Annotated in this window: 98 protein-coding genes and 9 pseudogenes (1 of these 107 cut by a window edge); 53 read left to right on the plus strand and 54 right to left on the minus strand. The window is 70.4% G+C overall.

Annotated elements, in window-relative coordinates:
• Nucleotides 1–469: 469 nt before the first annotated feature.
• Nucleotides 470–1,687 (plus strand): CoA transferase, encoded by a 1,218-nt coding sequence (locus OG542_RS01045; protein ID WP_328417699.1) that lies wholly within the window; start codon nt 470–472, stop codon nt 1,685–1,687.
• On the opposite strand, the pseudogene OG542_RS01050 reads toward OG542_RS01045, so the two are convergent.
• From OG542_RS01050 to OG542_RS01070, 5 genes and pseudogenes are all read right to left on the minus strand, one after another.
• Nucleotides 1,684–2,774: pseudogene (locus OG542_RS01050) on the minus strand (IS630 family transposase). The gene OG542_RS01045 and the pseudogene OG542_RS01050 overlap by 4 nt on opposite strands.
• A gap of 369 nt (nt 2,775–3,143) precedes the next feature.
• Nucleotides 3,144–3,485 carry an NAD(P)H-dependent oxidoreductase gene (locus OG542_RS01055; protein WP_328407336.1) on the minus strand — a complete coding sequence of 114 codons (342 nt, stop codon included), beginning with the start codon at nt 3,483–3,485 and terminating at the stop codon, nt 3,144–3,146.
• Nucleotides 3,486–3,583: 98 nt separating this feature from the next.
• Nucleotides 3,584–4,564 (minus strand): aldo/keto reductase, encoded by a 981-nt coding sequence (locus tag OG542_RS01060; protein ID WP_328407338.1) that lies wholly within the window; start codon nt 4,562–4,564, stop codon nt 3,584–3,586.
• Between the two features lie 109 nt (nt 4,565–4,673).
• Nucleotides 4,674–5,156 carry a nitroreductase family deazaflavin-dependent oxidoreductase gene (locus tag OG542_RS01065; protein WP_328407340.1) on the minus strand — a complete coding sequence of 161 codons (483 nt, stop codon included), beginning with the start codon at nt 5,154–5,156 and terminating at the stop codon, nt 4,674–4,676.
• Nucleotides 5,157–5,231: 75 nt separating this feature from the next.
• The gene (locus OG542_RS01070) at nt 5,232–6,077 is read right to left on the minus strand and encodes an SDR family oxidoreductase (RefSeq protein WP_328407342.1); all 846 of its coding nucleotides are present in this window, start codon (nt 6,075–6,077) and stop codon (nt 5,232–5,234) included.
• 246 nt (nt 6,078–6,323) lie between these two features.
• Here OG542_RS01070 and OG542_RS01075 point away from each other — a divergent pair, with 246 nt between their 5' ends.
• Entirely contained in the window at nt 6,324–7,283 is a 960-nt protein-coding gene (locus tag OG542_RS01075; protein ID WP_328407344.1) for a helix-turn-helix domain-containing protein, read from the plus strand.
• A 156-nt stretch (nt 7,284–7,439) separates the two neighbouring features.
• Here the strand turns inward: OG542_RS01075 and OG542_RS01080 are convergent, their stop codons facing one another.
• The 5 genes and pseudogenes from OG542_RS01080 to OG542_RS01100 form a co-directional block, all read right to left on the minus strand.
• A complete protein-coding gene (locus OG542_RS01080; RefSeq protein ID WP_328407346.1) occupies nt 7,440–8,189 on the minus strand; it encodes a hypothetical protein in 750 nt (249 codons plus the stop codon).
• Entirely contained in the window at nt 8,176–9,741 is a 1,566-nt protein-coding gene (locus tag OG542_RS01085; RefSeq protein ID WP_328407348.1) for a vWA domain-containing protein, read from the minus strand. Before OG542_RS01085 ends, OG542_RS01080 begins: the two co-directional genes overlap by 14 nt.
• Complete coding sequence (locus OG542_RS01090) at nt 9,738–10,907, minus strand: hypothetical protein (protein ID WP_328407350.1); 1,170 nt, start codon at nt 10,905–10,907, stop codon at nt 9,738–9,740. The genes OG542_RS01085 and OG542_RS01090 overlap by 4 nt, the downstream gene beginning before the upstream one ends.
• 448 nt (nt 10,908–11,355) lie before the next feature.
• Nucleotides 11,356–11,469 (minus strand): annotated as a pseudogene (locus OG542_RS01095) (SMI1/KNR4 family protein); the annotation flags it as partial.
• 117 nt (nt 11,470–11,586) lie between these two features.
• Complete coding sequence (locus OG542_RS01100; protein WP_328407352.1) at nt 11,587–12,663, minus strand: protein kinase family protein; 1,077 nt, start codon at nt 12,661–12,663, stop codon at nt 11,587–11,589.
• A 33-nt stretch (nt 12,664–12,696) separates the two neighbouring features.
• Between OG542_RS01100 and OG542_RS01105 the strand changes: the two are divergent.
• A pseudogene (locus OG542_RS01105) lies at nt 12,697–13,302 on the plus strand (GNAT family N-acetyltransferase); the annotation flags it as partial.
• 2 nt (nt 13,303–13,304) lie between these two features.
• On the opposite strand, the pseudogene OG542_RS01110 reads toward OG542_RS01105, so the two are convergent.
• The 5 genes and pseudogenes from OG542_RS01110 to OG542_RS01130 form a co-directional block, all read right to left on the minus strand.
• Nucleotides 13,305–13,460: pseudogene (locus tag OG542_RS01110) on the minus strand (ATP-binding protein); the annotation flags it as partial.
• A gap of 125 nt (nt 13,461–13,585) precedes the next feature.
• Nucleotides 13,586–14,179 (minus strand): isochorismatase family protein, encoded by a 594-nt coding sequence (locus OG542_RS01115; RefSeq protein ID WP_328417701.1) that lies wholly within the window; start codon nt 14,177–14,179, stop codon nt 13,586–13,588.
• 503 nt (nt 14,180–14,682) lie between these two features.
• Nucleotides 14,683–14,883 carry an SCO3870 family protein gene (locus OG542_RS01120; protein ID WP_328407354.1) on the minus strand — a complete coding sequence of 67 codons (201 nt, stop codon included), beginning with the start codon at nt 14,881–14,883 and terminating at the stop codon, nt 14,683–14,685.
• Between the two features lie 181 nt (nt 14,884–15,064).
• Nucleotides 15,065–15,934 carry an SDR family oxidoreductase gene (locus OG542_RS01125; RefSeq protein WP_328407357.1) on the minus strand — a complete coding sequence of 290 codons (870 nt, stop codon included), beginning with the start codon at nt 15,932–15,934 and terminating at the stop codon, nt 15,065–15,067.
• 37 nt (nt 15,935–15,971) lie between these two features.
• Entirely contained in the window at nt 15,972–16,550 is a 579-nt protein-coding gene (locus OG542_RS01130; protein ID WP_328407359.1) for a TetR/AcrR family transcriptional regulator, read from the minus strand.
• A 636-nt stretch (nt 16,551–17,186) separates the two neighbouring features.
• Between OG542_RS01130 and OG542_RS01135 the strand changes: the two genes are divergently transcribed.
• Together OG542_RS01135 and OG542_RS01145 are read left to right on the plus strand one after the other, a co-directional pair.
• On the plus strand, nt 17,187–17,396 hold the full coding sequence (locus OG542_RS01135) for an HAD-IA family hydrolase (RefSeq protein ID WP_328407361.1): 210 nt from the start codon (nt 17,187–17,189) through the stop codon (nt 17,394–17,396).
• 984 nt (nt 17,397–18,380) lie between these two features.
• Complete coding sequence (locus OG542_RS01145; RefSeq protein ID WP_328407365.1) at nt 18,381–19,001, plus strand: DinB family protein; 621 nt, start codon at nt 18,381–18,383, stop codon at nt 18,999–19,001.
• 128 nt (nt 19,002–19,129) lie between these two features.
• Here the strand turns inward: OG542_RS01145 and OG542_RS01150 are convergent, their stop codons facing one another.
• The 5 genes from OG542_RS01150 to OG542_RS01170 all read right to left on the minus strand — a co-directional run bounded on the left by OG542_RS01150 (nt 19,130) and on the right by OG542_RS01170 (nt 27,754).
• Entirely contained in the window at nt 19,130–19,897 is a 768-nt protein-coding gene (locus tag OG542_RS01150) for a VOC family protein (RefSeq protein WP_328407367.1), read from the minus strand.
• Nucleotides 19,898–19,990: 93 nt separating this feature from the next.
• On the minus strand, nt 19,991–20,548 hold the full coding sequence (gene tpg, locus OG542_RS01155; protein WP_328407369.1) for a telomere-protecting terminal protein Tpg: 558 nt from the start codon (nt 20,546–20,548) through the stop codon (nt 19,991–19,993).
• Between the two features lie 3 nt (nt 20,549–20,551).
• Nucleotides 20,552–22,675, minus strand: coding sequence for a telomere-associated protein Tap (gene tap, locus OG542_RS01160; protein ID WP_328407371.1), 2,124 nt, complete (start codon nt 22,673–22,675; stop codon nt 20,552–20,554).
• 313 nt (nt 22,676–22,988) lie between these two features.
• Nucleotides 22,989–23,582 carry a response regulator gene (locus OG542_RS01165; protein WP_328407373.1) on the minus strand — a complete coding sequence of 198 codons (594 nt, stop codon included), beginning with the start codon at nt 23,580–23,582 and terminating at the stop codon, nt 22,989–22,991.
• Entirely contained in the window at nt 23,579–27,754 is a 4,176-nt protein-coding gene (locus OG542_RS01170; protein WP_328407375.1) for a HAMP domain-containing protein, read from the minus strand. The genes OG542_RS01165 and OG542_RS01170 overlap by 4 nt, the downstream gene beginning before the upstream one ends.
• A 316-nt stretch (nt 27,755–28,070) precedes the next feature.
• Here OG542_RS01170 and OG542_RS01175 point away from each other — a divergent pair, with 316 nt between their 5' ends.
• Complete coding sequence (locus OG542_RS01175) at nt 28,071–29,972, plus strand: PP2C family protein-serine/threonine phosphatase (RefSeq protein WP_328407377.1); 1,902 nt, start codon at nt 28,071–28,073, stop codon at nt 29,970–29,972.
• A gap of 80 nt (nt 29,973–30,052) precedes the next feature.
• Here OG542_RS01175 and OG542_RS01180 read toward each other — a convergent pair whose 3' ends face one another.
• Nucleotides 30,053–30,394 carry a transglycosylase family protein gene (locus tag OG542_RS01180; RefSeq protein WP_328407379.1) on the minus strand — a complete coding sequence of 114 codons (342 nt, stop codon included), beginning with the start codon at nt 30,392–30,394 and terminating at the stop codon, nt 30,053–30,055.
• A 339-nt stretch (nt 30,395–30,733) separates the two neighbouring features.
• Between OG542_RS01180 and OG542_RS01185 the strand changes: the two genes are divergently transcribed.
• The gene (locus OG542_RS01185; RefSeq protein WP_328407381.1) at nt 30,734–31,342 is read left to right on the plus strand and encodes a pyridoxamine 5'-phosphate oxidase family protein; all 609 of its coding nucleotides are present in this window, start codon (nt 30,734–30,736) and stop codon (nt 31,340–31,342) included.
• A gap of 28 nt (nt 31,343–31,370) precedes the next feature.
• Here the strand turns inward: OG542_RS01185 and OG542_RS01190 are convergent, their stop codons facing one another.
• Entirely contained in the window at nt 31,371–32,351 is a 981-nt protein-coding gene (locus OG542_RS01190) for a threonine ammonia-lyase (RefSeq protein WP_328407383.1), read from the minus strand.
• Between the two features lie 118 nt (nt 32,352–32,469).
• On the opposite strand from OG542_RS01190, the gene OG542_RS01195 reads away from it, so the two are divergent.
• Nucleotides 32,470–33,006: a cupin domain-containing protein gene (locus OG542_RS01195; protein ID WP_328407385.1), complete on the plus strand. Its 537-nt coding sequence runs from the start codon at nt 32,470–32,472 to the stop codon at nt 33,004–33,006.
• Between the two features lie 239 nt (nt 33,007–33,245).
• Here the strand turns inward: OG542_RS01195 and OG542_RS01200 are convergent, their stop codons facing one another.
• Nucleotides 33,246–33,851: a DUF998 domain-containing protein gene (locus OG542_RS01200; protein WP_328407387.1), complete on the minus strand. Its 606-nt coding sequence runs from the start codon at nt 33,849–33,851 to the stop codon at nt 33,246–33,248.
• 101 nt (nt 33,852–33,952) lie between these two features.
• Here OG542_RS01200 and OG542_RS01205 point away from each other — a divergent pair, with 101 nt between their 5' ends.
• The 4 genes from OG542_RS01205 (at nt 33,953) to OG542_RS01220 (ending at nt 37,349) form a co-directional block, all read left to right on the plus strand.
• Nucleotides 33,953–34,756 carry a DUF817 domain-containing protein gene (locus OG542_RS01205; RefSeq protein ID WP_328407389.1) on the plus strand — a complete coding sequence of 268 codons (804 nt, stop codon included), beginning with the start codon at nt 33,953–33,955 and terminating at the stop codon, nt 34,754–34,756.
• Nucleotides 34,757–34,879: 123 nt separating this feature from the next.
• Nucleotides 34,880–35,710, plus strand: coding sequence for a PP2C family protein-serine/threonine phosphatase (locus tag OG542_RS01210; protein WP_328407391.1), 831 nt, complete (start codon nt 34,880–34,882; stop codon nt 35,708–35,710).
• Nucleotides 35,711–35,770: 60 nt separating this feature from the next.
• Nucleotides 35,771–36,772, plus strand: a complete 1,002-nt coding sequence (locus tag OG542_RS01215; protein WP_408057706.1) for an MASE1 domain-containing protein — start codon at nt 35,771–35,773, stop codon at nt 36,770–36,772.
• Nucleotides 36,773–36,851: 79 nt separating this feature from the next.
• On the plus strand, nt 36,852–37,349 hold the full coding sequence (locus OG542_RS01220; protein WP_328407395.1) for a molybdenum cofactor biosysynthesis protein: 498 nt from the start codon (nt 36,852–36,854) through the stop codon (nt 37,347–37,349).
• Between the two features lie 23 nt (nt 37,350–37,372).
• On the opposite strand, the gene OG542_RS01225 is transcribed toward OG542_RS01220, so the two are convergent.
• From OG542_RS01225 to OG542_RS01235, 3 genes are all read right to left on the minus strand, one after another.
• Nucleotides 37,373–38,035: a YceI family protein gene (locus tag OG542_RS01225; RefSeq protein ID WP_311129669.1), complete on the minus strand. Its 663-nt coding sequence runs from the start codon at nt 38,033–38,035 to the stop codon at nt 37,373–37,375.
• A 187-nt stretch (nt 38,036–38,222) separates the two neighbouring features.
• Nucleotides 38,223–39,032: a transferase gene (locus OG542_RS01230; protein ID WP_328407398.1), complete on the minus strand. Its 810-nt coding sequence runs from the start codon at nt 39,030–39,032 to the stop codon at nt 38,223–38,225.
• Complete coding sequence (locus OG542_RS01235) at nt 39,029–40,291, minus strand: glycosyltransferase family 4 protein (RefSeq protein WP_328407400.1); 1,263 nt, start codon at nt 40,289–40,291, stop codon at nt 39,029–39,031. Before OG542_RS01235 ends, OG542_RS01230 begins: the two co-directional genes overlap by 4 nt.
• Nucleotides 40,292–40,519: 228 nt before the next feature.
• Here OG542_RS01235 and OG542_RS01240 point away from each other — a divergent pair, with 228 nt between their 5' ends.
• Nucleotides 40,520–42,238, plus strand: coding sequence for a VanW family protein (locus OG542_RS01240; RefSeq protein WP_328407402.1), 1,719 nt, complete (start codon nt 40,520–40,522; stop codon nt 42,236–42,238).
• Nucleotides 42,239–42,353: 115 nt separating this feature from the next.
• Nucleotides 42,354–43,751, plus strand: coding sequence for a Tat pathway signal sequence domain protein (locus OG542_RS01245; RefSeq protein WP_328407404.1), 1,398 nt, complete (start codon nt 42,354–42,356; stop codon nt 43,749–43,751).
• A 63-nt stretch (nt 43,752–43,814) separates the two neighbouring features.
• On the opposite strand, the gene OG542_RS01250 is transcribed toward OG542_RS01245, so the two are convergent.
• From OG542_RS01250 to OG542_RS01275, 6 genes are all read right to left on the minus strand, one after another.
• Nucleotides 43,815–44,612: a carbonic anhydrase gene (locus tag OG542_RS01250; RefSeq protein WP_328407408.1), complete on the minus strand. Its 798-nt coding sequence runs from the start codon at nt 44,610–44,612 to the stop codon at nt 43,815–43,817.
• 187 nt (nt 44,613–44,799) lie between these two features.
• On the minus strand, nt 44,800–47,019 hold the full coding sequence (gene katG / locus OG542_RS01255; RefSeq protein ID WP_328407410.1) for a catalase/peroxidase HPI: 2,220 nt from the start codon (nt 47,017–47,019) through the stop codon (nt 44,800–44,802).
• A gap of 50 nt (nt 47,020–47,069) precedes the next feature.
• On the minus strand, nt 47,070–47,507 hold the full coding sequence (locus tag OG542_RS01260; protein ID WP_184586573.1) for a Fur family transcriptional regulator: 438 nt from the start codon (nt 47,505–47,507) through the stop codon (nt 47,070–47,072).
• Between the two features lie 152 nt (nt 47,508–47,659).
• Nucleotides 47,660–48,589: an HpcH/HpaI aldolase/citrate lyase family protein gene (locus OG542_RS01265; protein ID WP_328407412.1), complete on the minus strand. Its 930-nt coding sequence runs from the start codon at nt 48,587–48,589 to the stop codon at nt 47,660–47,662.
• A complete protein-coding gene (locus OG542_RS01270) occupies nt 48,579–49,799 on the minus strand; it encodes a CaiB/BaiF CoA transferase family protein (RefSeq protein ID WP_328407414.1) in 1,221 nt (406 codons plus the stop codon). The genes OG542_RS01265 and OG542_RS01270 overlap by 11 nt, the downstream gene beginning before the upstream one ends.
• 119 nt (nt 49,800–49,918) lie before the next feature.
• Nucleotides 49,919–50,842 carry a LysR family transcriptional regulator gene (locus OG542_RS01275; protein WP_328407416.1) on the minus strand — a complete coding sequence of 308 codons (924 nt, stop codon included), beginning with the start codon at nt 50,840–50,842 and terminating at the stop codon, nt 49,919–49,921.
• 165 nt (nt 50,843–51,007) lie between these two features.
• Here OG542_RS01275 and OG542_RS01280 point away from each other — a divergent pair, with 165 nt between their 5' ends.
• Together OG542_RS01280 and OG542_RS01285 are read left to right on the plus strand one after the other, a co-directional pair.
• On the plus strand, nt 51,008–52,345 hold the full coding sequence (locus tag OG542_RS01280; RefSeq protein WP_328407418.1) for a CitMHS family transporter: 1,338 nt from the start codon (nt 51,008–51,010) through the stop codon (nt 52,343–52,345).
• A gap of 12 nt (nt 52,346–52,357) precedes the next feature.
• Nucleotides 52,358–52,576 carry a hypothetical protein gene (locus OG542_RS01285; RefSeq protein ID WP_328407420.1) on the plus strand — a complete coding sequence of 73 codons (219 nt, stop codon included), beginning with the start codon at nt 52,358–52,360 and terminating at the stop codon, nt 52,574–52,576.
• A gap of 13 nt (nt 52,577–52,589) precedes the next feature.
• Here the strand turns inward: OG542_RS01285 and OG542_RS01290 are convergent, their stop codons facing one another.
• Entirely contained in the window at nt 52,590–53,474 is an 885-nt protein-coding gene (locus OG542_RS01290) for a hypothetical protein (protein WP_328407422.1), read from the minus strand.
• 146 nt (nt 53,475–53,620) lie between these two features.
• Here OG542_RS01290 and OG542_RS01295 point away from each other — a divergent pair, with 146 nt between their 5' ends.
• Nucleotides 53,621–55,066, plus strand: a complete 1,446-nt coding sequence (locus tag OG542_RS01295; RefSeq protein ID WP_328407424.1) for a glyceraldehyde-3-phosphate dehydrogenase — start codon at nt 53,621–53,623, stop codon at nt 55,064–55,066.
• A 54-nt stretch (nt 55,067–55,120) separates the two neighbouring features.
• On the opposite strand, the gene OG542_RS01300 is transcribed toward OG542_RS01295, so the two are convergent.
• A complete protein-coding gene (locus tag OG542_RS01300) occupies nt 55,121–58,282 on the minus strand; it encodes an RICIN domain-containing protein (protein WP_328407425.1) in 3,162 nt (1,053 codons plus the stop codon).
• 216 nt (nt 58,283–58,498) lie between these two features.
• Between OG542_RS01300 and OG542_RS01305 the strand changes: the two genes are divergently transcribed.
• The 4 genes from OG542_RS01305 to OG542_RS01320 are packed head-to-tail and all read left to right on the plus strand — an operon-like array spanning nt 58,499 to nt 64,052.
• Nucleotides 58,499–60,040 (plus strand): ABC transporter substrate-binding protein, encoded by a 1,542-nt coding sequence (locus OG542_RS01305; protein WP_328407427.1) that lies wholly within the window; start codon nt 58,499–58,501, stop codon nt 60,038–60,040.
• 13 nt (nt 60,041–60,053) lie between these two features.
• On the plus strand, nt 60,054–60,980 hold the full coding sequence (locus OG542_RS01310) for an ABC transporter permease (protein ID WP_261679237.1): 927 nt from the start codon (nt 60,054–60,056) through the stop codon (nt 60,978–60,980).
• A gap of 14 nt (nt 60,981–60,994) precedes the next feature.
• Nucleotides 60,995–63,046, plus strand: coding sequence for a dipeptide/oligopeptide/nickel ABC transporter permease/ATP-binding protein (locus OG542_RS01315; protein ID WP_328407430.1), 2,052 nt, complete (start codon nt 60,995–60,997; stop codon nt 63,044–63,046).
• Nucleotides 63,039–64,052: an ABC transporter ATP-binding protein gene (locus OG542_RS01320; RefSeq protein WP_311129652.1), complete on the plus strand. Its 1,014-nt coding sequence runs from the start codon at nt 63,039–63,041 to the stop codon at nt 64,050–64,052. Before OG542_RS01315 ends, OG542_RS01320 begins: the two co-directional genes overlap by 8 nt.
• Here the strand turns inward: OG542_RS01320 and OG542_RS01325 are convergent.
• Nucleotides 64,042–65,571 carry a hypothetical protein gene (locus OG542_RS01325; protein WP_328407432.1) on the minus strand — a complete coding sequence of 510 codons (1,530 nt, stop codon included), beginning with the start codon at nt 65,569–65,571 and terminating at the stop codon, nt 64,042–64,044. The two genes, OG542_RS01320 and OG542_RS01325, sit on opposite strands and share 11 nt — an antisense overlap.
• Before the next feature lie 255 nt (nt 65,572–65,826).
• Between OG542_RS01325 and OG542_RS01330 the strand changes: the two genes are divergently transcribed.
• The 5 genes from OG542_RS01330 (at nt 65,827) to OG542_RS01350 (ending at nt 69,748) form a co-directional block, all read left to right on the plus strand.
• Nucleotides 65,827–66,018: a hypothetical protein gene (locus OG542_RS01330; RefSeq protein WP_311129650.1), complete on the plus strand. Its 192-nt coding sequence runs from the start codon at nt 65,827–65,829 to the stop codon at nt 66,016–66,018.
• Nucleotides 66,019–66,125: 107 nt separating this feature from the next.
• Nucleotides 66,126–66,689, plus strand: coding sequence for a MauE/DoxX family redox-associated membrane protein (locus OG542_RS01335; RefSeq protein WP_328407435.1), 564 nt, complete (start codon nt 66,126–66,128; stop codon nt 66,687–66,689).
• 94 nt (nt 66,690–66,783) lie between these two features.
• Complete coding sequence (locus OG542_RS01340; RefSeq protein ID WP_328407437.1) at nt 66,784–67,338, plus strand: TlpA family protein disulfide reductase; 555 nt, start codon at nt 66,784–66,786, stop codon at nt 67,336–67,338.
• The gene (locus OG542_RS01345) at nt 67,335–69,251 is read left to right on the plus strand and encodes an ABC transporter ATP-binding protein (RefSeq protein WP_328407439.1); all 1,917 of its coding nucleotides are present in this window, start codon (nt 67,335–67,337) and stop codon (nt 69,249–69,251) included. The genes OG542_RS01340 and OG542_RS01345 overlap by 4 nt, the downstream gene beginning before the upstream one ends.
• Nucleotides 69,251–69,748 carry a S26 family signal peptidase gene (locus OG542_RS01350; RefSeq protein WP_328417703.1) on the plus strand — a complete coding sequence of 166 codons (498 nt, stop codon included), beginning with the start codon at nt 69,251–69,253 and terminating at the stop codon, nt 69,746–69,748. Before OG542_RS01345 ends, OG542_RS01350 begins: the two co-directional genes overlap by 1 nt.
• Before the next feature lie 33 nt (nt 69,749–69,781).
• On the opposite strand, the gene OG542_RS01355 is transcribed toward OG542_RS01350, so the two are convergent.
• Together OG542_RS01355 and OG542_RS01360 are read right to left on the minus strand one after the other, a co-directional pair.
• Complete coding sequence (locus OG542_RS01355; RefSeq protein ID WP_184586600.1) at nt 69,782–69,955, minus strand: CsbD family protein; 174 nt, start codon at nt 69,953–69,955, stop codon at nt 69,782–69,784.
• 209 nt (nt 69,956–70,164) lie between these two features.
• Nucleotides 70,165–70,956 carry a class I SAM-dependent methyltransferase gene (locus tag OG542_RS01360; RefSeq protein ID WP_328407441.1) on the minus strand — a complete coding sequence of 264 codons (792 nt, stop codon included), beginning with the start codon at nt 70,954–70,956 and terminating at the stop codon, nt 70,165–70,167.
• A 208-nt stretch (nt 70,957–71,164) separates the two neighbouring features.
• On the opposite strand from OG542_RS01360, the pseudogene OG542_RS01365 reads away from it, so the two are divergent.
• A pseudogene (locus OG542_RS01365) lies at nt 71,165–71,278 on the plus strand (DUF1275 family protein); the annotation flags it as partial.
• Nucleotides 71,279–71,455: 177 nt separating this feature from the next.
• The gene (locus tag OG542_RS01370) at nt 71,456–71,902 is read left to right on the plus strand and encodes a GNAT family N-acetyltransferase (protein ID WP_328417705.1); all 447 of its coding nucleotides are present in this window, start codon (nt 71,456–71,458) and stop codon (nt 71,900–71,902) included.
• A 194-nt stretch (nt 71,903–72,096) separates the two neighbouring features.
• On the opposite strand, the gene OG542_RS01375 is transcribed toward OG542_RS01370, so the two are convergent.
• Nucleotides 72,097–73,779, minus strand: a complete 1,683-nt coding sequence (locus OG542_RS01375) for a hypothetical protein (RefSeq protein WP_328417707.1) — start codon at nt 73,777–73,779, stop codon at nt 72,097–72,099.
• A gap of 162 nt (nt 73,780–73,941) precedes the next feature.
• Between OG542_RS01375 and OG542_RS01380 the strand changes: the two are divergent.
• Together OG542_RS01380 and OG542_RS01385 are read left to right on the plus strand one after the other, a co-directional pair.
• Nucleotides 73,942–74,184, plus strand: a pseudogene (locus OG542_RS01380) (family 1 glycosylhydrolase); the annotation flags it as partial.
• A gap of 178 nt (nt 74,185–74,362) precedes the next feature.
• Nucleotides 74,363–75,190, plus strand: coding sequence for an SAM-dependent methyltransferase (locus OG542_RS01385; protein ID WP_328407444.1), 828 nt, complete (start codon nt 74,363–74,365; stop codon nt 75,188–75,190).
• Nucleotides 75,191–75,271: 81 nt separating this feature from the next.
• On the opposite strand, the gene OG542_RS01390 is transcribed toward OG542_RS01385, so the two are convergent.
• Together OG542_RS01390 and OG542_RS01395 are read right to left on the minus strand one after the other, a co-directional pair.
• Complete coding sequence (locus OG542_RS01390) at nt 75,272–76,186, minus strand: helix-turn-helix domain-containing protein (RefSeq protein WP_328407446.1); 915 nt, start codon at nt 76,184–76,186, stop codon at nt 75,272–75,274.
• A 150-nt stretch (nt 76,187–76,336) separates the two neighbouring features.
• Nucleotides 76,337–76,567 (minus strand): DUF397 domain-containing protein, encoded by a 231-nt coding sequence (locus tag OG542_RS01395; protein WP_184586619.1) that lies wholly within the window; start codon nt 76,565–76,567, stop codon nt 76,337–76,339.
• Nucleotides 76,568–76,941: 374 nt separating this feature from the next.
• On the opposite strand from OG542_RS01395, the gene OG542_RS01400 reads away from it, so the two are divergent.
• From OG542_RS01400 to OG542_RS01425, 6 genes are all read left to right on the plus strand, one after another.
• Entirely contained in the window at nt 76,942–77,385 is a 444-nt protein-coding gene (locus tag OG542_RS01400; RefSeq protein WP_328407448.1) for an ATP-binding protein, read from the plus strand.
• A 28-nt stretch (nt 77,386–77,413) separates the two neighbouring features.
• On the plus strand, nt 77,414–77,956 hold the full coding sequence (locus tag OG542_RS01405) for a hypothetical protein (protein ID WP_328407450.1): 543 nt from the start codon (nt 77,414–77,416) through the stop codon (nt 77,954–77,956).
• 126 nt (nt 77,957–78,082) lie between these two features.
• Nucleotides 78,083–80,818, plus strand: coding sequence for a SpoIIE family protein phosphatase (locus OG542_RS01410; RefSeq protein WP_328407452.1), 2,736 nt, complete (start codon nt 78,083–78,085; stop codon nt 80,816–80,818).
• Nucleotides 80,819–80,946: 128 nt separating this feature from the next.
• Nucleotides 80,947–82,311, plus strand: a complete 1,365-nt coding sequence (locus OG542_RS01415) for an FAD-dependent oxidoreductase (protein WP_311129638.1) — start codon at nt 80,947–80,949, stop codon at nt 82,309–82,311.
• 148 nt (nt 82,312–82,459) lie between these two features.
• Nucleotides 82,460–82,954: a lamin tail domain-containing protein gene (locus OG542_RS01420; RefSeq protein ID WP_328407455.1), complete on the plus strand. Its 495-nt coding sequence runs from the start codon at nt 82,460–82,462 to the stop codon at nt 82,952–82,954.
• A gap of 103 nt (nt 82,955–83,057) precedes the next feature.
• Nucleotides 83,058–84,038 carry an alpha/beta fold hydrolase gene (locus OG542_RS01425; RefSeq protein WP_328407457.1) on the plus strand — a complete coding sequence of 327 codons (981 nt, stop codon included), beginning with the start codon at nt 83,058–83,060 and terminating at the stop codon, nt 84,036–84,038.
• A 1-nt stretch (nt 84,039) separates the two neighbouring features.
• On the opposite strand, the gene OG542_RS01430 is transcribed toward OG542_RS01425, so the two are convergent.
• The 8 genes and pseudogenes from OG542_RS01430 to OG542_RS01465 all read right to left on the minus strand — a co-directional run bounded on the left by OG542_RS01430 (nt 84,040) and on the right by OG542_RS01465 (nt 90,170).
• Nucleotides 84,040–85,581, minus strand: coding sequence for an FAD-dependent monooxygenase (locus OG542_RS01430; protein ID WP_328407459.1), 1,542 nt, complete (start codon nt 85,579–85,581; stop codon nt 84,040–84,042).
• Between the two features lie 103 nt (nt 85,582–85,684).
• Entirely contained in the window at nt 85,685–86,059 is a 375-nt protein-coding gene (locus tag OG542_RS01435) for a roadblock/LC7 domain-containing protein (protein WP_193483134.1), read from the minus strand.
• Between the two features lie 77 nt (nt 86,060–86,136).
• Nucleotides 86,137–86,658, minus strand: a complete 522-nt coding sequence (locus tag OG542_RS01440) for a roadblock/LC7 domain-containing protein (RefSeq protein ID WP_328407461.1) — start codon at nt 86,656–86,658, stop codon at nt 86,137–86,139.
• Between the two features lie 38 nt (nt 86,659–86,696).
• On the minus strand, nt 86,697–87,494 hold the full coding sequence (locus tag OG542_RS01445) for a hypothetical protein (RefSeq protein WP_328407463.1): 798 nt from the start codon (nt 87,492–87,494) through the stop codon (nt 86,697–86,699).
• The gene (locus OG542_RS01450) at nt 87,491–87,895 is read right to left on the minus strand and encodes a hypothetical protein (RefSeq protein ID WP_193483131.1); all 405 of its coding nucleotides are present in this window, start codon (nt 87,893–87,895) and stop codon (nt 87,491–87,493) included. Before OG542_RS01450 ends, OG542_RS01445 begins: the two co-directional genes overlap by 4 nt.
• 433 nt (nt 87,896–88,328) lie before the next feature.
• Nucleotides 88,329–88,778 carry a DNA-binding protein gene (locus OG542_RS01455; RefSeq protein ID WP_328407465.1) on the minus strand — a complete coding sequence of 150 codons (450 nt, stop codon included), beginning with the start codon at nt 88,776–88,778 and terminating at the stop codon, nt 88,329–88,331.
• 117 nt (nt 88,779–88,895) lie between these two features.
• Nucleotides 88,896–89,150, minus strand: a pseudogene (locus OG542_RS01460) (IS630 family transposase); the annotation flags it as partial.
• Between the two features lie 24 nt (nt 89,151–89,174).
• Nucleotides 89,175–90,170 (minus strand): LysR family transcriptional regulator, encoded by a 996-nt coding sequence (locus OG542_RS01465; protein ID WP_328407467.1) that lies wholly within the window; start codon nt 90,168–90,170, stop codon nt 89,175–89,177.
• A 478-nt stretch (nt 90,171–90,648) separates the two neighbouring features.
• Between OG542_RS01465 and OG542_RS01470 the strand changes: the two are divergent.
• The 5 genes and pseudogenes from OG542_RS01470 to OG542_RS01490 all read left to right on the plus strand — a co-directional run.
• Nucleotides 90,649–91,428, plus strand: a pseudogene (locus tag OG542_RS01470) (Na+/H+ antiporter NhaA); the annotation flags it as partial.
• Nucleotides 91,425–91,601 (plus strand): hypothetical protein, encoded by a 177-nt coding sequence (locus OG542_RS01475; RefSeq protein WP_328407469.1) that lies wholly within the window; start codon nt 91,425–91,427, stop codon nt 91,599–91,601. The pseudogene OG542_RS01470 and the gene OG542_RS01475, both read left to right, overlap by 4 nt.
• Before the next feature lie 748 nt (nt 91,602–92,349).
• Complete coding sequence (locus tag OG542_RS01480; protein WP_328407471.1) at nt 92,350–92,484, plus strand: hypothetical protein; 135 nt, start codon at nt 92,350–92,352, stop codon at nt 92,482–92,484.
• A gap of 374 nt (nt 92,485–92,858) precedes the next feature.
• On the plus strand, nt 92,859–93,164 hold the full coding sequence (locus tag OG542_RS01485; protein WP_328347521.1) for a hypothetical protein: 306 nt from the start codon (nt 92,859–92,861) through the stop codon (nt 93,162–93,164).
• Nucleotides 93,165–93,832: 668 nt separating this feature from the next.
• Entirely contained in the window at nt 93,833–94,615 is a 783-nt protein-coding gene (locus OG542_RS01490; protein ID WP_328407473.1) for an alpha/beta fold hydrolase, read from the plus strand.
• A 134-nt stretch (nt 94,616–94,749) separates the two neighbouring features.
• Here OG542_RS01490 and OG542_RS01495 read toward each other — a convergent pair whose 3' ends face one another.
• Nucleotides 94,750–95,058, minus strand: coding sequence for a hypothetical protein (locus OG542_RS01495; RefSeq protein ID WP_328407475.1), 309 nt, complete (start codon nt 95,056–95,058; stop codon nt 94,750–94,752).
• Here OG542_RS01495 and OG542_RS01500 point away from each other — a divergent pair.
• Nucleotides 95,042–95,836 carry a GNAT family N-acetyltransferase gene (locus OG542_RS01500; RefSeq protein ID WP_328407476.1) on the plus strand — a complete coding sequence of 265 codons (795 nt, stop codon included), beginning with the start codon at nt 95,042–95,044 and terminating at the stop codon, nt 95,834–95,836. The genes OG542_RS01495 and OG542_RS01500 overlap by 17 nt on opposite strands.
• A gap of 110 nt (nt 95,837–95,946) precedes the next feature.
• Here OG542_RS01500 and OG542_RS01505 read toward each other — a convergent pair whose 3' ends face one another.
• Together OG542_RS01505 and OG542_RS40625 are read right to left on the minus strand one after the other, a co-directional pair.
• Nucleotides 95,947–96,252 carry a hypothetical protein gene (locus tag OG542_RS01505; protein ID WP_328407478.1) on the minus strand — a complete coding sequence of 102 codons (306 nt, stop codon included), beginning with the start codon at nt 96,250–96,252 and terminating at the stop codon, nt 95,947–95,949.
• A 558-nt stretch (nt 96,253–96,810) separates the two neighbouring features.
• Nucleotides 96,811–96,948, minus strand: coding sequence for a hypothetical protein (locus OG542_RS40625; RefSeq protein ID WP_408057707.1), 138 nt, complete (start codon nt 96,946–96,948; stop codon nt 96,811–96,813).
• Between OG542_RS40625 and OG542_RS40630 the strand changes: the two are divergent.
• Nucleotides 96,913–97,035 (plus strand): annotated as a pseudogene (locus OG542_RS40630) (hypothetical protein); the annotation flags it as partial. The gene OG542_RS40625 and the pseudogene OG542_RS40630 overlap by 36 nt on opposite strands.
• A 144-nt stretch (nt 97,036–97,179) precedes the next feature.
• Here the strand turns inward: OG542_RS40630 and OG542_RS01515 are convergent.
• Nucleotides 97,180–104,556, minus strand: coding sequence for an SDR family NAD(P)-dependent oxidoreductase (locus tag OG542_RS01515; protein WP_328407480.1), 7,377 nt, complete (start codon nt 104,554–104,556; stop codon nt 97,180–97,182).
• A 157-nt stretch (nt 104,557–104,713) separates the two neighbouring features.
• Between OG542_RS01515 and OG542_RS01520 the strand changes: the two genes are divergently transcribed.
• From OG542_RS01520 to OG542_RS01555, 8 genes are all read left to right on the plus strand, one after another.
• Nucleotides 104,714–105,742: a 3-oxoacyl-ACP synthase III family protein gene (locus OG542_RS01520; RefSeq protein ID WP_328407482.1), complete on the plus strand. Its 1,029-nt coding sequence runs from the start codon at nt 104,714–104,716 to the stop codon at nt 105,740–105,742.
• A complete protein-coding gene (locus tag OG542_RS01525) occupies nt 105,739–106,680 on the plus strand; it encodes an alpha/beta fold hydrolase (protein ID WP_328407484.1) in 942 nt (313 codons plus the stop codon). Before OG542_RS01520 ends, OG542_RS01525 begins: the two co-directional genes overlap by 4 nt.
• Entirely contained in the window at nt 106,677–108,254 is a 1,578-nt protein-coding gene (locus tag OG542_RS01530) for an AMP-binding protein (protein WP_328407486.1), read from the plus strand. Before OG542_RS01525 ends, OG542_RS01530 begins: the two co-directional genes overlap by 4 nt.
• Nucleotides 108,251–109,291, plus strand: a complete 1,041-nt coding sequence (locus OG542_RS01535) for an NAD-dependent epimerase/dehydratase family protein (RefSeq protein ID WP_328407488.1) — start codon at nt 108,251–108,253, stop codon at nt 109,289–109,291. The genes OG542_RS01530 and OG542_RS01535 overlap by 4 nt, the downstream gene beginning before the upstream one ends.
• Nucleotides 109,255–109,515: an acyl carrier protein gene (locus OG542_RS01540; RefSeq protein WP_328407490.1), complete on the plus strand. Its 261-nt coding sequence runs from the start codon at nt 109,255–109,257 to the stop codon at nt 109,513–109,515. The genes OG542_RS01535 and OG542_RS01540 overlap by 37 nt, the downstream gene beginning before the upstream one ends.
• A complete protein-coding gene (locus OG542_RS01545) occupies nt 109,512–110,741 on the plus strand; it encodes a beta-ketoacyl-[acyl-carrier-protein] synthase family protein (protein WP_328407492.1) in 1,230 nt (409 codons plus the stop codon). Before OG542_RS01540 ends, OG542_RS01545 begins: the two co-directional genes overlap by 4 nt.
• Before the next feature lie 126 nt (nt 110,742–110,867).
• Nucleotides 110,868–111,014: a hypothetical protein gene (locus OG542_RS01550; RefSeq protein WP_328407494.1), complete on the plus strand. Its 147-nt coding sequence runs from the start codon at nt 110,868–110,870 to the stop codon at nt 111,012–111,014.
• A 90-nt stretch (nt 111,015–111,104) separates the two neighbouring features.
• Entirely contained in the window at nt 111,105–111,344 is a 240-nt protein-coding gene (locus OG542_RS01555; protein WP_328407497.1) for a peptidase inhibitor family I36 protein, read from the plus strand.
• Here the strand turns inward: OG542_RS01555 and OG542_RS01560 are convergent.
• Nucleotides 111,341–111,895 carry a TetR/AcrR family transcriptional regulator gene (locus OG542_RS01560; RefSeq protein ID WP_328407499.1) on the minus strand — a complete coding sequence of 185 codons (555 nt, stop codon included), beginning with the start codon at nt 111,893–111,895 and terminating at the stop codon, nt 111,341–111,343. The genes OG542_RS01555 and OG542_RS01560 overlap by 4 nt on opposite strands.
• 63 nt (nt 111,896–111,958) lie before the next feature.
• Here OG542_RS01560 and OG542_RS01565 point away from each other — a divergent pair, with 63 nt between their 5' ends.
• On the plus strand, nt 111,959–113,044 hold the full coding sequence (locus OG542_RS01565; protein ID WP_328407501.1) for an FAD-dependent oxidoreductase: 1,086 nt from the start codon (nt 111,959–111,961) through the stop codon (nt 113,042–113,044).
• A 226-nt stretch (nt 113,045–113,270) separates the two neighbouring features.
• Here OG542_RS01565 and OG542_RS01570 read toward each other — a convergent pair whose 3' ends face one another.
• On the minus strand, nt 113,271–113,630 hold the full coding sequence (locus OG542_RS01570) for a DUF6204 family protein (protein ID WP_328407503.1): 360 nt from the start codon (nt 113,628–113,630) through the stop codon (nt 113,271–113,273).
• A gap of 130 nt (nt 113,631–113,760) precedes the next feature.
• Between OG542_RS01570 and OG542_RS01575 the strand changes: the two genes are divergently transcribed.
• On the plus strand, nt 113,761–114,255 hold the 5' portion of the coding sequence (locus OG542_RS01575; protein WP_328407505.1) for a GNAT family N-acetyltransferase. 48 nt of this gene lie beyond the right edge of the window; the window shows 495 of its 543 coding nt (coding positions 1–495); it begins with the start codon at nt 113,761–113,763; its stop codon lies beyond the right edge, outside the window.

Below are 114,255 nucleotides of genomic sequence, written 5' to 3' on the forward strand. Positions count from 1 at the left end.
GGACCTGCGTGATCAGCGTCATCGTCTCCAGGCTCACCGGCGGTTGGACCGCGACCAGATGGTGGTGCTGTCCGCCCGCGGCTTCGGCGGCCAGGGCGAGCAGCTCCCCCACCGTGAACGCTCCTCTTCCAGGCCCGCCCAGGTGGCGACCCCGTACCCGGAAGCAAGAAGAGCTGGCTAGTGCGGCAGGTCAAACGAACGTGCTTGTCGAGGACGTCCCCTCGATGCCGCCCGGCGGCTGGTTCGGTCCCGGAGGCCAGAAGGCGATGGGTTGCCAACCCGCCACACCGCTCCCCAGGTTGTGTCGCACAATGAGCCGATGACGGACACCGAGGATGCGGCCACCATGCACGCCTGGACGGCCCTGGAGGGCCAGGGCCAACTGGTTCAGGGCGTGACCTTTGAGGGGGCGGGTGCTGTCCTGCCATCGCGTCTGCCGGTAAGGGAACTGGCGCGGGCCAGCGTGGGAGTGTCCTCGCTGGCGGCAGCGGAACTGCTGGCGCTGCGCAACCGCGTGCCGGTGCCCGCGGTGCGGGTCAACGAGGCTGCCGTGGCCACCGCGTTCGTCAGTGAACGCCACCTGCGGATCGACGGCCGGACTCCGACGTCCTTCGCCCCGCTGTCCGGGTTCTGGCAGACAGCCGACGGATGGGTACGCACGCACGCCAACTACCCGCACCACCGTGCCCGGCTGCTCAGCGCCCTGGGTATCGCGGACACGGGCCAGGACCAGGCACTGGCGGGCGTGCTTTCGAGGGAGCTGGCGTCGCGTCCTGCCCGGGAGGTCCAGGAGACCGTCTACGCGGCAGGCGGCCTGGCCGTGGCTGTGGCTTCCGCACCCGCTGCGCCTGTACCCGCTCTGATCGAGACGTGCCGCGCAGTCCGGGGCACCCCCCGACGGCTAGCGCCCGCATCCATGCCGGCCCAGGGGGTGCGGGTCCTGGACCTGACCCGCGTCATCGCCGGACCCGTCGGCACCCGCACGCTGGCGCTGCTGGGCGCCGACGTGCTGCGCGTGGACGCCCCCCAGCTCCCCGAGGACGCCGATGCCCACGCCGACACCGGCGTAGGCAAACGTTCCACGCTGCTGGACCTCACCAGCCCCGGCGACCGGCATGACTTCGAGTGCCTGCTCAGCCAGGCGGACGTCGTGGTGACCGGCTACCGCCCCGGTGCCCTGGACCGGCACGGGCTGGCCCCCGATGCGCTGCTGTTCCGGCATCCCGACCTGATCGTCGCCCAACTGTCCGCTTGGGGCTGGTCCGGCCCCTGGGCCGAGCGCCGCGGCTTCGACAGCCTGGTCCAAGCCGGTACCGGTATCGCCGCGATCGAGGCCGCGGCCGACGGCCGCCCCGGTGTACTGCCCGCGCAGGCGCTGGACCACGGAACCGGGTATCTGCTCGCCGCCGCCGTCCTACGTGCACTGAGCGACCGCCAGGTCACCGGCGGCGGGCGGCACCTTCGCCTCTCTCTGGCAGGCACGGCGTCATGGCTGCTGCACGACATTCGTCCCACCCCCGTACAGGGCGAAGCCGACCTCTACGACCCCGGTTCCTGGCTCACCGAGACCACATCGCCCTACGGTCTGCTCCGTCATGCCCTGCCCCCGGTCCACTATGACGGCGCACCCGCGAGCTGGCACCGTGCACCGACCCAGTGGGGCACCGATCTACCGAAATGGACCTAGTGACCTGAGTCGGAGATTCGTCGGCAGTAGGCGGCTACTTTGTCGAGGATCTCGTCGGCGGTCTTGGTCCAGATGAACGGCCTGGGGTGTTCGTTCCAGTCGGCGAGCCAGCTACGGATGTCGCGTTCCAGGGCTTGGACGGAGCGGTGAACGCCTCGCTTGAGCTTCTTCTGCGTGAGCTCGGCGAACCACCGCTCCACCAGGTTCAGCCAGGACGAACTCGTCGGCGTGAAGTGGAGATGGAAGCGCGGGTGCGCCAGCAGCCACTGCTTGATCGCGGGGGTCTTGTGGGTGACGTAGTTGTCCAGGATCAGATGGACATCGAGGTCAGCGGGAACTTCCTTGTCGAGCTTGGCCAGGAACTTCTTGAACTCGACGGCCCGGTGGCGCCGGTGAAGGGAGCCGATCACCTTGCCGGTGGCGACTTCCAGAGCGGCGAACAGGGTGGTGGTGCCGGCGCGGACGTAGTCGTGGCTGCGGCGTTCGGGAACGCCGGGAACCATCGGCAGCACTGGCTGGGACCGGTCGAGAGCCTGGATCTGGGACTTCTCGTCCACGCAGAGGACCAGAGCCTTCTCCGGCGGGTCGAGATACAGGCCCACGACATCGCGGACCTTGTCGATGAACAGCGGGTCCGTGGACAGCTTGAACGTCTGCGACCGGTGCGGCGCCAGCGCGAACGCCCGCCAGATCCGCGAGATCGCCGACTGCGACATACCCGTGGCCGCCGCCATCGACCTGGTCGACCAGTGGGTCGCGTTCTTCGGCTTCTCCTCCAGCGTCTTGACGATGACCCGCTCGACGTCCGCGTCGGTGATCCTCCGGGGGACGCCGGGCCGCAGCTCGTCGGACAGGCCGTCCAGGCCCCGTTCGAGGAAACGCGCCGCCAGGTGCGGACCGTGTCCGGCGTGACCCGCAGCCGACGTGACACCTCCATGATCGAGTGCCCGTCCGCGCACTCCAGCACGATCCGCGACCGCTGGGCCAGAGCCTGAGCCGTCGTACGGCGACGCACCCAGCCCTCCAGCACAGCCCGCTGGGCATCGGTCGCCGACAACGGCGGAATCTTCGGACCCGGACGACTCATACCGAACCAACGACGAATCTCCGACTCAGGTCACTAGGGCATGAGACCGTCTCCGCCGACCGAGCCACCCGGTTGTGTCCGTGCCGGAAAGCCGCTCAGGCTCGGCCGTTGATGGCCGGGCGAGTACTCGGCCGTGGATGGTGGACGACGACAGTGGAAACTGATCGAACCGCTGCTGCCGCCCCGGCCTGAGCGATCGCCCGGCTCGCGTGCATGTGTGGACGGCTCCCGCATCCGCGCGAAAAGGGGGTGCCGCGACGGTCCGTCGCCGGTCGCAGCCGCCTGCCGTGAAGTCAGCCGGGCATTACGGCGGGACCGAGCACCTCTGCGTCGGGATCGACGAGGGCGGCTGTTGTCGTGAGTGCGCGGTCAGGCGGCGAAGGAGGCGAGCAGTTCGTTGTACTGCTTGGCGGCGGTGGCCAGGTCCTCGTCGGAGAGGCCGAAAGCCGTGCCGTACAGCTTGACCATCGGCTGGATGTCGAACTGGCACAGCCGCAGGGTCGCGTGCCAGTTGCCGAGGAGGGTCTCGAGGGTGGCCTCGTTGGCACCTTCGGGGGTGTAGTGCTCGGCGGGGACGCCGGCTGTGACGGCGACGACGGCCTTCTTGCCGGCCAGCTGCGAGGCAGAGCCATCCATGGTGAAGGCCCAGCCAAGGGTGAAGACCTTGTCCTGCCACTGCTTGAACAGAGGGGTGGTGTTGTACCAGAACACTGGTCGGGTATGACGGTCAGGAACTTCGCCGGGGCGTCACTCCGTCTTTCGCGAAGTCCGGGAGCTCGCGCTGAGCCGGGCGCAGCAGGCGCCGGCGGTCAGCGGTCGATGCTGGCCATGTTGGCCTCGTCGTGGCGCTCGCCCGCGGCTGGTGTGAGGTTGTTCAGGCGGTCGAGCTGCGCGGCGCTGAGCTCGACGCCGTCGGCGGCGGTGTTCTCTTCGACGCGGGTGACGCGGCGGGTTCCGGGGATGGGGGCGATGTCGTCGCCGCGGGTCAGCAGCCATGCCAGCGCGGTCTGCGCCGGGGTGGCTCCGATCTCGGCGCCGATGGCCCGCACTTCGTCGACGATGCGCAGGTTGCGCTGGAAGTTCTCGCCGGTGAAGCGCGGGTTGGTCTTGCGCCAGTCGTCGTCGGTGAAGTCGTCGACGGTGCGGATCTGCCCGGTCAGCAGGCCGTGGCCGAGCGGCGAGTAGGGCACGAACCCGATGCCCAACTCGCGTAGCAGCGGGAGGATTTCGGCCTCCACGTCGCGGGTCCACAGGGAGTATTCGGTCTGCAGCGCGGCCACCGGATGCACGGCGTGGGCCCGGCGGATCGTCTCGGGCCCGGCTTCGGAGAGTCCGATGTGGCGCACCTTGCCCTCGGCGACCAACTCGGCCAGCGCGCCGACCGTTTCCTCGATGGGTGTGTTCGGGTCGACGCGGTGCTGGTAGTAGAGGTCGATGTGGTCGGTGCCGAGGCGCATGAGTGAGCCTTCGACAGCGGTCTTCACGTTGGCGGGGCTGCTGTCGATGACGCCGGGGCCGTCGCCGGCGTGGGAGACGAGACCGAACTTCGTCGCCACAACGACGTCGTCGCGACGGCCCTTGATGGCCTTGCCGACGAGTTCCTCGCTGTGGAAGGGGCCGTAGATCTCGGCGGTGTCGATGTGGGTGACCCCGAGGTCCAGTGCCCGATGGATGGTGCGAATGGACTCGGCGTCATCGAGCCCCCCGCCCGTGGTGTAGACGCCGGCCATGGTCATGGCTCCGAGGCCGATGCGGGAGACATCGAGCCCGCCCAGTGATACGTGCTTCATCAGATACTCCTTGTGTAGTGGCCGTCCTGCCCGGTCGGTGGGCATGGCCTGTGAGCGCGACCGCGTCGCCAGCCGATGTGGCCGCTACGCGACCTCGAAGTGCGCCACGTCAGTGCTCCTGGGCAGCCGGCTCCAGCACGAGGACCGGGATCTCGCGGTCTGTCTTCTTCTGGTACTCCGCGTAGTCCGGGAACGCCTCGACGGATCGAGCCCACCACAGGGCCTTCTCGTCCCCGGTCACCTCGCGTGCCAGCATGTCCTGGCGCGCCGGGCCGTCCTGCAGCTCGACCCGCGGGTCGGCCACCACGTTGTGGTACCAGACCGGGTGGTTGGGGGCTCCTGCCATGGAGGCGACCACGGCGTAGGTACCGTCGTGCTCCACCCGCATCACCGGGGTCTTGCGGATCTTGCCGCTCTTCGCACCCAGGGTGGTCAGGATGACGACGGGCAGGTCCCGTAGCCTCTCGTCTTCTTCCCGTGCGACCAGGACACTCAGCGTCGTTCCTCGCGTACCACCGGAACTCTCGTACAGCTCCACCTGGTCACGTACAAACTGCGCCGTGCTCGGCTCGTACTCACCTTTGAGCGGCATGCTACCTCTCTCCATGCTGTCGGAATCGCACCTGGCGGCCCTCTTTCATCTCGGCCGGGGTGCGGGATGTGCTGCTCAGGCCTGGGCGTCGTCGTAGTCGAGGGCGCCGCCCAGCTCGCGGGAGGCCTCGGCCTGGGCGAGGAGTTCCTTCGCCTTGGCCCGGGCGGCCTCGATGGCGTCCGCCCCGGCGACGAAGCGCAGCAGGGGCTTGTCCTGGTCGGCGATGGTGAGCAGGGCGCGGGCGAGCTTGGCGGGGTGGCCGGGCTGCTTGCCGTTCATGCTCTTCATGCCCTCGATCCTCAGGGCGGTGCGCGGGGCGTAGTCGTCGACGGACAGCTCGGGCCAAACGGTGGAGCCGTCCACGAGGAGTTCGGTGCGGAAGTAGCCGGGCTCCACGACCGTGGTGTGGATGTTGTACGGCTCGACGTCGTAGCGCAGGGACTCCATCCAGCCCTCTTCCGCGAACTTGGAGGCGGCGTAGGCGGAGGTGAATTCCATGCCGACCAGGCCGGCGGTCGAGGTGATGGTGATGACGTGGCCAGTGCGCTGCCGACGCATGAGGGGCAGGACGGCGCGGGTGACGTTCATCGGACCGAAGAGGTTCGTCTCGAACTGCCGGCGCATCTGCGCGGGCGAGATCTCCTCGAAGTAGCCGGTGAAGAGGTTCCCGGCGTTGTTGATCAGGACATCGATGCGGCCGAAGCGGTCGACGGCGGCCCGCGCGGCGGCCTCGGCGTCCTCCAGGCTGGTGACGTCGAGCTTGGTGACCAGCAAATTGTCCTGCGGCCCGCCCAGGTTCTTCTCGACCTCTTCGGGGCGGCGGCCGGTGGCGACGACCCGGTGACCGGCGACCAGGGCCTCGCGGGCGATGTCCGTGCCCAGACCGCGTCCGGCACCGGTGACGAGAATGACCTTGCTCATGGGGGGTTCCTTTCAGGTGCCGTGGTCCGGCACCTGGTGTGTGCGGGGCTGATGCGTGCAGCGCCGACAGCGCCGCAGAGGGAGCTCGAGACCGGCGGCGCAGTGCCGCCCTGTCCGGACCCCTCACACCGCCGTGGGCGGTGCACCACCAACAAAACCCGCTGTCACACGCGTGTGGGAGTCCCTGATGAGGGGGTCACTCACAGGGACCCCCTACCCGGCGGAAGCGCTCGTAGAGTGGAGCGCATGGCAGGCAGGAACGACCCACAAGGCAGTAATCGCGACATCCGTGATGATTTCCGCGCGGAGATCCGTGAATTCCTCGGCACGCGGCGGGCCAGGGTCACCCCTGAGCAGGCCGGACTGCCCGTGTACGGCGGAGAGCGCCGACGGGTCACCGGGCTGCGCCGCGAGGAGGTCGCCCTGCTCGCGGGCATCTCCAGCGAGTACTACACGCGGCTTGAGCGCGGCAACGCCACCGGCGTCTCCGAGAGCGTCATCGAAGGCATCGCGCAAGCACTTCAGCTCGACGAGGCCGAACGAATCCACCTGGTCGACCTTCTGCGCGGCGCGGGCACGACCCGTGCGCCACGCCGTCGACCCGCCCAGCAGCGCGTCCGGCCAACGGTGCGGCGCGTCCTCGACTCGATGGCGGGCACACCCGCGTTCGTCCTCAGCGGCCGCGGGGACATTCTGGCCGCCAACCGCCTCGGGCGCGCCCTGTTCTCCCCCGTCTACGCCGACCCGGTACGGCCGCCGAACAACGCCCGGTTCGTCTTTCTCAGCCCGCACGCGACCGAGTTCTTCCGCCACTGGGACGAAGTCGCCAATGACACCGTCGCCATGCTGCGTGCCGAGGCCGGCCGCGATCTCTACGACCGGCGGCTTTCGGACCTGATCGGGGAGTTGTCCACCCGCAGTGAGGAATTCCGGCGCCGCTGGGCGGCCCACAACGTCCGGATGCACACCACCGGCGTGAAACTCCTTCATCACCCGGTCGTCGGCGACCTCGACCTGCCCTTCGAGACCTTCCCACTCGGAGACGGCCCCAGCCAGTTCCTCCTCACCTACACCGCCGAGCCCGAGTCCCCCTCGCATGACGCCCTGAACCTGCTGGCCAGTTGGGCCGCGACCAACGACGGCATCGAGCGGTCCGCCCCGGACGACGACTCCGAGTCAGCCGACCCGGCCGAGACACCCGACTGAACGACCGCCGAAGGTGGGCAGGCCCAGGTGGGTGACTGAGGGCTTGAGAGCGAAACGGCTCTGCAGAAGGGTCGGTGACCGACGTGCTCGCCCTCGCGCCCGACCCGCACACCCTGTGCGTGCTCCCCGAGCTCAACTACCGGTGCGCGTCGGCGGCTACCAGAAGATCGCGATCGCCTCCAGTGTCACCTCGCGGGTGTCCTCGCGCCAGCCGGTCATCTTGCCGAGGCAGCGGGCCGTGAAAGTGCCGGCCGGGATCGAGCGGCGCGCGTTCCCGGAGGCTACGACGCGCATGTACACCGGGGGCTGCTCCTCGCCGTACTCGGCCCGCAGCTCAAAGCCCTCCGCCACGTCCGGCACGCGGGTGAAGGCGCCTTTGACCGAGACGAATTCGCCGATGCGGCTCAGAGTCACCGCACGGCCGTCGGCCAGGTTGTCGGCGAGGTTCCGGTTCGGGACGACGGTCAGTGTGGTCAGGTCGGCGTGGACGATGGCGTCGGCCCGGTCGAAGGCCTCCATGACCACGCCGATCACGTTGATCGGTTTGTCCTTGCGCACGAACTTGCGGAACGTCTCCTGGCTGACGTCCCGCTTCAGCCGGAAGCGGAACAGCCACGTCAGCACCCGGCTCCAGAAGCCGACACTCGTGTCGACCTTCGTCCGCAGCTCGACGGCCTCCTCCAGCGCGGACCGGTAGTTGCCGAGCTCGTACAGGTCCATCACCGCCTGCTCGTCGAGGTACAGGCAGATGCTGTACGCCGACTGCCAGCGCCGCATGTGCCTGCGCCGCTCTCGGGCATGGCGCACCAGGATCACCGCGAGCACCACCGCGCCGGCGGCCGTCACCAGCCAGACCGTCATCCACGGCCACCAAAGGCTCCACCACAGTGCGTCAGTGACAGCCACGGATCTCCTTGAAAGCCTCGGAAAGGGACGAGCCGGCGGCGTCCACTGTCCGTCCGCCCGTCCGCGCCGCCGCGCGCCGCAGTTCGCCTGCGTCGGCCTCGCCGAAGTGGACCGGGTACGTGTGGACGGCGGTGCGCACGGCGACGGGGAGCGCCTTGTGACGGCGTACGAACTCCGCATAGGACAGGCCCGTGTTGTTCTCGCCGTCCGTCATCAGGACGAGTGAGACGGAGCGGTCGGGGTCGGCGGTTAGTTCGCGGGCGGCGGTGCGGTAGCCGCGGTCGAGGGCGGACCATACGGCGGTGGCATCGCCGTAGCCGCCCCTGGCGACGGTGTCGGCTAGGGCCGTCAGGTCCTTCGGGCCGGTGACGGTGACGGTCTTCTCCTCCAACACTCGGCCACCGAACCGGACGACGGTCAGCCGCTCGCCCCGGTGGAAGCGGGTGAACTTGCCGAAGGCGGAGGGGTCTGCGCCGCTGAGTCCGGCGAAGGCCTCGCGCAGGGCGGCCATCCGGGCGCCGCGCATCGAGCCGGAGAAGTCGAGCAGGAAGACCACCTGGCTCGTGGTGCGGCGGTCGGGGTCTCCGTAGTCCGCCAACAGGGCTTTGACGACGGCGGGTTGGTCGGGGTAGAAGAGCGCGTTGCCGACCGGCTCGCGCAGCCGCGCTTCCCGGGTGACCGTCGTGTTCACGGGGCGGCGCAGAGTGTGCTGCATGATCTGCCGCTGCACCGAGTCGCGCCGCAGCCACTGCGTGACCTTGTCGTACGCGGTGCGGTGGTCCTGGTTGAGCAGGAGCAGCGGGAAGTCCGCCAGGACCATGCCGTCTTCGGGGCGGATGATTTCCAGGCGGTCGTCGAGGCGGTCAGTGGCGTTGAGGGCGAGCAGGTCGGACTCGTATGTGATGAGGGCGTTGGTCTCGTGCTGGTGGTCGGCGTAGGAGTCGACGAGGGCGGGACCGGTGTCGGCGGTGAGGGTCTGGCCGGAGCGGAAGCCGCGCAGCCGGTCGCAGGAGACGTCCTCGGGGCGTAGCGCGGCTCCGGTGCCGGACGCGGCGGTGGCGACGCCGACGAGGGCGGCGAGCCCGCTGCCGGCGTGCCGGGGGTCGGCCATGCCGAAGCGGACCGTGCCGGTGGCGGCGGCGTCGGCGATGTCCGCCCAGGTGAGCCGGCCGCCGGGCACTTGGGCGCGAAGCTTCCGTGCCACGTCCGGCTTCAGGCCGATGATGACGGGGGACGTCATGGTGGGGGTGCGCTGAACCCCCCGGGTCGCGTTCTTGTCGGTGAGACGCAGATAGCGGTCGGAGGACAGCCACACGAGGTCGTACCTGTCGCGGTCCGGGGTCTTCGTCTCGGCGTCGGCCCGGTGGTCCAGGCGCAGGTCGACGCCGGTCTCGGCCTTCAGATCGGCCAGCAGCGGGGTCAGTACGGCTAGTTCGGGGCTGGCGAGCACGCGCAGCCGGACCGTTTCGTCGCCGTCGTCGCCCGAGCAGGCGGTGAGCAAGGTGGTAACGAGCGCCAGGCAGAGCGCCAGCAGGCCCGCACCGCGCCTCACCGGCTGCCCGTCCGGTCCGGGCAGTCGCCGACGATCTCGATCATCTTCTCCAGCAGTGGCAGGCTGGGCAGGACTGCCCGGGTGTCGTCGGAGGAGGTGGTGGGCACCGGGATCTTCCGCTCGGTGAGGAATCGGGTGAGCTCGTCGCTGGTCGTCGCGCCGCTGGTGGCGTTGCGGGCCCGAAAGCCCAACTCCATCGCGCGGTGCTGGAGTTCGCGGTCCTCGCTGACCAGTTCACCGAGCCGGGCGCCGTCGCCGGTCAGCGCTACGAGCTGGGGTTCGGTGACGAAGCGTGTGGACGGGTAGAGCAGAACGCGCTCGTCGTCGGTCGCGTCCTTGTCGGCTTTGTAGCCGATCTGGTGGGCGAGGAACTGGTGCTCGTAGATCACCGAGACAGGGGCGATGCTCTGCCCGTCGGGGGACAGATACGTTTCGGCCCGTTCGGAGGATGGCAGGCCCTGTTCGACGAGGAGCGGCTTGATCTTCCGGGCGAGTTGCTCGGCCTCGGCCTCGCTGTCCGGCGCGTCGTTCCCGTGCTCGACGAAGGCCACGAGCCCGAGATAGGTGCCGGCGGAGTTGGCCTCGCAGATATCCGAGGTCTGGGCAAGGATCTTGTTGCCATTGCGGACGTGGTCGTTGCGGTCGATCTCGTCCCAGCGGTAGCCGTCCGTGGGATCGCGCTGGACGCCCTTCCTCTTGCCGCGCGCGAGATCGAGGAACTGCCGCATGTCGAGGGTGTAGTACAGCGGCCGGCCGCCCGAGCCCGGCAGGCGCTTCGCGACGCCTTCCGCCGTGAGCACCTCGGCGTAGTCCCGGTAGGTGGCCAGCACGATGGGGCTGACGAACGGACGGTACAGCAGCACCGGACGGTTCGCCCGGGCGCGCTCCCGGCTGATCAGGTCGGAGGCCGGCTGGCCGGAGGGGAAGACGACGTCGTATCCCTCGTAGTCCTGCTTGGCGATCTCACGCGAGCCCATGTTGGTGATGTGCACGCGGAAGCCGTGCTTCATCAGCAGCCGCTCGACCACGGGGTCCTGGAAGAAGTCCCTCTTCGAGGCCATCTTGGCCTCTATGGTGACCACCTGCCGCAGCGGCAACAGCAGGTCCCCGGAAGCCACGAGCAGGACCAGCCCGATGACCGGGACGGGCAGCGCCGACGCCAGCATTCTGCGCAGGCGTCGGCGCGGGGGTCTGGTGACACTTAACCGCGGCTCTTCGGTCGCGGGTCTGTTCGCGGGCACCTGCGTCTCCCCCCGTGACAACTGCGTTCTCCCCCGTGGGCCCGGGCCAGGATCGTCGGTGATGCCGGTGTACCCCGAACGACCCTTCCCGGAACGTCGGTTGAACGTAGGCCCTAGAGGCCCAGGTGCTGCCGCGGAACGCACTCACCCAGCGCCATCCCGACGGACGTCGAGAACCCCGTCCGGGTCGCCACGCCGGGCCCATCGTTCTACTCCTTCCTACCCAGCCCCATCCGCCGGAACGCTGAACGCACGGCAGCACTGCACTTATCGGCGTACACACCGGGTGCACCGTAGGCACGGTCGGGCATGCGCAGCCTTCGCATCGGAGCTTGCGGTCCCCAGCCCGGCTCAGAGACAGTGAATGAGGGGTCGCTTCGAGCGGGCCGTAGCCATCGGCCGGGAGCCACAGGAAGTCGTTGAGGTCGCGTGCGACGACGGCAGTATCCCCCTCCGAGCCGAGGAAGACGACGGGCTGATCGGCCAAGGCTCGATCCTGTCGGATAGGCGGCGTCCCACCGGTCAACGAGCTGGTGAGACGTCGATTGACTCCGACGCCATCCGGGTGAGCATGTTCAGAACCTGATTCAGTGGGTCCCGATTCTCAGGCGATGGACGCGCCGTCCAGGTGCGCAATCCGGCGGATTGCTTCCAGCGGGTATGGGGTCGTACGGCTCTCCTGCTGGAGCTCGCGATGGAAGTCCCCCGTCACTGCGGCGATCGGTGCGTGGCGGGAGAAGATCGAGGCGATGTGCGCCGGCAGGTCTGTGGGGATCTCGCCGTTGGCACACGCGCGGACGAAGGCGCTACGGCCTTCAGCGTCGTACCCGTACAAGGCGGTGGCCAGCCAGCGCACCAGATACGTGACGGTGTAGCAGGCGTCGTAGCTGCGATGCCGGTCGAAGAAGTCAGATTCGTCCTGGGCGAGCTCGAAGTACGAGGAGATGGCCAGGCCGTAGTCCGCGAAGAAGAGGTGACGACCATCGGTGAGGATGTTCTCGAAGTGGGCGTCGAAGTGCAGCAGTCCACGTGCGTTCATGAAGGAGGTACCGGCGGCCAGCTCCCTCTCCACCATGGCACAGGCCTGCTCGGCCGCCTCGCCGCCGGCCGCGACCTGCACGCCCAGCCAGTCGTGCAGGTTCCGTGGGATGTACTCGAGGAAGAGCACGACTCTGGCCGATGAGTTCCGCAGGGCCTCGATACGTCGGCGCACCTCAGGCCCGCCACCCCAGTAGGCGACAGTGCGTTCCACATCGGCCAGTTCCTCGGGAAGCGGCTGTGGGGGGCTCGGCAGCACCCGCCAGTGGTACATCAGCGGGAAGCCCTCGTACGCGCCGGCGAGCACCCAGTTCGTCGTCATGGTCTGCACGGCCAACTCGCGCCAGGCCCCAAATCCCGGTCCGCCGAGCCCGTAGTGGCAGAAGACGGGCAGCCGGAACATGTTCGCCGTGGACCGGGCGTACTCCGGCTGAAGCTCAAGCTCGGTGAGGGGTATCTGCTTCACGAAGACGGGGGTTTCGGCGATGTCCAGCAGCGCCGATGTTCCTCCGATGCCGGAGCCCAGCGGCGTGGCCCCGTCCAAGAGATCCAGCAGCCCGCGGTCACTGCACAGGCCCAGCGATGTCGACACGGCACTGTGAGCGGTCAGACGCGTGCGGTGAGACGTCACGGGGAGTGGCATGAGGCGTCTCCTCAGCTGGGTGATCGACAACTGTCACTGACAGCGCGGCAGCGTGACTTCTGCACTGCCCGTGGTGAGGCGGTCGAGTGTAAGACTCGCGCCCATGATCTCCCCGCCGACCTCACTGACCGACTCACGGCGGCCGGCTTCGTCGCCGAGGACAGCGAGACCGTGCTCATCGGGCAGTCCGCAGACCTTGCCGCCGACCCCGTCCTGCCCGATGGTGTGACCCTCCGCCGTGTCACCGCCAGATCAGACCTCCGGCGCATCGCTGCTCTGGAGAGCACCGTCTGGGGCGAGGATTGGAGTTGGCTCGCCGACGACCTGGCCGCCCGGATCGAGAACGCTTCAGGGAACACCATCGTCCTCGTCGCCGAGGCACGCACCGAAGTCGTCTGCGCCGCGTGGCTGGTGTTCAAGGACGGCGTCGACTTCGGCGGCCTCTGGGGCGGCTCAACGCTCAAGGAGTGGCGCGGACAGGGCATCTACCGGGCCATGGTCGCCCACCGAGCGCAACTCGCTGCTGCCCGCGACGTCCCTTACGTCTACGTCGACGCCTCAGCCGACAGTGCCCCGATCCTCACCCGCCTTGGCCTGCTCGCGGTCACCACCACGACACCGTATGTCTGGTCGCCCTGAGCTCAGCCGGCCTTCGCCGGCCGGGTGCTGGCGAGGCGGCGGGGGTCAGTGCCGGTCTCGATGATGGTGCCGTTGAAGGTCATGCGGTCGACGACGGCCACACAGAGGCGGGGGTCCGTGAAGGTCTTGGTCCAGGCGCCGAAGGACTCGTTGGATGCACCCACTGGGCCGTCAGCGCCACGTCCTGAGCGCCGACCCGCGGCAGAGTCCCTTCGGCGAGGACCGCCACCCTCATCGCGGCAAGCCGCCGCTCCCCCCCTCGTCCACCAATGGGGCGCCAGGACTATTCCGGTACCGGCACCTCGCCGGACACGGCAACGCCGGCCTGGCGGAAGTCGTCCAACGCGGCAGCCGTTGTGTGCGGGGCGACCCCGACCGAGTAGTCCAGGAGCACGCGGGCACGGAAGCCCGCCTTGACGGCATCCAGCGCGGTCGCGCGGACACAGTGGTCGGTGGCGATGCCCACCACATCGACGTCCTCGACCTCACGGACGCGCAGCCACTCCGCCAGAGAGGTCCCCTCCGCGTCCGCGCCTTCGAAGCCGCTCTTGGAAGCACTGTGCGCGCCCTTGAAGAAAACGGCGTGCACCTTGCCGTCCGTGACGACAGGAGCGAAATGAGGATGGAACTCACCGCCTTCGTCTCCCGCCACGCAGTGGACGGGGAAGCTGTCCCGGAAGTCCGGGGTCTCGGAGAAATGACTCCCCGGATCGATGTGATGATCCCGGGTAGCCACCACGTACTGGTAGTCACGCCCCACACTCCGCTCAACCAGTTCCGCGATCGCCGAGGCGATCCGCGCGCCTCCCGCGACAGGAATGCTGCCTCCTTCGCAGAAGTCGTTCTGCACATCCACCACGATCAAGCCTCGGCCCATCACGAACACCTTCCAGGACTGTGGAGCACAGGAAGAAACTCCGGAAACCTGAACTACAGGCCACCGCCTGCCCCTGTGGGCGGAACGGGCCTGCCGTCACCCGCCCGGACGAACAGATTCACCGGAGGATCGATTCGCTACGCCGTCGATGCCCGGGGACCAGGACGTTCTGCGCGCACCAGACGGAGGAGGCGCCGCAGGGTGCGTCGCTCCCCGCTCCCAGAGCAGCCGCGGGACGCCACACGCGGCCCCCGCCCGTCCACAGATGCACCGCAAACTGACCAGCGCAGGCCAGACCATCAACTTCTGACAGCAGGGCGCACGGGCCTCCTGTGTGGTGCGCGGCCACGGGGGCGCTCGAACGCCGGCCTTGTCGCCTCGGGTCTCCCGGCAACCCTGCGACCGGCCACGTCGCCCCCGTCCTGCTCTGCGGTCTCACGCGCTACAGGGCCAACGAGCTGCGAGAGCGCCAGGGGATCAGCCTGGCGCTTGCCCGCGAGAACTCAGTTCGCGTGCGGCCGACCGTCCCGGACCCATGCCACCACAACCAGGGCTGCGGTGATGTACATCAGGACGCTGAAGGTGGCTACCGATTCGACGTACTGCTCGTAGCCGTCCGCGCGCAGCTGAAGCGCGAGGGAACCAAGCGCAGTCCCCAGCGCCGCGGTGGCGGCGGTCATGGCGACGAACGGGCCCTTCGTCATGGGTGCTTCCTCCAAGTCACGAGACGACTGATCAAGACCGAGCGTACATGCCTCACGATGTCACGACCGGAAGCCGTTGGTGAGGCCCGCCCAGCGCCAACCTTGGCTTCACACCTGTCAGTTGGACTCGCGCCACTCGTCCCGCTGCGCTGACGACTCCGGTGAAGGCTCCGAAAGCCCGTCAGGAGCGGAAGGCCTGTGCGTGGTCCCGGGCCCACTGTGCGAAGGTGCGGGCGGGTCGTCCGGTGACGGCTTCCGCCGTCGGCACGGGACCGAAAGACGGGGGATCGAACGCCTCGGCCTGTGACGGGTCCGGCTCATCACCTCCATAGTCCTCGAACCCGAGGAGGAAGCCGGCGTTCTGCGCCGCGAAGCCGCCCTGCGCGACATAGATCTCGCGGGCCTCCTGCGGGGTCACCGACTCGAAGCGGATCTCCTCCCCCATCGCCTCGGCGATCAGCGCCACCTGGCGCCGGTGCGTGAGGAGTTCGGGCCCGTTGAGGGTGTACGCCTGCCCCGCGTGCCCCATCTCGGTCAGGGCGAGGAGGGCCACTTCGGCGATGTCCCGCTCATGCACCGGGAACCACGCGGCGTCCGGGAACGGGTCGCGCACCACACGCTCCGCACGGATGGGCGGCCCCCACAGGGCCAGCTTGTTCATGGCGAACTCACCGGGGCGCACATGCGTCCACTCCAGCCCCGACGCCTCGACCGCCTGCTCCACCGGCAGGTGGAAGTCGGTGTCGAAGCCGCTGGTGACCGCACCGGAGGAGAGCACCACGATGCGCTGCACGCCTGCCGCCTTCGCCAGGCCGACCACCTCCTCGGCCGTGGCCGCCACCGGGAAGAGGAAGAGCGCGTCGACGCCCTCCAGCGCGCCCGTCAGCGTCTGTGGGCGGGTGAGATCGCCCTCGTGCACCTGGACTCTCTGCGGGAACGCCCCGCTGCGCGACCTGCGGGTAAGGGCCCGCACGTCATGCCCCGTCTCCACGAGTTGCCGCACGATGTTCCGCCCGACATGGCCGGCCGCCCCCGTCACCAGGATCGTCATGGATCATCCTTCGTCTCGTCTCGTCACGTCACGTCCGTCAGGTGGCGCGGGCCCCGATACCGTTCTCCAACGTGCGGATGACCCATGCGGACGCACCATGGCGCGGCAGAGTCCCCCCGCTGACCGCCATGCAGCCCGCGCACACGTGGGCCCAGAGCACATGCTCGATCCACTCGACGCTCACCTCCGTATCCAGGAGCCCCTCGGCCTGGCCGCGCCCGATCAGCAGCCCGATCTCCCCGGCCGCCGGATCGGGACCGCCCCGCGCGGCGACGGCCTGGGTGATCCGCGGGTCGCCGTACAGGAACAACACGTGATCGCCGACATCGAGCATCGCCACCACCAGCCGACGCAGCCCCTGCAGTGGCGGGCCCTGACCGATGCGGGCCTCCTTCAACGACTCGTCGAGCCGATGGAGGGAGTCCTCGACGACCGCCGAGAGAAGCATTTCCCGGTCCGGGAAGTATCGCTGGAGGGTGCTGCGCCCGACGTCCGCCGCCGCCGCGATGTCCGCCAGCGTGGCATCACGCCGACGGGACAACACGGACGCCGCAGCACCGAGGATGGCCCGTCGCGTACGACCGCGGGCTCCCGACTCGCGCATACTGCTGACCATGACCGCACCGTAGCGAGTATCGTCCCGGTACTGGCAAGTGCCGCCTCTTTATGGGGCGTTGGTGCCCTATTTTTGTCCACGTCGCTGTCCTGAGCTGATGCAGTCTCCCGGTGGCGCGTAAGGGAGGCTGTCGGCGCGGTGGGGGCCCTCTCGCCCCATCGGCCTCGGACTCAAATGTCGTGTGTGAGTGGCCGATCCGGGGAGCGGTGCACGCTGACGCCGAGTGTCATAGTGCACCCTCTGAACAGCGTTGGCGGTTGCTCTGGCGGATGGCACGGTCGCCGGTCATGGACATGCTGCCGTTCGACGCGGTGCTGTGCGATTTCGACGGAGTCGTGCACCTGTGGGATCCCGACGGGCTGAGCTCGCTGGACCGGGCCTGGGGCCTTGCCGAGGGTCTGAGCGACGAACAGTGGCGGGGCCAGGTGGCCCAGGTCCTGGCCCCGGCCTGCGGATCACCTGAGCGGGCCCGGGGGCTCGTGGAGGCATGGAGCGGACTCACCGGCCGAGTCGACACGGACGTTGTGGAGCTGCTCGCCGCGCTCCGACGAGGGTGCCGGTGGTCTTGGTCTCGAACGCGACCACGCGGCTGGAGGCATATCTCGCCGCGATCGGCTGGACGAGGCGTTCGACGCAGTGATCAACACGGCCCGGATCGGGGCGGCCAAGCCCGACCGACGCGTCTTCGACATAGCCGCCCAGCAGGTCGGAGCCGAACTTGAGCGCTGTCTGTTCGTCGACGACACCGTCGGCCATGTCACCGCGGCCCGGGCGGCCGGCGCGACCGGCGTGCACTATCAGGACATCGGGCAACTGCGGGCCGCAGTCGCACCACTGCTGAATTGACGGCCATCCGCCCCCTGCAACGCTCGGGTGTGGCTGGCGAGCACCAAGTCATGAGGCGCGTCATAGCAGCGCGGGCCTTGCGGCCGACACGCCACGTCGGCCCACAACGGCGTCGCAAGGCCGTGCGCCGATCCGCATCGGGATTTCCGCCAGCGAGCTGGGCTCATCACCAAGCGTGACTTCCCGAGGTGCGCGGGGACGGCAGGGCTGGTTTCTTGGAGGGGCATCCGTCCGCCTCGGTCGCACGGATGCCCCGCGCCTGCCGGCCAGGGCCGTAAGTCACGCTGGGCGCGTCTCGCATGTTGAACTCGGTCAGCGGAGCGGCTCCCAGCGTGGACGTGCAACAGGAGGCGTCAGCCACCGCGTTCACCACCCTCGTCAGGAAAGACCTCACCGCCTGACCTCCACAGTCCGCCGAAGCGCCGTCAGGCTCCGAGGTCGCAGCCGTGCGAGAGGCGGTCCACGACGTCCGGGAGGCTGGTGACGGGCACGCGCGACGGTGCGCCGGATGGCTAAGACTCGCGGGGCAGCCAGACGACGCATCGCCTCGGGGGCGCCGTGGAACTCCTGCGAGCGTACTGACGCAGTACCGGATAGCCACCACCGAGCAGATGCACCGGGTGATCGCCCCCGAGGCGCCTATCGAGCAGACCAGGGGGAGGCTGGCCAGACTGCGCACCGAGGGCGTGGTCGACCGCATCACCCTGCCGCAGACCGGGCGAACCCGGGTGTGGTTCGCCACCCCCCGTACGGCGTGCAACTCGACTCCGAATGGCCCGAGATGCACGGGCACCGGCCCTCCAGAACCGTGTCCGATGCGACCGCCATTCGGCTGCAGGCCCGCCACGCGCCGACCGTGACCGAGACCGCGCTCGACCTTCCCCCTCCTCCAAGCGGGAGCGCCCAGAAAAATGAGACGCGGCTTGGTGCTTGCTGTGCCAGGCTGGCGGATCGCCCAGGGCCAGTTCGACACAGGAGCATCCGATGACGACACCGTCCCGCCTGTCACCGTTGCTGGAGCAGTTCGACTTCGCACGCGAGCGCCTCACCAACCGCATGACAGGGCCCGTCATGGACAGCGGCGACGGGACGGATGCCAAAGTCGACCGCATGACCGACGAGGAATACCTCTGGGAGCCGGTGCCCGGCTGCTGGTCGGTACGGCGGCGTATGAACGGACCGGGGCCTCGCGCGACTCTCCTTGCCGGTACCGGCGACTGGGGGCGCGACGCTGCCTCCTACCCGCACCCCTGGCCCTCGCCCTTCACCACCATCGCATGGCGCCTGAGCCACCTCAGCGAGATGCTGACCTTGCGCGCCGACCACACCGCCGGCTCCCATGCGCTGACCCGCGACGACGTTCCTGTCAGCGGGGACGCCACAGGGGCAGTCACCGCCTTTGACACCGGTGCCGCGGCCTGGCGGAAGGCGCTGCTGAGCGTAGACGACGCGGCACTCGACACCGTGGGGTACTGCACCTATCCGCACGGCAGCGACCCGGACGAGCCGTTCATCGACATCGTGTGGTGGGTGAACCAGGAACTGCTGCACCACGGAGCCGAGATCGCACTGCTGCGCGATTTCTACCGCGCCCGACACCACTGACCCCTCCACCAGCCAATTCTTCCCATGGCACGGCCGCCAAGGCCGCTCCATCGTACGGTCTGCGGCTCGCCCGACCCTCAGATCGCGCCGCGCCGCCCTTGTGGCCGCTGGTGTCTCGCCGCCCGAATCTACCGAAACGCCGCAGGCTCCGTGTCAGGACGGCCGAGGACGCAGAACTCGTGGCCCTCCGGGTCGGCCAGGCACGTCCACGGGACGTCGCCCTGGCCGAGGTCGAGGTCGGTGGCGCCGAGGGCCCGCAGCCGGGCCACCTCCGCTGCCTTGTCGTCACCGGGGTACGGCAGCAGGTCAATATGAACGCGGTCTGGCACGGTCTTCACGCCAGGTGTGCGGAGGAACTCGAGATAGGGGCCGACGCCCTTGGCGGAGCGCAACACCGCCTGATCGTCGGTCACCTCGTGCAGGGTCCAGTCCGTCGCCTCGCCCCAGAACCGGGCCATGGCCCGCGGATCCACGCAGTCGACCACCACTGCGGCGATCGGCCCGGTGTCCCGGTAGATCTCCCGAGGCTCCAGCACGCAGAACTCGTTGCCCTCCGGGTCGGCGAGGACCGTCCACGGCACATCGCCCTGGCCCACGTCGGCGGGCGTCGCACCGAGAGCCTGGAGGCGCGCGATCAACTCCGCCTGGTGGGCCGCGGAGGTGGTGGCGAGATCGAGGTGCGCGCGGTTCTTTGTCGTTGTCTTGGGTTCCGGGACGGTGACGACGTCGACGCAGACGGCGACCGGGTCCGGCCAAACGAAGCCGCCGACGGGTTCAACGTTGGTCACGCCGGGCCCCTCGCTGGAGACACCCCAGCCGAGCGCCTCCGCCCAGAACCGGCCGACCGCCGAGTCGTCAAGGGCCTTCATGTTCACGTTGACAGGTCGCAGCGCCATGCCGCCGATCCTAGGCGCCGGCTCTGCAAGACGTCCGCAGGTACCGACGCCGAACGGCGATCGACTCGCTTTACCAGCCGCAATGGTCAGCTCTCAGTAATCGAGATCCAGGTAGTCGATGTCGTTGATGGCGACGTCCGACAGTCCCATCGCGCGGGCACCGCCGTCCTGGAAGTACACGTCCTTGAACCCGTCAGCGATGATCTGCCGCATCTGCTGGTCGCTGGCGCCGGCGTCGCGCGCGTCGAACAGTCGGCCGGCGTACTCCGGTGGGAGGTGCACCGTGAGGCGGCGGAAGCGTCCGTCGTCGGTTGTGCCGATCGGCGCGGTGTAGCCGAACCGGGCTCTCGTCTCCACCGTGATCCCGCCCGTGGCGGCGGCCTGCCGTTGCCGGCGCCTGCGTACCTGGGGCTGCCAGCGGGCCCGTACCGCTTCGTCGATCTTCGCGGCGACGTCGACGCGGGCGTGCTTGCGGGCGCCACGCCGGTAGCGGTTCACGGAGTCGGCGGTGACACCGATCTCCTGCGCGACGGCCTTCGCGCTGCCCAACTGCCGGATCAGATAGCCGATCTGACCCTTCAGCGTCTTGGGTGGCTCTCGGGTGAAGGACTCCCGGTCCGCACGTTCGATCGCGTCCTCGATCTCCCTCACCGGTTACTCCCCTTCTTCCAGGACGGCGTCGCCGCCCTTGATGTGGCGGGCGGGGTTGTAGCCCGCTTCCATCAGGTCGACCGCCCAGGACATCTCCTGGACGCCTTCGAACTTCGCCAGGCCCGGCGTGGGCCCGAGGCGGAAGGTGCCGGGGATGGGTTTACCGGACGTGCTGTAAGGGAGGATGTCGATCGGCGAGCGGGACGGGGAGGGGTAGACGACGCAGTCGGACAGCACGGCGAGCGGGTACAAGCCCGTCATCCTGGCCATGTTGAGCAACTTGCGGTGCATGTTGACCCGGGCCTTGGAGATGACCGCGGCACGGATGTCCGGGCGCCAGGTCGGGCGTTCCATGGCCGGCCACGCATCGCCCTCCTGGTAGTCCTTGCCCTGGGGACGCTCGCGGAGCTTGCCCACTCCGCCCTTCACTGTGGCCTTGATGGCGGCGAGCACTGCGGCCAGGGCCGGGTCGGCGTCCTTGTGCCGCTCCATCGCCGCGAGGAACGCGTCGTCGTCCAGGTCCCGGGTGACGCCGAGGTCGGCCATGGTGTCGACGTACGCGGTCCGCAGCCGGTCGTGCCACGGGTCCAGGTAGGCGCCCGTCTCCCGCCGCAGGTACGCCTCCAGCGGCTGGACGTTGTAGCCGAGTTCCTGGGCGTAGGCGACGGTGTGGGTCTGATACCAGGCCGGGCCGGTGGGACGGGTGCCGGACGGCGTGAAGGGGCTGGGCAGCCGCGGGTCGAGCTCGACGTGCGAAAGGTCCACCAGCCAGGAGCCCGGAATCTTCGGGTTGAACACCGGGGCATGGAAGTGGTCCGGGGCGGACAGGCCGACCACCAGGCGGGCGGCGGAGGCGAGGAAGGCGGTGTTCAGGTCGAGCCCGAGTGCCCAGGGCAGGGACACCTCGTCCCCGGTGAGCAGATTGACGTCGCGCACCCACTGGTATGCCTCTTCGTCGAGGAAGCCGCCCTTCCAGCCGCGGTGCACGACCAGGGGGTGTTCGGGGACGCATTCCGGCGGGGCCGGGTCGATCGGTTCCGTTCCGAGCGAGCCGGGGTTGTGGCCCGAACTCCACTGGCCGGTCGTACGATCCTGCACGGCGCGAGTGGGTGGGCGCAGCGCTGTCATCAGCTCCAGGCCGGAGACGGCAGTCGACCCGCGCGGGGTGAGGACCCGCTGTGCGTAGACGCCCAGGACGCGGGCGATGTCGGCCGGCTCCAAGTCCGTCACGCCGGGCCAGGACCGCTCGTCGAGGGCGTCCCACGGCAGGATCGCGAGCTGCACGCACTGCCGCTGATTGCCCTGGGCCGGGCGGTACACGCGGGCCCACGGGCCGAATCCGCGTTTGGTCAGCTTCCACTTCGCCCTGATGACCTGCTTGACGACAGGGTGATCCTCGGCCAGCCGCAGGCCACGGCGGTCCTCCAGCCGCTCGGGCAGTCCGAGCTTCACTGCGGCGGCCTCGGTGAGCACGATCAGCGGGTCGGCGTCACGGCCGTTGCGGTGCAGCCTGGACGCGCCCAGCCCGGACTCGCGCAGCGTCCACTCCACCAACTCCGGGACGGTGGAGGCGGGGCAGTCCAGCACGATCCCGTCGACGCCGTATGCGGAGCCGTCACCGTCCAGGACGGCGAGCGGGCCGTGCGGGAAGCCGGAGTCGGCGGCGGGCTTCGCGGCCTTCTTCGCGGCCGGGCGCCGCGACGACGTGGCCGGGCGTTCGGCCGGACGGGCGGGGCGCTGGGGGGCGGCCTGGACGGCGGGCGTCTCCACCGGCGCGGCGCTCTCCGGTTCTGGGGCGGGCGGCCCGGTGAGCGCCGCGACCGGCTCCTCCGGCTGCGGCGCCGCGACCGGGGCGGGCGTGGTTGCGGGGGTGCCGTGCGCGGGGTACTTCGCCGCCCAGCCGTTGAGCAGACGCTGGTATGCCTCCAGGCGCGGGGACTTCGGCTCGCTCCTGCCGTTCTCGTAGTTCTTCACCGTCTGCGTCGACGTCTTCAACGCGAGAGCGAGACGGGCCTGGGTGATACCGGCGGCTTCACGCAGCCGGGCGCGTTCCACCGGGGGCGGGAGCTGCGGCTCCTCTTCCAGCAGCGCGTCGACGGACGCGAACAGCTCTTCCTCGGTGGCCATGCGGATCTCCCTTCGCACGCCTACCCTAGCAATCCTTACCTCGACTTTTAACCTGGTTCTTTAACCCAATCAGGCCTTGTTTCGGGTGGGTTTGTGACGCCGATCGGCCACGACGCTGGTCCGGGGCGGCAGTCGTCGTGGCAGGTCAGGCGTTCACCGGCCGCTTCTCAGGCGCCACAGCTTCTAGGGCGACTGCCGGGACGTGAGTGGGCCGCTCTGCCTGGAGGCGGTCATGCGGTCCGGAGGCCAGCGGCCATCGCGCGGGATCGCGAAGAGAGGCTCCGGACGGACACTCAGCGGCAGCTGAACGCATCTACTCGGTGCCGGTACGGCCCGGGAGGAGATTCCCGACGGTGCGCTCCACCTCTGCGATGCGGTCGGCGAGTGCTGCCGTGTCGGCTTCGGTTTCCGGTCTGTCGCGCAGCAGCAGCTTGATCTCGGTGAGCTGCTGGGAGATCTCTGTGAGCCGGTCCGTGTCCGTGCCGGTTGGGCGCATCGCCAACTGGCGGTTCTTGCGGTGCAGATCGAGGAAGACGGTGACCTTGGTGCGCAGCACCCAGGGGTCGACCGGCTTGGCGATGAAGTCGGCGGCGCCGATGGCGTATCCCCTGTAGGCGTAGTCGGCGCCGCCCTCGGTTCCGGTCACCAGGATGATGGGGACGTCTTTGGTCTGGTCGAGGCGCTTGATGTTGGCGGCGGTCTCGAAGCCGTCCATGCCGGGCATGCGGACGTCGAGGAGGACGACGGCGAACTCCTGGCGGAGCATGGCTTTCAGGGCTTGTTCTCCTGAGCGTGCGCGGACCAAGTGCTGGTGCAGTGGGCCTAGTACGGCTTCGAAGGCGATGAGGTTTTCCTCCATGTCGTCGACGATGAGGATGCTGCACGGGTTGGCCAGGCTGGTGTTCATCGTGCGTCCTCGGGCGGATCGTCGGCGGTGTCGTGAGCGGGTGGCGGTTCGAGGTCGTCCGCGATGTCCGGTTCCTGTGCGGGTGCCGGGGGGGTGTTGGGCGGGTCGAGCAGGTCGCAGATGGCGGCGAGCAGGCGGTCGATGTTGACCGGCTTGGGCACGTAGTCGTCGGCGCCGCTGTCGATCGCTTTGTCGCGGTCCTGGGGCATCGCTTTGGCGGTGAGTGCGATGATCGGCAGGTGGGCGAGACGGGGGGTCTCCCGGATGGTGTGGATGGTCTCGTATCCGTCCATTTCGGGCATCATGATGTCCATCAGGACCAGGGAGACGTCAGCGGCGCGTTCCAGGACCTCGAGGCCCTCCCGGCCGTTCTCCGCGTACCGCACGGTGATTCCGACCCGGCCCAGTGCGTGGGTGAGGGCGAAGACATTGCGGATGTCGTCGTCGACGATGAGGATGCGGCGGCCTGCCAGGACGCGGCCGGGGCGGCCGCTGAGCCATTCCTTGAGCCGCGTGGTCGCCGGCCAGGCGTCCTCGCGGCCGTTGGCCGGTTCGGTGGACTGTGTGCCCGTCAGGTCCTCCGGGAGGGGGCGCGTAGCCGGGGTGCCGGGCTGGAGGGTTTCCGTGCTGTCGAGCATGTGCTCGGGTGAGGTGTCCTCGGCTGCGGCCGCCAGCGGCCCGGGCTCCGGGGGAAGGGCGGGCGCGGTGCCGGCGGTGCGCAGATCCGCGGGGCCCTGTACCGCCGTGGCGCCGGGGTGGAGGGCGGGGATGTAGAGGGTGAAGCGGGAGCCCACGCCCGGCTCGCTCTCGGCGACGATCTTGCCGCCGAGCATTCCGGCGATCTCCCGGCTGATGGACAGGCCGAGGCCTGTGCCGCCGTACTTGCGGTTGGTGGTGCCCTCGGACTGCTGGAACGCTTCGAAGATCATCGGAAGTTTGTCGGGGGCGATGCCGATCCCGGTGTCCTTCACGGAGAACGCGATGACGACGTCGGCGTTCTTGAGCGTGTCCTCGGTGAAGCGCATGCCGAGCACTCGGCTGACGCGCAGCTCCACATGGCCGCCGTGGGTGAACTTCACCGCGTTGGACAGCAGGTTGCGCAGTACCTGCTGAAGGCGCTGCTCGTCGGAGTACAGCTCCCCCGGTACGTCCTTATCGACCGCGATCTCGAAGCCCAGGCCGCGGTCGATGGTGAGCGGCCGGAAGGTCGCGTGGACGTAGTCGAGCAGCTTGATCAGCGGGAGCGTCTTGGGACGCACGTCCATCCGCCCGGCCTCGATCTTCGACAGGTCGAGGATGTCGCTGATCAGCTGGAGCAGGTCCGAGCCCGAGCGGTGGATGGTGGTCGCGAACTGCACCTCCTGTTCGGCCAGGTGTCCGTCGGGGTTGTCGGCGAGCAGCCGGGCCAGGATCAGCAGGGAGTTCAGCGGCGTGCGCAGTTCGTGCGACATGTTCGCCAGGAACTCCGACTTGTACTGCGAGGCGGTCGCGAGCAGTGCGGCCTTCTCCTCGAGTTCGGCGTTGGAGCGCTGCAGTTCGTCGGACCGCTCGCGCAGTTCGGAGGTGAGCCGCTGGGACTCCGACAGCAGCGACTCCGTACGGGAGTTGGCGATGATCGTGTTGGTCGAGACGCCGATCGTGTTGACGAACTGGTCGATGAAGGCCAGGTGCACATCGTTGAACTTGCTGAGCGAGGCGAGCTCGATCACTCCGAGCACCTGGTCCTCGAAGATGATGGGCAGGATGACGATGCTGGCGGGGCGGGCCGTGCCCAGCCCGGAGTTGATGGTGATGTAGTCGGGCGGGACGTCCGTGATGAGGATGCGTTTCTTCTCCTGCGCGGCCTGGGCGATCAGCCCGCGGCCCGGGGTACCGGTGCCCGGCAGCGGGCTTCCTCCGCTGGCCTGGTCGGTGCCGTACCCGGCGATGAACTGCAGACCCTCACCGGGTGGCGCCCCCGCTTCGGCCAGGAAGAACGCCCCGAACTGTGCGTTCAACAGCGGGGTCAGCTCGCGCAGGATCAGGTCGGCGACCTCCACCAGGTCGCGGTGGCCCTGCATGAGTCCGGCCATGCGGGTCAGGTTCGACTCCAGCCAGTCCTTGGCGCGGGTGGTCTCACGGAGGTTGGAGACCATGAGGTTGATGTTGTCCTTGAGCTCGGCGACCTCGCCCTGCGCCTCGACCGTGATGGCGCGGGACATGTCGCCCTGGGTGACCGCGCTGGCCACCTCCGCGATCGCCCGGACCTGGGTGGTGAGATTCAGCGCCAGCTCGTTGACGTTGGTGGTCAGCCGTTTCCAGGTTCCGTAGACGCCCTCGACACGCGCCTGACCGCCCAGCTGCCCCTCGCTGCCGACCTCCCGGGCGACGCGGGTGACCTCCGAGGAGAACGAGGAGAGCGTGTCGACCATCGTGTTGATGGTGGTCTTCAGCTCCAGGATCTCGCCGCGCGCGTCGACGTCGATCTTCTTCGACAGATCGCCTTGTGCGACGGCCGTGGCCACCTGGGCGATGTTCCGGACCTGCGAGGTCAGGTTGTAGGCCATGAAGTTGACGTTGTCCGTGAGGTCCTTCCACACCCCCGACGCCCCGCGGACCTGGGCCCGGCCCCCCAGGCGGCCCTCGGTGCCGACCTCGCGGGCTACCCGGGTGACCTCGTCGGCGAACGCCCGCAGCTGGTCGACCATCGTGTTCACGGTCTCCTTCAACTGCAGGATCTCCCCGCGGGCATCGACGGTGATCTTCTTCGAAAGGTCGCCGTTGGCGACCGACGTCGTCACCTGGGCGATGTTGCGCACCTGGGAGGTCAGGTTCGACGCCATGAAGTTGACGTTGTCGGTCAGCTCCTCCCACACCCCCGACACCCCGCGGACCTGCGCCTGCCCGCCCAGATTGCCCTCGGTGCCGACCTCGCGGGCGACCCGGGTGACCTCGCCCGCGAACGCCGACAGCTGGTCGACCATCGTGTTGATCGTCGACTTCAGCTCCAGGATCTCGCCCTTGGCCTCCACGGTGATCGTCTTGCCCAGATCGCCCTGGGCGACCGCTGTCGCCACCTGGGCGATGTTGCGCACCTGCGAGGTCAGGTTGTCCGCCATGAAGTTGACGTTCTCGGTGAGGTCCTTCCACACCCCCGACACCCCGCGGACCTGGGCGCGGCCGCCGAGACGGCCCTCGGTGCCCACCTCGCGGGCGACCCGGGTGACCTCGCCCGCGAACGCCGACAGCTGGTCGACCATCGTGTTCACCGTCAGCTTCAGCTGCAGGATCTCGCCCCGGGCATCCACCGTGATCTTCTGACTCAGATCGCCGGTGGCGACCGCCGTGGTCACCTGGGCGATGTTGCGCACCTGCGAGGTCAGGTTGGACGCCATGAAGTTGACGTTGTCCGTGAGGTCTTTCCACACCCCGGACACGCCCGGCACCTGGGCCCGGCCGCCCAGCTGTCCCTCCGTGCCGACCTCGCGGGAGACCCGGGTGACCTCGTCGGCGAACGCCCGCAGCTGGTCGACCATCGTGTTCACGGTCAGCTTCAGCTCCAGCAGCTCGCCGGTCGCCTCCACCGTGACCTGCCGGGTCAGGTCACCGCGCGCGACGGCCGTGGTCACCACCGCGATGTCGCGCACCTGCGCGGTCAGCCGGGACGCCATCGTGTTGACGGCCTCGGTCACGTAGCGCCAGTCGCCGCCCAGCCCCTGCACCGTGGCACGTCCGCCGAGACGACCCTCGGTTCCGACCTCCCGGGAGACCCGGGTCAGCTCACCGGTGAACAGCGACAGCTGCTCCACCATGCGGTTCACCCCGCACCCCAGGCGCCGCAGATCACCGCGCAGCTGGCGCCTGCCGTCGTGCAGATCGGCGCGCTGCGTCAGATCACCGTCGGCGACCGCGTCCAGGACGCGCGTGGCATGCACGATCGGGACGGCCAGCGCTTCCAGCAGCGCGTTGGCCGCATCCACACTCGTCGTCCACCCGCCCGATCCGGGACTCGCCGACAGCCGCTCGTCCAGCCGCCCCTGCCGGACCACCTCCCGGCGCACTCGCTCCAGCTCCGAGGCCAGATGCGCGTTCCGCGTGGTGACCTTGTCGAACACCCCCGCCAGCTCCGCGACAATCCCTTCGGGCACGTTACCCATACGTACGGTGAAATCGCCGTCGCAAAGCGAGTTCATGGCCGCCAGTAGCGGACGCAACTCGGCCACATGCACCCACTCGCCCCCCGGCCCGGGTGCAGGCCGGCCCGCGGCCGCGGAACCGGTTGCGCCGGGCTCCCGCTCCCCGGATTCCGGCTCAGAAGAAACGACTTCGGAGCGAGCGACAGAATCCATGAGAACTCACTTCTCTGGGCACAAAATATGACCACTCACCATTTAGGCTACATTCGTCCTGTACTCGTCCGCAGTGAGCTGGGCAGGGGTTGCCGTGAGGCCACAAGCGGGGTCGCAAACAGGACGGTCCTTCGGTCCGCGTTCCACAGCAGCAGCACGGATGCATGTACCAGCCAACGAACTCGCGGCCGCGGCGGCGCGCAAGTTCGTGCGTGCCGTGCTCACCGAACGGACCGCACCCCACTCCCCCGCGGCGCCGGCGATCAGCGACCGGTCCGTCGACGATGCCGTGCTCCTCGCCAGCGAACTGGTCACCAGCGCTGCCGCACACGCCGGGTCCGGCCTCGAGGTGGCCTGTCATCTCGAGGCCGGACCCGGACCGCACGGGCCCGGCCCCTGGGCCGAGGATGGAGCCGCAAAGACCGGTTCCGAGGCCGGGTGGGACGGGACCGCACAGGCCGGCGCCGGGGCCGGGTGGGTGGGTGTGGTGGTCGAGGTGCTGGAGCACGGCCCCGCCGACCGACCCGGCGGCACAACAAGCCCGCACAGCCCCGTGCACGGCTACCGTCGGCAGCTCATGCACACACTGGCCGAATCCTGGGGCGTGACCTGCCGGCGCACCGGGAAAGCCACATGGGTCCGCCTGGAATGCCCGGTGTCGACCCCGTTCGCCGCTACAGAGCACCGCATCACCGGCCTCCCGGCCGAGGTCACCCGCCGCCCGCCGCCTCCCCCCGAGCCCGCCCTGCCGCGCGGACACCCCGGCCACCGGGCCCAGTGGGCCGAACGGGAAGGACAGTGGTTCCTCGCCGAGGCCGGAGAGCTCCTCGCCGGACAGCTGGACGAGGACATGGTCGCGGCCCTGACCGGACAGCTCCTGGTGCCCAGACTCGCCGACTGGTGCGGCATATGGCTCACCACCGACCACGCCGGCGTACGGCTCTCCCGCGTCTGGCACACCGACGAACGGCACATCCGCACCCTCCGCCGGTCCCTTGAGAAGGACCCCCCGAGCTCCGCACTCCGCACGACCGGCCTCCCCTGGCCCTGGCCCGAATGCGAAACCACCCACAACACAGGCGGCTCCGCACTGGCCTTCCCGCTCGTCGCCGGCGGCCGATACCACGGCACACTCCTCATCGGCCAGGCCGGACAACCCGAACTCACCGACAACGTCGTACGACTCATCGAAGACGTCGCCCGCCGCACGGCCCAGGCGGTGGTCACTGCCCGCCACTACACCCGCCAGGCGACCATCAGCCGTACGCTCCAGCGCCGGCAGCTCCCCACCTCACTGGCCGCCATCCCCGGCATCGACACGGCGATCGTCTACGAGCCCTGGGCGGAAGGCCAGACCGTCGGCGGAGACTTCTACGACCTGTTCCCCATGGGCCAGCACCGGTGGTGCTTCCTCCTCGGCGACGTCTCCGGCCACGACATGGAAGCCATGTCCGTCACCGGTCTCGCCCGTCACCTCGTACGACTTCTCGCACGCGAGGGCCACGGCGTCGAGACCCTTCTCAACCGCCTCAACCACGCGATGGCCGAGGAAGCCACCGAAACCACGACTCCCCGCGGCGAACACGAAGGCGCCCGCCTGCTCAGCCTGCTCTACGGAGAACTCGAACCCGACCCCACCACCGGCAACACCCGATGCACCATCGCCAGCGCCGGGCACCCGCCACCCCTGCGACTGACGACGAACGGCACCGTCACATCCGTCGCCCGCCCCCAAATACTCCTCGGCGTCGAGGAACACACCAATTACCACGCCGACACCCTCACCCTCACACCAGGCGAAACACTGCTCTGTGTCACCGACGGGGTCACCGAACGCCGCAACGGCACACACCAACTCGACGACGACAACGGCCTCGCGCGCATACTCGCCACCTGCACAGGGCTCGGCGCCAAGGCCGTGGCCGAGCGCATCCGCCGAACCACCCACGACTTCAGCACCCAGCCCATCGACGACGACCTCGCGATACTCGTGCTCGAAGCAGTGCCGGTACTCAAAAGCGCGGGAACCATCAAAACCGGTCACCCTCACGGTGAGTACTGACTCGTCGAACACTCGCTCCCGATGTGACGAAGCTACGTCCTGCGTGACTCAGAAGTCGGCGGCGATGCTGTCCACTTCACTCACGCGCAGGACCATGCGGACATTCCCTGCAACGCGGCCAAACGCCTGGCCACCGTGATCTGCTCCTTGCGGGTGGCCAGGTCGGCGCGCGGGGCGAACTTCCGTCCTCCGGCGGCCACCCAGCTGGACTGGGTGAACTGCAGGCCGCCGTAGTGGCCGTTGCCGGTGTTCGCCTTCCAGTTCCCACCGGACTCGCACGCGGCGATGGCGTCCCAGTCGGGCCCGAACTGAGCAGACGGCAGGGCCTCCGCTCTGGTGGCAACGCCCAGTATCACGACGGCCGCGAAGAGCACGATTGCCGGACTCGCCCTGCGGCGGCGACAGTCGCGAGTTCTGATCATTTCAACGTTCTGTGATGTAACCATACGCAGACCGTTGCATCTCGTCGCATAAGTGGCGAACTGAGAACAAGAACTCCTACGCCAAAAGAAGCATTTGGTGAAGGCCCTGAAGGCCCGGTCGAAGCGCTTCGGCGCGGAGTCGGATCGCCGAGGGACTGAGAGTCGTCGTGCTCTACGCTCTCGTGCATGGCCGGTGGCGCTTTTCGGCCTGGCAGGTGACTAAATCAGTCATTTGCGCCGAGGCGAACACCCGGAGAGACCCCGTCAGGAGGACCGTTGCACCACGATGAGCGGGCAGACCGGCCCGGAAGTCAGGGCGAGCACCAGATTCAACGTGAGTTGGGCACCGCCGGTCGCGCCGACCGGTTCTACGACGAGCAGGTGCTGGACCGGCTCAACCCACGCATGCGGGAGTTCGTGGCCCGCCAGGAGATGTTCTTCCTCGCGACTGCGGACAGCCACGGCGAATGCGACAGCACCTTCCGGGCCGGCCCGCCCGGCTTTCTCCAGGTACTCGATGAAGGGGCCTTGGCCTACCCGGAGTACCGCGGGAACGGGGTCATGGCCTCGCTCGGCAACATCCGGGAGAACCCGCACGTCGGCCTGCTGATGATCGACTTCTCTCAGGACCGTATCGGTCTGCATGTCAACGGCCGGGCGCGGCTGGTCACCGACGACGCGATGCGCCAGAGGTATCCAGAGCTACCGGTTGATCCGGTACCCGGCCGCCGTCCCCACGTGTGGGTGGAGGTCGAGGTCGAGGAGGCGTACATCCACTGCTCGAAGCACATACCGAGGCTGGTCAGGGCACCGCTTCGGCAGAACGCCGACAGGGCCGGCAGTTCCGCCGCCGACGGCGAGCAGGCCTGGGGCTCCGACGACGTCAAGCGCAAGGGTGGCGACTACTTCGGAGCGGCGGCCCAGGAGCGGGGGCTGGCTTCCCGCTGAGCGTCAGCCGGCCTGCTCCCTCATTGGGTCAGGACCTGTGGGTGGAAGCCGCGCCGATCCAGCGGTGATAGGCGTCTACGTCGACGTTGCTGCCGCACACGATGGTGACCACGTGCCGTCCGGCGAAGCGGTCACGGTCTTCGAGGATCGCAGCGATGCCGAGCGCGGCCGACGGTTCGACGACGAGGCCGGCGTGGTCGAGGAGCTTGCGCATACCGGCCATGATCGACGTCTCCTGGACCAGGACGGCGTCGTCGGCGACCAGGAGGAGATCGTCCAGCACGGCCGGGATGGGACGCCGGCCGGCGACGCCGTCGGCGATGGTGTCGGTCGAGTCGGTGGTGACGACGCGCCGCCTGCGCCAGGAGTGTGTCATCGCCGGTGCGCCGAGCGGCTGGACGCAGATCACCTCGACTTCGGGTGCCAAGGCCTTCACCACATGGCCCACACCGGTGGCCAGCGCCCCGCCGCCGAGAGCGATCAGAACAGCGTCGAACACCGGCACGGTGTCCACCAGTTCCAGGCCGATGGTCGCCGCGCCCTCGCAGGTCTCGAGGTCCAGGCTGTCCTCGACCAGCCGGATGCCGTCGTGGCGTGCGATGGCCGCCGCCCGCTCGCGAGCCATCTCGTGGTCGCCGTCCACCAGCTCCAGCCTGGCGCCCAACGCGCGGATGCGATCAAGTTTGGCCACCGTCACGATGCGGGATGCCACGACGGTCACGTCGATTCCCCGGCCGCGACCGGACCAGGCGAGGGCTTGGCCGAGGTTGCCCGCGCTGGCGCACACCGCGGCCCGTGAGCCATGGCCGACGAGCAGGCTCGCCACCACCTCGGTGCCGCGGGCCTTGAAACTGCGGACCGGGTTCGCCGTTTCGAGCTTGATGCTCACCGTGCACCCGAGATCGGGTTCCAGGGCCTCGCAACGGTACAGCGGAGTGTCGAGGAACACCGGGTCGATCACCCGGCGAGCCGCCCGGATCCGAGCGGTGTCGAGGCGCGTCTCCTGCACGACGAGGCAGCCTAGCCCGGCATCGGCGAAGGCAGGGCGTGCCGCAGCGAATTGACCCATGATTATGGCCTTGGAATGCACCCCGAAGCCGGTCGATCGGCTCCATAGAGTCGTAGTCATGACGACGAAGACGAACGAGACCACGCAGACCACACAGATCGCGCAGACCGCGGACTTCGGCCCCGTCCTCACCCGCGCCGCCGACGCCGAGACGACCCGTGACCCCAGCAGCGTCATGACCCTTCTCGCGGACTCCGGCCACACCGGCGGGCGGCTCACCAGCTACCGGTCGACGTTCGCCGAAGGCGCGGTCGGAGCGCCCGCCCATGTGCACACCAAGGCGTCCGAGATGTTCTTCGTGATCGACGGAGCGCTTCAGGTGCTGGTGGGCGAGGAGATCACCGTCCTGGAGGCCGGTGACTTCCTCGTCGTGCCGCCGCACACCCCGCACGCCTTCGCCGCGGCGCCCGGCAGGACGGCCGACGTACTGTTCGTCTTCACCCCGGGCGCCGACCGCTTCGACTATCTGCGGCTCCTCGGCCGGGTGGTGCGCGGCGAGGCCGATCCGCAGGAGATCAAGGATTCCTCGGAGCGGTTCGACAACCACTACGTCGACAGCCCGGCGTGGCGCGAGGCACTCGCCACGCGCAGCTGAGACGGAAAGCGGCCGCCGACGCCCTCGGGGAGCACCCTTGTGTTCAGCCTCGACGGACGGGTCCTGGCGGCGAGCGACCGGACCGGGCGGTCGCGCTCCGGGACGGCGAGCTGCGCCATCGCGCGGGAATCCCGCGGAACGTCTTCCCCTTCTCCCTCGGCAGCCCGCTTCTCCCTCGGCAGCCCGCTCAGTCCCCGCACACCTCCCGGTACGCAGCCTCCGGCACTACGTCCGCCAGGTCAGCCTCGGTACTCGTCGCGGGCGGGTCGAGGAAAGGAGAAGCAGGACAGGACGACCGCGAAGGGCCAGACCGACTGGAGCGTCGTCACCGCGCGTTCCACTGCGCCAGGGGCGCCCTGCTGGTGGAGTTCGGCCAGGAACCACGCCGCGCCCAGCGCCATCACGGCGGTCGCCCCCAGTGCGGGAAGAGGCCGCAGGGCCCATGGCACGGCATCGCCTCTTCTGGCGGCCAGGACGGGCCAGGCTGCGAGGACGACGAATCCCCCGACGGCGACCGAACCGTGGGTGAGGGAGCCGCCGCTGCTCGGCGCCGGAAACAGGGCCACCGCCAAGGCCGCCACGCCCCCGGCCGCCAGGGCCGCGCGTCCCGCGGGCGCGGCCGGGCGCAGCCCCCACGCGGTGAGCAGGTGGCAGATGCCCAGGGCGATGAAGGCGGCTGTCATCACCCAGTAGCTCGAGCCGCCGGGAGCCGCGAGGACACTGATCGTCTGGGCGGCAGGGTCGTAGGAGGGGCCTTGCAGGGATGCCGCCACCGCCCAGCCCATGATCAACACGACTGGCGCACCGCCGGACGAAAACAAGACCCATTTCGGAACAGATCGCACCAGGACACCGTAAAGCGGATCTTCGGCTCCTCGCCCCACGAGCGGCGGGTGAGGCGGTTCGCCGCAACCGGTCGGCGTGCGGTGCCGTCCTAAAGGGCACCATGATCCCTTCAAGCTTCGCCGGCCCCTGGGCCGCACCGGTGCGCCAGCTGCTCGACTTCGCGTGGACACAGACGCGGGCCTGCGCGTTCGCCATCGCCCTGCTGTGCGGCGTGGCCGTGTCCACGCTGCTGCCCGAGCTCCCTGTGGCGCGCTACGACCTGCTGGTGGTCTACGGCGTGCTGCTCACACTGGTGTTCTGGATGCGCGGCTGGGAGAACGGGCGGGATGTCGCCGTCATCGCGGTCTGCCATGTCATCGGTCTGGCCTTCGAGCTGGTGAAGGTGTCGCTCGGCTCCTGGAGCTACCCGGAGCCGGCTGTGCTGAAGTTCGCCGGTGTGCCGCTGTACGGCGGGTTTCTCTACGCGGCTGTCGGCAGCTACATCTGCCGTGCCTGGCATCTGTTCGACCTGGAGATCGTGCGCTATCGGCCGCGTGCGACCGCTGCGGTGGCTGCGGCCATCTACGTCAACTTCTTCAGCCATCACTGGCTGCCCGATGTGCGGTGGCTGCTGGCCGGGCTGCTCGCGGCCGTCACGACGGGGACGTCGGTGCGCTTCACGGTGCGGGGCGGGCGTCGGCAGATGCCGCTGGCGGTGTCGTTCGTTCTGATCGGGTTCTTTCTGTGGGTGGCGGAGAACCTTGCCACCCTGGTCGGCGCGTGGCGCTATCCGTATCAGGAGCACGGCTGGGAGCCCGTCGGGATAGGAAAGTTCGGCGCCTGGGCGTTGCTGATCAGCGTGACCTTCGTCCTGGCGGCGGTCGGCCGGCGCGCGGACTCCGGGGTGGTCCGGTCGGTGCGTTGAGCGACCACGGGGAGCACGAGTCGTCGCCTGAGCCCTCAAGTGAGTATCATCCTATGGACACATTTCAGGTGATTTGCCACCGAGGGTTATCACCGACCGTGACCACCCTCGCCGGAGTGATCAATGTCCCGCACCGGCACCACGGACGACGGCGACGAGCTGCTGACCAGGCTCGGGGATCTGACGGCCCAGGCTCGAGCGCAGGCCGAGATGCAGCGCTCCCGGGTCGAGCTGGCCCTCGCGCTGCAGAGCGGCATGCTCCCGCGGGATCTGCCCGTCGCCCGGCGGCTGCATCTGGCCGTGCGGTACGCGCCCGCGTGCCAGGGCCTCAACGTGGGCGGCGACTGGTACGACGCCTTCACGCTGGGCGACGGCCGCATCGGTCTGTCCATCGGTGACGTCCAGGGCCACAACATCGAGGCAGCCGCCTTCATGGGGCAGGTGCGGGCCGGGCTGCGGGCCCTGGCCTCCGTCACCAGCGAGCCGGGCGAGGTCCTGGCCCGGACCAATGATCTGCTGCTGTCCCTTGGCTCGGACCTGTTCGCCACCTGCACCTTCATGCGGCTCGATCCGTGCGCCGGGGTGCTGGAGAGCGCGCGGGCGGGGCATCTGCCCTGTATCTGGGCCACAGCCGACGGGAAGTCCGGCCTCACCTCGGACGAGGGCGGGCCGCCTCTCGGTGTCCAGAGGGGGACGCCGTATCCGGTGACCCGGTACGAGCTCACCACGGGCGGTGTGTTCGTGCTGCTCACGGACGGTGTCGTGGAGGGACCGTCGATGCGGCTCGAGGAGGGACTGGACCAGGTGACGCGGCTCGCCGGCATCGCGGCGGTGGCGGGCATGGACGTGGACGCGCTCGCGGCCGCCGTGATCAAGGGCGCCGAGCGGGTGGGGCACGACGACGACGCCGCCGTACTGGTGGTCGGCCTCGACGGGCCGGACGCTCAGCCATAGGGCCGCAGGGCTCCCGCTCTCACCTCGCCGACACGGCGACCTCGGTGTCTGATGGCTGCTGTGGTGGGTAGCCAGGATCTGCGTACGCCGGTCGTCCTCGTTCTGCAGACGCTGGCCGTCGCCGCCTGCTATTACCTGTCGGGGAAGCTGGGCCTGCTCCGGGAGCTGGTCGTCGAGGGCGCGGTCGTCACACCCATCTGGCCCCCCACCGGCGTCTCGGTCGCCTTCCTGCTGCTCTTCGGGCTGCGCTGCTGGCCGGGGATCGCCCTGGGGGCCTTCTTCGTCATCCTGTCCATCACCTCCCTCACGCCTTCGGCGCTCGGCGTCCTGGCGGGCAACACGGCGGCACCCGTCGTCGGGTACCTCCTGCTGCGCCGGGCCGGTTTCCGCACCGATATCGCGCGGCTGCGGGACGGTCTCGCCCTGGTGTTCCTGGGGGCGTTCACCGCCATGCTGATCAGCTCGACCGTGGGCGCCGGCCTCCTGATCGTCACGGACAAGCTCGACGGGCCGAGTTTCTGGGCCGTGTGGCTGGCCTGGTGGGTGGGTGACGCGATGGGGGTGCTGATCGTCACCCCGGTGCTGCTCCTGCTGGCCCGCATCCGCCTGCCGCTGCGTCTGACGCGCTGGAAGGAGGCCTCGGGCCTGGCGCTGATCGCCTGCTGTGTCGTTCCGCTGGCCGCGCACAGCTGGCTCAGTCTGCTGTACCTCGTCTACCCCCTGCTGATCTGGGCGGCTCTGCGCTTCCAGCTGGCGGGCAGCATGCTCTGCGCCCTCTTCGCCTCGATCCTGGCCACGGTGGCGGCGACCGACCGGGCCGGGCCGTTCGACGGGCTCAGCCGCGTGGAGGTGATGCTCAAATTGCAAGCCTTCAACGGGGCGATGGCCCTGACGGCACTCATCCTCTCGGCCGTGATCACCGAGCAGGTCCACACCCGGCGTTCCGTGGAGCGCGCGTGCCAGGAACTGGTCGAAGTCCTGGAGCACCTCACCGCGGGCGAGTCGGCGGACGGCCGGGCCCCACCGGAGGAGGGCGGGCTCGGGCGGAGGCAGGACGAGTAACGGGCCGAGGCGGCGCCGTACGTCTTCGCCGGTCTGCGGGACCCGTCGGGAGTGGATACCGAGCCGTAGGGTGGGCGTCATGACCGAGGTGGAGGTGCTGGAGCTGCTGGTGTCGCCTGCGCACCGGCTGGCCGGACGACCGTCGGACGGGCCCTCCCCCGGCCCGCCGGACGAGCGCGTGCCCCGGGCGGAGGTGCGCCGCGGTCTGGGACTGGTGGGCGATCGCTACTACGCACGGCCTGCCCACCGGAACGCGTCGGTGACCATGATGGCCTCGGAGAACCTCCCGGAGGAGGCCGATCTTCGGCGCACACGCCGGAACATCCTGCTCAGAGGCATCGACATCGACTCGTACCTCGGTACGACGATCTCCCTCGACTGCGGCGGCGGGCCGGTGGAGTTCGCCGTGCACCGGCCCGCCCGGCCCTGTGCCTGGATGGACGTGACGATCGGCCCCGGCGCCCAGCGTGCCCTGCGCGGGCGGGGCGGCGTGCGGTGCACGCCGCTGAGCGACGGGGTCCTCACACTCGGCCCGGCCACGTTCCGTGTCGTGGCCGGGGCCGACGCGATGTCGTGAGCCGTGCGGCCGCGCCCGGAGGGTCAGCCGGCCGACGGGGGCATGCGGATGGCGGCGATATCGAGCTGCAGGCGCACCTTCTCGCTCACCATCGCTCCGCCCTCGGCCAGCCTGCTGTTGTACGTCAGCCCCCAGTCGGAGCGGTTGATGGTGGTGGTGCCGTCGAATCCGGCCCTTTCGTATCCGAAGGGGTCGGTGACGTGTCCGATGTAGGTCAAATCCAGTACGACGGGTCGTGAGACGCCTTTGATGGTGAGGTCGCCCGACATGCGGAAGAGGTCCGAGCCCGTGTGTTCCACGCCGGTGCTGGTGAAGCGCATACGCGGATAGGTCGCGGTGTCCAGGAAGTCACGGCCCACCAGGTGGGCGTCGCGTTGTTCCACGCCGGTGTCGACGCTGGAGGTGAACAGTGTGATGTCGGCCCGGGATCGGGCGGGGTCGCGCGCGTCGAAGTAGAGCCGGCTTTCGTACTCCAGGAAACAGCCGCGCACGGTGGTCACCATGGCGTGCCGGACGGAGAAGCCGATCCTGCTGTGCGCGGGGTCGACGACCCATTCACCGGTGAGGTTCGTCAGGTGGGGGTCCGGCAGCACGGCAGTGGGGGATGCCGGTGCGCCGGCCGGGCGCTGTGGGGGAACGGGCGGCGCCTGCCGGCGGGACGACACGACGCGGTTGAACAGGTTCATGGTTCATCTAGGTACTTGAGTTTGGTTATTGCCGCAAGTCCCCTTCCCTTTTGCGGCTGTTGAGAACGAGCGCGTGACCTTTTTGCCGCCGCTTTGCACAAAACCCACACACGCTTGGCGCGGCGCTTTGACGAAATAACCACCCGAAACTCCATGGATTTTCATTTCGGGCATGTCGGTATTCGGCTTACGTCATCTCGATCGCGAGGTCGTTGTCGACGGTGTAGTAAGGACGCGTGGCAGTTCCGTCCGTAGTCATGGCCGGGTAGACGTACACGTGCTTGCGGTCCGCCACGTCGTCGAGGAGCCGGCCGATCCTGATCGGCCGCGCGTCGGCGGTGGGCCGGACGAAGGCGTCCCAGAACCGGCCTGCTCCCCCACCGTCGACCGTCAGGTCCTTCTGGCCGGCAGTGAAGGAGAAGCCCCTGCCGTCCTCGTCGATCCGGGGACGGAGGCTCCGTACTGTGTCGCTGCCGCGCAGGCGCAGCCGCACGGTGGCGTCCTCGTGGAGCCGGGCGCCGTGCAGGCGGGCGTCGACGGTGATGGCGCGGTCGGTGACGTCGATGGTCCGGGCCTCGGCGTGGGCGGTACGCAGCCATGCCCGCAGGGCGAGGAAGCCGTCCTTCGTGACGTACGGGATCCTGACGGCGACCGGCGAGGGCCGGTCGCGGAGGTGTCCGTCGACGAGGGCGCGCAGGTCCCGCAGGCCGGGGCGCAGCCGCTGCCGGTCGGCTCCCGGTTCCGGCAGCAGAAAGAGGTCCCAGCGGCCTTCGTCGAGGGCCTGGAGCGGTTCCAGCACGGCGTGCCACTTGCCGTCAGCCGGGTCGGGCTCCAGTTCGAGGTGGTGGCGGGCCGTCTCGGACCGGCCTTTCTTGGGGCGCAGCGCCAGGAGCAGCTGGGGGCGGGCGGCCGAGGCCGGGGGGAGGCGGAAGGTGATCCGGCCGTCCGTGTCGATGGCGCAGTCGGTGCGCAGGGGGGTGTCGTGCTTGCTCATCATCGTCCCTTCCGTATCGCGCGCAGGGCGCCGGCGGCCGCGGTGTGGGCGAGGTCGCGGGCGGCGTGGCCCCGTCCCGTCAGCGGACTCTCCGTCCGGCGGGCCTGCCCGATGCTCCGCCGGCCTGTCCTTCTGGCCGTCAAGGCCTCGTCGAAGATGCGTTCGGCCTGTGCGACGACGGGGCCCGGGGCGAAGCGGTGGGCGTTCTCCAGGGCGGTGCGGCCCATGCGGCGGCGTCGCTCGTCGTCGCCGACGAGTTCCAGCAGGGCCGAGGCGAGGGCGTCACGGTCTCCGACCGGCACCAGCCGGCCGTCGGTCCCGTCCTTGATGATCTCGGCGGGACCGTAGGGGCAGTCGGTGCTGACGACGGGCAGTCCGCAGCGCATCGCCTCGACGATGGTCATGCCGAACGGCTCGAAGTCGGACGTGGCCGCGGCGATCGAGGCCTTGGCCCATTCGGCCTCCATGGGGGTGGCGGCCCCCATCAGGAACACGTTGTTCCACAGGCCGAGGCGTTCGATGAGCTGCCGCAGCGCGGGCTGTTCCTCGCCCTTGCCGTAGATGCGCAGCTGCCAGTCCGGAAACGCGGCGGCGACCTGGGCGAACGCCTCGATGAGGAGGTCGTAGCGCTTCACCCGCACCAGCCGGCCGGCGGCGATCACGATCTTGGCGGTGCCGTCGGCGTGAGGCAGCGCGGGGTCGGGGACGCTGTTCGGGAGGGCCTCCACATGGACGCCGGGCAGCCACATCTTGCGCCGGTAGGCGGCGGCGTCCGCTTCCGTGACGGTGGTGACGACGTCGAGGCGGCGGTAGGCGCGGCGCAGGGCGGTGCGCAGCCGCGGCGAGTGGTTGTCCAGGGTGAGGTGCTCCTGGCCGACGCGCAGGACGTGCTGCGGGGCCTGGCGTGCGATGTGCACGTTGAGGCCCGGGCGGGTGCCGATGACGACGTCGGCGTCGAGCGACTCGAGGTGCTCGCCGATCCGCTGGTCGGTCAGCTCGCTGTACTGGCGGTGGCGGTACTCGGCGGGCGGGTACACCCGCGCCGGTCTGTGGTGCAGCGGATGGTCCGCTTCCTTGCGCAGGTCCACCAGCGGCCGCAGCCGCACCCGGGGGTGCGGGGTGAGATTGGGGTGCTCCCGGTGGCGTAACGCGGAGACGATCTCCACGTCGTGCCGCTCGGCGAGCGCCCCGGCCAGGTTGAAGGTGGTGGTGATCGTGCCTCCGATTCCGTAGGCGTTGTGGATCAGGAAAGAGATCTTCATGGTGGCCTAGACCGCGTCAACGACCGGACCGTTGTTCGTCGTTACCACTCTGTGGCCGTGGCCGGCCGCGGCGGCGCAGGACGGGCGTTCCCGCCGGTTCAGACATGATCTCGGACATAAGTGGTCTGGGCCATACCCGTTTGCCGCCCGGTTGTGAATAGCTTGACGTGTTTGCCCGCAGCAGCGTCGCGTCATCGGGTGCACCCTCGCATCGATCTCAGGAGACCCATGCGCCCCCGAATAACCTCCCTTCCGCGCATCACCTCCCTCCAGCCCTTCGCCCTGGCCGGCGGCGCGCTGGCCGTGGGGGTCGGCGGTCTGTATCTCGCCGGGCTGATGCTCACGGGCGGGGAGATCGACACCGGCACGACCGTGCGCGGGGTGGAGATCGGAGGGCTGAGCCGCGCCGAGGCGGTGCGGAAGCTGGAGCGGCACCTGGGCGCGGACGGCGCGCGGGAGATGCCCGTGAAGGTCGGGGAGCGCACGGGCACGGTCGATCCGCGGCGCGCCGGGCTCTCCTTCGACGTCCGGGAGACCGTCGACCGGGCGGCACGCACCGGTGCCGATCCGCTCAGCGTTTTCGGCGGGTTCTTCCGTTCGGGCGGCGTGATCGAGCCGGTCGTACGCCTGGACGAGGACAAGGCCCGAGCGGCCCTCGGGCGGCTGGCGAAGGGGCTCGACCAGAAGGTCCGTGACGGTGCCGTCTCCTTCGATGGCGGACGGGTCGAGGAGGTCGCGCCGCGCACGGGGTACGCGCTGGACGTGAACGCCGCGGTCGGTCCCCTGCGCGCCTCCTTCCTGCGCGGGGACGCCGACGCGGTCACGTCGCTGCCCGCCCGTGAGACCCGGCCGAAGGTCACCACCGACGAGGTCAGGCGGGCGGTGCGTACGTTCGCGGAGCCGGCCGTGTCGGCGCCCGTCATCCTCACCGCGGCCGGCAAGCGGTTCACGGTCGGCCAGGACGTGCTGGGCGAGCATCTGGCCATGCGGCCGGACGGCGGCGGCAGGCTGAGACCGGAGCTCGACGCCAAGGGGCTGCGCACCGACCCCGCCGTGGCCGGCCCGCTGGACGACGTCACCACCACCGCAGAGAACGCGAAACTGGGGTCCGACGGCGACAGGGTCGTGGTCGAAGAGGACGCCAGGGTCGGCCGGGAGGTCACCGACAAGGCGCTGGGCAAGGCGGTGCTGCCGCTGCTCACGCGATCGGGCGCCGACCGCGGCGGCGAGGTGGCCGTACGCGAGACCCAGCCGGAGGTGACCCGGGAGAACGCCCCGGAGCTGGGGCTGACGGAGAAGATGTCCTCCTTCACCGTCCACTTCGAACCGGCCGAGTACCGCACGAAGAACATCGGCCGGGCGGTGGAACTCATCAACGGCTCCGTCGTCAAGCCGGACGAGACATGGAGCTTCAACCGGACCGTCGGCGAGCGCACCGAGGCGAACGGCTTCGTCGAGGGCATCATCATCCTCGACGACAAGTTCACGAAGGCGTCCGGTGGCGGCGTCTCGGCCGTCGCGACGACCATGTACAACGCGCTGTTCTTCGCCGGGGTCAAGCCGGTCGAGCACGGCGCGCACTCCTTCTACATCGAGCGTTACCCGGAGGGCCGCGAGGCCACGGTCGCCTGGGGCAGCCTGGACCTGAGATTCACCAACGACTCCGGCAAGGCGATCTACATCCAGGCCGAGTCCACGGACACGTCCGTGACCGTCTCCTTCCTCGGCACCCGTGCGTACGACGAGATCAAGTCGGTCAAGGGTCCGCGCACCGAGGTGAAGAAGCCGTCGAAGAAGGTGAGCGACGACAAGGAGTGCGTGCCGCAGACGCCGCTCGAAGGGTTCGACGTCACCGTGGAGCGGGTCTTCTACAGCGACGGCAAGGAAGTGAAGCGGGAGCCGTACCGTACGCACTACACGCCGCGTGACGAGATCGTGTGCGAGTGATCCACCCGTCGTTCGACTTCTCGTGGAACTCTCCTTTTCTGCCAGGGCGTTGACCCGTCCTCAGGGCGTCAGCAGAATGAGCGCGCAGTGCTGAGAGCGCTCTCAAGGGAGATTCATGACTGGCAGACAAGGCCCGGCGTTCAGCCGGCGTTCGCTCATCGGTGCCGGCCTCGGCATCAGTGCCGTGGGGCTTGCCGCGGCCGGTACCGGGCAGGCCATGGCGGCCGGTTCGGCCGGCGCGGGCCTGGGATCGGCCCCGGATCGGGGACGGGCCTTCCTCGCCGCGGCCATGGATGCCTATCCCGACCACGGCGGCATCCGCCTGACCCAGAGCTACACCGACCAGGCCGGCCTGTTCAGCACCGCGTTCACCTACGACAACGCCCTGGCGATCCTGGCGCACCTCGCGGCCCGGACCGCGGGCGCTCTCACCAGGGCAACGGCGTTGGGTGACGCCCTGCTCCACGCCCAGTCGCACGACCCGGCGTACGACGACGGCAGGCTCCGGCAGGCCTACAACGTCGGGCCGTACACCTTCTACGACGGCTCGCGGCAGCCGGACGGCTTCGTACGGGCGGACGGCACCGTCAACGTCGGTACGCAGTTCGGCTTCACCGGCACGGCGGTGGGCGACATGGCCTGGGCGGGGATCGCGCTCAGCGCGCTCGCCCGCCGTACCCGAGCGCGCCGCTTCCTCGCCGGTGCCGTACGGATCGGCGAGTGGATCGAGCGCACCGGCCGGACCGACGAGCCCCTGGGCGGCTACAAGTTCGGGGTGGACGGGGCGAACCAGAAGCTGCCGTTCACTTCGACCGAGCACAACACGGACCTGGCGTGTCTCTTCGGCAGGCTCGCCAGGCTCACCGGGGACCGGGTGTGGCTTAAGCGGCGCGGGCGGGCCGAGGCGTTCGTGCAAAGGATGTGGGAGCCGTCCGGGGGCTTCTTCTACACCGGCACCAATGACGGTGTGACCGTCAACAAGTCCCCGATTCCGGAGGACACACAGACCTGGACCCATCTCGCGCTCGGCTCCGGTGGCCGTGGCTACGCGCGTTCGCTGGACTGGGCCGCGGCCGGACTGGCCGTGCTGGACCATGCCGGGCGCAGGAACAGCACGGTGCCCGCGGGGCAGTCGTACGAGGGGGTCACCTTCAGCTCGGCGAGCCTCGTGGCGAACGAGGACGCGCCGATCGCCGAGGGCCAGCCCAGGCCTGACCGCAACGGCGTGTGGTTCGAGGGGACGGCTCACCTCGCGCTCGCCCTGCGGGACCGGCGGGACCGTGGTGACGAGGCACGCGCCCGGCGCCTGATCGTCTCGATCGAGCGGGCCCAGGATCTGCTGGGCGGCGGGCAGACCGTCGGCGGCAGGGCGCTTCCCGAGCGCTGTGGAGTGGTGTCCGCGAGCAGTCCGTTGGACACCGGGTTCGGCTTCGGCTACTACCCGTACCGGCACACGGGGGCGACCGCCTGGTATCTGCTGGCGGCGGCACGCTCCAATCCCTTGGCGGCATGACGGCCGGGTGGGGCAGCGCGGGACGGAAGGGCCCCGCGCTGCCCCACCGGGCTGCTGCGCGGGTCAGGTGACGGTGCGGACCGCTTGGCTGGTCAGGTCGTAGCGGGCACCCACGACGGCGAGTTGCCGGGTCTTGATCCTGGCGGCGAGGTCGGGCTCGGCGGCCAGCCGGGAGCGCACGCGCCGTATGTTGGCGTCCACCGTCGCGGCGATGCGCGCGTCCCCCTCCTTGGTGTGGTCTATGGCCGGGCGTATCTCGTCGGCCAGGTACTGGATGTGGTCGGGCAGATGCCCGCCCGACTCGTCGGCCTCCACGGCGGCTCGCACCGCGCCGCACGACTGGTGGCCGAGCACGACGACCAGCGGTATCCCCAGCTCCAGGACGCCGTAGGCGATGCTGCCGAGCACGGCCTCGTCCAGGACCTCGCCGGCGCTGCGCACGGTGATCAGGTCGCCCAGCCCCTGGTCGAAGACCAGCTCCGGGGGCACGCGTGAGTCGATGCAGCCGAGCACGACCGCGAAGGGGTGCTGGGCTGTGGTCAGCTCCTGCCGGAGGTCGGGGGTTTCGTGGGGGTGGAGCTCTCGGTAGGCGCGCCAGCGGCGGTTTCCGGACGCGAGTTCCCTCAGGGCCTCGTCCGGTGTGCCGGGCCGCGGGCGGGTGCCGTGGGTGGGGGCGGGGGCGGCGCGGGTGGCGGCGGTGGCCGGCCGGGCGGCGCTCAGGCCCGCGCCGAGAGCCGCGGCTCCGGTCAGCGCGGTGCGCAGGAGGCTGCGACGGAGGGGGACCGTTGTGGCGGTCCGGGCGTCGGCGACGAGGTGCTGTTCATGGCCGGCGCCTCTGTGAGCAGTGGCATCTGAGTTCACGACCAGAACGTATGCCCGAGTTCGGGCCCGGCCGCGATTCTTGCCGATTCATGGTGAGAGTTGGGTAAGTGATGTTCTTACCTTGAACGGCTCTTGACGGTCTCTCAGGGAAAAGCCCTCACAAAAAAGCAGGACGTCCGGGCCGGCCGTTGCGGGCCGGCCCGGACGTCCTGTCAGGCGGGGGTGATCAGACCAGGTCGAACCGGTCCAGGTTCATGACCTTGACCCAGGCGGCGACGAAGTCGTTCACGAACTTCTCCTTCGCGTCGTCGCTCGCGTAGACCTCGGCGAGCGCCCGCAGCTCGGAGTTCGAGCCGAAGACCAGGTCGGCACGGCTGCCGGCCCACTTGACCTCGCCGGTGGCGGCGTCGCGGCCCTCGAACGTGGTCTGGTCCTCCGAGGTCGACTTCCACGTCGTGCCCAGGTCGAGCAGGTTGACGAAGAAGTCGTTGGTCAGCGAGCCGGGCGTCTTGGTGAAGGCACCGAGCGGGGACTGCTGGTAGTTGGCGCCCAGCACACGCAGGCCACCGACCAGGGCCGTCATCTCCGGGGCGCTCAGGGTGAGCAGGTTCGCCTTGTCGAGCAGCAGGAACTCGGCCGGCAGGCGGTTGCCCTTGCCGTGGTAGTTGCGGAACCCGTCGGCGGTCGGCTCGAGCGCCTCGAACGACTCGGCGTCGGTGTGCTCCTCCGTCGCGTCCACGCGGCCCGCGGCGAAGGGAACCTGCACCTGGAAGCCGGCTTCCTTGGCGGCCTTCTCGACGGCGGCGGAGCCGCCGAGGACGATCAGGTCGGCCAGGGAGACCTTCTTTGCACCGGAGTTGAACTCCTGCTGGATGCCTTCCAGGACCCGCAGGACCTGCGCCAGCTCGTCGGGCTCGTTGACCTCCCAGCCGCGCTGCGGCTGCAGGCGGATGCGGGCGCCGTTGGCACCGCCGCGCTTGTCGCTGCCGCGGAAGGTGGATGCCGAGGCCCACGCGGTGGACACCAGCTGCGAGACGGACAGGCCCGACTCGAGGAGCTTGGTCTTCAGCGTCTCGATGTCCTCGGCGCCGATGGTCTCGCCTTCGGCCTCGGGCAGCGGGTCCTGCCAGATCAGGGTCTCCTCCGGGACCTCCGGGCCGAGGTACAGGGACTTCGGGCCCATGTCACGGTGGGTCAGCTTGAACCAGGCGCGGGCGAAGGCGTCCGCGAACTCCTGCGGGTTCTCGTAGAACCGGCGGGAGATGGGCTCGTAGATCGGGTCGAAGCGCAGCGACAGGTCGGTGGTGAGCATCTTCGGGCGGTGCTTCTTCGACGAGTCGTGCGCGTCCGGAACGATCTCCGGGGCGTCCTTGGCGACCCACTGGTTGGCGCCGGCCGGGCTCTGCTCGAGCTCGTACTCGAACTCGAAGAGGTTCTTGAAGAAGCCGTTGCTCCACTGGGTCGGGGTCGTGGTCCAGGTGACCTCGAGGCCGGAGGTGATGGCGTCCCCGCCCTTGCCCGTGCCGTAGGTGCTCCTCCAGCCCAGGCCCTGCTCCTCCATGGTGGCGGCCTCGGGGTCGGCGCCGACGTTGTCGGCCGGGCCGGCACCGTGGGTCTTGCCGAAGGTGTGGCCGCCGGCGATCAGGGCGACGGTCTCCTCGTCGTTCATCGCCATGCGGCCGAACGTCTCACGGATGTCGCGAGCCGCGGCGATCGGGTCCGGGTTGCCGTTCGGGCCCTCGGGGTTGACGTAGATGAGGCCCATCTGGACCGCGCCGAGCGGGTTCTCCAGCTCGCGGTCGCCGGTGTAGCGCTTGTCGTCGAGCCAGGTGGTCTCGGGGCCCCAGTAGACGTCCTCCTCGGCCTCCCAGACGTCGGCGCGGCCACCGGCGAAGCCGAAGGTCTCGAAGCCCATCTGCTCCAGGGCGACGTTGCCGGTGAGGATCAGGAGGTCGGCCCAGGAGATGGACTGGCCGTACTTCTTCTTGACCGGCCACAGCAGACGGCGGGCCTTGTCGAGGTTGCCGTTGTCCGGCCAGCTGTTGAGCGGGGCGAAGCGCTGCTGGCCGGCGCCGGCGCCGCCGCGGCCGTCGCTGATGCGGTAGGTGCCGGCACTGTGCCAGGCCATACGGATCATCAGCGGGCCGTAGTTGCCGAAGTCGGCGGGCCACCAGTCCTGCGAGGTGGTCAGTACCTCGGCGATGTCCTGTTTGACGGCGTCGAGGTCGAGGTTCTTGAAGGCCTCGGCGTAGTCGAAGTCCTTGCCAAGGGGGTTGGCCACCTCGGGGTTCTTGGCGAGGATCTTCAGGTTGAGCCGCTCGGGCCACCACTGGCGGTTGCCACCGCCCTGGGTCGGGTGCAGCGCGCGGCCGTGCGCGACAGGGCAGCCGCCTCCCGTCTCCTCCGACTTCGGGTCGGTGACGATCGCGTCGTGGTTCTCAGTCATGGAAATCCTTCCGGACGGGTGGATCACAGTGCTCGGGTGGATCACATCGCTCAGGAACTGCGTGCGGTGGAGCAGGCGGGGCACAGGCCCCAGTAGATGACCTCGGCCTCGTCGACGGCGAAGCCGCGGTCGTCGGACGCGGTCAGGCAGGGGGCGTGGCCGACCGCGCAGTCGACGTCGGCGACGGCTCCGCACGATCGGCAGACGAGGTGGTGGTGGTTGTCGCCGACCCGTCCCTCGTAGAGGGCCGGGCTGTTCGGCGGGTCGAGGCGGCGTATGAGTCCTGCCGCGGTGAGTGCATGGAGTCCCTCGTACACGGCTTGGACGGAGATGTGGCCGACGCGGCCGCGGACCTCGGAGGCGATCGCCTCGGCGCCGAGGTGGTCACCGTCCCGCACGGTCTCGAGCAGCGCGACGCGGGCGGCCGTCACCCGCAGGCCGGCACCGCGGAGCTCTTCGGCGGTGGTCGGGTTCCGGGATGCGGTCATGCCGGACAACCTAACGGCACAAACACGAGCGGTTCAAGAAAACGAACGGTTCAATTTTGGTGTCGTCTTCGTGAGGCCTTGTATGGCGGGCCTCATCGCAGGTTTGTGAACTCCGTCACAGTGATTGTGCCGTGGGGCGTCGTCGGCGGGTGTCAGCCCTGTCCGTGGCGTGTCAGCACCGCTCGTGCCGTCGCCGCCATGGCCTCGTCGACCATCTGGCCCTCGAAGGTGAGCGCGCCGGTGCCGGTGCGCTGGGCCGAATCCACGGCGGCGACAAGGCGGGCGCAGCGGTCGAGTTCTTCGGGGGTGGGGGTGAAGACCTCGTTGATCACGGGGATGTGGGCCGGGTGGATGGCCATCATGCCGTCGTAGCCGAGGGCGCGGTTCTGCTCGGCGAAGGCGCGCAGGCCCGCCAGATCGGCGAGGTGCGTCCACAGTCCGGTCACCGGGTACGGCGCCCCGGCGGCACGGACGTCGAGCAGTACGCGGGAGCGCAGCGCCACGGTCTCGGTGCCCTGGGGGCTCCAGCGGTAGCCGACGGCGCGCTCCACGTCGCCGCCCGGTGCGGTCAGCGCACCGGCATGGGCGACCCGGGGCGCCGCGGCGGCGATGTCATAGGCGTCGTGGAGGGCGCGGGCGGACTCCAGCAGGGGGACCAGGGTCGTCGTGCCGACGGGGAGGCCGTGTTCCTGTTCGCACCAGGTGATCAGGCGGTCGGCGAACCGTACGTCGGCGGCGGTGTGCACCTTCGGCAGGACGATCCCGGCCGATCCGGGGCGTACGACGGCACGCAGTTCGTCGGCGGCGCTCCAGCCGTCGAGCGGGTTGATCCGGACGAACAGAAGCATGGCCCCTGCCGGTTCCGCGGCGGCCTCCGCCAGGGCCTCGGCCACCCGGGCGCGGGCGAGCGGCTTGTCGGCCGCTGGCACCGCGTCCTCCAGGTCGAGGATGACGGCGTCGGCGCCGGCGGCGCGGGCCTTGGGGAGCCAGTCGGTGCGGTGGCCGGGGACGAAGAGCAGGGAGCGCAGGGGTGCCGTGGCGCGCGCCTCGCCGCTCGCGGGCGTGCCGGCGTCAGACGGCATCGTTCTTCTCCAGGGCCGCGAGTTCCTCGTCGCTCAGTCCGAGCCAGTCCCGGTACACGAGGTCGTTGTCCTGGCCGAGTGCGGGGCCGGTGCGCCAGATGCGGCCGGGGTGTTGCCGGAAGTGCGGGATGACCGCCTGCATGCGTACCTCGCCCAGGTCGGGGTCGTCGACGGTGACGATGTCGTCGCGCTCGGCGTAGACGGGGTCGGCGGCGATGTCGGCCGCGTCGAACACCCGGGAGGCCACGACCTCGGCGCGGGCGAACGCCTCCAGGCACTCGGCCTCGGAGCGCTCCGCCACCCAGGCCCGCAGACCGTCGTCCAACTCCTTGCGCCGTGCGTGCTGTTGCTCCGAGGTGGCGAACTCCTCCTCCGGCAGGCCCAGCAGCCGGGCCACGTTGCGTACCGAGCGCAGGGTCGCGGAGGTCACCGTGATCCACTGCTCGTCGCGGGAGCGGTAGGTGTTGATCACCGCGGCGGGGGCGACCGCCAGCTGGTTGCCGGAGCGCTGCGGCACCGTGCCCAGCTGGTCGTGGACGATGACCTGCCACTCGACGAGCCGGAAGAGGGGCTCGAACAGGGCGAGGTCGATCCACTCGCCGTCGAAGTCGGGGTCGTGGTCCCGCCGGTGGAGAGCGGCGAGGACGGCGTAGGCGCCCATCAGGCCGGTCACGGCGTCGCCGTGCGAGAAGCCGGTGTGGACGGGCGGGCCGTCGGGGGAACCGGTGAGGTGGACGACGCCGCTGCGAGCCTCGCCCATCTTGCCGAAGCCGGGGGCGTCGGCCTGGCTGGAGGTGGCGCCGAAGCCGGAGATCTGCAACAGGACCGCCTGGGGGTTGATCCGGTGCACGGCCTCCCAGTCGAGGCCCCAGTCGCGCAGCCGCCCGGCGCGCAGGGTGACGATGACGACGTCCGCCCAGGCGACGAGGCGGTGGGCGACCGCACGAGCCGCCTCGTGGTGCAGGTCGAGGGTGACGGAGCGCTTGTTGCGACCGGCGACCTTGAACCACAGGGGAACGCCGTCGCGCCGGGGCCCCATCGCGCGGGCGGCGTCGCCGGCGCCCGGGGGTTCGACGTGGACGACGTCCGCGCCCTGGTCGGCGAGCATCGAGCCCGCGAGCGGGCCGGCCACCACATGGGCGAACTCGACCACTTTCAGCCCGCGCAACTGTCCCTGCCCGGTGGCGTTCGGCTTGTCCTTGTCCGGCACGGATGCGTCCCCTCGGCTCAGCTGCTGGTTCTTCAGACTGCCGAGACGCAGAAATGCCTGTCCAGCAAAAGAGCGCCATCAATCCATGCGGTAAGCGCATGAATGGCCTTCGCCGCGGATCAGGCCCAGGACACCCCGGGCGGCAGTTCCCTGCCCTGGGTGCGGAAGTCCTCGAGCGTCTCCAGGAAGCGCTCGGTGACGGACGGGAGGGTGCGCCGTGCACGCAGGGCGATGTCGAGGCGCCGGTCGACGACGGGGTGGACGAGCGGCCGGAAGACGAAGGGGCCGGTGCCCAGCAGGGGCAGGACGAGGGCGGGCAGCGCGCTCACGCCGAGGCCGGCGGCCACCAGTCCGCCCACGGTGGCGACACTGCCGGCCTCCGCCGCGGGTACGGCGTGCGCGTCGACCTGGCCGAACGCGGCATCGGTCAGTCGGCGCACGCTCGAGTCGCGTCCGACGGCGAGGAACGGCTCTCGGGCCAGATCCGCCCATCCGACCTCGTCGTGCTCCGCGAGCGCGTGGTCCTCGCGCAGGACGGCGACGAAGCGGTCCCGGACCAGGGGGCGGTGTTCCAGCCGCTCCGGGGGCACGCCGACCGTGGTGATCGCGAAGTCGGCGTCGCCGGACAGGACCCGGTTCAGCACCGCGCGTTCCAGGCCGTCCAGCAGACGTACGGCCACGCGTGGCCGGTCCTGCCGGAAGCCGGAGATGACCTGCGGGAGCAGCACCGCGGCGACGGAGGGCAGGGTGGCGACGGCGACGGTGCCGGACTCGCCGAGCAGGAAGCGGTCCAGTTCCTTCATCCCGGCCCGGTGGGCGCTGAGGATCTGCTCGGCGATCCGCAGCGCTTCCGTACCGGCGGCGGTCAACTGCACGTTGCGGGTGTCTCGTTCGAGGAGTTGCGCGCCGACCTGCCGTTCCAGGTCGGCGACCGCGCGGCTGAGGGACGACTGTGAGACGCCCAACCGGGCGGCGGCCGCGGTGAAACTCGTCTCCCGGGCGACGGCCGCGTACGCCGAGAGCTGTCGCAAGGTGGCTTCCATGGCCGGGAAGCGTACGTCAGCGCGAGCCGATTGATGCGCGGATCGCATGAACAGATCCCGGTTTGATGCTGGACATGGCTCTTCCGGCGCTCGGACACTCTCGGCTATCCCCGTACGCCCCCCTCTCCGCCGCCGGGGACCGCCACCGAGAAAGCGAGCGTCACCATGCAGGCAGCCCTGGGCTTCGCCACGATCGCCCTGTTCCTGTTGCTCACCATGACCAGACGCGTCTCGGTCCTGGTCGCGCTGGTGGTGCTCCCGGTGCTGGCGGCGCTGGCGGGCGGCTTCGCGGGAGAGCTGGGCGGGATGGTGCTCGACGGGCTGTCGAAGGTGGCGCCCACCGGCATCATGATCGCTTTCGCCGTGCTGTACTTCAGCCTCATGGTGGACGCGGGCCTGTTCGATCCGCTGATCCGCGGTCTGCTGCGGACGGCGCAGGGCGATCCGCTGCGCATCACCGTCGCCACGGCCGTCCTGACGCTGTGCGTGGCCCTGGACGGCGACGGGGCTTCGACGTTCCTCATCACCGTCTCGGCACTGCTGCCCGTCTACCGCAAGCTGGGCATGAGTCCGCTGGTGCTGTCCGGGGTCGTCTGCCTGGGTGCCGGCGTGATGAACATGGTTCCCTGGGGCGGGCCGACGGTGCGTGCCATGGCGGCGCTGAAGCTGGAGAGTTCGGACGTCTTCACACCTGTGCTGCCCGCGATGGGCCTCGGCATCGCATGGGTCCTGGTGGCGGCCTGGCTGATCGGCCGCCGGGAACGGCAGCGTCTCGGCACACTCACCGTGCCGGGCCGGGAGGCAGTCGCCGACGAGCCGGCTCGTACGACCGCCACCGCGCCCGGCGACGGCCCCGGCGCGGTCCGGGTGACGGAACCGCCGCGGCTCTGGCTGACCGTCTTCAACCTGCTGCTGACCGTCGTCCTCGTCGTCTCCCTGATCCTGGAGGTCATGCCGCTGCCGGTGCTGTTCGTCCTCGGGTTCGCGGTGGCCCTCCTGGTCAACCACCCCACGTGGGAACAGCAGCAGGCGCTGCTCGACAAGCACGCGAAGAACGTCGTCCTCGTCACCACGATGATCTTCGCGGCCGGTGTGCTCACCGGGGTCCTGACCGGGACCGGGATGATCGACGAGATGGCCGAGGCGCTCGTGTCCGTCATCCCGGACTCCCTGGGCGGCCATCTGCCGGTGCTGGTGGCCGTCACCGGCATGCCGCTGAGTCTCGTCTTCCCCCCGGACGCCTACTACTTCGGCGTCCTGCCCGTCCTCGCCGAGACGGCGCACGGCTTCGGCACCGACCCGGCCGAGGTCGCCCGGGCCGCCATCCTCGGCCAGATGACGACGGGTTTCCCGCTCAGCCCGCTCACCGCCTCCACCTTCATCCTGGTCGGCATGAGCGGCGTCCAGCTCGGCGAGCACCAGCGCTTCATCTTCCGCTGGGCCTTCGCCACCACGCTGGTGATGACCGCCGGCGCCCTCCTCACCGGCGCCCTCTCCCTCTGACGGAGGCTCAGCGTGCCTGCCCGCACCGCGCGGTTCGTCCCGCTGCTGTTCGCCCTGTCCCTCGCCGCCTCCGCACTTCCCTCGGCCACGGCCCGGGCGGATCGTGCCCCGCGGCGGCGAACCCGGCCACGCGCCCGCTCTCACCGGGCCGACGTGCCGCCCATCGCGCCGTCGCCCGCGCCCGGGGACCGCGTCAGCGGGCGGTCCGACGCGGTCCGGGTGCCCGGCTGAGCACAGGCAGCTGTCAGGTGCTCGCCGAGGTCAGGCGTTCGAGCTGGGCGGCGGCCGTCGCGGCCTTGCGCTCGGCTTCGCGGACGCGGCGGTCGGCCGTACGCGCCTGTTCCCGGGCCGTCCGCTGGGCAAAGCGGGCCTGCTGGTGCTCGCCCCTGACGCTGTCCAGTTCCTCGGTGAGCTCGCCGACGCGCAGCTGGAGGCGGTCCACCTGCTGTTTCGCCTCGTCCACGGCCCGGCCGGCGGCCGCCGCCTCGTCCTGAAGCGCCCGCAACTCCCGCTCGGCGGCCTCGGCCTCCCGCCGGGCCTGGGCCACTCGCTTCCGCTGCTGCCCGTCGGCCTTCCGGTCCGGGCGGGAAGGGGCCGCCGCGGCGGGTGGGTGACTCCGCCCCTCGGCGCTCCCCGCGACGGCACGCTCCGCGACGGCCGGAAAGCCGACGGCGGCACTCAGCGGCTTGACCAGCCGGCCGCTCGCCCAGGCCCGGGCGGCCTCGGGGTCGGCCAGGACGGCGTGCAGGGTGGTCTCGACCTCGCGCTGCACGCCGTCGCCGATCGGATGGCCGGCCTCCGCGGCGAGCTGCCGGGCCTGCGCGGACAGGGCGCGGACGACCGCGTGCTGCTGCCGGCTCAGCTCACGCAGCTGTGTGCCGTCCAGGTCGTGGTGGGCCTGCCGCAGGCCCTCCCCCAGGCGGAGCAGGGGCTCGACCTCGCCGGGGAGGCTGCGGACCAGGAGGTTGCCGACCCAGGCCGCGAGGCTGGGCTTGCGCAACTCGCCGATCCGGTCGGCGAGGTCCCGGTCACCGGCGGTACGGGCGGCGGCGACGGCCGAGGCGCGGGCCGCGGTGAACTCCTCCGGCCGCAGGGCGTACAGCTCGTCGGCCACGGCGTCGTAGTCCATGAGCGTCCCTTTCGCGTGGAAGATCCGTTTCGATCGTCTCAGGCCACGCCGTCCGGGGCTCGCGGGAGGTTCCGGAGGCACCCCGTTCATGATCGGAAAATCGACGGTTTAACATATGAGCGCCGCCTAGCTCGAAAGATGGATCTGTGACTGTCAACGACGACTCGTTCACCAACTGGAAGAACCGCGAGGAGATCGCGGAGTCGATGATCCCGATCATCGGGAAGCTGCACCGGGAGCGGGACGTGACGATCCTGCTGCACAGCCGCTCCCTGGTGAACAAGTCGGTGGTCAGCATCCTCAAGACCCACCGGTTCGCCCGGCAGATCGCCGGGGCGGAGCTCTCCGTCACCGAGACGCTGCCGTTCCTGAAGACCTTGGCCGAGCTCGACCTCGGGCCGTCCCAGATCGACATCGGCATGCTCGCCGCGACGTACCGCGAGGACGACCGCGGTCTGTCGGTCGCCGAGTTCACCGCCGAGGCCGTCGCCGGTGCCACCGGCGCCAACAAGATCGAGCGCCGCGAGGGGCGTGATGTCGTCCTCTACGGGTTCGGCCGCATCGGCCGGCTCGTGGCCCGGCTGCTGATCGAGAAGTCCGGTTCGGGCAACGGCCTGCGGCTGCGCGCCATCGTCGTGCGCGGCGGAGGAGAGCAGGACATCGTCAAGCGTGCCTCGCTGCTGCGCCGCGACTCCATCCACGGCCAGTTCCAGGGCACGATCACCGTCGACGAGGCGAACAGCACGATCGTCGCCAACGGCAACGAGATCAAGGTCATCTACGCGAACGACCCGTCCGAGGTCGACTACACGGCGTACGGCATCAAGGACGCCATCCTCATCGACAACACCGGCAAGTGGCGCGACCGCGAGGGCCTGTCGGAGCACCTGCGCCCGGGCATCGACAAGGTCGTGCTGACCGCGCCCGGCAAGGGCGACGTCCCGAACATCGTCCATGGCGTCAACCACGACACGATCAAGCCGGACGAGCGGATCCTGTCCTGCGCGTCGTGCACCACGAACGCGCTGGTGCCGCCGCTGAAGGCGATGGACGACGAGTTCGGCGTCACGCGGGGCCACGTGGAGACCGTCCACTCGTTCACCAACGACCAGAACCTGCTGGACAACTACCACAAGTCCGAGCGCCGGGGCCGTTCCGCGCCGCTCAACATGGTCATCACCGAGACCGGTGCCGCCTCCGCCGTCTCCAAGGCGCTGCCCGAACTGAAGGCGAAGATCACCGGCAGCTCCATCCGGGTGCCGGTGCCGGACGTCTCCATCGCGATCCTCAATCTGCAGCTCGCGCGCGAGACCACCCGCCAGGAGGTTCTCGACTACCTCCGTGACGTCTCCCTGACCTCGCCGCTGAAGCGCCAGATCGACTTCATCAGCGCCCCGGACGCGGTCTCCAGCGACTTCATCGGCTCGCGCCACGCCTCGATCGTCGACGCCGGCGCCACCAAGGTCGAGGGCGACAACGCGATCCTCTACCTCTGGTACGACAACGAGTTCGGCTACTCGTGCCAGGTCATCCGTGTCGTGCAGCACGTGTCCGGCGTGGAGTACCCGACGTACCCGGCTCCGGCGGTCTGATCCCGGTCGACGACGCGGGGCGTGCCAGGACGGCACGCCCCGCGTCGTCGTGCGTCAGGAGCGGGTCAGCTCGATCCTGTACTCGCGTGTCTGCGAGCCGTCCTCGCTGCTCACGGTCACGACGGCTTCGCGTGCGGCCTCCTTGCGGACGGTCACGGTCGCGTACGGATCGCGGGACGTCGCGGTGATCCTCGCCCGGTCCGGGCGGTCGGAGGTCACGCGGTAGCTCGTCCGGTCCGGGTCGAAGCCGCCGACCGGCACACCGTCGACCTCGACCGAGGCGGCCCCGGCGTCCGAGGAGGTCCCCGGCGCCTTGGCGCGCAGCTCGATCTCTCCGAGGGTGATGTAGCCGCCCGGGCGTGCCGTCATGGCCACGCGTACCCCGGTCACCGGGCCGGTGGCGCGCACCGGGACGTCGACCACAGGCGTGCCCTCGGTGCCTACGGCGACCTCGTCGCTCGCGTCGGCCCAGGTGCCGTCGGCCCCGCGCACCTGCACCTTGAGGGACTCCGCGAAGCTGAGGTTGGCTCCGTCACGGTGGAAGTGGGTCACGACCCGGGTCAGATCGCGCGCCTCGGGGAGGATGAAGGTGATGGTGTCGGACGGGTTCTTCGTGCCTGATCTCCAGTTCGACCAGGCCTTCTCGGACGTGTTTCCGTCGCGCAGGCCCTCGGCGGAGTAGCCGCTCTCGGTGTATGTCGCGCCGACCGTCACACCTTCGTCGGGCGCGGTGTTCGTCTCCCGGGGTGCGGTGACCTGGACGCGTACGGTCGCCGCTGCCGTCGTTCCGCCGGGGACCTGGGCGGTGCCGCGCAGGGTCACCACCCCGGCGTCGTCGAACGCACCGTCGGGTGCGGGGTCCCAGGTGACCGGGAGGTCCGCCGTTCCACCGTGCCGTCCGACGCCGGTGACCGTGGTGGGCAGGTCGGGGCGTCCGCCGGTGTAGGTCTTGACATGGGCCGGGAGCGTCGAGGCTACGGTGTCCACGGTGACGACCGCTTCGGCCCGGACGGTCCGGCCGAGCGCGTCAGTCGCCCGGCCCTTCACCCGGACGGTTCCGGCCTTGCGCCACCGTGACTCGGAGGGCAGCGTCCACTGCACGGGGAGCGATCCCCGGGCGCCGTCCCGGTAGACGGGTGTCACGGTCCCGGGCAGTTCGGGCGTGCGGCCGGGGACGGTGAACGCCTTGGCCTGCTGTGTACGGAGCACTGTCTCGTCGGTGACGGCCCACCGCTGGTTGGCGTTGGAGGTGGGCAGGAAGGCCGATACGCGGGCGCCGTCCGCTGTCGCCTGCCCGACGACGTCGAGCAGGCGGCCCGTGGCGGCGTTGACGAAGGTCCAGGTGCCGTCCCCGGTGGTCGACATGATCCACTGGGCGGCCGGGGTGTCGCTCTCCTCCAGCACCGCTTCGTTGTCGCGCACGGCGAGTCGCGTGCCCGTGGCGGCGTTGACGAGGGCGTAGCGCTCACGGTTGCCGTCGCCCCTGGTCAGCTGCTTCACGGACCACAGCTGGGACTTGGCGGCCGGGTCTGCCGTACGGACGACGACGCCGTTGCCTTCGGCGGACGGGGCCAGGGACTTGCCGCTCTGGGCTCCCTGAAGGCGGTAGACGTGGCCGGGCTGGACGAGCGCGGCGTCCTTGGCGGCACCCGACACACCGTCGACGAGCAGGGTCGTGACCGACTTCGGCGGCACGGTCACCGTGGCGGAGGCGCCGTTCACCTTGATCGGGGCGCCGCGGACGAGCGCGCCGTCCGCACTGGTCACGACGGGGGTCACCTTGGCGCCGGATGCGACGCGTCCGAAGCGCGAGAGGTCCAGGGTCACGGCGCGCGGGGCCGTTCCGCTGTTGACGTGCACGACGGTCGCTCCGCGTCCCGACTTCCGTACGGCGGCGACGCTGGAGGGGTCGTCGGCCTTCACGAAGTGGTCGCCGGGGCGGATGTGGTGGGTGAAGTTGCGCAGGGTGTGGAACTTGGTGTTGGCCCGGATCGGGCAGGTCTCCAGGGTGTCCTTCGCGGTGCAGTTGAACGGGATGTGGATGCTGCCCCAGTTCTTGCCCGCCTGCGCCTGCGGGATGGAGTCCTCCACCGGCTGCCACAACACCCAGGCGGACGGCTCCAGTTCACGGATGTCCTCGACGACCCGGGTGGCGATGCCGAGTCCCGGCTCCATGCCGGTGAAGTCGGTGCCGGTCCCCCAGGTGCCCTCCACCTCGCTCATCCAGAACGGCCGGTCGGCGGCCTTGGCGCTGTCGCGGGCGCTGGTGCGCATGCCGGTGCCGTAGGTGTGCACGTTGAGCTGGTCGACGGCCGCGCGGGCGGAGCTGTCGTAGGCGTTCCAGTTGCGGACGAAGGTGCTCGGGTTGGTCTCGTCCATGGCGGAGACGGTGGCGCGGGTCTTCGCCTTGTCGAGGGCGCGGCGCAGGGCCAGTACGACCTTCTGCTGGAGTTCCGGGCCGGCGTGCGCGCCTTCCTGGCGGCCGCCGGTGGGCTGTCCGTCGGGGCCGATCTGCGTGCCCCAGTAGTTGGTGTTGGGCTCGTTGAGCGGGGCGAGGGTGTCGAACTTGATGCGGTGCTTCTTCTCCAGTTGCTCCGTCACCTTGACCAGGTAGGTGGCGAAGTCGTCGACGCGGTCCGGTCGTATCTGGTCGGTGTTGGCGTCGAAGCCTCCCGAGACATAGCCGCTGACGGTCTGGAACCAGGGCGGCGAGTTGCTGAAGGCCTCCCACTTGGTCACCTTGCTCTTGACCCGGTCCACCCACCAGCGCTGCCCCGGGTCGGCGGACCAGTCCCAGTGCTCGGGGTTGCCGGGGTTCCACCAGTCGGTGTCCTCCCTGGTGGTGCCCGCCGGGGCCTTCCAGAAGCCGTCCATCGTCGCGCCGGTCTTCATGTAGTCCTTGCGGACGTCGGGCGCGTTGCCACCGCCGATGTTGTAGCGCGCGATGTTGAGGCGGAGGCCGTCCTCGCCGAACAGCATGTCGGCGAGCTTCTGGCGGATGGGTTCCGGGTAGCGGCCCGTGATGTTGGCGAACCAGACGAGGCTCGTCCCCCACCCTTCGAACTCCTGCTGCCGGTAGGACGGGTCGATCCCTACCGTGACCGCGCTGCCGGGCGGTTCGGCGGCAGGGGCAGGAGGCGCGGTCACGAGTCCCGCGCCGAGTACCAGGGGGACGGCTACCGCCAAGGCCGGGGCGAGGCGATGTCTGCTGGACATGGATTCCCTTCGGGAGTGAACAGAACCGCGCAGAACCAATCGAGTTTCCCGAATGTTTTAGGACGGCAATCAACACGTCAAGAGGTGGGACGAGTTGGGAACCGACGCACACCCCTTGACGCGTTCCGCCTCGCCACCCCAATAATGACCATCCATCTAACGTCCACATATCTAAACAACGTTCTCTGTTGTGTACGGAGCGAGCACGGAGGCGCAGTGACCGGTTTAGGCACCACCCGCAGTCGTCCGATCGTCGCCTCCCTCGCCGCCCTGCTCGCCCTCCCCGGCTGCTCGGTGGCCGGTGCCGACCCCATCGGCGGCGGTCCGGACACCCTGCGCATCGTCCTGCCCGAGGAACCGCCGACTCTCGAACCCTGTGACGCCTCGCTGACCGCGACGGGCCGGGTCACACGGGCCAACATCACGGAGGCGCTCACCGAGCGCGAACCGTCCACCGGACGTCTGGAACCCGCCCTCGCCACCAAGTGGACCCGGGATTCGGCCACTTCGTGGACCTTCACCCTCCGCAGGGGTGTCACCTTCCACGACAGGACGCCCTTCACGGCGGCCGCCGCCGCGTTCTCCATCGAGCGCGCCACGGATTCCGGCATCGACTGCAACGTCGACGGCTACATCTTCGCGGACAGCGAGCTCACCGCCACGCCCCTCGACGACACCACCCTCCGGGTCACCACGGCGAAGCCCGACCCGATCCTGCCGCTACGCCTGTCCTTCGTCGAGATCGTGCCGACGAGCACCGACCCCGACTCCCGGGTGCGCGAGCCGGTCGGCACGGGGCCCTACCGGATCGACGACTGGAACCAGGGACGTCACCTGAGACTGAAACGCTTCCCCGGCTACTGGGGCAAGGCTCCCGAGTTCGCCGCGGCCACCTACGTCTGGCGCGCCGAGGGCAGTGTGCGCGCGGCCATGGTGACGAACAACGAGGCGGACGTCGCCATCGGGCTCGCCCCCGAGGACGGGGCCGGTGACCGCGCGGTCGAGTTCGCCACCAACGAGGTGTCGTACCTGCGGATGGACGCCACCAAGCCGCCCCTGGACGACCTCCGGATCCGACAGGCCGTCAACTACGCGATCGACCGGGAGGGGCTGGTCACCGCGGTCTTCGCCGGCCGGCCCAGCGGGCAGCTCGTGTCGAAGGGCGTGACCGGCTACAACCCGCGCATCAAGCCATGGCCGTACGACCCGGAACGGGCCCGAAGACTCGTCGCCGAGGCCCGCGCCGACGGAGCCCGCACCGGCACCACCATCACCCTCGTCGGCCGCAACGGCATCTACCCGAAGGCCGCCGAGGCGATGGAGGTCGTCCAGGACGGTCTGATCAAGGCCGGACTGAAGGTCAGGATCAAGATGCTCGACGTCAACGCCTGGCTGGAGTACCTGCTGCGCCCCTTCCCCGCCGGCGACACCGGCCCCACCCTGCTCCAGGCCCAGCACGGCAACCAGGCGGGCGACGCCGCCTTCACGATGGGCCAGATCTACGGCAGTGAGGGAGCCCAGAGCAGCTACGGCACCGACGCGCTGGACACGCTCATCGAGGAGGCGCAGCTCGCCTCGGGCGGGAAACGGCAGCAGGCGTTCGCGGACGCGTTCACCCATCAGAACGACGAGGTCGTCCGGGACGCCGTCATGGCCAACATGACCGGCCTGCTGGCCCTCTCCCCGAAGGTCCGCTACCGGCCCGACTCGGCCACCAACGACGAGATGCGCCTCGCCGACATGCGCCGCGCGGACTGAGGGAGGACATCACGTGCTGACCTTGCTGCGCCGCCGCGCGGTCTCCAGTGTCATCCCGCTGCTCGTGGTGGTCCTGGGAGTCTTCTTCCTGGCCCGCCTCACCGGGGACCCCGCCAACCTGTATCTGCCGCTGAGCGCGACGCCCGAGATGCGGGCCGAGTTCGCCGCCCGTAACGGCCTGGACGACCCGCTGATCAGCCAGTTCGGCGACTATCTCGCCCAGGTCGCCCACCTCGACTTCGGCGAGTCGCTGCGCACCGCCCAGCCGGCGGGCGAGGCCGTCCTGCGGGCCTTCCCCGCGACGCTCCAACTGGCCGGCTGGACGATGCTGCTGGCCATCGTGGGCGCCGTGGTCATCGGCAGCCTGGCGGCCTACCGGCCGAACTCGGCGACCGACCGGATCGCGAGCTTCCTGTCCTCCACGGCCGCCAGCGTCCCCGACTTCTGGATCGCCATCATGGGCGTGCTGGTCTTCGCGGTCACCCTGGGCTGGCTGCCCACCTCCGGCACGAGCGGCGCGGCGGCGTGGGTGCTGCCCGTGGCCACGCTGCTCATCCGTCCGTTCGGCGTGCTGGTCCAGGTGGTGCGAGGCGCCATGGTCTCGGCGCTGTCCGCCCCGTATGTGAAGGTGGCGCGCGGCAAGGGGGCCTCCGAACTCCGGGTGGTCTTCGGGCACGCCCTGCGCAACGCCGCCGCACCGGCCCTGACCGTCGCGGGCGATCTGGCCGTGGGGCTGGTCAACGGGGCGGTCGTCGTCGAGACGATCTTCGGCTGGCCCGGTATCGGCAAGCTCATGATCGACTCGGTGCTGCAGCGCGACTTCGCGGTGCTTCAGGCGGCGGTCCTGCTGACCGCCCTGGCGATCTTCGCCCTCAACATCCTGGTCGACCTCTGCCACGCGCTTCTCGACCCGCGGGTACGGCAGCGGGCGGCGGCATGAGCCAAGGACGGGACATGCTTCAGAAAGCCACACCCCAGACAGACGGAACGACCGTACGGCGGCGATGGTTCGCCCTGCTCCTCCGGGACCGGTTCGCCTGCGCCGCGGCCCTGCTCCTGCTCCTGGTCGCGCTGAGTGCCGTACTGGGGCCGCTCCTGGCCGGGGACCTGGCGACCCGTCAGAACCTGCGTGACCCGGGCCGGCCTCCCTTCAGTCTCGACCACGGCTGGGCCTTCGTCCTCGGCAGCGACTCCCTGGGCCGGCCCGTCGCCGCGCGGCTGCTGGCCGCGGCCGGGACGACCCTGGCCGTGGCGGTGCCCGCCGTGCTGTGCTCGCTGGTCATCGGCTCGGTGTGGGGCATGTGGGCCGGCTATCACGGCGGCTGGCGCGAGAGCGTGTCGCTGCGGGTGGCCGACGTGATCCTCAGCTTCCCGTCGCTGCTGCTGGCCGTGGTCGTGCTGTACGTGTTCTCGCCGAGTGCCGCGAGCATCGTGCTGGTGCTGGCCGTCGCCCGCATCCCCGTGTATCTGCGCACCGCCCGGGCCGAGGCCGCGGAGCTGCGCAGCCGGCTGTTCATGGACGCGGCCCGGACGTTCGGCACGGGCAGCTGGGCGGCCATCCGGCGCCATGTCGCGCCGGGCGTGCTGCCCACGCTGCTCACCGTCGCCGCGCTCGACTTCTGCTTCGTGATGCTGGCCGAGTCCTCGCTGAGCTTTCTGGGCATCGGCATTCAACCGCCGGACGTGAGCTGGGGGCTGATGGTCGCCCAGGGGCGGCAGGAGCTGCAGAGCGCGTGGTGGATCGCGCTCTTCCCGGGACTCGCGATCGTCGTCACGACCGTGTCGGCGACCGTTCTCGCCTCCTGGGCCCGGCTGACGACGGATCCGGGGCAGCGGTGGCGGCAGGGGCTCGGGCGGCGTTCCCGGGGACCGCGTGCGGCGGGCGGGGGCCGCGAGGGTTCGGTGACGGGGAGCGCGGCCGCCGCCGGCGGCCGCACGGAGAGCGCGAGCGGTGCGCTGCCCGCCGACCCGTCCACGGGCACCGCCCCGGTGGACAACGACCGCTCCACCGGCGCCGAGGGCCTGTCTCCGGCCGGCGTCCTCGTCGTGGACGACCTGTCCGTCGACGTGCATACTCCGGCCGGGCCCGTCCATGTCGTCCGCGGCGTGAGCTTCGCCGTGCGGTCGGGCGAGACGCTGGCGCTGCTGGGCGAGTCGGGCTGTGGCAAGAGCATGACCGCACACGCCGTCGCCGGTCTGCTCGACCCGGTCGCCGAAGTGGTGGGCGGGCAGGTCCGGCTCGACGGCGAGAACCTGCTCGGGCTCGGAGCACGGGCCAGGCGCCGGCTGGCCGGCCCGGGTCTGGCCATGGTCTTCCAGGACGCGCTCAGCGCGCTCAATCCAGTCCACACGGTCGGAGCACAGCTCGCCGAGCCGTTCCGCATCCACGAGGGCATGTCCCGGCGCGCGGCGCGGGCCAGGGCAGTGGAGCTGATGGAACGCGTGGGCATTCCGGAGGCCCGCTCCCGGGCGGACGCCTATCCGCACCAGTTCTCCGGAGGCATGCGGCAGCGCCTGCTCATCGCGACGGCGGTCGCCCTGCGGCCGAAGGTCCTGATCGCCGACGAGCCCACGACGGCCCTGGACGTCACCGTGCAGGCGCAGATCATGGACCTTCTCGGCGAGTTGCGCGGCGAACAGCGGACGGCGCTCGTCCTCATCACACACGACCTCGGGCTCGCCGCCGAGCACGCGGACCGGGTCGCCGTCATGTACGCGGGGACAGTGGTGGAGACCGGGCCGGTGGCCGAGGTGTTCGACCGGCCCCATCACCCGTACACCCGGGGCCTCTTGGAGTCGGTACCGGCCGAGCAGCACCGGGGCTCCCGCCTGACGTCGATTCCCGGGAGCCCGCCGGACCCGGCGGCGGTGCCGGCCGGCTGTGCCTTCCGTACGCGCTGTCCCATGGCCCGGGAGCGGTGCGTGACCCACCGTCCGGCGCTGACCGGCACCGGAGCCGGCCGGACCGCCGCCTGCCACTTCGGGAAGGAACTGGCCGATGCCTGAACGCGGGACCCTGCTGGAGGCCACCGGTCTGGCAAAGAGCTTCACGGTCCGGCGGACCGTGCGCGGCGGCACCCGGCTGCGGGCGCTGGACGGGGTGGACCTGACCCTCGGGCGCGGGGAGACCCTCGGTCTCGTCGGCGAGTCCGGCTGCGGCAAGTCCACGCTGGCCAGGGTCCTCCTGCGGCTGGAGCGGCCCGACGCGGGCACCGTGCGGTACGAGGGCGTCGACCCGTTCGCTTTGTCGGGTGCGGAGCTGCTCGCCTGGCGGCGGAAGGTGCAGATGGTCTTCCAGGACCCGTTCGGTTCGCTCAACCCCCGCCTCAGTGCGGCGGATCTCATCGGGGAGCCCTGGCTGGCCCATCGCGGCCTCGTCCCTCCTTCGCGGCGGACGGCGCGCGTCGCCGAACTGCTGGAGATGGTCGGCCTGCGCGCGTCGGACGCGGCCCGCCATCCGCACGAGTTCTCCGGCGGTCAGCGGCAGCGGATCGGCATCGCCCGGGCCCTGGCGCTGGAGCCCGAAGTGATCGTCTGCGACGAACCCGTCTCCGCGCTGGACCTGTCTGTACAGGCGCAGGTGCTCAACCTCCTGTGCGACCTGCGGGACGAGCTGGGGCTGTCGTACGTGTTCATCTCGCACGACCTGTCCGTGGTGCGGCACCTCGCCGACCGGGTCGCCGTGATGTACCTCGGCAGGATCGCGGAGACGGGCCCGACGGAGGAGGTCTACGAGCGGCCGCGCCACCCCTACACGGAGGCGCTCCTGTCGGCGGCCCCCTCCCCCGTGGCCGGCGGTGGCCGCCGGCGGCAACGCATCGTGCTCACCGGCGAGATCCCCTCTCCTGCCGACCCACCGTCCGGTTGCCGGTTCCGGACCCGGTGCCCTCGGGCGCGGGACCTGTGCGCCGAAGCCGTACCCGAACCTCCGCCCGGTGCGCCCCTCCACGGTGCGGCATGCCACTTCCCTCTTGAGGAGACACCCGAGGGGACACCCGCGGTCACGGCTTGACGGCTGAGGTCATTTCGACGGCGTCCACCAGGAACTCCTGGTCCCGTGCCCCCGTGCAGCGCTGCTGGGCGATCTCGGCGCCCGCCGCCCGGTCGTCGGCGCCGTTGATGCCGAGGCACATACCGTTCTGCACCACGTGGATCCGATAGGCGTCGGCCCCGGAGCCGCCGACGGGGTCGAAGAAGAAGTGCTGGCTGGTGCGGTCCGCCGAGCAGCTCTCCCAGGGCCAGGGTTCGAGCAGTCCCTCGACGACATGGCCGCTGCCCAGCGCGGTGAGACAGCCGTCGCCGTACACCGGGTGGCGCCATTGGATGTAGTACGAGCCTGTGTTGCCGACCGACACCAGTGACAGGTCAGGCGGTGTGGCGTCGGCACAGGGGCGCTGCACGGCGACCTGGCTCCGGTAGCGCCCCTTGCGGTCGTGGCCTTCGGTGACGCACAGCTTGGGCGCCAGGGCCGGCCGGATCCGGGATGGTCCCGGATCCGGGCCTTCGACGTCGGTGGTCGAGGAGGGGAGCGAGGAGGGGTCCAGGCGCGGTCCGGCACCGGCCGCGCGCGCTCCCGTGCCCCGGTCGCTCGTCTCGCCGGGCAGCAGCGCCCAGGCTCCGACGGCGGCGAGCAGGAGCGCGGCGACGGCGGAGGCGGCCAGGGCTCGTCGGTTCGTGACCCGGCCTGCAACCCGGCCGGCGACCGGGCGCACGGCCGGGGGTCCGGCGGGGCGTTCCGGGGTCGAGGCGGGCGTCGGACCGGGCGTCGGTGCGTCGACGGCGTGTGCCGGGTGATCGTCCGCGTGCGCCGCCCCATCAGTCGGGTGCGTCGAGCTGTCGTCCATGGGTGTCTGTCCGTCATGCGCGGGCGTCGACCCGCCGTCCACGGGTGTCTGTCCGTCATGCGCGGGCGTCGACCCGCCGTCCACGGGCGTCCGTCCGTCATGCCCAAGCGCCGACCCGCCGTCCACGGGCGTCCGTCCGTCATGCCCAAGCGCCGACCCGCCGTCCACGGGCGTCCGTCCGTCATGCCCAAGCGCCGACCCGCCGTCCACGGGCGTCCGTCCGTCATGCCCAAGCGCCGACCCGCCGTCCACGGGCGTCCGTCCGTCATGCCCAAGCGCCGACCCGCCGTCCACGGGCGTCCGTCCGTCATGCCCAAGCGCCGACCCGCCGTCCACGGGCGTCCGTCCGTCATGCCCAAGCGCCGACCCGCCGTCCACGGGCGCAGCCCCGCCGTCCGCTTCCGACGGCTCGGCGGTGGCCAGCCGGTCCCTGGCCTCCAGCCAGACGGCGGCATCCTCGTTTCCACCGCACGCGCGGACGAACGCGACGACCACCTCGGCACGCGGCAGCGAGTCCCGGCGCAGCGCGTCGGCCGCGGTGCTTCGCGCGAGCACGTCACCGCGCCGTTCCGCGTTCGCTTCCAACTGCCGGTAGGTCAGACCGGACTGTTCCTTGAGCCATCGCAGGCAGGCCACGAACTCCGCGGCGCTGCGCGCCTCGTGTGGCAACGGACGCTGTCTCCCCATGTCCGGCCATCCTCGTCGTGCCCCTGGCCATGGACAATCCGGAATTCTGCCAATCCCCGTCCCGTCGCTTTCGTGTTCCGGACACCACATCGGCGGTGCCGGACGGGATCCGGACAACGCCGCGACCAGCCCGGACAGCGCCGCCGCGTCCGGGACAGCCGAAGTCCCTGGTGCGCGGAATGCCCGTCCGCACAGGCTGGGTGCCCTGCCGGTCGAGCCCGTCCGAGGCCGACCAGGACGAAAGGACATAGCCCGATGAAGTCGATTCGCACTCTCGCCGACCGGATGCTGAACCGCCTGCTGCCGCGGGAGACCGCCGGGGCGTGCGAGTGGTGGTACCGCTGCATCCGCAACCAGCCCTGTTCTTCACACAACCAGTACACGCAGCGCGTCTGGTCGTGCGATCTGAACCGCCGCGAGTTCGTGCGGTGCGGCTGCACGTCGTAAGGCCGGTCCTGTTCCAGGCGGCCGGGCCTCTGAGGGGGGGCGGGGCCCGGCCGCCGATCGCCCATCTCCGACCCCTGATCTCCGGTTTTCCCTCGCGAGGAGCATCCGTGACCTTCCTTTCGGTGACATGCCAGGCCATGCTGGCGCTGGTCTTCGCGATCGCCTGTGTGAGCAAGGCACGCGGCCGGGCGTCGTTCGCGGGGTTCACGGACGCGGTCGTGGCACTGGGGCGCGTGTCCCGCCCCTGGGCGACCTGGGTGGCGGCCGGGATCATCGCCCTGGAGGGCGCGACCGTGCTGTTGCTCCTCGTGCCGGGGTGGGGCAGCGCGGGGCTGTGGGTGGCGGCGGTCCTGCTGACCGGCTTCACGTACGCCATCGCCCGCGCCCTCAGAGACGGCACCGCGGTCGCTTGCCGCTGCTTCGGAGCCTCCGGCGATCACGCTACGGGACCGACCCAACTCGTCCGCAACGCCCTGCTGTTCGCCGCCCTCGCGTTGGCCGTACCAGGGGTACCGGGCGCCGGATCCCTGTCCTGGCAGGGCTGGTTCGCGGCCTGGCTGATCGGTGCCGTGTGTGCCGTGGTCGTGGCGACCGGGGACGAAGTGGTCGCGCTGTTGCGTCCCGCGCGTCAGGGCCCCGTCCCCGCCCCCCGTCCGCACGAAGCCCTCTGATCCACCGTGATTCGCCAAGTCACCAAGTCTCTAAGCCATCAAGTGATCGAGTCACCAGATCGTCTTATGATCCGCCTATCCGGAGAGGCCTGCCATGGTCTACCTGGCCGTCGCCCTCGTGGCTGTCGCCGCCCTGTGCACCTGGGATCTGTTGCTGACCCTCGCCGTCCTCCGCAGACTCCGCGACCGGCCCAACGGCACCATGGGGGCCGACACGGGCGGCATCCCCGTGGGGGCGACCGTGGGTTCCTTCGCCACGCGCTGCGTGGAGGGCGCCCCGCTCACCGAGAGGGACCTCGCCGACGGGGCCCTGGTGGCGTTCTTCACCACCGGCTGCGTTCCTTGCCGGAACAAGCTGCCCGCCTTCGTCGAGGAGGCCGGGACGATGGGCGGCCGCCGCCAGGTGATCGCCGTCGTCGTGTCGCCCGGTGCCACGCCGGACGAGACGGCGGAGGCCGAGACCATGGCCCGCCGACTCGCCCCCGTCGCAAGGGTGCTGGTCGAGGAACCCGACGGCCCCTGCACCGCGGCCTTCGGCGTCACTGCCTTTCCCTGCCAGTTCGCCGTCTCGGCCGCGGGCGGAACGGCGCCCACCGTACTGGCCGTGGGCAACGCGGCGCTCACCGCCTCGCCGGTCGGGTCGGCATGAGCGGCACACCCGCCGGCGCCCCCCGTACCTCCGCCCGCCCTGGCAGTGCTCCCGCCACTCCCGGCGCCCGGGACCTGGGCCGTGCCCTGTGCCTGGCGCTCCGGCTGGCGTTCCGCTCGTCCCCGTGGGTGCTGGCGAGCCATCTCGCCGTGACCCTGGTGTCGGCCGCCGCTCCCGTCGTGGCCACCTGGCTGGTCAAGGACATCCTCGACATGCTCACCTCGGGAACGCCGGGAACGCCGGGAACGTCCACCGCCGGCATCGCCGCCCCCGCGGCCACCCTGGCCGCCATCAGCACGGTGGCCGCCGTAGCCCCTCAGCTCACCGGCTATCTGCGCGCCCGGATGATGCGCGCGACCAGCCTGCGCGCTCACGAGGACCTGCACGCGGCGGTCGACACCTTCACCGGGCTGCGCAGGTTCGAACACCCCGAGTTCCTGGACCAGTTGAGGCTGGCCCAGCAGGCGGGAGGACTCGCCCCCTCCCAGGTGGTCGAGGGGGCGGCCGGTCTCACCCGCAGCGCGGTGCTGCTGGCCGGGTTCGTCGGTTCCCTCGCGGTCCTCGACCCGTTCCTGGCCGCCGTGGTGTCCCTCTCCGGCATTCCGGTGCTGTGGGCGGAGATCACGCTCAGCCGCAGGCGCGCCCGCACGTTCTGGGACATCAGCCCTTCCGAACGCCGGGAGATCTTCTACGCGACCCTGCTCACCAGCGTCGAAGCCGCCAAGGAGATCCGGCTCTACGGTGCCGGGGGTTTCCTGCGGGGCCGGATGATGAGCGAACGCCGTGCCGCCGACGCCCTGCGGGAACGGCTGGACCGCAGTGAACTGCGCATCCAGTCGGCGCTCCAGACCGCCGCCGCCGTCCTCGCCGGAGCCGGTCTGCTGTGGGCGGTCGGGGCCGCCTCGCGCGGGGCGATGACCGTCGGCGACGTGTCCATGCTGCTGGCCGCGATCCCCGCCGTGCAGAGCGGCATCGGCGGACTGGCCGGTGAACTGGGCCAGGCACACCACTCGCTGGTGATGTTCGACCACTACGTCACCATCGTCCGGCTCGGCCCCGACCTCCCCGCTCCGCACCGGCCCCGCCCGGCGGGCCCCCTGCGCGAGGCGATCGAGATCCAGGACGTCTGGTTCCGCTACGAGGACGAACTGCCCTGGGTACTGCGGGGCGTGAACCTGCGCATCGAACGCGGCACGGCACTCGCCCTCGCGGGCGTCAACGGCTCCGGAAAGTCCACGCTGGTCAAGCTCCTGTGCCGGTTCTACGACCCCACACGCGGACGCATCCTGTGGGACGGCACCGACCTGCGCGACATCCCGGCGGCCGAGCTGCGCGCACGCATCGCCGCCACGTTCCAGGACCCGATGCGCTACGACCTCACCGCCCGGGAGAACATCGCCATCAGCGAGCTGACCGCGCTCGAGGCACCCCGGCGCTGCGAGGAGGCGGCGCGGCTGGCCGGGATGCACGAGGATCTCGCCCGGCTGCCGGTCGGCTACGCGACCATGCTGAGCCGGACCTTCCGCTCCGGTGAGGGCGACGGTAGCGGGAGCGGGGTCCAGTTGTCCGGCGGACAGTGGCAACGGATGGGCCTGGCCCGGTCGTTCCTGCGTACGGACGCGGATCTGCTGATCCTGGACGAGCCCAGTTCGGGCCTCGACCCGGCGGCCGAGTACGAGATCCACGCCCGGCTGCGCGAACGCCGTGCCGGGCGGACCAGCGTGCTGATCTCCCACCGGCTGGGCGCGGTCAAGGACGCCGACGTCATCGCCCTCCTGGAGGACGGGCAGGTCCGCGAACTCGGCGACCACCGGCGGCTGCTCGCCCGCGGCGGCACCTACCACCGGTTGTTCACTCTTCAGTCCAGCGGCTATCGGGACGAGCCGACCGAGGCGGAGGGGGCGTGCCCGTGATGCCGATGAGCTGGGCGGGTCCGAGCGCACTGGTCCTGACGGTCGGGGTGCTCGTTCTCGTCCTGCGCAGGAGCTGCGTACTGCTCGATGTCAGCGGGGGCAGTATGCGGCCGGCCTTCGCGGACGGGGACCGGCTGCTGGCGGCCAGGCTGCCGGTGCGCCTGGTGCACCTCATGTCCCTGATGCGGGTGGTACGACGCGGAACGGTGGTAGCGATCAGGCTCAAGCCGGCGCCCGGCCCGCGCACCGCCCAGTCCGCGTCCCCTACGTGCATGATCAAGCGGGTCGCGGCCCTTCCGGGCGAAGCGGTTCCGGTGCCGGACAGGGGGACGGGCAAGGTGCCCGCCGGGCACGTCTACGTTCTGGGCGATCACCGCGCGACCAGCTGGGATTCACGGCATGCCGGGCCGATTCCCTATGAGCGGCTCACGGCCGTGATCGTCTGCCGGGTCCGCCGCGGTGACGCGAGCACCGCGGGGCTCCCGACGGGCACGTGACAGGGGCCCCGCCGCGGCAGGGCCCCCACGCGCTCAGTGCTTGAAGACGTCCTTGGTCTTCTCCTTGGCCTGCCGGGCGTCTCCCTTGGACTGCTCCGCCCGGCCCTCGGCCGTCAGCCGCTCGTTACCCACCGCACGGCCGATCGTCTCCTTGGCCTTTCCCTTGGCCTGCTCGGCCTTCGCCTTGGACTTCTGCTCTCCAGCCACGATTCGCTCACTCCAAGTCGTGTCCGACTTCGGGGTCACCTCCCGAGTGACCTCGGGAAGGTACGGTCAAACGTGACGGCCAGTGGAGCCAGGAACCCAGGGGCGCTGGTCTGGCGTCCAGCCGCAACTCATCGGGCAACCGCCCCGACGTAGAGCAGCGACTGCGCCCCGCGTTCCGGGCAGTTGGTGAGGAACGTGACCCGGTCGCCTCAACAAGATCGTGTGACGGGCTCACGGCGAACCGCGTACCCCAGATACGTCACCACCGGGCTGCTCTCCGGCTCCAGCACCATGTCGACGAGCTCCGGCAGCTGATCGTCGGTCAGCGTGCCACGCCTGCGCCCGCGCGTCGCGCGCACCAGGCCGCGTACGTCGCGCGGCTTGAACGCCGAGACATCCTTCGCGGACAGCCCCGCCCGGTCCAGGGACTCGGCAAGCTCCACCGGGCGGCGCAGCCGGTGCGCGGCATATCGGCCCCGGGGCATGATCCGTGTCCCCGGGAAGCCTTGGAAGGCACCGAGGTAGATGAGGCGGGACACGGGAGTGCGGTTCACCGTGTCGTAGACGAAGGCCGCGCCGGGGCGCAGCACGCGCGCAGCCTCCTCGAGGACGGCGTCCGGCCGTTCGGTGATCTCGAGGGTGTCAGCGCAGTACACGAGGTCGAAGGAGTCGTCCGGGACGTCGAGTCCCTCCGCGGGCGTCGTCAGGTACATGACGCCCAGCCCGTCGTCCGCGTCCAGGGCCAGGGCCGTCGCGGCGGGGGACGGATCTGCGGCTACGACCTCGAATCCGAGCCGGGCGAGGCCGCGGGCCAGAAGGCCGCGCCCGCTGCCGACGACGAGCGCCCGGCTGCCGGTCGCCGCGAGGCTCAGTTGCCCGAGCACGCGGCGCAGGTACTCCATCCGTACGGACTGGAAGGTCAGGGCCCGGATGTGGCGGCCGTCGACGGCCGCGGGTCCGGCGGAGTCGAGTGCGATGTACGGGGCGGTGGGTCCTGACATGGCAGGCTCCCTCGACGCTCGGAGTCAGGTTCCCTGAGGGAACCTAACATCGACGAGTTCCTCACCAACGGCTGCCTCCACTGGTCGAGGAGGGCGTGCGTGGGGTCTGCGGGGCCGCCCGCCCGGATCACAGCATGCTGTCGCTCACACTGGCCGAATGTCCGACGCGTCTCCAGCCCTCGCGACCGATGCCCGGCGGGTGGCCATCATGACCGTCCTCACCATGCCGGCCGGTGCGGTCGACGCCGTCAGCTTTCTGACGATGGGGAAGGTGTTCTGCGCGCTGGCGACCGGCAGCGTGCTCTTCCTTTCCTTCGCGCTGGCCGGTGACGGTGGCGCGGCCCGCCACCGCGATCGGCGCGTTCATGGCCGGGGCGGCCATCGCGGCCGTCGTACTGAAGCAGGCCCGACCCGGCCCCCGCCCGCGGTCCTGAACTGCACTTCCCCCCCGCGGCAATCGCGGTTGACGCGCCGCGACACGCACCGGTTTGCTGGGCCGATGGCCGACCTTCGCATCCAAGCAGTGGACGACGACGCCTCGATCCACGATTGGCAGTACGTCCACAACCTGATCATCCCCGGTGACGTACTGTCCCTCGACGACATCCGTGCCCGCACCGGCCGCAACCGCATGGAAGTCGCCTACCTCGGCGATGTCCTGGTCGGCTGCACCACCGTGCGCCCGCCCACCGGCGACAATGGCACCACCGCCACGGTCATCGCCCGCGTCCTGCCCGAGCACCGCCGCCGCGGCCTCGGCACCCGACTCTACGAGCGCGCCCTGGACCAGGCCCGTGCGCTGAACGCCCAGGTGATCGAGACCGTGGTGCTGGCTTCCAACCCGGACGGACTGCGCTTCGCCGAGCATCACGGATTCGTCGAAATCGAACGCTATCTGCTGCGAGAGGGCGACACCGTACCCTGGATCGACCTGCGGCTTGCCTGATGCGCCGGCCAGACCCAGGGCTCCGGGGCCTTGTCGGCCCGGCAGAAGGAGGCAGGCTCGTTCCATGGGTCTGCCAGGTCGCGGTCACTACGGTTCCCGCATGAAGCCGACGCCTCGTTCCTGCGCCCCATCGGCACAGGTGCCGCAGCGGGCAGCAAGCTCCGGTTCCACATCGTCAGCGAGCCTCCGGCGGGTCAGTGGCAGCATCCGTCGTCCGGCCGGGGGCCGGGCCCGGTTTCCAGGCGGCAGAAGCAGGACGCCTCGACGGGGACATCGGCCAGTGCGGCCGCCATCTTCAACTGCTGGGCGACGAGGGCCGCCTCGCCGGTCTTGCCCGTCCGGAGCAGGCATTCGTGGAAGCCGTGCAGGGACCAGACGTTGCCGGGGTGCTGGAGGGCGCGGGGCAGGGTGGCGTCGAGGCCGAGGTCCGCGCGGTAGACGGCCTCTGCCTCCGCCACACGGCCCTGTTCCAGCAGCAGTGCGCCGTAGGCGTGGCGGGTGGGTTGCATCCAGCCCCACGGCTCGTCGTAGGGGAGGCTGTCGTCCAGCTCGATGGAGCGCTCCAGGGCGGCGAAGGCGAGGTCGTGGTTGCCCCTGCGGTATTCGAGCTCTCCGTCGAGCATGGCCGACGCGATGGCGAGGATGTCGTGGCAGGTGTTGTTGAACAGCATCCGCGTCTCGGGCACCCGGCTCACCGCTTCGCGGAAGAGCTCGCGCTCGGCTTCCGCCCGGTCGACCTCTCCGGTGGCCGAGAGGGCGACGCCGCGGGCGTAGTGCCGCATGGCGGTGGTCACCGAGTAGAGCTCGGGGTCGGCGGGGGCGGGCAGGGCGAGGATGTCGGTCCAGCGGCCGAAGCGGATCAGCACGTGGACGCGCATGGCCAGGAAGCCTTCGAGCCAGTCGGCCATCGGAGGGCTCGGCACGCGGAGGAGGTCTTCGGGGATGGCCGCTTCCAGCTGAGCGGCGGTGTCGAGGGCGACCCGCGCCTGGCCGAGGAACATGGCCCCGTAGATCTTGAAGTGGTAGTTGTGCGCCCGGTAGAGGGTGTAGAAGTTCATCGCGCCGGCGCGCCGATGGTACTTCTCGTCGACGGCGATCGCGTCGCTGTTCGCCGCGACGACCCGACGGTAGTCGCCGCACAGGACGTCGAGGTGCGAGGGCATGTGGTGCAGGTGCCCGGCGTCGGGCACGATGCCGCGCAGACGGTCGGCGACGGTGAGGGCCTGTTCCGGCGTCGGGGACATCTCCATCAGGTGGATGTACAGGTGCAGCACCCCTGGATGGCCCACGCCGGCATCGGTGGCGAGGGCGCCGTCCAGTACTGCCTTGGCCTCCACGGTCCGGGCGCCCTCGGCCGGCTGCCCGGTCCTCAGGTCCCACAGCCGCCACGGGGTGAGGTTCATCAGGGCGTCGGCGTGGAGGGTGGCGATGTCCGGGTCGTGGGGTGCCAGTTCGTACACCGCGCGCATCGCGTCCGCGTAGGGCTCGTTCCAGACCGAGCAGTCCTCGACGGCTTCCGACTGCGGATAACGGGCGCGCAGCGCGGCGATCAGGGCCTGTTCGACCGGGGTGGCCCGGACGGCCTTGTCATGGGCCCGCTCGACGGCGGTGTGGGTGCGTTCGACGGTTCGTACCAACTCGTCGTCGTCGAAGAATTCCCAGGGCTTGTTGTAGTTCGGACCGAGCGCGTAGGCGATGCCCCAATACGCCATAGCGCACTCCGGGTCGGCCTCGGTGGCCTTTTCGAAGCAGGCGACGGCTTCCTCGTGGTGGAAGGCGTACGTCCACAGCAGACCGCGATCGAACCAGAGCTGAGCTGCGGAAGAGGACGTGGTGACGGGACGGCTGTAGGCGCCGAGGTCGTAGTAATCGTCCATGGTCATCTCCTGGAGAATCGGCCCGACCCGGTGAGAATAGCGGCCGCGCACATTTTCTCGCCCCTCTACCAATTCTGACTATTACCAGATCACCATTTCGGTTTTCGGTAAAGTGCGCGTATCCAGCTGGACGGCCGGGTGAATCCCAGCCCATCCCCTGCTGGGCACGGCCTGGCCGTACAGGCGTGGCGGGCGGCCGACGTACGCGAGGCGGGCATCACCCTCAACCTCGACCACAACCTCCCCGCCACCGACTCCCCCGCCGACCGGTCGGCCGTGACCCGCGCCGACACCCTGCACAACCTGGTGTGGACCTGGCCCGTCGCGTCCCTCCTCGACAACTTCGAGTGGGCCTTCGGCTACGACAAGCGTTTCGGCATCGTCCGCGTCGACTACGCCACGCAGTAGACCTCGTCAGTCACAAACAGTGACATAGCAGGCACTCCCACCGTCGGAGGCAGTCATCTTGTCGTTCGATCGGGGGCACCTGCCCCGAGAGGCTGGCACCGCCCAACTCCCGCTCCCTAGGATGTACTTCCTGTCCAGCCAGTCCGTTGGCGCGGCACCTTGCGCAGGGGGAACGATGCACTCCGAGAAGCAGTTGTCCACCGAGATCAACGCGAACGTGCCGACGGCAGCGCGCATGTACGACCACTACCTGGGCGGCAAGGACAACTACGCGGCGGACCGCGCCGCGTGCGAGGAACTCGACAAGGTCGTGCCCAGCACGCGCCACCTGGCCCTCAACAACAGGCGTTTTCTCCAGCGCGTGGTGCGGACCCTGTCCGAGGAGTACGGCATCCGGCAGTACCTGGACCACGGCTCAGGCCTGCCGACGCAGGACAACGTGCACCAGGTCGCCCAGCGCATCGACCCCACCACGCACGTGGTGTACGTGGACAACGACCCGATGGTGCTGGTCCACGGCCGGGCGCTGCTGGAGCAGGACGAGCGCACCACCGTGATCCACGCGGACATGCGCGAGACCGACCTGATCTTCGACCACCCCGACACCAAGCGGCTGATCGACTTCTCCCAGCCGGTGTGCGTGCTCTTCAACTCGGTGTTCCACTGCATCCCGGACAGCGACACCGACGGACCGCTCGCGGTGGCCCGCCGAGTCCGGGAGCGGCTCGCGCCCGGCAGTTTCCTGGTGATGTGCCAGCTGGTCAGCGAGGATGCCGAAGTCCGGGAGTTCGTCACGAACTTCATGGACCAGGCCACCCAGGGCCACTGGGGCCGTGTGCGTGAGCCGAAGGACGTCGAGGCGTACTTCGAGGATCTGGAGATCCTCGAGCCGGGCCTCATGGAGGTGTCCACCTGGCGTCCGGACACCGAGGTGGCGCCGCGTCAGCTGACCCATGAGTGGATCGAGTTCGGCGGCGTGGGTCGGATTCCGCTGGAGAAGTAGCGAGAGCACCTCTCCCGGGAGTGCCTCTCGCTCAAGTGCCTCTCGTGTGACGCCGGTCGTCCCGCGAGAGGCATCCGCACGTCACGGGTAGCGCTGCTCCATCGTCTGATGCAGCAACTCCAGGGAGTCACGGGGCTTGAGCGCCTCGTCCGCGAGCCGGTCCAGCGCGATCCGGTACTCCTCCGTCTCGTCGCGGTCCTCGAGGAAGTTCGCGCTCTTGATGTGCTCCAGGTAGACGACGTCGGGCAGGTCGAGGCCGCCGAAGCGCAGATACGTGACCGGGATGGCCGGCGCCGAGGCGTTCGTGACGCTCAGCGGCACGATCTGCACCGTCACATTCGGTCGCTCCGCCATCTCGACGAGATGCGTGAGCTGTTCCCGCATCACGTCGGTGCTGCCCAGGACGCGCAGCAGCACGGACTCGTCGATGACCGCCCACAGTTGCGGGGCTTCCTGCCGCAGCAGCAACCGGGCCCGGTGCCTGCGGAGTTCGACACGCCGCTCCACCTCACCGGCCGGTGCGTTCGGCAGGCCGCGCTCCACCACGGCCCTGGTGTAGGCGGGTGTCTGCAACAGGCCCGGCACGTACTGGATCTCGAAGGTACGGATGGTGGCGGCGGCCTCCTGGAGTCCGACCAGCCGGTCGAACCACTCGGGCATCAGCCGCTTGTCGTACCGCTGCCACCAGCCCGGCTCGCCGGCCCGCCGCAGCAGCTTGAGCAGCACCGACACCTCGTAGTCGTCGGTGCCGTACAGCTGGAGCAGCGCGCGGACATCGTTCTCCGTCGGCGGGCGGCGGCCCTTGCCCGACTCGATGCGGGACAGCTTCGCGGGACTGAACCCGACAGCGCGCGCCGCTTGGTCCTGGGCGAGTCCGGCGTCCTCACGGAAACCAGCCAGTTGCACACCGACCAGCATCTTCAGCAGAGTCGGCGCCGGCTCGGGCCTGTCCAGATAGGGTTCCAGACGGGAGATGCGATGCGACGCGGCGGACATCCTGACTCCCAGCAGACCGGCACAAGGGCGACTTACACTATCGCACTCGCCCGGGCGTCTCCGCATCGGCCCGTAGAAGCCCCACAGAAGTAGAGAGTTGGGCTCCACTTCGCCATGGGGGATTCACAACGCCGGGCTCCGCACCGCCCTTCAGAGCAGGTGGTCGAACTCGCCGTCCTTGGCCCCGGCCAGGAACGCCGCCACCTCCGCCGCCGTGTAGACGAGCGCGGGCCCGTCGGGATCACGGGAGTTGCGCATCGCGATCCCGCCGTCCACGAGAGGGGCGACTTCGACGCAGTTGCCCTCGGCGTTGCTGTGCCGGCTCTTGATCCAGCAGGCGTCCAACGTGCTTGCCTGCACTCCGTTCTGCACTGGTGGCACCGCAGTCTCCTTGCTGTTCTCGTACCCCGCCGCGCACGGTGTGCCCGGCCGTCCAGCCGAGGCCGGCCACGTCCGTTCGGCCGCACTCGTCCCGGCTTGCGTACCCACATCGGCTGGATTCTCACGCAATTTCTCGTGCAATTGCACGCGAGCACCGTCAGCGTGGATAATAGCTGCGGCGTCAACCCCTGGTCTGGCGCCGTGTCCTGACGTCGCATCGGGGAGATGCCGTGCCATCACCTGCGCAGCACGTGCTCCGGCCGCCTAGTGGGGCTGCGGCACACGCAGGCGCACCCGGCACGAGTAACGAATCCCTGCCCGGCCCGCACTCGGTGACGCCGTACGAGGCGACGCCGTACGGGACCCCGCCCTCGATGCCGAAGACCATGCCGCAGTTCTCTGATGACTTGGCCGCCTCGGCCACCCTGCGCGTCGAGTGCAACAGGGAGGGCTTCGCCCAAGCCCGGTCCTTCACCCGTGACATCCTGCGCATCTGGTCACTCGACCATCGCTGCGACGACACGACCCTGGTCATCACCGAGCTCACCGCCAACGCGGCGACGCACGCCGCGGCGGGCGCTCCGGGTGCGCCGGAGATCCGGCTCGGATTCCTCCTGGATCCCACCCACCTGCTGGTCACCGTCTCCGACCCCGACGACCGTCCGCCCGTGTACGCGCCCGACGCCGGCTCCGCTCTGGAAGAGCACGGCCGGGGCCTGTGCATCGTCGAAGCCCTGTCCGAGGAGTGGGGCTGGACCCCCAGGCCTCCGGCGGGCAAGACGGTCTGGGCCAGGTTGTCGACCCGCCCACCCATCTGACACGACTGCCGCGGAAAGGCCCCTCGCCATGCGCAGCGCTTCGACGGAACACCCGAGCAGCGAGCGCCCACAGCGCCCCGACGCCCCGGCCGGGGTGACCCGGGCACCGCTCACGGCACTGGACCGCGTGCCGTGGGGCGACATCCAGGACTCCACCGGTTCGGCGGCGGCCATTCCCCTCTTGCTCAACGGCATCGCCTGGGGCGACCCCGACACCGCCCGGTCCGCACTCGACGACCTGCGGAAACGGATCTGCCAGTTCGGCTTCGTGGTGGAGCAGGCCACCGCCGCCACGGTTCCGTTCCTGTGGGAGCTGGCGAAGCTGCCGCAGGTGACCTGCCGCGCCCAGATCATCCAGCTGCTCAAGAGCATCGCCGACGCCCGGCAGTGGGAGAGCACCGCCGCCGTCTATCCGAAGCTGCTGAACCATCGGGAGAACCCGGTGGTGTGGGAGCGTGCGGCACGTCAGGCGGTGCGTGCCCGGCGCGGAGAGCTGGGCCGGCTGCTGGACGACGAGGACTCGGAGATCGCCCGGGCCACGAGCGAGCTCGCCCGCTCCCTGGGAACCTGAAGCTCGGGAGCCTGAGGCCCGGGGACCTGTTCATGGCGCCAGGAGACGTGACGAAACCGTGAGGGCCCCCTGTCACCTTGGGTGATGCCCCTCGCCTCCCGGAGCCGGGCAGTGTAGACATGGCACATGGTCCGACTCTTGGGTCGATCCGGAACTCGATCGCCCCTGCGGCCCGGCGCTGCGCCGTCCGCACGGCAGCGGCGGGAGGCGGGTCCGTCGCGGTGGCATCCGGTGGCGGGGCTGCGGTCGGTCGTGGGCGGACGCAGCGTCGCCGGACAGGTGTTCCTGCTGGTCGTGGTGATCGTACTGCTGCTGGTGGTGGCCGCGGTGGTGGCGCTGGTGCTGCAGGTGCGGCATGACACGACCCAGGAGGCCCGCAACCGTTCGCTCGCCGTCGCGGAGACCTTCGCCAACGCGCCGGGCACGGTCGAGGCGCTGGAGAGCCCCGATCCCACGGCGGTGCTCCAGCCGCGTGCCGAAGCCGCCCGCGAGCAGTCGAAGGTCGACTTCGTCGTCGTCATGAACACCGACGGCATCCGCTACACCCACCCCAAGCCGGACCGCATCGGGAAGCAGTTCGTCGGGACGATCGCGCCCGCGCTGGCCGGGGAGTCGGTGACCGAGGAGATCGAAGGCACGATCGGCCACCTCGTGCAGGCCGTGGTGCCGGTGAAGGACCCGGACGGCCGGGTCGTGGGCCTGGTGTCGGCGGGAATCACGACCAAGAACGTCGGCGGCACCGCCGACCGTCAGCTGCCGCTCGTGCTGGCCGCCGCCGCGGTGGCCCTCGTCCTGGCGACGGCGGGCGCCGCGCTGGTGAGCCGGCGGCTGCTGCGCCAGACCCACGGGCTCGGGCCGCACGAGATGACCCGGATGTACGAACATCACGACGCCGTGCTGCACGCCGTCCGCGAGGGCGTGCTCATCCTCGACGGCTCAGGAACCCTGCTGCTCGCCAACGACGAGGCGCACCGCCTGCTCGGACTGCCCGCCGACGCCGAGGGCCGGCACATCCTCGGCCTGGGGCTCGACCCCGGCACCGCCGATCTGCTGGCCTCCGGGCGCGTCGCCACGGACGAGGTCCACCTCGTCGGGGACCGGCTCCTGGCCGTCAACCAGCGGACCACGGAGAGCGCGGGCGGTCCGCCCGGGAGCGTCGCCACGCTGCGCGACTCCACGGAGCTGCGTGCCCTGTCGGGCCGGGCCGAGACCGCGCGGGAACGGCTCAACATGCTGTACGACGCCGGCGTGGGCATCGGGACGAGCCTGGACGTGACCCGTACCGCAGAGGAGCTGACCGAGCTTGCCGTGCCCCGGTTCGCCGACTTCGTCACCGTGGACCTGTTCGACGCGGTGCTGGGCGGCGGGCAGCCGGACGCCGCGGCCGCGCTGAGCCGTACGGCGCTGAGCGGGATCCGCAAGGACGCCCCGCTCTACCCCGTCGGCGAGCGGATCAGGTTCGTCGACTCCTCTCCGCAGGGCCACAGCCTCGACACCGGGCGGGGCGTCCTGGAACCCCGGCTGGGCGAAGCCCCCGGCTGGCAGGCACAGGACCTCGAGCGCTCCGCGCAGATCGTGGAGTACGGCATCCACTCCCTGATCACCGTGCCGCTGCGGGCCGGCACCCTGGTGCTGGGCGTGGTCAGCTTCTGGCGCCTCGAGAAGCCGGAGCCCTTCGACGCGGACGAGCTGGTTCTGGCGGAGGAGCTGGTCGCGCGGGCCGCCGTCTCGATCGACAACGCGCGCCGCTACACCCGCGAGCACAGCATGGCCGTGACGCTCCAGCGAAGCCTGCTCCCCCGGAACCTGCCCGAGCAGGGGGCGCTGGAGATCGCCTACCGCTATCTGCCGGCGCAGGCCGGAGTGGGCGGCGACTGGTTCGACGTACTGCCGCTGTCGGGGGCCCGGGTCGCGCTCGTGGTCGGGGACGTCGTCGGCCACGGGCTGTACGCCGCGGCCACGATGGGGCGGCTGCGGACCGCCGTGCACAACTTCTCCGCCCTCGACCTCCCGCCGGACGAACTCATCGCCCTGCTGGACGAGTTGGTCGGCCGCATCGACCAGGACGAGACCGAGGAGGACGGCAGCGCCCCGGTCACCGGGGCGACCTGCCTGTACGCCGTGTACGACCCGGTCTCCCGGCGCTGCACCGTCGCGCGGGCCGGGCATCCCCCGCCGGCGCTGATCCACCCCGACGGCAGTGTCGAGTTCGCGGAGGTGCCCGCCGGTCCCCCGCTCGGGCTCGGCGGTCTGCCGTTCGAGACGGCTGAGCTGGAGCTGGCGGAGGGCAGCCGGCTCGTGCTCTACACCGACGGGCTGGTCGAGGACCGGGAGCGGGACATCGACGTCGGTCTTGAGATGCTGCGCGAGGCACTGGGCCGGGCCGGTCAGTCCCCGGAGGACACCTGCCGGGTCGTGCTCGACTCGCAGCTCACGGCCCGGTCCAGCGACGACATCGCCCTGATCGTCGCGCGCACCCGGGCACTCGCCGCCGACCAGGTCGCCGAGTGGCCGGTGCCGGCGGACCCGGCGGCCGTGCGCGAGGTGCGGGCGGCGGTCACCCGGCAGCTGGCCGAGTGGGGCTTGGACGAGCTGTCGTTCACCACCGAGCTCATCCTGAGCGAGCTGGTCACCAACGCGCTCCGGTACGGCGGCGGCCCCATCCATGTCCGGGTACTGCGCGACCGCAACCTGATCTGCGAGGTGTTCGACAGCAGCAGCACCTCGCCGCATCTGCGATACGCGACGATGACGGACGAGGGCGGCCGGGGCCTGTTCCTCGTCGCACAGCTCGCGGAACGCTGGGGGACGCGCTATCTGCCTGCCGGGAAGGTGATCTGGGCGGAGCAGCCGCTGCCATAAGCAGTGATTGGAGGTGCCCATAAAGTTGCCTTATGAGCTCATAGACCGGACCCGCGTACCGACTTAGGCTTGCCTTAGTTTAGGCTTCCCGGTGAGATCGCTTGTCGCCGCTCGAAGGGAACCTGACCATGCCCCGCCCCCTGCGGGTAGCCATCGTCGGATCCGGCCCCGCCGGGATCTACGCCGCCGACGCCCTGCTCAAGTCCGAGGTGGCCGCCGACCCCGGTGTGTCCATCGACATCTTCGAGCGCATGCCGGCGCCGTTCGGACTGATCCGCTACGGCGTGGCGCCCGACCACCCGCGGATCAAAGGCATCATCACGGCCCTGCACCAGGTCCTCGACAAGCCGCAGATCCGGCTCTTCGGCAACGTGGACTACCCCTCCGACATCAGCCTGGACGACCTGCGCGCCTTCTACGACGGTGTGATCTTCGCCACCGGCGCGACGGCCGACCGGGCGCTGCCCCTTCCTGGCATCGAGCTCGACGGCTCGTACGGCGCCGCGGACTTCGTGTCCTGGTACGACGGCCACCCTGACGTGCCGCGCACCTGGCCGCTGGAGGCGGAGAAGGTCGCCGTGCTCGGCGTCGGAAACGTCGCCCTGGACATCGCGCGCGTCCTGGCCAAGACGGCGGACGAACTGCTGCCGACGGAGATCCCGGCGAACGTCTACGAGGGTCTGAAGGCCAACCGGGCCAAGGAGATCCACGTGTTCGGCCGCCGCGGCCCGGCGCAGGCGAAGTTCAGCCCGATGGAGCTGCGGGAGCTGGACCACTCCCCCAACATCGAGGTCATCGTCGACCCCGAGGACATCGACTACGACGAGGGCTCGATCGCCACCCGGCGCGGCAACAAGCAGGCCGACATGGTCGCCAAGACCCTGGAGAACTGGGCGATCCGCGACGCCGGCGACCGGCCCCACAAACTCTTCCTGCACTTCTTCGAGTCGCCGGTCGAGGTCCTCGGCGAGGACGGCAAGGTCGTCGGTCTGCGCACCGAGCGCACGGAGCTCGACGGCACGGGCAACGTCAAGGGCACCGGCACCTTCAACACCTGGGACGTCGGCGCGGTCTACCGCGCGGTGGGCTACCTGTCCGACAAACTCCCCAAGCTGCCCTGGGACATCGACTCCGGCACCGTCCCCGACGAGGGCGGGCGAGTCATGCAGGAGTCCGGCGAGCACCTGCAGTCCGCGTACGTCACCGGCTGGATCCGGCGCGGCCCCGTGGGTCTCATCGGGCACACCAAGGGCGACGCCAACGAGACGGTGTCCAACCTGCTGGACGACTACGCGAACGGTCGGCTGCAGACGCCCGCCACCCCCGCCCCCGAGGCCGTGGACGCGTTCCTGGCCGAGCGGAACGTCCGCTTCACCACCTGGGAGGGCTGGTACAAGCTGGACGCCGCGGAGAAGGCGCTGGGTGAGCCGGAAGGCCGCGAGCGCGTGAAGCTCGTCGAACGCGAGGACATGCTGCGGGCCAGCGGCGCCTGACGCCCGTCCTGTACGCCTGTAGGGCGGGTCCGGTGGCAATGTCACCGGACCCGCCCTTATGCGTGCTTGAAGCGTGTACGATCCGGATGCTTCACCGAACCATCACACGGCCTTCACGAGAAGGTCTTGCAAGGGGGGACGAACGTCCATGCACATACGCCTTGTCGCCACCACGGCGGCCGTTGCCGGAGCCCTGACCGCCCTGACGGCGGTTCCGGCCCAGGCCGCCGAGTACAGCTCCGCACTGAAGATCCGTGGCATCCAGTACGACGCTCCGGGACGCGACTCGAACCGCTGCTCGACGGGGAACACCGACGAGGAGTACCTGACGATCGAGAACTACTCGCGGTCGACGACCGTGAACCTCAAGGGCTACGTCGTCAAGGACGCCGCGGGGAACAAGTTCACGTTCACCGCCAGCCACACCCTTCAGCCCGGTGACTACGTGAAGCTGCGCGGCGGCAACGGGTCCGACTCCGACACGAAGAACGTCGTCTACCGCGACAACTGCAACTTCATGTGGAACAACGACAAGGACACCATCTACGTGTACAAGCCGTCCGGCAGCCGTGCCGACGTGCACTCGTACACCAGGAGTGGCTCCGACAAGGACGGCAACGGGTACATCACGTACCACGGTTGAGATGCGTGAACGTGAGGCCTGTTGCCGTTCCGGCAACAGGCCTCACGTTCTTCCCGCCGGGCGCAGCATGATCAGAGGAGCCGAGTAGCCCCCGGGAGGATCCATGCCGCAGACGTCCGCCATCGGCCCGACCCATCGTCTGGTGCCTTCACCGGCCGGTCGCACGCACCTCGTGGAGCAGGGAGACGGACCGCTGGTTCTGCTGCTGCACGGGTTCCCCGAGTCCTGGTACGCGTGGCGTCACCAGCTGCCGGCGCTGGCCGCCGCCGGCTACCGCGCGGTGGCCGTCGACGTCCGCGGCTACGGGCGCTCGTCCCGGCCCGCGGCGGTGGACGCGTACCGGATGCTGGAACTGGTGGAGGACAACGTCGCCGTCGTGGAGGCGCTGGGCGAGCGGTCCGCGGTGGTCATCGGACACGACTGGGGTGCGAGCATCGCCGCGACCTCCGCGCTGGTCCGGCCCGAGCTGTTCCGCGCGGTGGGGCTCCTGAGCGTGCCCTACACCCCGCCCGGCGGCCCGAGGCCCGGCGAGGTCTTCGCCCGGATGGGCGGCGACGAGGAGTTCTACGTCTCCTACTTCCAGGAGCCCGGCCGGGCCGAAGCCGAGATCGAGCCGGACGTGCGCGGCTGGCTCGCGGGCTTCTACGCCGCCCTGTCCGCCGGCACGATGCCCGAAGCCGGCGCCCCCGATCCGCACTTCGTCGGCCGCGGCGGCAAGCTGCGCGACCGCTTTCCCGTCGGCCTGCCACCGGACTGGCTGGACGAGGCCGACCTCGACGCGTACGCCGGAGAGTTCGAACGCACGGGGATGACCGGCGCCCTGAACCGCTACCGCAACATGGACCGGGACTGGCAGGACCTGGCCGGCTTCGCCGACGCCCCCGTCACCCAGCCGTCGTTGTTCATCGGCGGCAGCCTGGACGCGTCCACGACCTGGCTGGCCGACGCGATCGAGGCGTACCCGACCACTCTGCCGGGCCTCACGGCCTCTCACATCCTGGACGGCTGCGGTCACTTCCTGCAGCAGGAACGGCCCGGCGAGACGAATCGGCTCCTGATCGAGTGGCTCGCCGATCTTCGCTGACCTAGAGGGCCAGGCCCGGCAGCCAGCGCTCGAGATAGGTGCGCAGACCGGTCAGGTCGTCGCCGCCCGCCACGTAACCCACATATCCGTCGGGGCGAACGAGGGCGTGGGTGACGTCCGGCCAAGGGCTGTCCGTACCGAGGTGGTGCACGCTGAGCAGGCCGTGACGTCCGCCCTTCGGCACAGCCGATGGCCAGAGGTGGGCAGGGTCGGCGAGCAGGAGGTGGAAGCCCGGTGCGGCGGTGTGCTGATGGAGTCCGGGTGGGACATCGGGGAGCCGGTCCCCCGCCCGGGGGCCCTGTCGTGGTCGGTGCGGTCCGGTGGTGGAGGCAGGTCCGCGGCGGTAGTGGATGCCGAGTTCCGAGACCGTGCGGAAGAGTCGTGCGCGGGGACGGGTCGTGCGCAGCAGCAGCGGGGCCAGACGCGGGGCGAGATGGGTGCGGGCGAGCCGGAGGGCCGGGTTGCCGCTCGTGCCGAGGGTGAACGCGCGGTCGGTGAGGCGGCGCACGCCGTGGCCGACCGGGGCCCGCTCCGCCTCGTACGTCTCCAGCAACTCCTGGGGCGACGCGCCCCGGCAGACGTGGGCAAGCTTCCAGCCCAGGTTGAGCGCGTCCTGGATTCCGGTGTTCATGCCCTGTCCCCCGGCGGGACTGTGGATGTGGGCGGCGTCCCCGGCGAGGAAGAACGGGCCGTTGCGGTAGTGGGTGGCGCCGCGGTTGTGGATGCGGAAGGCGGTCATCCAGACCGGATCGCGCAGGATCAGCCGGTGGTCGTCGTGCCCGGCGCGGTCGGTGGTCCAGTCGTCGGCGAGCTGCTGAAGGAGGCTCAGTGTCACCTCGCCCCCGGGGAGACCCGGCGGGCGCATCGCGATCATCCGCCAGGTGGCCGGCATGCCGAGCGGGAAGAAGAACAGCATCCCGGCAGCGGTCATGTACGTATGTGCGGCACCGGGCTCCAGCCCTTCGACCTCGAGGTCGGCCAGGAAGAACGTCTGCGGATAGGCGTGTCCCTCGAAGGCGATGCCCGCCTGGGTGCGCACGGTGCTGTGCGCCCCGTCGCAACCGACCACATAGCGGGCCCGCACGGTCTCCTGACTGCCGTCCGGGCACCGGAGCCGGCAGCTGACGTACCCGCCCTCCCGCTCCGTGCTCACCAGTTCCGTGCCCCGTTCCACGGTCACGTCCCGGGCGGCCAGCCGGGCCGTCAGGACGGCTTCCGTCTCGGACTGCGGGAGGAAGAGCAGGAAGGGGTACGGGGTGTCCTCGCAGCCGACGTCGAACACCGGCACCTGTAGCTCCCGTCGGGGCAGATGCAGGTGCAGCCGGACCGCCGTACTGCCCCGTTCGATCAAGTCGTCCGTCACGCCGAATCCGGCCAGCATTTCCAGGGTCCGGGGCTGGATGGCCGGCGCGCGTGACTCCCGGGCACGGTCCAGTGAACGGTCCACGATCCGGAACGGGGTGTCGTACGCGCGCAGTTGCGTCGCGAGCGCGAGTCCGGTCGGGCCCGCGCCCACCACCAGCACGTCAAGTGGTGCCGTCATGGTGTCAACGGTAGACCCCGCCCTACGGCAGGCCGGGGCCCTCCGCGCCGTGTTCCTCGCGGAGGGCTCCCGTCCGGTCGTGCCGGTTCAGGGTGGTGCCGGTTCAGACCTCGAGGTCGGCTTCGATCCGGCGGAGCTGGTGGCGGGCCATCGCCAGGTTGGCCCGGCTCCCGTCGAGCACGAGGTAGAGGAACAGTCCGCTGCCGCCGCGCCCCTTGAGGAGGCGGATGAGGTGGTACTGGGAGTTCAGGGTGATCAGGATGTCCTCGATGTCCTCCTTGAGTCCCAGGTGTTCCATGGTGCGCAGCTTGGACCGTACGACGTCGGTGTTGCCGGCGGCGGCGACCTCCAGGTTGAACTCCTTGCTGCCGCCGAGGGTGCCGAGGGCCATGCCGCTGGTGTAGTCGACGAGGGCTGCGGCTGTGGCTCCCTCGATGGAGCTCAGGCATTCCTTCAGCGCGGTCTCCGTATTGGCCATGCGCTCGGTTCCTTTCGTTCTGTCTTACTTCGGACGGTCGGTCGGAAGGTGCGGGTGGTGCGGGTGGTTCGGGCGGCTCAGGTGCCGGTCTGCGGACGGGGCTGGTGGGTGGGCCGCTGTGGGGTGCGGACCGGGAGGGTGCCGATGGGGCGGGCCGTGACCGGGGGCGCTGTGACGAGGTGCTCGTCGAGCGCCGGCCGGTCGGCGTGGCGGCCGGTGCCGGGGCCGACGCGCGTGGCGACCAGGTCCGCGATCCGGGCGCCGCTGCGACGGCCCTCCAGGTGGAGGCGACCGACGTTGACACGGTCCTCGGCGAGGAGGGTGAGGACGGCGGTCGTTCCGGCCGCGTAGGTCGCGACGTAGCCCCCGGAACCGCGCACCAGCAGTTCGCGGAAGTCGCCGCGGCCGGAGGCGTCGGTCATGCGGTACGCGACACCGAGGGCGGCGGCGGTGAGCGCCGCGAGTCCCTCAGGCTCGGTCTCCGGCACGTCGTGGGCGAGGACGAGTCCGTCGACGGTGGCCGCGAGGGAGCCCGTCAGCCGGGGGATACGGGTGCGGAGCCGACGTAGTTCGTCCAGGACGTCGGTCTCGACGGCCATGAGCTGTCTCCTTTCGGCACGCTGTCTTCGCGCGCGGATCACAGTGCCTCCAAGGCGTGCAGGAGCCGTCGCAGCAGTGCGGTGTCGGGCTCGTCCGGTGCAACTGGACGAGGGGCGGGGCCAGGCTCGGCGGACGCGGGGGCTGGGGCTGTGGCTGTGGCTACGGGGACGACCATCCCGGCGGCGGCCAAGCGGCGGAGTTCCACGAGCGTATGGAAGGTGCGGCAGGCGAGGGCCATGGCGATCTGGGCGGCGGTGCGGACGCCGTCGACCTGGGCGAGGGTGCGACTGCGGCGGGCCGGCAGGTCCGAGGGGGCGGTGTCGGGCACCCGGGCGAGCGGGGCGAGGTCGACGCAGGGTTCGGGCCATATGCGGTGCAGCAGTTCGCGGCGGCGTCTCGACTCGCGCAGGACGGCGTCGACCGGTACGGAACGGACCGCGCCGAGCCAGTGTGCGACTCCGGGGCGGAAGCGGAGCGCCGGTCCGTCGTGGGCGAGGACGAAGTACGCCGCGTCGAACAGGGCGCCCAGGTGACACAGTTCCAGCGCGCCGGCGGCGAGGTGGCCGCTGTCGACCAGTTGCCGGCCGACCCCGCAGCGGCGGCCTGCCTGGTCGATCGCGGCCCACCAGCCGTCCGGGGCGAGCGCACCGCTGTGGGTGAGCAGGTCGCCGAGGGCGGGTGTGACAGCGGATTCGACGTGGACGACGTGTCCGGAAGCCAAATAGACGATGCCGGACTCGGTGGACAGGGCGCCGCTCGCGCCCTGCTCGGCAAGAGTGCCGAGCAGGGCCGAGGCCGGTTCGTCCGTGCGTGAGGTGCGGATCGTCGTGGTCATCCGAGCACCAGTCGGTCCGCCATCTCAGCCAGCCGGATGCGGGCCAGGGCCAGGTTGCCGTCGCTTCGGTCGAGCCATAAGTGCAGGAACACCGTGCTGTCGAAGGTCGTGGTGACGAACCTGAGCAGGTGGTACGAGTCGGCGTTCGTGATGATCAGATCCTGTACGGGTGGTTCCTTGCCGGACGCCCCGCCCGCCTCCCCGTCGGCCGGCGCGAGGACAGTGCTCTCCGTGGCGAGGCGGGCGAATTCGGCGGTCTCCGCGGCCGTTGCCTCCAGGTCGCCGCCCGGTGCGTCACCCACCGCGCCCAAGGCGAGACCACTGATCCAGTCGACCACCGATGCCCCTCGCGCGCCGGGCAGCCGCATGGCCTCCAGCAGACTCTCGTCAATTCCGGGCACGCCGAATCCCCCTCCCTGAACGGCCGTTCCCGCGAACGTGAGCACGACACTACGGTGTGTGCTCGGTGCAGGTGAACGCTTTGGCATTTTCCAAAGGAATGTGCAGTGGAGTGAGCAGGGGGGCATACGGGATCGATCCGAAGCGAGCAGGAGTCGTCCCGACGCGCTCCGAGACTCTGATCAGTGTCTTGACCTGAGCTTCAGCGAGTCGGACCCTGCATCCCGCACTCCGCAGCGAGTCGCATGTTCGGGGAGCTTCCGCAGGGCGCCTCAGGACTCATGCTGACCTCTTGCTGACTTTACTGATGGGTAATCAGATCGGCTCGGGACCCTCACCCGCCCCGAAGGCGCCGGCCGCGTCGGCGCGTGCTCGAGCGCCGCAGCCCCCAGATGCCCGGCCCCTGTCTGGCGAGCAATCCGGGGCGGACCCTTCCTACTCCGGGCCCTCCGCGTCGGGCGCGGCGCGGCTGGCCAGTCGTTCGTATCGCTGTCTGGCCGCTTGCGGAGAGCCAAGCCCGAGGCCGAAGGCGATCTCTTGCCAGGTCATGCCGCGGCCACGTGCCATCTGGAGGAGTCCGGTTTCCAGTTCGTCCATCTCTCCGCGAACCAGCGGGACGAGGCTCAACGCAGCGGTGATGTCGCCGTGGTCCACCTCCGGCTCAGCGTCGTCGAGCTGTGCGGCCCCACTGAGCAGGAACGACACGAGTCTGACGGCTTCGTGAGGCCCGATGACCGAGGGATGAACCTGTCGGTGGCGTTGCTCGTCGGTAGTCGCGTGTCGCTCGGCGATGCGAAACAGGGACGCGTAGACGCGGCGCACTCGCGCCTGCTCCGGCTGTGGGGGCGTGAACGGGTCGGTGTGCTGTTCAGGAGTCGACGGCATAAGAAGAGGATGAGGCAGTTCATGAATCATTGTCAACGGATCGTTTTAAACGATGCGTTCAAGCGGCTGGGTCGGACGCCCCCTAGCCCTGTGACCGCATAGGTTCGCCGGGTTGGATCAAGCTACGGTTTTGAGTGGGCGTCCGCTCCAGCGGATGCCTTTCTCGCTTCGGATGCGGGCACGTTCTTTGCGTTCGGCGGCCAAGACGTCGCGGTGGCGAGCGTTGGCGTTGCGCCACCGCAGGTAGGCGTACAGGGCCCGGGTATGCACGATGTGGTTGGGGTGGTGGGAGTTGGCGATGGTGAACTGCCTCAGGGGTCCGAAGTGCACCTCGATCGGGTTCGCCCAGGAGGCCTAGGTCGGGGTGCAGCACCTGTTTCACATTTTCGACGGCCGCTAATCTGCCTGAAGACTGTTTCGGTCTGTTGTGATGGCGATGTCAACGTCGGGGAGCCAGGAGTCTGTGGGGCGTTCGAGCCACCCCTTAGCTGTGCCGAGGGCTTGAGCGGCGTCGATCAGAGCGCTCACTCCCGGGTGGCGCAGGCCACGGCGCCAGACCATGGAGACGGGGGCGAGGGGCACCGGGTCGATCAACGGGCGCAGGGCCATCTCAGGAACGTCGGAAAAGTTGATGTTGGCCAGAACAGACCAGCTGTGCTTGTCCATGACTCGTCTGAATTCAACCTCACCCTCGATCTTCGGGAAGGGCGGTGCCAGCTTGATGCCGCGGCCCGCGAACAGGGTGCGCGCGTAGTCCGTCCACTCGGTGGTGTCTTCATTGCCTGCGGCGGCGTAGACGGTTTCGCCTGCCAGCGCTGCCAGCGGCACCTGTGGCAAGGCAGTCAGCCGATGGTCAGGAGGCAGGTGAACGGCCAGCTGGTCGTAGCGGATCAGTTGGTGTTCGAGATCGTCGCGGACAGTTGGCGGCAGCCCGGCGATGCGGCCGAATGAGACATCGAGCCGACCGTCCGCTATCTCAGCCGCTGCTCGCGCCAGGCCGCTGTGGAACCGGGGGACGAATTCCAGGTCGGGAGCTGCTTCACGGGCCGCTGCCAGTACTGGAGGACCGGTGGAACCGTGGAGGGCGACATCCACGATCAAGGGGCGAGCATTTCCGGAAACCCGTGTGTGGTCCAGTTCCTCGCTCAGCTGTGCATGGGCGGACAGGACGCGGCGCACGATGGGCAGCAGGCGGTCCCCCTCGGGGGTAAGGGCGACGTGCCGGGTGTCCCGGTCGAACAAGGCCCTGCCCCACGCCTGCTCCAAGCGCCGGATGTCCCGGCTGAGCGCCTGCTGGGCGACGAACAGCCGGGCGGCGGCCCGGGTGAAGTGGAGTTCCTCCGCGACGGCCACGAACGCGCGCAACAGCCTGGGATTGATGTCATGGCGCACGCCTCCATTCTCACCAACTCGACTTGATTCACAACGGAATTGCCTAAACGCAGGAGAAACAGGTGTTGGACGCCTCAGCACACTGCTGGCGAGGCTGGCTCCATGACAGATTGCTATGCGTCCAGGCCGGACCCCCGCCCCCCGCACGGTCTTGCGCTCGCCGTCCTGGGGGAGACCTACGTCGTTGCTGCATTACCGGATTTCACAGAGTCTCCGGCAGACGCCCGGCGTCCCCGACGGCCGAGCCGGTTGTGGCGGGCACTCAGACGCCTGGCATGGTCCCGGTCGAGCAAGACCGTCGAATGATGGGGACGGAGGCGAGTGTGGTGAGGCGTCAGGCGGTGGCCGCAACCGGGAGCCTGCAGCCCCGTCGTCGTGTCGGGTGACGGGGCCGGAGGCGGGTCATCAGCGTGATGGACGCCCAGGTGACGAGCGTTTCACTGACCTGCGGCAGCCGTTCGTGGTCCCGGCAGTGCCGACGTGCGCGGTCGTCGACGACCTCGGCGCGATCCTGATCATCGCCCTCTTCTTCACCTCCGACCTCAACTACTGGGCCCTTGCCGGGGCGCTGGCCGGGCTGGTCGTCTTCTACCTGCTGCAGCGGCTGCGGGTGCGCGGCTGGTGGTGGTACCTACCGCTCGGCGTGACGGTGTGGGCGCTGATGTACAACGGCGGCATCCACGCCACCGTCGCCGGCGTCGCCATGGGCCTGATCCTGCGCACCACCCGCGACGAAGGCGAGCAGGCTTCGGCCGGAACACACACCCGGCATCTGCTGCATCCGCTGTCCGCCGGGATCTGTGTGCCGCTGTTCGCGCTGTTCGCCGCCGGGGTCAGCGTCTCCGGCGACGCGCTGGGCAAGGTGTTCACCACCCCCGAGCCCCTCGGCGTGGTCATCGGCCTGTTCGCGGGCAAGATCCTCGGCATCTTCGCCGGCACCTACCTGGCCGCCCGCTTCACCCGCGCCCAGCTCAACCCCGAACTCGACTGGGCCGACGTCTTCGGCCTCGCCACCCTGGCCGGAATCGGCTTCACCGTCGCCCTGCTCATCGGCGAACTCGCTTTCCCCGGCACCGCCACCGGCGACGCCGTCAAAGCCGCCGTCCTCATCGCCTCCCTGACCGCAGCCCTGCTGGCAGCCCTGCTCCTGCGCCGCAGGAACACCGTCTACCGCCGCCTGTACGAGGAAGAGAACATCGACGAGGACGCCGACGGCATCCCCGACATCTACCAGCGCACCCCAGGCAGCAGCGCATGACACCCGCGAGCACCCACCATCGACGGGCGACCGCAGCGGTATGGCTGTTGATCTGCGTACTGGCCACCGTGGCCCTCATCCTCACCACACCAGCCTGGGGCAAGATCCTCTGGCTGCTCGCCGCCGCCACCGCCCTACGCACCGCCGTCCAGTACGCTCGGCACGCACCGTGAAGACGACGTCGCGCCGGTGGCGCGCAGCCCTGTCGGTCCTCGCCTGGTGGGCGGTCCTCACCCTCACGCTATGGCTGCTGAGCAGGCCCCTCGGCCAGCCCGCACAGCTTCCCCCGTGCGCCGCGTCAGCCGCTCTGCTGGTCACGATCGGAGAAACCGGCGACTGGCTGCGACGTCGTGCGCGGGCCCGCCGCCACCACAAACGGTCCAGCGGGTAAGCCTCTGTGCGGCCGTAGTTGGCTGGTCAGATGCTGAGCGGGGAGATGGCGGGCTGCCACACTCACCCGGTTGAACTGATCACTGCGCGGCGGGTGGCGCCGTACGCAGAAGTCCAGGTGGTTCCTTGCCGAGCGCACGCATAGCCAGTGGCCACTACCGTCGACCAGGCTCCCAGCCGTCCCTTTCTCCTTTGGTGATCATTGCGGTCGTGGTGTTTGGGGCATCGGCCAAGGGGGCGTGGCCGCGGTGCCGCTATGGCTGTGGATCCTGATGGGCGTCACAGTGACCGCGGTCTCGGGGATCTCGATCTACCTGCTGGTCAAACAGATCCGCCTGGAGGATCTTCAGTTACAGGCGCCTGAAGAGGCAGCCGAGTTGCAGAAGGAAATCGACGCGCAGAAGCTCGCGGACCTCAAGACCGTCACGCCCCTGGCCACGCTCCTGGAACTCAACCAGTCCCAGATCGACGAATACCACCGGATCGCCACCGATCAAGCCCGACCGTTCTTTCCGGTCCTCGCAACGGGCCATGGGATTGGGCCTGCTGGTGATCGTGGGCTGCTTCGCCGCCGGCCTGTACTTCGGCAACGGCCAGACCAAGGTCTTCGTCGCCACTATCGCGGGCGTCGCCGCAGCGCTCTCCGCCTTTCTCAACCGCACCTGACTGCAGATGTACGGGCAGACACTGAGCCAGCTCAACCGCTACTTCGAGCAGCCGGTCCTGACCGGCTACTACCTGACTGCAGAGCGCCTGTGCCCAAAACCTGGGCGAGGACCCCGAGAGCGAGAGGTAGCGGTCGGCTCCGCTGCGCCCGATCACCGGCTCGAGGCGCCACATCATCGCCGCGGGCGCGGTGTCCGGCCGCGCCAGGAGGCACTGGACGGCTCGGCCAGAGTGGTGGCCCGTTTTGCCCGCGGACACTGACCCTTCTCGGATGGACGCCCCGGAGTGCACCGGCGATACCAGCGGCTTAGCTTCGCAGTGCTATGCCGCGGGCCGTCCGGACGCGGCGCGTCCAGGCGGCGAAAGGAAACTCCATGGCAGTCGTGATGACCTTTTCCTGGCCCGAGATCACACCCGACGTGTACGACGCGGTGCGCAAGAAGGTGCGCTGGGAAGAAGACGCACCGGACGGGTGCGTGCTGCACGCCGCATGGTTCGTCCACGGCGGCCTCAACGTGATGGACATCTGGGAGTCTGAGGACCACTTCAACCGGTTCATCCAGGCCAGGATCGCCCCCGTACTCAAGGGCGAACTGGGCGTGCAAAGCGACCCCGAGCCGAAGTTCTACCCCCTGCACCGGCGCTTCGTCGCCCCCGGCGTCAGCGGCGCCAGCTCCTGAGGTACGCCTTGCGCGCGAGGGACCGCGTCAGCGATGCCTCCTCGGACTTCGCCCCGCAAAACCGCACCAACGCCACCGCCACGGTCGTCTCAGACTCCGACGGCGACGACGGTCACGGCGCGCTCGGTGACCTTTCCGGGGCCAGCCTGAAAAGCGAGGCAAACTGCCGCTCCACGAACGAAGCGAGGCAGCAATGACAGGGACAACCCGGCAGGACACGCCAGTCGCAATCGAGGGCGGAGGCGTCGAACTCCGTACGCGAGCGGTCGGCGGAGACCTGTCCGTGGCCTTCGTACAACTGCCTCAGGGGACGGATCTGCAGCCAGCCCAGGGCTGACCGATGATCTCTGTCAGTGCCCTCATAGGGGTCACATGATCAAAGGCTGGCTGAAGATGGTGACGAAGGACGGTGAGGAGGTCTACGAGGCGGGGCAGGCGTGCTACTGGCCGCCCGGACACGCCCCCGTGGCCCTCGAGGACTGCGAATACGTGGACTCCCCGGCAGATGAGTTCACCGCGGTCATCGACCACATCACGGCGCAGGGCTGGACCAAGCCTTCGGCAAAAAGGCGCAGGCGTGGACGGGTCGACGGGTGTGGACGCCCGCCCGACGCGCGCAGGCCCCCATCAACTCGTTCGATAACCGCCCATCACCTTACGATCCCGGCATGTCGAATATCCAGCTCGTCAGCAGCCGTCGCGGCAGCGGCCCGGCCCTGGTCGTGATCCGCCAGCTGGACCGGGAGGGCTGGGCACCCGTCATCGACCTGCTTGCTCGCGAACGCGAGGTCGTGGCCGTCGACCTGCCCGGATTCGGCGACAGCCCACCCCTGCCGGACGGCACCACCCCCACCGTCCACGCACTGGCTGCCGAGGTCACCAGGTGGTTCTCCACAGTCGGCCTCACGCGCCCGCCCGTCGTCGGCAACTCGCTCGGCGGGGCCGTCGCACTCGAACTCGCCCGGACGGGTGCCGTCAGCAAAGCCGTCGCACTGTCCCCCATCGACCTGTGGACCAGCCCCGAAGCGGCCTATGCCCTCGGCTCGCTTCGGCTCGCGCGCATGATGGCGGAGAGCCTCGGCGGGCGTACGGCACGAGTGACCGGCCATCCGCTGGGCCGCACACTCGCCTTCTGGCAACTCGTCGCCCGGCCCCGGCAGATGACAGCACAAGCAGCCGACGCCGCCCTTCGCAACCTGGCCCGCTCACCCGGCTTCGAAGCCACCCGCCGGGCAGCCCACAACTACCGGCTCCGCAGCTTCGCCCCCGGCGTCCCCGTCACCGTCGCATGGGGCACCCGCGATCTCCTGACACCGCTGCACCAAGCACGCCGCGCGACCCGGCTCCTGCCCGGGGCCCGTCACCTCCGGCTACACGGCTGCGGGCACTCACCCATGTCCGACGATCCCGCCCGCGTCGCCCACCTCCTGCTGTCCGCGAGCAGCAGCTGAGGCGGACCGGGACAGCCTGGGCCTTCGGCTCGGAGAGACCGGCAGCGCCTACCGCTCAAGCCGCCCACAGACGAGGTGGCCGCGCTTCGCGCACCGACGCTCGTGCTTGCCCGACGCTGCTCGAGCTGTCTCGTTCAGGCGGTGACGAACTCAGGCGCGATACATGCTGCTGCGGCCACCGCATGGCGTGTCACCTGCTGGCCGTCCAGGTAGTCCAGTCCGAGGCCGGTCATGAGCTGGTCGGCCTGCTGGCGGGCCAGCGCTTTGAGGGTGTCGGGCAGCTTGTCCTCGTCGATCGGCATCTCCGAGTCTTTCAGCTGCCGGGCGGCCTCCCAGGCGGCCGCGTGGCCGGCCTGTTCCTCGGTGATGCGACGGTCCAGGCCGGTGCCGCCGTACAGGGCGGTGTGGGCGTTCTTGTACTGCGTGATGGTCTGCTGGGACACGATTTCTCCTCGCGTGGAATTCCGCTGGGCTCCTGGTGCCAGCGGAACACCACCAGACAAACGCGGCGCGCGGACCTGTGCCCAGCCAGGGCGCCCGAACGGGTGGCCTCCCCGGGCGCCTTGTTCAGCGAGCGGCTGGAAGCGGCGCCAGCGGACCTGGGAGGAACTCGCCACCAGCCTGACAGTGACCTACCAGCGCACCCGCGACAGCGGCGAGTTACTCAGCGCCTACGCTGTCCTGACCCGGCTGCACGCGCACCGCTGGGCCAGCCACACCCCGCCGGTCGGCTCGCCCCACACACCCGGCGCGCCCCACTGGCCGACCGTGCTCAAACGGTGCGGCCCGAACGCAGCGTTCATCGCCATCCTCGCCCTGGACGGCGAAGTCGTCGCAGCCCAGCTCTGCCTGACACGACACCGCCGGGCCTACTTCGTCGTACCGGCCATACACCCGAACTACAAAGGCCTCGCACCGGGCCACGCACTGCTGCGCCACCTCGCACAGGACCTGACCTCGGCCGGATCAGCTGAGATCAACCGGCCACAAGGCCACGGGATTCGAGACCGGAACCACCTCGACCTGGGCCGTACCGTCCCGGGCCAGCGCACCTACAAAACCCAGTACCGGCCGCACTGGAGCGGAACGGCCTCGATGCGCGCGGCGCAGATGGAGCTCGTCGACATCGACGAGCCTGCGCTCTCCGCGCTCAGCACACCTGCCCGCGATTCCCGCAGTGTGCCGGACGAGCTCTCAACACCTCAGCCACTGCAGGCATAGCCGGTCACCCCGACGGACCGTGGACGCGCTGGTGCTCCCTCGTGGTGGACCAGTCGGGCGGCAAGCCAGCTGACCGGCAGGGGGCACCAAAAAGTCTCGATTCCGAAGGGTTAGGCAAGAAGTCGGACCTGCACCTCACCGCTCTCACGGTCCACCTGCACGGCATGACCGGCTTGTGTCAGGATCGCCAGCAGCGCCGACCGCAGAGCGGCACGCATACCCTCGAACTCGGCATCATCCCGGCCCGTAGGATCCAACTCGCTGCCGGCCGCCCATCCCACCCTCACCGAGTCCGTCTCCCGCCGCACCCGCAGACCAGGACTTCCTTCCACACCAGCCGACGCCACGTCGAACCCTGCACGGGCCAACGTCGCACACACATCGGCGAGCAGCTTCTCCACGGGATCAGAGGTCACGGGCGAAGCTTATCCACGCCTCCTGACGGTTTCGAACACAGATACTTCACGAACGACAAAAGGGCCCCACTCAGCGGCTCGTCGGCCCCGCCTCAGCCTCCTTCCGCCTCCGGCGTTCACTCTTTACACCTGACGTCACCGCCGCACGCTGACGGCTGCCCCGGCGCGGCGGCCCCGCCGACGCGTCACCGGCTGAGCGCGCCCCGATCCCCGGCCGCGTCCACGCCACCCATCCCGCCCGCCCTCATCCTCAACTCCAGTTCTACGGGGACCTCTCCACAGGCAGCTGATCGCTGGTGTGGCCGTGCGGGAGGATCCCGGATCGGCCACCGACACCCAAGCCAGCGTCTCGGCGCCTCAACACGGCCCGACACTCGGCCAGCCAGAGCAGCTGGATCGTACTCGCACAACAGAGACCGGAGCTGGTTGAAGATCTGCTGCCGGTTCCCAAGGAGCCTCCTGCTGAGCGCGTAACAGGCGACATCGAGGGGGATTCTTGAAAGCGGCCGGGGATGCTCCTCGCATCACTCACTCTGGTGTTCAACGAAGTGGGGAATTTCAAGGAGCGTGGCCCGGGTCGTCGGCTCCCGAGGTCCGCTCCGCCCAGAACATGAAGCTCGCCGACCGGCGGCGCGTCACCGCCGTCGCCCCTACCCCCGCGTGCACCAGGGTGCCCACGTAGGTGTCGGTCTCCACCGTGCCGGTACAGAATCCGTCGTCGGCGGCACACGCCCCGAGGCGCTGGAGATCGCCAACGACAGCCCGTACGGTCTCGCCTCCTACGTGTGGACCCGCGACATCGACAAGGCGATGCGTCGCGGCCGTCGAAGGTATCCATCAGGCGCTTGCGCTGCGGTGTGGCCCCGGTCCCCGGCTGCGGTGTCCGCCATACCGGGGAGCCCGGCACGGCGGACGCCCGCCTTGCGTCTATTGCCGCTCGTCGGCGCTCAGGTCCAGCCGCTGGTGGACCAGACGGGCGAAGTGGGTCAGGGTGCGTCCGGTGGCCAGGTCGGCCGGTCCGAGGCGGATGTCGAACAGGTCCCGCGCCTGCATCAGGAATTGCATGCCCAGCAGCGAGTCCAGTCCGAAGTCGGTGACGTTGACCGTGGGCTCGAGACCGGCCGGGTCGGCCTGCAGGACACCGGCGAGGACCTGGGTGATCGCGTCGGTGATCTTGCGTACAGCCTCGTCCGCCGGGAGGTCCGCCAGCGCGTTCAGGAGCTCGTTACGGGCGTCCGGGGATGCCTCGGAGGACGCCGGAGCCAGCGGGGCGAAACGGGGGGTGGCCAGGGCAGGCAGCAGATGGTGTGCGGTCTGCCAGCGGTAGCGGCCGGCTCCGGCGACATCGGTGCCGGCGGCCAGAAGGTGGTCGGCTGTGGTCAGGACCTCGGCGGGGGTGAGCAGTTCGAGCCCGCGTCCAGCCATGGCGGCCTCCATGCCGCTGCGGGCGACGTATCCGGTTTCGCCGATCGGCCCCCAGGCCAGCGCCGTACCCGTCCGGCCGGTGCCGCGCCGGGCCCGGGTGAGGGCCTCCAGGTAGGCGTTGGCCGCCGCGTAGGCGGACTGTCCCGGGTTTCCGATACTGGCGGACACGGACGAGTACGCGAGGAACAGGTCCATGTCGCGGTCGGCCGTGAGGTGGTCCAGCAGGTCGGCGCCCGCCGCCTTGGGCGCCAGTACGGCGGCGAACCGGTCGTCGGTGAGGTCGGACAGCACCGCGTCGTCCATGTGCATCGCCGCGTGCACGATGCCCCGCAGGGCGTGCCCGGTGGCGTCCACAGCGTCGAGGACCCGGCGCAGCGCCGCTTCCTCGGTGACGTCGGCAGCGTGTGCGGTGGCCTGCACACCGCGATCGGCGAGTTCCCGGAGCAGGATGTGCGCACCGGCGGCGTCGGGTCCGCTGCGGGAGAGCAGGGCCAGGTGCCGGGCCCCGCGGTCGGCCAGCAGGTGGGCGGTGGCTGCGCCGAGCCCGCTCAGTCCGCCGGTGATCAGGTAGGTGCCCTCGCCGTCGAGGCGGAGGGAGCCGGGGACGGGTTCGACGGGGACGGGTTCGTCCAGGGGGTCGAAGGTGACGACGACCTTGCCGGTGTGGCGGGAGTGCTGCAGGAGGTGGAAGGCTTCGTCGACGCGGGCGGCGGGATAGGCCGAGTGGGGCAGGGGCCGGTAGGTGCGGGAGCCGATCGCCGCGCCGAAGTCCTCGACGAGCCGGGTTCGCAGGGCCGGGTCGTCCACGACGGTGTCGAGGTTGAAGCCGATGAAGGTGAGGCTGCGGTGGAAGGGGCGCAGCCTGATCGGATTGTTGAGGAAGATGTCCCTCTTGCCGAGCTCGATGAAGCGGCCGTTGGGACGCAGGAGGTCCAGGCCCTGGGTGATGGCCTCGCCGCTGAGGGAGTTCACCACGACGTCCACGCCCTGGCCACCGGTCAGCTCCCGCACTCGGGGGACGAAGTCCAGGCTGCGGGAGTCGAGTACGTGCTCGACGCCGAGCGTGCGCAGCAGGTCCCGTTTGGTCTCCGTGCCGGCGGTGGCGATGACGCGGGCGCCCTGTCGGCGGGCGCACTGCAGGACGGCCAGACCCACCGCCCCGGCTCCGCCGTGGACGAGCAGGGTCTCCCCGGCACCGAGTCGGGCCTGGTGGACAAGGGTCTGGTGGACGGTCAGGAAGGCGACGGGGAAGGTCGCCGCTTCCGTGAAGCTCATCTCGTCGGGGATACGGACGACGGAGAAGGCGGGGGCCGTGGCGTGTGAGGCGAGTGCGGCGGGCACGATGCCGCAGACCCGGTCGCCGGGCTTCAGGTCCTCCACCCCCGCTCCCACGGCGTGCACGATGCCGGCAGCGTCGGTGCCCAGTCCGCGGCTGAGCGGACTGTTCTCCACCGCCTCGGGCGGGAGCAGGCCGTTGGCTCGCATGGGGTCGCGGTAGTTCAGGGCCACGGCCCGCATCTCCAGTACCACCTCGCCCGGTCCCGGCTCGGGGGCGTCTGCCTGCCGCCAGACGAGCCGCCGGTGCAGGCCCGGGTCACGGGCTTCCAGAATGAACGGCGTACCGGCGGGGACGCCCGGGGGCTCGTTGACCGGGTGCTGTACCTGCCGGGGCACGAACCGGCCCCGTGCGGTCAGAATGATTTCGTCCTCCCGAGCGCTGCGGTCGTCGTCGCCGGGTGCGAGCAGCTCGCCGGCCAGGCGGCGGGCGTCGGTGTCGGCTTCACCGGTGCGGTGGCAGGACAGGCGGCGCAGGCACAGGTCCGGGCGTTCGTTGGCGAAGGTGCGGCAGGCCGCCCAGATGGCAGCGTCCACCGGGTGCGTCGGCTGCTCCGGGGCCGGGAAGAGGCCGGTGGGCCGTGTGACGAGCCATACCTGGGGGCTGGTCTTGCCCGTCAGGTCGTCGCAGGCGGTGGCCAGGGAGCGCAGGAGGGCCGCGCGGCGGGTGGTCCGTGTGACGGTCTCGTGCGGGCCGGGTGCGGCGAGCAGCAGGACGACGCGCGGATCGGGGTCCGTGGGCAGGGCCGCCTTCCAGGCGGCGGCCTCGTCGGGCGCGGTGATCACGGTGGCCTTGCCGAGGCGGGCGGCCAGAGCTCGCGCGGTCGCCGTCTCGGTGCCGTCCTCGACGGCGATCACCCAGGTGGCGTCCGGAACCGGCGGCGCTGCCTCGGTGATGGCTACCGCCTGGCTTTGGTCCGCCGCGGCGAGGAGGACGGAGCGGTCCTCGGGCCCGGTCTGCACCGCGCCGGAGAAGCCGCACCGGTGCAGCAGCGGTGCCCACCGGTCCCGGGCGAGGATGCGGGACACGGGACGCAGGGTGTGGTCCCCGCGCTCCCAGAAGTCGTTCAGCGTGCCGTACAGCAGGGCTTGGAGCGGGGCGTGGTGCGGTTCGGTGGCCAGCAGGTGTCCGCCGGGGGCCAGCAGGCTGTGCAGCCGGCGCAGGGTCGCGGCCAGGTCGGTGGTGGTGTGCAGGGCGTCGCCCGCGAGGGCGAGGTCGAATTCGCCCCGGGGCAGGCCTTGGTCGGCCGGGTCGGCGTTCGGGTTGAGAGTGCGGTAGTCGACGAAGTCGTGGGCCGAGAAGCGGTGTTCGGCGCGGGCGAGGGTGCTGCCGGTGGGTGCGGTGCAGGTGTAGCGGGTCCGGTCGGCCGGCAGTACGGGCAGGGCCGCGGCCGTCAGGGCGGTGGTGGTTGCCCCGAACTCCAGGACACGCAGCGGACGGTCGGCGGGCCAGCCGGCGACGATGTCACTGAGCAGGGCCTGGATGGCACGGTGGGCGAAGCGGTGGGCGGGGCCGGACTCGTGGAGTTGCTCGTACGCGCTGTCCCCGGCCGGCAGGAGTTCGCGTGCGTCGGCGTGTCCTCGCACCACGTCGGGCAGCCGGCGCAGCTGCCGGTTGAGGAGCAGCGTCTCGGCGCCGTAGGCGGGGTGGTCCTCGACCAGGCCGCGCAGCAGGGCCTCGGCGTGGGTCTGCGCGCCGGTCAGCTGCCAGGTCTGCCCGGCCGACCGGGCGAGACCGTGCTCGGCCAGCAGGGGCAGCATCAGGCGGGCGAGCCGCCGGTGCCGGGGCTGGAGGCCCCCGGCCACCAGGTCGTCCATCGAGAACGGGGCCGCCGGGTCGCCGAGAAGACCGCGCAGCGTCCCGGCCCAGCAATGGGCGCCGGCCTGCTCGGCGGCTGCGGTGAACCGGTGGTGGCCGCCGTCGTCCAGGGCGGTGCGTGCGGCGGCGATGCGCGGTTCGGCCGCGGCTGCCACCTCGGTGGGCGTGGGAAGCGGACAGGACGGGGCGGCGGCACCCGGGTGGGGGGCGGCCCTCAGGACGGTCCGCTGGACGGTCAGCGGGGTGTGTTCGGCCAGGTGTGCCCGGCGGGTGCGGCAGCCGTCGATCTCGACGGTGACCGTGCCGTCGGGGTCGGCGTAGGTGATGTCCCAGCACATCTCGTTGGCGCTGCGGCTGCGGCGGCGCAGATGTACGACGCCGGTGGGCGCGGGGGTGCGCCACACGCGTACGGCTGCGAACACGGTCGGGAGGAACGCGGCGGACTCCCCCTGGGCCTTGGCGAGGGCCACGGTGGCCTGCAACGGCGCGTCGATCAGCACCGGGTGGGCGGTGTAGGCGTCGGCGGGGTGCTCCAGCCGGTAGCTGACCAGTGCCTCCCCTTCGCCGATGTCGATGCGGTCGACGAGCTGGAAGTCCGGTCCGCAGTGCAGACCGATGCCCTGGCCCATGCGGTAGAAGCCCGGGCCGTCGACGCTCCGGTCGCAGCGTGCCCGGAGCGCGCTGACGTCGAGCGGGGCCGGTGCTGTGCCGAGGAGGGTACGGACCTGTGCGCGTACCACGGGCAGGCACTCACCGCCGTGTTCCTCACGGACGCTGATGGTGACGGCGCCGTCGTCAGGGGTGACCGCGGTCTGCAGGGCGACCGGTGTCGGGTCCGGCCACCGCAGGGACAGCGGGCGGCCGATCTCCAGGTGCCGTACCTCGACCGGGCGGTCCATGGCCCGGCGACCGGCACTCAGGGCCATCTCCACGTAGGCGGCGGCCGGCATGAGGACGTCGTCGCCGATTCTGTGGTCGCCCAGCCAGGGCACCAGTTGCGGCTCGATGGTGCCGTGCCACACGGGGTGCGGGGCGGGCATCCGCTCGCCCACCAGCGGATGGTCCAGTAGGCCGCTGCCGCTGGTGCGGGCGACCAGGTCCTGCGCGGTGCCGTGCCAGTGCCGTTCGTGCTGCCACGCGTAGGCGGGCAGGTCGACCACCCGGCCGGGGCGGGGGAAGTGGTGCCGCCAGTCGGTCGCGGTGTCGGCGGCGAGTACGGCGGCAACGGCCGCCGCGGTCTCGCGGAGGCCGTCCCCGTCGCGGTGCAGGGTGGGGACGCACAGGGCGCCGGTGTGGCGCAGGTAGGGGCGCAGCACCGGGTGCGGTCCGATCTCGACCAGGACGCCGGCGTGCTCGGTGGCGAGGCGGGTGGCGGCCTCGGCGAACCGTACGGGCTCACGGACGTTGCGCCACCAGTACGCGGCGTCGAGTTCGGGGCCGTGCAGCGGGGTGCCGGTGACGGTGGAGAGGAAGGGGATGCGGGCCCGGGTGGGTTGGAGGCCGTCGAGGGCGTCGAGCAGTGGCTTCCTGATGGGGTCCATGGCCCGGCTGTGGAAGGCGTAGTCGAGGTCCAGTTCGCGGAAGAAGACGCCGCGGCCGGTCAGTTCGGCTCCCCAGGCCGCGAGCGCGTCGGCGTCCCCGGCGACGGTCACGTCCCGGTCGCTGTTGATTCCCGCGATCTCCAGTGCGCCGTCGTGGCGGAGCAGTTCCTCGCGTGCCTGTGCCTCGGACAGGCCGACGGCGGCCATCCGGCCCCGGCCCGCCGTGGCCGCCTGGGTGCGGCTGCGTTCGGCGATCACCAGCGCGGCCTGTTCCAGGGTGAGGACCCCGGCGGCGAGGGCGGCGGCGACTTCGCCGACGCTGTGTCCGGTCACCGCCCGCGGGTGCACCCCGTGCGAGGCCAGCAGTGCGGTGAGGCCCACCTGCACGGCGAAGAGGGCGGGCTGGGCGACCTCGGTGCGCTGCCATTTCCGGGGGGAGGGGTGGGCCAGTTCCTTGGCCACCGACCAGCCCAAGTGGGGTGCCAGGGCCGCGTCGGCGTCCTGGACGGCCTCGTGGAAGACCGGTTCGTCCCGCAGCAGGTCGGCGGCCATGCCCGGCCACTGGGAGGCGTTGCCGGAGAACACGAACGCGGTCCCGTCCCGCTCGCCGGCGCGCACCATGGCCCCGCTCGCGGGCTCCGCGGCCGTCAGCCGGTCCAGCTGCCGGGCGGCCTCTGGCGGGTCGGCGGCCAGTACGGCGGCACGGTGCGGGTGCGCGGTGCGCCGTACGGTGCTGGTGTGGGCCAGGTCGTAGAAGTGCGCCGGGTCGGTGTTGCGCAGGCGCTCCGCCATACGGGCGGTCATCTGTTTCAGCGCCTTGGCGGACCGGGCGGAGACGACGAGTGGCAGCGGGCGCCCGTGCGGCACCGGGTCCGGCTCGGGCCGGCGGGCGGCGGGCGGCTGGACGACGACGGCGTGGGCGTTGGCTCCACCGAAGCCGAAGGCGCTCACTCCGACGGCCGCCCTCTGCCCCGGCTCCAGCGGGACGGGGGCGACGGCGGGGGCCAGTCCCAGGCCGTCGAAGTCGATGCGGGGGTTGAGGGGAAGGGCGTGCAGGGACGCCGGTACCAGCCGGTGGCGCAGGACCAGGATCGCCTTGAGAAGGCCGGCCATTCCGGCGGCGGGTTCCAGGTGGCCGATGTTCGTCTTCACCGAGCCGATCGGCAGCGGTCCGCGGCTGCGGCGCCGGCCCAGGGCCCGGCCGATGGCCTCGGCCTCCGCCGGGTCACCGGCCTGGGTGCCGGTGCCGTGGGCCTCGACGTACACCAGGTCGTCCGCGTCGATCCCAGCCTCCGCGTAGACCGTGTGCAGCAGCGCCTCCTGGGTCTCGGCGCTGGGCACGATCATTCCGGTGCTGCGGCCGTCGGTGTTGTTGCCGGTGGCGGCCAGTACGGCGTGGACCCGGTCGCCGTCCGCCACCGCGTCCGTGAGGCGCTTGAGGACGAGCACCGCGCCGCCCTCCGCTCGGACGAACCCGTCGGCGTCGGCGGAGAACGCCGCGCAGCGTCCGCGGCGCGACAGCATGCCCGCGTAGGAGAATCCGGCGAAGGAGTAGGGGTTGGACAGCACGTTGACGCCGCCGGCCAGAGCGACGCGGCCCGGGCCCTCGCGCAGGGTGCGGCAGGCCCGGTCCAGGGCGACCAGGGCGGAGGAGCAGGCCGTGTCCACGGCCATGCTCGGCCCGCGCAGGTCGAAGGCGTACGACATCCGGTTCGCCGTGATGGACAGGGCGGTGCCGGGCATGGTGTGCGGGCTCGTGTGGTCCTGCATCATGGACAGGTTCACGCCGTAACCGGGGTCGGAGACGCCCACATACACGCAGGTGTCCGACCCGGCCAGTGACTCGGCGGGAATGGCGGCGTCGTCCAGTGCCTCGGCGGCCATCTCCAGCAGCAGCCGCTGCTGTGGGTCGATGTGCCGGGCCTCTGCGGGTGACATGCCGAAGTAGGCGGCGTCGAACGAGGCGACGTCCTGGAGGAAGCCGCCGGCGGCGGTGTAGCTGCGGCCTGGCCGCACCCCTCCCGGGTCGACGGTCCGGTCGCGGGGCAGCCGGTCGGCGGGCATCTCGCCGACCATGTCGCGCCCGTCGCGCAGCACGGCCCACAGGCCGTCCAGGTCGGTGATGCCTCCGGGAAGCCGGCACCCCACGCCCACTACCGCCACGGCCCGTTCAAGCTGCTGCATCGCCAAGTCTCCGCCCCTCCACGCCGATCACTGACCCTCGTGCGGATTGAAGAGGACGAAGCAAGCAACGAGTGGACGAATCCAGGGCACAGCACTCGTTGTAGTGAATGTCATAACAGATGCGCCATGCCGGTTTCGCACCAGCTACGGTGACCCGGTGCCCGAAGCCATCCGTGCCCGTATCGCCGCCGTCTCCGCTCATCTTCCGTCCCGTTACCGGACCTTGGACGAAACCCGTGTCAAGATCACCGAGACGGGTGGCTACGCCCCGCCGCCCGGTCTGCTGGAGGATCTCACCGGTGTGCGCGGGGTCCATGTCCACGAGGACGGCGAAATCTCCTCCGATCTCGCCGTGACGGCTGCCCGCAGCGCGCTCGACGAAGCCGGTCTGAAGATCGGCGACGTGGACCTGCTGCTGTTCGCCTCGACCTCGCAGGACCTGATCGAACCCGCGACCGCCCACCTCGTGGCCACCAAACTGGGCGCATCCTGCCCGGTGTTCGACGTCAAGAACGCCTGCAACAGCTTCCTCAACGGCATGGAGGTGGCCGCGTCGTTCATCGAGACCGGCCGCTACCGCACGGTCCTCATCGCCTGCGGTGAACCAGCCACCCTGGCCACCCGCTGGCACCTCCCCGCCCGAGAGGACCTGCTCAGGGCACTGCCCGGCTACACAGCCTCCGACGCCGGTGCCGCGATGGTGCTCACCGCCGGCCCCGCGGGTGACGGCGATCCCGGCATCCTGTCCCTCCGGTTCGTCAGCAACTCCCCCGCCTGGGAGGCCTGCACGGTGGCCGCCGGCGGAAGCATGCACCATCTCTCCGTCCATGACGACCACACCACCCTGCGTCTGAACGGGGACCTGCGGCAGAGCGCGCTCGACGTGCTCCCCCGGATCATGGACACCGCCGGGGAAGAGTTCCGGGCGGCGCAGGCCGGCGCCGTCTCCTTCATCGCCTTCCACCAGATCGCCATGCCGCAGTACCGCGAGATGATCGACCTCTTCTCCCTGCCCGAGGACCGGTGCATGCCCGCGGTGGCCGAGCACGGGAACTGCGCGGCGGCCTCCCTGCCCCTGCAACTGGCCAAGGCGCGGGAGGCCGACCGCATCGAGAGCGGTGATCTGGTGGCGATGATCGGTCTGGCCAGTGGTTTCAGCTTCGGTATGGCGCTCGTCCGGTGGTGACCGTACGAGCCGGGCACGCCCCGGCACCGACTCCCGCGGCACTGGAACGGCTGATGCCGGGCTACCCCGCGCCCCGGCACTGGCGGCGGGTGCCGGCCACCGGCCAGCACTACCTCGACCTCGGCTCCGGCCGGCCGGTGCTGTTCCTGCACGGCAACCCGTCGTGGAGCTACGTCTGGCGCAAGCTGCTGCACCGGCTGGCCCCGCACGCCCGCTGTCTGGCCCCCGACCTGCCGGGCTTCGGGCTGTCCCGGCACCTGCGGCCGGCGGACGGAGTACCCGACCCCTACGAGGCTCAGCTGGAGGGCCTGGACAGCCTCCACCGTCACCTGGTGCGGAACGAGGGCCTGCCCGAGCGGGGCTGGACGTTCGTCCTGCACGACTGGGGCGGCCCGCTCGGGACCGCCTGGGCGCTGCGCAACCCGGGCGTGGTGGCCCGGCTGGTCGTCTGCAACACCGTGGCCTTCCCCTTCCCGGCCGGTTTCCAGCTGCCGTTCTACCTGCGCTGGATCCGTGACCACCGGCCGGTCGCCGCGTTCGTCCACGCCACCAACGCCTTCGCCCGCGTCGCCGTACGGGCCGGAGTCCACCACCCGCTGCTCCCGGCCGAGCGGCGGGCCTACCTGCGGCCCTACGCCCGCCGCGCGGAGCGCCGGGCGGTCACCGACGCCGTACGCGCGATCCCCCGCGGCCCCGCGGACCCCGCGTGGCACCTGCTCGAGCCCCCCGGCAGCGGGGCCGGCTTGGCGGACCTGCCCCTGCTCGTCGGGTGGGGCATGCGCGATCCCGTGTTCACCCCGGACCTGCTTCAGGAGTGGGCGCGCCGGTTCCCGCAGGCCGTCATCCACCGCTTCCCCGACGCCGGGCACTTCGTCATGGAGGACGCCGCGGCCGAACTGGGCGACCACATCCGTGACTTCCTCCAGGGAGCCCCATGACCACGACCGCCGCGGGCATCACCGGGCACCTGGCCGAGCGGCCCGACGCCGTCGCCCTCGTGGAAAGCCGCAAGGGAACCTCTCGGACGACCCGTCGCGGCGAGCTGGTGCGCCATTGCCGCCGCATCGCCCAGGACCTGCGCGAGGCGGGGGTCCGGCCCGGCCACAAGGCCGTCGTGATGACCCGTGACGCCCACGATCTGACCGCGGTCTCGTACGCACTGGTCCTTCTCGGCGCCGTACCCGTGCTGATCGAACCGCGCGCCGAGGTGGGCCGCTGCCTCCAGGACATCGCCCCGGACGTCTTCATCGGGGAGCCGCTGGCCCACCTGGGGCGCCGGGCGCTGGGGTGGGGCCGCCCCCACGTCCGGATTGCCCTGGTCACCGGATCCGCGCCGCTCCCCGCGGGACGGCGGCTGGTCACCCGGACGCCAGCCGGCAGTGCCTCGCCCCCGCAGGTGCGTGAGCCCGAGGGCGACGAGCCGGCCCTCATCGCCTTCACGTCCGGCTCCACCGGACGGCCGAAGGGCGCGGAGTACCGCCACTCCACCCTGGCCGGGCAGCTCGACGCTCTGGCGACACTGATGGACCCCCGGCCCGACGACGTGCTCCTCGCCGGATTCCTGCCGGTCGCCCTGCTCGGTCCGCTGCTGGGCCTGGCCACCGTCGCCCCGGCGGTGAACCACCTGGCCCCGGCCCGCACATCGCCGGAGGAAGTCGTCGGACCCATCCGGGAACACCGGGCGAGCATCGTCCTGGCCTCCCCCGCCGTCCTCACCCTGATCGCCCGTCACTGCGCCCGCCACGGCCTCACCCTGCCCTCGGTCCGGCAGATCCTGTCCTTCGGAGCCCCGCTGCGCGTAGGTCTCGCCGACGCCCTGCGCAAGGCCGTGCCGGACGACGCCGAGATCCTCAGCGTCTACGGCGCCACTGAGTGCCTGCCCGTGTCCGCGATCGGCGACCACGACCTGCGGGCCTCGCGCACCGCGCCGCCCGCCGGGCACGCGGGCACCTGCCTGGGCCGGCCACTGCCCGGCATCCGCGCGCGGATCCTGGACGCCGACGCCACCGGGCTCGGTGAGATCGCCGTCACCGGTGCCACCGTCAGCCCCGCCTACCACGCGCGTCCCGACGCCGACGCCTGCACCAAGCGCGACACCGACCACGGCGTGCTGCACCGCACCGGGGACCTGGGCCGCCTCGACGACGAGGACCGGCTGTGGTTCCTGGGCCGCAAGGCCCACTTGATCACCGGCACCGGCTTCACCCTGACCACCGAGGACATCGAGGCCGCCGCGGACACCGCCCCCGGCATCCGGCGCACCGCCCTCGTCGGCGTGGGCACGGCCGTGTGCCAACTGCCCGTACTGTGCGTGGAACCCATGCCCTCCACCTCCCGCGCCTGCGCCCTGAAGGCTGTCCGCGCCGTTCTGAAGGACCACCCGGACGGGCACCGCGTCGGCGCCGTGCTGATCCGTACCGCCTTCCCCACCGACCCCCGGCACAACTCCAAGATCGACCGCATGCGACTGGCCGGCTGGGCCGCCAAGCGCCTGCGCGGGAGGGTCCGATGAAGGTACTGGTCACCGGAGGAAGCGGCTTCCTGGGCCTGGAGATCTGCCGTCGGCTGAGCGCACGCGGCAACGTCACCTCCTCTCTCAACCGCCGCCCCAGCAGCGCGCTGCAACGACTGGGCGTCCACCAGCACCTGGGCGACCTCGCCGACGCCGACGCGGTCTCCCGTGCCGTCGCCGGGTGCGACGCCGTCATCCACAACGCCGCCCTGGCCGGCGTCAGCGGCCCTCCGCGGCCCTACTGGGCCACCAATGTCCTCGGCACCCGCCATGTGATCGAGCAGTGCCGCGCCCACGGCGTGCGCACACTCCTCTACACCTCGACCGCCAGCGTCGTCTTCCGGCCCGGCGGCCTGGAGGGTGTCACCGAGAGTCTTCCCATCGCTCCCCGTCACCTGGCCGCCTACCCCGCCACCAAGGCCCGCGCCGAGGCCCTGGTGCTGGCGGCCCACGGCCCGGAGCTGGCCACCGTCTCGCTGCGCCCGCACATCATCTGGGGGCCCGGCGACCCCCATTTCGCCCCCGTTCTCGCGCGCGCCGTGCGGGCCGGCCGCCTGCTGATGCCCGGTGACGGCGCCAACCTCGTCGACACCACCCACGTCCGTACCGCCGCCCACGCCCATCTGCTCGCCCTGGACAGCCTGCGGCGATCGCCGCAGACGGCGGGCGGCCGCGCCTACTTCATCGGTCAGGGAGACCCGCGTCCGCTGCGTGAGATCACCCGCCACTTCCTGCGGGCCGCCGGCATCGACGCCCGCTGGTGCGCCGTACCGCCCCGGCTCGCCACCCTCGGGGCCGCGGTCGGCGACACGCTCCTGCGCGCGGCACGCAGCACCCGCACCCACGCCCTGAGCCGCTTCCTGGTCGCGGAGCTGCTGCATCCGCACTACTTCGACCTCACCGCGGCCCGCCGCGATCTGGACTTCGCACCGCCGGTCGGATTCGACGCCGGTATCGCGGAGCTGACCCTCTCCCTCCCGACCGACAGCGAGGAGACACCGTGCCGGACACCTACGACACCCTCCGCTCCATCCTGAACAGCTCCTTCCGCATCCCCGAGGACGAGATCGCGCCCGACCTCACGCTGGGGCAACTGGACCTGGACTCCCTGGCCCTGACGGAGCTGGTGCTCATCCTGCACGAGCGCTTCGGGGTGAAGATCGACAGCGCCTACGCCTCCCCGAGCACGACCGTCGCGCAGGTCGTCGACCACCTCGACACCTTGCGCGCGGGTGACACCGGGGCGGTGGCTTCCCCGTGACCGAGCCCGTCGCCGTCACCGGCCTCGGCCTGATCACCCCCGCCGGGGAGAACACCGACGCCACCTGGGACACGGTCCGCCGCGGCGCGAGCACCGCGGCCGCGCACGATCCGGCGCTGGCCGGCCTTCCCGTGGACTTCTCCTGCCGCGTCCCGCTGTGCCGCGACGACCTGGACCGGCGCGTCGGCCGCACCGCCTGGCGCATGTCGCACAACGCCGTGCTGGCGGTGCTCGCCGCCCGCGAGGCGGTGCACGACGCCGGCCTCGATGCCCGGACGTGGGACGGCGAGCGGGTCGCCGTCGTCATCGGCTGCGGGCTGGGAGCGGACGCGGTGCGCGAGGAACAGGCCAGGCGGCTGACGGAACGGGGCGCCGACATGGTCTCCGCGCTCACCATCCCCCAGATCATCCCGAACATGGCGGCCGGGGAGGTGTCCATCGACCTCGGGGCCCGCGGTCCCGGCCTCGCCCCGGCCACCGCCTGTGCCTCCGGCGCCACCGCCGTCGCCGTCGCCCGCGACCTCCTCGCCGCCCGCCGGTGTGACGTCGCGGTGGCCGGGGCCACCGAAGCCGCCGTCACCCCGCTGTTCACCACGGGCTTCTGGCGCGCCGGCGCGCTGTCCCGGCGCACCGACGCGGTCACCGGCGCGTCCCGCCCCTTCGCCGCCGACCGTGACGGCTTCGTCATGGCGGAAGGCGCCGGCGTCCTCGTACTGGAGCGGACCGCGGACGCGGCCACCCGCGGTGCCCGTGTCCGCGCCCTGCTGGTGGGTTGCGGCAGCACCTCGGACGCCCACCACCCCACCGCGCCCGCCCCGGACGGCCGGGGCGCGGAGGGGGCCCTGCGCACCGCCCTGGCGGACGCGGGTCTGGCTCCGCACGACGTCGACCACGTCAACGCCCACGGCACCTCCACACCGGCCAACGACGCCGGTGAGTCGGCCTTGATCGCCCGGCTGCTGCCGCACCGCCCCAGTGTCACCGCACCCAAGGGCGTGCTCGGCCACAGCCTGGGCGCGGCGGGCGCCGTGGAGGCGGCGCTGACCGTTCTCACCCTTCAGCACGGCACGGTTCCCCCGATCGCGAACCTGGACGCCCCGGCTCCGGGATTCGACATCGACTGCGTCACCAAGGAGCCCCGCCGACAGGACGTCCGTATCGCCGTCAGCCACTCCTTCGGCTTCGGTGGACACAACGTCGTCCTTGCTCTGGCCAGGGCCTCTTGACCGGCTTGGCGGCCCGCCAGAAGCGGCTGGGCGGCGCGAGGAACGACGGGCCCGCGTCGGTTCAGCGGGATTCCGGGCCGTGGGAGGGCCTGAAGGGCTCCCCCTGATCCGCGCGCGCAGGCGGAGATGGAGGGCGAGCATGGTGTCGCGGTCAGTGGTCGCGGTGGTGATCAGGTCGGCGAGGGCCGCCAGTTCGGCGGCCGCCACCGGCTCCGGCTGGGCCTGGTCCAGGAGGTGCAGGGCGTCGGCGGTGTGGCGGCGGGCGCGCCGTAGCGTGGCCTGGCGTGCGCCGGTCCGAGCAGCCGGCCATGTGCGATATCGCAGGCGCGCGTCCCGGCACCGCCAGCCCGAATCTCTAGTGCCGTGATCAAGAACCTGATGCATGCCGGCGCCGTCGCCGCCCTGGTCCTGTCCTCGATGAGCGTCACGGCCTCCGCTTCCGGCGAGCCCAGCACACAGCGGGCCGCCATCGACTGTCCCTCCGGCTACGTCTGCATCTACCCCGAGATCAACTTCGGCGGCCAGTCCAGGGTGCGCCGTGCCGTGGACGGCAGCGTGAAGGACCTGCCCACCGCCAACCGTGACCGCGGCAGCGGCCGCTAGCGCTGGAGCAGCGCCCCGAGTACCAGCCGGATGCCTGGCTCCGGGTCGAAGTACGCCCGGGGCAGGACCACTTGATGGAACATCATGCCGTCGAGGTAGTCGAACAGGACGCGGCAGTGCTCCTGCGGCTCGGGTGAGCCCAGGGTGGCCAGCCACTGGGCCACCCAGCCGATCAGGGAGTCCTGGGCGCGGCTCAGCGGGTCGCGGGCTGCGGGGCGGGCGAGGCCTTCCAGGATCAGGGCGTAGCGGGCGGCGGTGCGGGGGCGGGCCGGGCCGAGGGCGTGGCGGATCATGTGGGTCAGGGCGGCGACGAATGCTTCGTCTTCGGCTGTCGGTTCGCCTGCGACGTTCTCCCAGTCCCGCCTGTCCTGTGCCTCGAGGTGGGCGACGACGCCGGCGACCAGGGCGTCGCGGCTGCGGAAGTGGTTGGACGTGGTGCCGGCGGGGACACCCGCGGCCGTGTCGACCGCCTGGTAGGTGAGGCGTCGCAAGCCGCCCTCGGCCAGGACCTCGACGGCCGCGTCCAAAACTTCTTCTCGTCTGCCCGGCATGTGTCGGACCTCTCATTTACCATGAACATAATGCCGCTACTACAAACATAGTACCGTGGTCGCATGCCCAGGAAAGCGATCATCGTCGGCGGCGGCATAGGCGGTCTCGCCACCGCCGTTCACCTTCGAGCCAGCGGCTGGGACGTCGAGGTCCGCGAACGCGCTCCCGACCCACCCGGCACCGGAACCTCTGTCGGTTTGTGGCCGGCTGCGCTGCGGGCGCTCGACGAACTGGGGATCGGGCGTGCCGCCCGGGAGCGGGCCCGCCCGGCGGTCCGGGGCAACTTCCTCCGGTCCGACGGCCGCCTCATCGGGAACGTGGACTTCGCGGGCCTGCGCCGCCGCACCGGCGACACCGTGCACGTGATCGCGCGGCCGGCCCTGTTCGAGACCCTCACCGCCGCGCTCGACGACGGCGTGGTGCGCTACGGGCAGGACGTGACCGACCTGCGCGCCCTGACCGACTCGACCGACTGCGACGTCGTCATCGCGGCGGACGGTCTGCGCAGCCGAGCCCGAACGGCCCTCTTCGGCGACACATACGGCCCCCGCTACTCGGGAGTCACCGCCTGGCACGGCACCGTGGGCCTCGACACCGAGGCCATCAGCGAGACATGGGGGCAGGGCGCCCGCTTCGGCGTCACCCCCCGCGCGGGCGGCCACACCAACTGGTTCGCCTGCGCCCCCGCGCCCGAGCGCGTCCCCGTGCCCGGTGGCGATCTCGCGGCCCTGCAAAGGCACTTCGGGACCTGGCATCCCGGTGTGCGCCGGGTCCTGGCCCGTGTGGCGGAAAACGGCGGCGCGGGCATCTCCCGCAACGACCTGTACGACCTGGCCGAGCCGCTCCCCAGCTACGTCAGCGGCCGCGTCGCTCTGATCGGCGACGCCGCCCACGCGATGACGCCCGACCTCGGCCGGGGTGCCTGCGAGGCACTGATCGACGCCGTCACCCTGGCCGGTGAACTCACGGCCCGGGCCCGTGTCGAGGACGCCCTCGCCGCCTACGACACGGCCCGCCGCCGCCCCACCCAACGCATGGCCCGCGCCGCCCGCCTGATGAACCGCGCGGTGCACACCCGAAGCCCGCTCGCCCCGGTGCGGAACGCGGCGATGCGCCTGTTCCTCACGGTCGGCAGGCCACCGGCCTGACACACGGCAAGGCCCCAGTAGGCGTCGTGGTAACGGCTGCCGACTGCGTCGTCCCAGAAGTACGGCGGCAGGGACGGCATCGGTCGGGTGATCGCCAGCTCGCCGGTTACCCACGGGATGGCCTGACCGCCCGATCCCACGCCTCGAGTGCGCCACCGAGGGCCGGACCGGCAATTGGTGCGCCGGGGCGAACGCGTCCGCCTGACGGCCCCCACCTGATTCATAGTCACGCACTCTTACGAGCAGCCTCCCGCCGCTGGCGCTTCCCCAGCGGCGCCTGCGACAGATCCTCGGCCTGCGACCGGAGGTTCTTGTAGCCGTATCCACGCTCACTCAGCCACGCTCGCGCCGACTCCTCAGCCCGTTCTGCCGCCTCCAGGATGTCCTCCTCGGCTTCCCCGGAGTCCAGGAAGCGGAACGTGAAGGCGGTCCGCGCAGCCAGGTCGTAAGTCAGGTTCCCCTCAGGCGTGAAGGCCGCGCGCAGCATGTCGTGCTCAGCGGCACGCTCCAGCAGCTCGGCGCGCTGCTCGACGCTCAGCCCGTCGAACACCCCACGGACGGTGACACGGAAGGTGCGAGTACTCATCCCCCGACCCTAGGCACGGGGTTCCGCACACCTCCACCGCTTTTCCAGCCCCGCGCCCCACATCTAGGGCGTGTATTCAAAGTGCCTGGTGAGGATGGCGGAGAGCCCCTTTGTGATCCAGAATGATTGGGTGGTCACGCTTGAGACTCCCCGTTTGTTTCTGCGTCGCTGGCGCGAGGAAGACGTTGCGCCCATGGCTGCCGTCAATGCCGACCCCGAGGTCATGCGGTGGATCCGTGACGGCCGCGTCCGTGACGAACAGCAGACCCGCGACGGGGTCCAGGCATGGGAGAGCGAGTGGGAGTCACAGGGCTTCGGCCTGTTCGCCGTGGAGATCCGGTCCACTGGCGAGCTGGCCGGGTTCACCGGACTTTCGGTGCCCAACTTCCTGCCGGAGGTACTGCCGGCGGTTGAGGTCGGCTGGCGGCTGGGACGTTCCCACTGGGGACAGGGCTTGGCCACGGAGGCCGCTGCGGCCGCTGTCCGGTTCGGGTTCGAAGAGCGAGGGCTGGAGCGGATCGTCAGCATCACTCAAGTGGGCAACGACGCCTCCGAACGGATCATGACCAAACTTGGGATGCATCCGGTCCGTGAGACCGTCAATCCCACCTGCGGTCGGCGAGTC

The organism is Streptomyces violaceus (genome assembly GCF_036014075.1).
GTDB lineage: Bacteria > Actinomycetota > Actinomycetes > Streptomycetales > Streptomycetaceae > Streptomyces > Streptomyces violaceus.

Excerpts from the sequence above, each read along its gene's own strand:
- OG542_RS01060 (WP_328407338.1), bottom strand. The coding sequence starts at position 4,564 with ATGAAGCACGTATCACTGGGCGGGCTCGATGTCTCCCGCATCGGCCTC.
- OG542_RS01065 (WP_328407340.1), bottom strand. The coding sequence starts at position 5,156 with ATGCCGCTCAAAGGTGAGTACGAGCCGAGCACGGCGCAGTTTGTACGT.
- OG542_RS01070 (WP_328407342.1), bottom strand. The coding sequence starts at position 6,077 with ATGAGCAAGGTCATTCTCGTCACCGGTGCCGGACGCGGTCTGGGCACG.
- OG542_RS01075 (WP_328407344.1), top strand. The coding sequence starts at position 6,324 with ATGGCAGGCAGGAACGACCCACAAGGCAGTAATCGCGACATCCGTGAT.
- OG542_RS01090 (WP_328407350.1), bottom strand. The coding sequence starts at position 10,907 with ATGCTGGCGTCGGCGCTGCCCGTCCCGGTCATCGGGCTGGTCCTGCTC.
- OG542_RS01100 (WP_328407352.1), bottom strand. The coding sequence starts at position 12,663 with ATGCCACTCCCCGTGACGTCTCACCGCACGCGTCTGACCGCTCACAGT.
- OG542_RS01115 (WP_328417701.1), bottom strand. The coding sequence starts at position 14,179 with ATGGGCCGAGGCTTGATCGTGGTGGATGTGCAGAACGACTTCTGCGAA.
- OG542_RS01120 (WP_328407354.1), bottom strand. The coding sequence starts at position 14,883 with ATGACGAAGGGCCCGTTCGTCGCCATGACCGCCGCCACCGCGGCGCTG.
- OG542_RS01125 (WP_328407357.1), bottom strand. The coding sequence starts at position 15,934 with ATGACGATCCTGGTGACGGGGGCGGCCGGCCATGTCGGGCGGAACATC.
- OG542_RS01130 (WP_328407359.1), bottom strand. The coding sequence starts at position 16,550 with ATGGTCAGCAGTATGCGCGAGTCGGGAGCCCGCGGTCGTACGCGACGG.
- OG542_RS01145 (WP_328407365.1), top strand. The coding sequence starts at position 18,381 with ATGACGACACCGTCCCGCCTGTCACCGTTGCTGGAGCAGTTCGACTTC.
- OG542_RS01150 (WP_328407367.1), bottom strand. The coding sequence starts at position 19,897 with ATGGCGCTGCGACCTGTCAACGTGAACATGAAGGCCCTTGACGACTCG.
- tap (WP_328407371.1), bottom strand. The coding sequence starts at position 22,675 with ATGGCCACCGAGGAAGAGCTGTTCGCGTCCGTCGACGCGCTGCTGGAA.
- OG542_RS01165 (WP_328407373.1), bottom strand. The coding sequence starts at position 23,582 with ATGAACACCAGCCTGGCCAACCCGTGCAGCATCCTCATCGTCGACGAC.
- OG542_RS01170 (WP_328407375.1), bottom strand. The coding sequence starts at position 27,754 with ATGAACTCGCTTTGCGACGGCGATTTCACCGTACGTATGGGTAACGTG.
- OG542_RS01175 (WP_328407377.1), top strand. The coding sequence starts at position 28,071 with ATGCATGTACCAGCCAACGAACTCGCGGCCGCGGCGGCGCGCAAGTTC.
- OG542_RS01180 (WP_328407379.1), bottom strand. The coding sequence starts at position 30,394 with ATGATCAGAACTCGCGACTGTCGCCGCCGCAGGGCGAGTCCGGCAATC.
- OG542_RS01195 (WP_328407385.1), top strand. The coding sequence starts at position 32,470 with ATGACGACGAAGACGAACGAGACCACGCAGACCACACAGATCGCGCAG.
- OG542_RS01205 (WP_328407389.1), top strand. The coding sequence starts at position 33,953 with ATGATCCCTTCAAGCTTCGCCGGCCCCTGGGCCGCACCGGTGCGCCAG.
- OG542_RS01210 (WP_328407391.1), top strand. The coding sequence starts at position 34,880 with ATGTCCCGCACCGGCACCACGGACGACGGCGACGAGCTGCTGACCAGG.
- OG542_RS01220 (WP_328407395.1), top strand. The coding sequence starts at position 36,852 with ATGACCGAGGTGGAGGTGCTGGAGCTGCTGGTGTCGCCTGCGCACCGG.
- OG542_RS01225 (WP_311129669.1), bottom strand. The coding sequence starts at position 38,035 with ATGAACCTGTTCAACCGCGTCGTGTCGTCCCGCCGGCAGGCGCCGCCC.
- OG542_RS01230 (WP_328407398.1), bottom strand. The coding sequence starts at position 39,032 with ATGATGAGCAAGCACGACACCCCCCTGCGCACCGACTGCGCCATCGAC.
- OG542_RS01235 (WP_328407400.1), bottom strand. The coding sequence starts at position 40,291 with ATGAAGATCTCTTTCCTGATCCACAACGCCTACGGAATCGGAGGCACG.
- OG542_RS01240 (WP_328407402.1), top strand. The coding sequence starts at position 40,520 with ATGCGCCCCCGAATAACCTCCCTTCCGCGCATCACCTCCCTCCAGCCC.
- OG542_RS01245 (WP_328407404.1), top strand. The coding sequence starts at position 42,354 with ATGACTGGCAGACAAGGCCCGGCGTTCAGCCGGCGTTCGCTCATCGGT.
- katG (WP_328407410.1), bottom strand. The coding sequence starts at position 47,019 with ATGACTGAGAACCACGACGCGATCGTCACCGACCCGAAGTCGGAGGAG.
- OG542_RS01260 (WP_184586573.1), bottom strand. The coding sequence starts at position 47,507 with ATGACCGCATCCCGGAACCCGACCACCGCCGAAGAGCTCCGCGGTGCC.
- OG542_RS01265 (WP_328407412.1), bottom strand. The coding sequence starts at position 48,589 with ATGCCGTCTGACGCCGGCACGCCCGCGAGCGGCGAGGCGCGCGCCACG.
- OG542_RS01275 (WP_328407416.1), bottom strand. The coding sequence starts at position 50,842 with ATGGAAGCCACCTTGCGACAGCTCTCGGCGTACGCGGCCGTCGCCCGG.
- OG542_RS01280 (WP_328407418.1), top strand. The coding sequence starts at position 51,008 with ATGCAGGCAGCCCTGGGCTTCGCCACGATCGCCCTGTTCCTGTTGCTC.
- OG542_RS01290 (WP_328407422.1), bottom strand. The coding sequence starts at position 53,474 with ATGGACTACGACGCCGTGGCCGACGAGCTGTACGCCCTGCGGCCGGAG.
- OG542_RS01300 (WP_328407425.1), bottom strand. The coding sequence starts at position 58,282 with ATGTCCAGCAGACATCGCCTCGCCCCGGCCTTGGCGGTAGCCGTCCCC.
- OG542_RS01315 (WP_328407430.1), top strand. The coding sequence starts at position 60,995 with ATGCTTCAGAAAGCCACACCCCAGACAGACGGAACGACCGTACGGCGG.
- OG542_RS01320 (WP_311129652.1), top strand. The coding sequence starts at position 63,039 with ATGCCTGAACGCGGGACCCTGCTGGAGGCCACCGGTCTGGCAAAGAGC.
- OG542_RS01325 (WP_328407432.1), bottom strand. The coding sequence starts at position 65,571 with ATGGGGAGACAGCGTCCGTTGCCACACGAGGCGCGCAGCGCCGCGGAG.
- OG542_RS01330 (WP_311129650.1), top strand. The coding sequence starts at position 65,827 with ATGAAGTCGATTCGCACTCTCGCCGACCGGATGCTGAACCGCCTGCTG.
- OG542_RS01340 (WP_328407437.1), top strand. The coding sequence starts at position 66,784 with ATGGTCTACCTGGCCGTCGCCCTCGTGGCTGTCGCCGCCCTGTGCACC.
- OG542_RS01345 (WP_328407439.1), top strand. The coding sequence starts at position 67,335 with ATGAGCGGCACACCCGCCGGCGCCCCCCGTACCTCCGCCCGCCCTGGC.
- OG542_RS01350 (WP_328417703.1), top strand. The coding sequence starts at position 69,251 with ATGCCGATGAGCTGGGCGGGTCCGAGCGCACTGGTCCTGACGGTCGGG.
- OG542_RS01360 (WP_328407441.1), bottom strand. The coding sequence starts at position 70,956 with ATGTCAGGACCCACCGCCCCGTACATCGCACTCGACTCCGCCGGACCC.
- OG542_RS01370 (WP_328417705.1), top strand. The coding sequence starts at position 71,456 with ATGGCCGACCTTCGCATCCAAGCAGTGGACGACGACGCCTCGATCCAC.
- OG542_RS01375 (WP_328417707.1), bottom strand. The coding sequence starts at position 73,779 with ATGGACGATTACTACGACCTCGGCGCCTACAGCCGTCCCGTCACCACG.
- OG542_RS01385 (WP_328407444.1), top strand. The coding sequence starts at position 74,363 with ATGCACTCCGAGAAGCAGTTGTCCACCGAGATCAACGCGAACGTGCCG.
- OG542_RS01390 (WP_328407446.1), bottom strand. The coding sequence starts at position 76,186 with ATGTCCGCCGCGTCGCATCGCATCTCCCGTCTGGAACCCTATCTGGAC.
- OG542_RS01400 (WP_328407448.1), top strand. The coding sequence starts at position 76,942 with ATGCCGAAGACCATGCCGCAGTTCTCTGATGACTTGGCCGCCTCGGCC.
- OG542_RS01405 (WP_328407450.1), top strand. The coding sequence starts at position 77,414 with ATGCGCAGCGCTTCGACGGAACACCCGAGCAGCGAGCGCCCACAGCGC.
- OG542_RS01410 (WP_328407452.1), top strand. The coding sequence starts at position 78,083 with ATGGTCCGACTCTTGGGTCGATCCGGAACTCGATCGCCCCTGCGGCCC.
- OG542_RS01415 (WP_311129638.1), top strand. The coding sequence starts at position 80,947 with ATGCCCCGCCCCCTGCGGGTAGCCATCGTCGGATCCGGCCCCGCCGGG.
- OG542_RS01420 (WP_328407455.1), top strand. The coding sequence starts at position 82,460 with ATGCACATACGCCTTGTCGCCACCACGGCGGCCGTTGCCGGAGCCCTG.
- OG542_RS01425 (WP_328407457.1), top strand. The coding sequence starts at position 83,058 with ATGCCGCAGACGTCCGCCATCGGCCCGACCCATCGTCTGGTGCCTTCA.
- OG542_RS01430 (WP_328407459.1), bottom strand. The coding sequence starts at position 85,581 with ATGACGGCACCACTTGACGTGCTGGTGGTGGGCGCGGGCCCGACCGGA.
- OG542_RS01435 (WP_193483134.1), bottom strand. The coding sequence starts at position 86,059 with ATGGCCAATACGGAGACCGCGCTGAAGGAATGCCTGAGCTCCATCGAG.
- OG542_RS01440 (WP_328407461.1), bottom strand. The coding sequence starts at position 86,658 with ATGGCCGTCGAGACCGACGTCCTGGACGAACTACGTCGGCTCCGCACC.
- OG542_RS01445 (WP_328407463.1), bottom strand. The coding sequence starts at position 87,494 with ATGACCACGACGATCCGCACCTCACGCACGGACGAACCGGCCTCGGCC.
- OG542_RS01455 (WP_328407465.1), bottom strand. The coding sequence starts at position 88,778 with ATGCCGTCGACTCCTGAACAGCACACCGACCCGTTCACGCCCCCACAG.
- OG542_RS01475 (WP_328407469.1), top strand. The coding sequence starts at position 91,425 with ATGACACCCGCGAGCACCCACCATCGACGGGCGACCGCAGCGGTATGG.
- OG542_RS01480 (WP_328407471.1), top strand. The coding sequence starts at position 92,350 with ATGGGATTGGGCCTGCTGGTGATCGTGGGCTGCTTCGCCGCCGGCCTG.
- OG542_RS01485 (WP_328347521.1), top strand. The coding sequence starts at position 92,859 with ATGGCAGTCGTGATGACCTTTTCCTGGCCCGAGATCACACCCGACGTG.
- OG542_RS01490 (WP_328407473.1), top strand. The coding sequence starts at position 93,833 with ATGTCGAATATCCAGCTCGTCAGCAGCCGTCGCGGCAGCGGCCCGGCC.
- OG542_RS01500 (WP_328407476.1), top strand. The coding sequence starts at position 95,042 with ATGGTCTGCTGGGACACGATTTCTCCTCGCGTGGAATTCCGCTGGGCT.
- OG542_RS01515 (WP_328407480.1), bottom strand. The coding sequence starts at position 104,556 with ATGCAGCAGCTTGAACGGGCCGTGGCGGTAGTGGGCGTGGGGTGCCGG.
- OG542_RS01530 (WP_328407486.1), top strand. The coding sequence starts at position 106,677 with ATGACCACGACCGCCGCGGGCATCACCGGGCACCTGGCCGAGCGGCCC.
- OG542_RS01535 (WP_328407488.1), top strand. The coding sequence starts at position 108,251 with ATGAAGGTACTGGTCACCGGAGGAAGCGGCTTCCTGGGCCTGGAGATC.
- OG542_RS01550 (WP_328407494.1), top strand. The coding sequence starts at position 110,868 with ATGGAGGGCGAGCATGGTGTCGCGGTCAGTGGTCGCGGTGGTGATCAG.
- OG542_RS01560 (WP_328407499.1), bottom strand. The coding sequence starts at position 111,895 with ATGCCGGGCAGACGAGAAGAAGTTTTGGACGCGGCCGTCGAGGTCCTG.
- OG542_RS01565 (WP_328407501.1), top strand. The coding sequence starts at position 111,959 with ATGCCCAGGAAAGCGATCATCGTCGGCGGCGGCATAGGCGGTCTCGCC.
- OG542_RS01570 (WP_328407503.1), bottom strand. The coding sequence starts at position 113,630 with ATGAGTACTCGCACCTTCCGTGTCACCGTCCGTGGGGTGTTCGACGGG.